The sequence below is a fragment of the Larkinella humicola genome, assembly GCF_008727875.1.
Lineage (GTDB): Bacteria > Bacteroidota > Bacteroidia > Cytophagales > Spirosomataceae > Larkinella > Larkinella humicola.
In genome coordinates this window covers 1-115,343 of record NZ_VTWS01000010.1, presented here as the reverse complement: position 1 = coordinate 115,343, position 115,343 = coordinate 1, and the positions used below count along the sequence as shown (strand labels likewise).

At 53.7% G+C, this 115,343-nt stretch carries 77 protein-coding genes (1 of these 77 running past the window's edge); 41 read left to right on the top strand and 36 right to left on the bottom strand.

The window, feature by feature from the left end:
- From F0P93_RS28155 to F0P93_RS28110, 10 genes are all read right to left on the bottom strand, one after another.
- Window positions 1-2,469, bottom strand: partial view of a SusC/RagA family TonB-linked outer membrane protein gene (locus F0P93_RS28155; RefSeq protein ID WP_225309682.1) — the 5' portion only. 975 nt of this gene lie to the left of the window's left edge; the window shows 2,469 of its 3,444 coding nt (coding positions 1-2,469); it begins with the start codon at window positions 2,467-2,469; its stop codon lies off the left edge, out of view.
- A gap of 24 nt (window positions 2,470-2,493) precedes the next feature.
- Window positions 2,494-3,513 carry a FecR family protein gene (locus F0P93_RS28150; RefSeq protein WP_150881143.1) on the bottom strand — a complete coding sequence of 340 codons (1,020 nt, stop codon included), beginning with the start codon at window positions 3,511-3,513 and terminating at the stop codon, window positions 2,494-2,496.
- 87 nt (window positions 3,514-3,600) lie between these two features.
- On the bottom strand, window positions 3,601-4,230 hold the full coding sequence (locus F0P93_RS28145) for an RNA polymerase sigma-70 factor (protein ID WP_150881142.1): 630 nt from the start codon (window positions 4,228-4,230) through the stop codon (window positions 3,601-3,603).
- Window positions 4,231-4,518: 288 nt separating this feature from the next.
- Complete coding sequence (locus F0P93_RS28140; RefSeq protein WP_150881141.1) at window positions 4,519-5,922, bottom strand: sialate O-acetylesterase; 1,404 nt, start codon at window positions 5,920-5,922, stop codon at window positions 4,519-4,521.
- On the bottom strand, window positions 5,922-7,388 hold the full coding sequence (locus F0P93_RS28135) for an FAD-dependent oxidoreductase (RefSeq protein WP_150881140.1): 1,467 nt from the start codon (window positions 7,386-7,388) through the stop codon (window positions 5,922-5,924). Before F0P93_RS28135 ends, F0P93_RS28140 begins: the two co-directional genes overlap by 1 nt.
- A 28-nt stretch (window positions 7,389-7,416) precedes the next feature.
- A complete protein-coding gene (locus F0P93_RS28130) occupies window positions 7,417-8,835 on the bottom strand; it encodes a RagB/SusD family nutrient uptake outer membrane protein (protein WP_225309681.1) in 1,419 nt (472 codons plus the stop codon).
- Window positions 8,836-9,024: 189 nt separating this feature from the next.
- Window positions 9,025-12,360, bottom strand: a complete 3,336-nt coding sequence (locus tag F0P93_RS28125; protein WP_225309680.1) for a TonB-dependent receptor — start codon at window positions 12,358-12,360, stop codon at window positions 9,025-9,027.
- A 130-nt stretch (window positions 12,361-12,490) separates the two neighbouring features.
- The gene (locus tag F0P93_RS28120) at window positions 12,491-13,609 is read right to left on the bottom strand and encodes a FecR family protein (protein WP_150881138.1); all 1,119 of its coding nucleotides are present in this window, start codon (window positions 13,607-13,609) and stop codon (window positions 12,491-12,493) included.
- A gap of 69 nt (window positions 13,610-13,678) precedes the next feature.
- On the bottom strand, window positions 13,679-14,314 hold the full coding sequence (locus F0P93_RS28115; protein WP_150881137.1) for an RNA polymerase sigma factor: 636 nt from the start codon (window positions 14,312-14,314) through the stop codon (window positions 13,679-13,681).
- A gap of 293 nt (window positions 14,315-14,607) precedes the next feature.
- Window positions 14,608-16,257, bottom strand: coding sequence for a sulfatase family protein (locus F0P93_RS28110; protein WP_150881136.1), 1,650 nt, complete (start codon window positions 16,255-16,257; stop codon window positions 14,608-14,610).
- Between the two features lie 225 nt (window positions 16,258-16,482).
- Here F0P93_RS28110 and F0P93_RS28105 point away from each other — a divergent pair, with 225 nt between their 5' ends.
- From F0P93_RS28105 to F0P93_RS28095, 3 genes are all read left to right on the top strand, one after another.
- Window positions 16,483-17,250, top strand: coding sequence for an SDR family oxidoreductase (locus F0P93_RS28105; protein WP_150881135.1), 768 nt, complete (start codon window positions 16,483-16,485; stop codon window positions 17,248-17,250).
- Window positions 17,251-17,313: 63 nt separating this feature from the next.
- Window positions 17,314-17,904: a TetR/AcrR family transcriptional regulator gene (locus F0P93_RS28100; RefSeq protein ID WP_150881134.1), complete on the top strand. Its 591-nt coding sequence runs from the start codon at window positions 17,314-17,316 to the stop codon at window positions 17,902-17,904.
- A 97-nt stretch (window positions 17,905-18,001) separates the two neighbouring features.
- The gene (locus tag F0P93_RS28095; RefSeq protein WP_150881133.1) at window positions 18,002-19,003 is read left to right on the top strand and encodes an NADP-dependent oxidoreductase; all 1,002 of its coding nucleotides are present in this window, start codon (window positions 18,002-18,004) and stop codon (window positions 19,001-19,003) included.
- 49 nt (window positions 19,004-19,052) lie between these two features.
- Here the strand turns inward: F0P93_RS28095 and F0P93_RS28090 are convergent, their stop codons facing one another.
- The 3 genes from F0P93_RS28090 to F0P93_RS28080 form a co-directional block, all read right to left on the bottom strand.
- The gene (locus F0P93_RS28090; RefSeq protein ID WP_150881132.1) at window positions 19,053-20,048 is read right to left on the bottom strand and encodes a Hint domain-containing protein; all 996 of its coding nucleotides are present in this window, start codon (window positions 20,046-20,048) and stop codon (window positions 19,053-19,055) included.
- A 164-nt stretch (window positions 20,049-20,212) separates the two neighbouring features.
- Window positions 20,213-21,775 carry a flavin monoamine oxidase family protein gene (locus F0P93_RS28085; RefSeq protein WP_150881131.1) on the bottom strand — a complete coding sequence of 521 codons (1,563 nt, stop codon included), beginning with the start codon at window positions 21,773-21,775 and terminating at the stop codon, window positions 20,213-20,215.
- An 87-nt stretch (window positions 21,776-21,862) separates the two neighbouring features.
- Window positions 21,863-23,050, bottom strand: coding sequence for a pyridoxal phosphate-dependent aminotransferase (locus tag F0P93_RS28080; RefSeq protein ID WP_150881130.1), 1,188 nt, complete (start codon window positions 23,048-23,050; stop codon window positions 21,863-21,865).
- A 404-nt stretch (window positions 23,051-23,454) separates the two neighbouring features.
- Here F0P93_RS28080 and F0P93_RS28075 point away from each other — a divergent pair, with 404 nt between their 5' ends.
- The 7 genes from F0P93_RS28075 to F0P93_RS28040 all read left to right on the top strand — a co-directional run bounded on the left by F0P93_RS28075 (window position 23,455) and on the right by F0P93_RS28040 (window position 37,586).
- Window positions 23,455-24,357 (top strand): ABC transporter ATP-binding protein, encoded by a 903-nt coding sequence (locus F0P93_RS28075; protein ID WP_150881129.1) that lies wholly within the window; start codon window positions 23,455-23,457, stop codon window positions 24,355-24,357.
- A gap of 104 nt (window positions 24,358-24,461) precedes the next feature.
- On the top strand, window positions 24,462-28,091 hold the full coding sequence (locus tag F0P93_RS28070; RefSeq protein WP_150881128.1) for an ABC transporter permease/M1 family aminopeptidase: 3,630 nt from the start codon (window positions 24,462-24,464) through the stop codon (window positions 28,089-28,091).
- Window positions 28,092-28,368: 277 nt separating this feature from the next.
- Window positions 28,369-31,962: a glycoside hydrolase family 9 protein gene (locus F0P93_RS28065; protein WP_150881127.1), complete on the top strand. Its 3,594-nt coding sequence runs from the start codon at window positions 28,369-28,371 to the stop codon at window positions 31,960-31,962.
- A 291-nt stretch (window positions 31,963-32,253) separates the two neighbouring features.
- Entirely contained in the window at window positions 32,254-32,715 is a 462-nt protein-coding gene (locus tag F0P93_RS28060) for a MarR family winged helix-turn-helix transcriptional regulator (RefSeq protein ID WP_150881126.1), read from the top strand.
- A gap of 2 nt (window positions 32,716-32,717) precedes the next feature.
- On the top strand, window positions 32,718-36,017 hold the full coding sequence (locus F0P93_RS31785; RefSeq protein WP_225309679.1) for a PEP/pyruvate-binding domain-containing protein: 3,300 nt from the start codon (window positions 32,718-32,720) through the stop codon (window positions 36,015-36,017).
- Window positions 36,018-36,056: 39 nt separating this feature from the next.
- Window positions 36,057-37,211 carry a DmpA family aminopeptidase gene (locus F0P93_RS28045; RefSeq protein WP_150881125.1) on the top strand — a complete coding sequence of 385 codons (1,155 nt, stop codon included), beginning with the start codon at window positions 36,057-36,059 and terminating at the stop codon, window positions 37,209-37,211.
- Window positions 37,212-37,277: 66 nt separating this feature from the next.
- Window positions 37,278-37,586: a hypothetical protein gene (locus F0P93_RS28040; RefSeq protein WP_150881124.1), complete on the top strand. Its 309-nt coding sequence runs from the start codon at window positions 37,278-37,280 to the stop codon at window positions 37,584-37,586.
- A gap of 10 nt (window positions 37,587-37,596) precedes the next feature.
- Here the strand turns inward: F0P93_RS28040 and F0P93_RS28035 are convergent, their stop codons facing one another.
- Entirely contained in the window at window positions 37,597-38,334 is a 738-nt protein-coding gene (locus F0P93_RS28035) for a DUF5958 family protein (protein ID WP_150881123.1), read from the bottom strand.
- Between the two features lie 102 nt (window positions 38,335-38,436).
- Here F0P93_RS28035 and denD point away from each other — a divergent pair, with 102 nt between their 5' ends.
- Window positions 38,437-39,378 carry a D-erythronate dehydrogenase gene (denD, locus tag F0P93_RS28030; RefSeq protein ID WP_150881122.1) on the top strand — a complete coding sequence of 314 codons (942 nt, stop codon included), beginning with the start codon at window positions 38,437-38,439 and terminating at the stop codon, window positions 39,376-39,378.
- A gap of 16 nt (window positions 39,379-39,394) precedes the next feature.
- On the opposite strand, the gene F0P93_RS28025 is transcribed toward denD, so the two are convergent.
- Window positions 39,395-40,633, bottom strand: a complete 1,239-nt coding sequence (locus F0P93_RS28025; RefSeq protein ID WP_150881121.1) for a DEAD/DEAH box helicase — start codon at window positions 40,631-40,633, stop codon at window positions 39,395-39,397.
- 133 nt (window positions 40,634-40,766) lie between these two features.
- Here F0P93_RS28025 and F0P93_RS28020 point away from each other — a divergent pair, with 133 nt between their 5' ends.
- The gene (locus F0P93_RS28020) at window positions 40,767-41,927 is read left to right on the top strand and encodes a hypothetical protein (RefSeq protein ID WP_150881120.1); all 1,161 of its coding nucleotides are present in this window, start codon (window positions 40,767-40,769) and stop codon (window positions 41,925-41,927) included.
- A 57-nt stretch (window positions 41,928-41,984) separates the two neighbouring features.
- On the opposite strand, the gene F0P93_RS28015 is transcribed toward F0P93_RS28020, so the two are convergent.
- The gene (locus F0P93_RS28015; protein ID WP_150881119.1) at window positions 41,985-42,371 is read right to left on the bottom strand and encodes a DUF3244 domain-containing protein; all 387 of its coding nucleotides are present in this window, start codon (window positions 42,369-42,371) and stop codon (window positions 41,985-41,987) included.
- Between the two features lie 253 nt (window positions 42,372-42,624).
- Between F0P93_RS28015 and F0P93_RS28010 the strand changes: the two genes are divergently transcribed.
- The 3 genes from F0P93_RS28010 (at window position 42,625) to F0P93_RS28000 (ending at window position 46,727) form a co-directional block, all read left to right on the top strand.
- The gene (locus F0P93_RS28010; RefSeq protein WP_150881118.1) at window positions 42,625-44,745 is read left to right on the top strand and encodes a M3 family metallopeptidase; all 2,121 of its coding nucleotides are present in this window, start codon (window positions 42,625-42,627) and stop codon (window positions 44,743-44,745) included.
- 129 nt (window positions 44,746-44,874) lie between these two features.
- Complete coding sequence (locus F0P93_RS28005) at window positions 44,875-45,708, top strand: alpha/beta fold hydrolase (protein ID WP_150881117.1); 834 nt, start codon at window positions 44,875-44,877, stop codon at window positions 45,706-45,708.
- A gap of 56 nt (window positions 45,709-45,764) precedes the next feature.
- A complete protein-coding gene (locus tag F0P93_RS28000) occupies window positions 45,765-46,727 on the top strand; it encodes a hypothetical protein (protein WP_150881116.1) in 963 nt (320 codons plus the stop codon).
- 62 nt (window positions 46,728-46,789) lie between these two features.
- On the opposite strand, the gene F0P93_RS27995 is transcribed toward F0P93_RS28000, so the two are convergent.
- The 3 genes from F0P93_RS27995 to F0P93_RS27985 all read right to left on the bottom strand — a co-directional run bounded on the left by F0P93_RS27995 (window position 46,790) and on the right by F0P93_RS27985 (window position 50,014).
- Window positions 46,790-47,260 carry a hypothetical protein gene (locus F0P93_RS27995; protein WP_150881115.1) on the bottom strand — a complete coding sequence of 157 codons (471 nt, stop codon included), beginning with the start codon at window positions 47,258-47,260 and terminating at the stop codon, window positions 46,790-46,792.
- Window positions 47,261-47,377: 117 nt separating this feature from the next.
- Window positions 47,378-48,208, bottom strand: coding sequence for a CvfB family protein (locus tag F0P93_RS27990; protein ID WP_150881114.1), 831 nt, complete (start codon window positions 48,206-48,208; stop codon window positions 47,378-47,380).
- 24 nt (window positions 48,209-48,232) lie between these two features.
- Complete coding sequence (locus tag F0P93_RS27985) at window positions 48,233-50,014, bottom strand: DUF885 domain-containing protein (protein ID WP_150881113.1); 1,782 nt, start codon at window positions 50,012-50,014, stop codon at window positions 48,233-48,235.
- A 221-nt stretch (window positions 50,015-50,235) separates the two neighbouring features.
- On the opposite strand from F0P93_RS27985, the gene F0P93_RS27980 reads away from it, so the two are divergent.
- The 7 genes from F0P93_RS27980 (at window position 50,236) to F0P93_RS27950 (ending at window position 65,389) form a co-directional block, all read left to right on the top strand.
- Window positions 50,236-54,261, top strand: a complete 4,026-nt coding sequence (locus tag F0P93_RS27980) for a hybrid sensor histidine kinase/response regulator transcription factor (RefSeq protein ID WP_191908944.1) — start codon at window positions 50,236-50,238, stop codon at window positions 54,259-54,261.
- Window positions 54,262-54,550: 289 nt separating this feature from the next.
- A complete protein-coding gene (locus F0P93_RS27975; RefSeq protein ID WP_150881111.1) occupies window positions 54,551-57,358 on the top strand; it encodes a putative Ig domain-containing protein in 2,808 nt (935 codons plus the stop codon).
- A gap of 268 nt (window positions 57,359-57,626) precedes the next feature.
- A complete protein-coding gene (locus F0P93_RS27970) occupies window positions 57,627-60,938 on the top strand; it encodes a putative Ig domain-containing protein (protein ID WP_150881110.1) in 3,312 nt (1,103 codons plus the stop codon).
- A gap of 136 nt (window positions 60,939-61,074) precedes the next feature.
- Window positions 61,075-62,271, top strand: a complete 1,197-nt coding sequence (locus tag F0P93_RS27965) for a hypothetical protein (RefSeq protein WP_150881109.1) — start codon at window positions 61,075-61,077, stop codon at window positions 62,269-62,271.
- 61 nt (window positions 62,272-62,332) lie between these two features.
- Window positions 62,333-64,012, top strand: coding sequence for a DUF8832 domain-containing protein (locus F0P93_RS27960; protein WP_191908943.1), 1,680 nt, complete (start codon window positions 62,333-62,335; stop codon window positions 64,010-64,012).
- A 33-nt stretch (window positions 64,013-64,045) separates the two neighbouring features.
- Complete coding sequence (locus F0P93_RS27955; protein WP_150881107.1) at window positions 64,046-64,447, top strand: c-type cytochrome; 402 nt, start codon at window positions 64,046-64,048, stop codon at window positions 64,445-64,447.
- 105 nt (window positions 64,448-64,552) lie between these two features.
- Window positions 64,553-65,389, top strand: coding sequence for a sugar phosphate isomerase/epimerase family protein (locus tag F0P93_RS27950; RefSeq protein WP_150881106.1), 837 nt, complete (start codon window positions 64,553-64,555; stop codon window positions 65,387-65,389).
- A gap of 211 nt (window positions 65,390-65,600) precedes the next feature.
- Here the strand turns inward: F0P93_RS27950 and F0P93_RS27945 are convergent, their stop codons facing one another.
- The 11 genes from F0P93_RS27945 to F0P93_RS31620 all read right to left on the bottom strand — a co-directional run bounded on the left by F0P93_RS27945 (window position 65,601) and on the right by F0P93_RS31620 (window position 76,209).
- A complete protein-coding gene (locus F0P93_RS27945) occupies window positions 65,601-66,008 on the bottom strand; it encodes a DUF983 domain-containing protein (protein WP_150881105.1) in 408 nt (135 codons plus the stop codon).
- Window positions 66,009-66,128: 120 nt separating this feature from the next.
- The gene (locus tag F0P93_RS27940) at window positions 66,129-66,992 is read right to left on the bottom strand and encodes a helix-turn-helix domain-containing protein (protein WP_150881104.1); all 864 of its coding nucleotides are present in this window, start codon (window positions 66,990-66,992) and stop codon (window positions 66,129-66,131) included.
- A gap of 110 nt (window positions 66,993-67,102) precedes the next feature.
- Window positions 67,103-68,218 (bottom strand): C40 family peptidase, encoded by a 1,116-nt coding sequence (locus tag F0P93_RS27935; RefSeq protein WP_150881103.1) that lies wholly within the window; start codon window positions 68,216-68,218, stop codon window positions 67,103-67,105.
- A gap of 255 nt (window positions 68,219-68,473) precedes the next feature.
- Window positions 68,474-68,938, bottom strand: coding sequence for a hypothetical protein (locus F0P93_RS27930; protein WP_150881102.1), 465 nt, complete (start codon window positions 68,936-68,938; stop codon window positions 68,474-68,476).
- 129 nt (window positions 68,939-69,067) lie between these two features.
- Window positions 69,068-70,366 (bottom strand): serine hydrolase, encoded by a 1,299-nt coding sequence (locus tag F0P93_RS27925; RefSeq protein WP_225309678.1) that lies wholly within the window; start codon window positions 70,364-70,366, stop codon window positions 69,068-69,070.
- Window positions 70,367-70,466: 100 nt separating this feature from the next.
- Window positions 70,467-71,531: an aminotransferase class I/II-fold pyridoxal phosphate-dependent enzyme gene (locus tag F0P93_RS27920; RefSeq protein ID WP_150881100.1), complete on the bottom strand. Its 1,065-nt coding sequence runs from the start codon at window positions 71,529-71,531 to the stop codon at window positions 70,467-70,469.
- Window positions 71,528-72,547, bottom strand: coding sequence for a dipeptide epimerase (locus F0P93_RS27915; protein WP_150881212.1), 1,020 nt, complete (start codon window positions 72,545-72,547; stop codon window positions 71,528-71,530). Before F0P93_RS27915 ends, F0P93_RS27920 begins: the two co-directional genes overlap by 4 nt.
- A gap of 124 nt (window positions 72,548-72,671) precedes the next feature.
- Window positions 72,672-73,775 carry a DUF922 domain-containing protein gene (locus tag F0P93_RS27910; RefSeq protein WP_150881099.1) on the bottom strand — a complete coding sequence of 368 codons (1,104 nt, stop codon included), beginning with the start codon at window positions 73,773-73,775 and terminating at the stop codon, window positions 72,672-72,674.
- 14 nt (window positions 73,776-73,789) lie between these two features.
- Window positions 73,790-74,986, bottom strand: a complete 1,197-nt coding sequence (locus F0P93_RS27905) for a molybdopterin molybdotransferase MoeA (protein ID WP_150881098.1) — start codon at window positions 74,984-74,986, stop codon at window positions 73,790-73,792.
- Between the two features lie 114 nt (window positions 74,987-75,100).
- Window positions 75,101-75,955, bottom strand: a complete 855-nt coding sequence (locus F0P93_RS27900; RefSeq protein WP_150881097.1) for a pirin family protein — start codon at window positions 75,953-75,955, stop codon at window positions 75,101-75,103.
- Window positions 75,956-76,050: 95 nt separating this feature from the next.
- The gene (locus F0P93_RS31620) at window positions 76,051-76,209 is read right to left on the bottom strand and encodes a hypothetical protein (protein ID WP_191908942.1); all 159 of its coding nucleotides are present in this window, start codon (window positions 76,207-76,209) and stop codon (window positions 76,051-76,053) included.
- 304 nt (window positions 76,210-76,513) lie between these two features.
- Between F0P93_RS31620 and F0P93_RS27895 the strand changes: the two genes are divergently transcribed.
- From F0P93_RS27895 to F0P93_RS27880, 4 genes are all read left to right on the top strand, one after another.
- A complete protein-coding gene (locus tag F0P93_RS27895; RefSeq protein WP_150881096.1) occupies window positions 76,514-78,073 on the top strand; it encodes an alpha-amylase family glycosyl hydrolase in 1,560 nt (519 codons plus the stop codon).
- Window positions 78,074-78,316: 243 nt separating this feature from the next.
- The gene (locus F0P93_RS27890; protein WP_150881095.1) at window positions 78,317-81,820 is read left to right on the top strand and encodes a PVC-type heme-binding CxxCH protein; all 3,504 of its coding nucleotides are present in this window, start codon (window positions 78,317-78,319) and stop codon (window positions 81,818-81,820) included.
- A gap of 15 nt (window positions 81,821-81,835) precedes the next feature.
- A complete protein-coding gene (locus F0P93_RS27885; RefSeq protein ID WP_225309677.1) occupies window positions 81,836-82,999 on the top strand; it encodes an FG-GAP repeat domain-containing protein in 1,164 nt (387 codons plus the stop codon).
- 72 nt (window positions 83,000-83,071) lie between these two features.
- A complete protein-coding gene (locus F0P93_RS27880; protein WP_150881094.1) occupies window positions 83,072-84,379 on the top strand; it encodes an aminotransferase class V-fold PLP-dependent enzyme in 1,308 nt (435 codons plus the stop codon).
- Between the two features lie 173 nt (window positions 84,380-84,552).
- Here the strand turns inward: F0P93_RS27880 and F0P93_RS27875 are convergent, their stop codons facing one another.
- Together F0P93_RS27875 and F0P93_RS27870 are read right to left on the bottom strand one after the other, a co-directional pair.
- Window positions 84,553-86,082: a putative Ig domain-containing protein gene (locus tag F0P93_RS27875; RefSeq protein ID WP_150881093.1), complete on the bottom strand. Its 1,530-nt coding sequence runs from the start codon at window positions 86,080-86,082 to the stop codon at window positions 84,553-84,555.
- Complete coding sequence (locus tag F0P93_RS27870; protein ID WP_191908941.1) at window positions 86,079-87,413, bottom strand: hypothetical protein; 1,335 nt, start codon at window positions 87,411-87,413, stop codon at window positions 86,079-86,081. Before F0P93_RS27870 ends, F0P93_RS27875 begins: the two co-directional genes overlap by 4 nt.
- A gap of 176 nt (window positions 87,414-87,589) precedes the next feature.
- On the opposite strand from F0P93_RS27870, the gene F0P93_RS27865 reads away from it, so the two are divergent.
- The gene (locus F0P93_RS27865; protein ID WP_150881091.1) at window positions 87,590-90,724 is read left to right on the top strand and encodes a hybrid sensor histidine kinase/response regulator transcription factor; all 3,135 of its coding nucleotides are present in this window, start codon (window positions 87,590-87,592) and stop codon (window positions 90,722-90,724) included.
- Window positions 90,725-90,775: 51 nt separating this feature from the next.
- Here the strand turns inward: F0P93_RS27865 and F0P93_RS27860 are convergent, their stop codons facing one another.
- Together F0P93_RS27860 and F0P93_RS27855 are read right to left on the bottom strand one after the other, a co-directional pair.
- Window positions 90,776-91,732, bottom strand: a complete 957-nt coding sequence (locus F0P93_RS27860) for a hypothetical protein (protein WP_150881090.1) — start codon at window positions 91,730-91,732, stop codon at window positions 90,776-90,778.
- 55 nt (window positions 91,733-91,787) lie between these two features.
- Entirely contained in the window at window positions 91,788-92,336 is a 549-nt protein-coding gene (locus F0P93_RS27855) for a hypothetical protein (RefSeq protein WP_150881089.1), read from the bottom strand.
- A gap of 152 nt (window positions 92,337-92,488) precedes the next feature.
- Here F0P93_RS27855 and F0P93_RS27850 point away from each other — a divergent pair, with 152 nt between their 5' ends.
- On the top strand, window positions 92,489-93,409 hold the full coding sequence (locus F0P93_RS27850) for an aspartate carbamoyltransferase catalytic subunit (RefSeq protein WP_114405778.1): 921 nt from the start codon (window positions 92,489-92,491) through the stop codon (window positions 93,407-93,409).
- A gap of 39 nt (window positions 93,410-93,448) precedes the next feature.
- Window positions 93,449-94,723, top strand: coding sequence for a serine hydrolase domain-containing protein (locus F0P93_RS27845; protein WP_150881088.1), 1,275 nt, complete (start codon window positions 93,449-93,451; stop codon window positions 94,721-94,723).
- Window positions 94,724-94,852: 129 nt separating this feature from the next.
- On the opposite strand, the gene F0P93_RS27840 is transcribed toward F0P93_RS27845, so the two are convergent.
- Window positions 94,853-96,055, bottom strand: a complete 1,203-nt coding sequence (locus F0P93_RS27840; protein ID WP_150881087.1) for an FAD-dependent oxidoreductase — start codon at window positions 96,053-96,055, stop codon at window positions 94,853-94,855.
- Between the two features lie 181 nt (window positions 96,056-96,236).
- On the opposite strand from F0P93_RS27840, the gene F0P93_RS27835 reads away from it, so the two are divergent.
- The 12 genes from F0P93_RS27835 (at window position 96,237) to F0P93_RS27780 (ending at window position 113,694) form a co-directional block, all read left to right on the top strand.
- Entirely contained in the window at window positions 96,237-96,878 is a 642-nt protein-coding gene (locus tag F0P93_RS27835) for a cysteine hydrolase family protein (RefSeq protein WP_114405714.1), read from the top strand.
- A 274-nt stretch (window positions 96,879-97,152) separates the two neighbouring features.
- The gene (locus F0P93_RS27830) at window positions 97,153-99,159 is read left to right on the top strand and encodes a S9 family peptidase (RefSeq protein ID WP_150881086.1); all 2,007 of its coding nucleotides are present in this window, start codon (window positions 97,153-97,155) and stop codon (window positions 99,157-99,159) included.
- A gap of 246 nt (window positions 99,160-99,405) precedes the next feature.
- Window positions 99,406-100,665 (top strand): efflux RND transporter periplasmic adaptor subunit, encoded by a 1,260-nt coding sequence (locus tag F0P93_RS27825; RefSeq protein WP_150881085.1) that lies wholly within the window; start codon window positions 99,406-99,408, stop codon window positions 100,663-100,665.
- A complete protein-coding gene (locus F0P93_RS27820; protein ID WP_150881084.1) occupies window positions 100,655-102,157 on the top strand; it encodes a TolC family protein in 1,503 nt (500 codons plus the stop codon). The genes F0P93_RS27825 and F0P93_RS27820 overlap by 11 nt, the downstream gene beginning before the upstream one ends.
- Window position 102,158: 1 nt before the next feature.
- Entirely contained in the window at window positions 102,159-102,821 is a 663-nt protein-coding gene (locus tag F0P93_RS27815) for an ABC transporter ATP-binding protein (protein ID WP_150881083.1), read from the top strand.
- A gap of 110 nt (window positions 102,822-102,931) precedes the next feature.
- Window positions 102,932-104,176, top strand: a complete 1,245-nt coding sequence (locus F0P93_RS27810; protein ID WP_150881082.1) for an ABC transporter permease — start codon at window positions 102,932-102,934, stop codon at window positions 104,174-104,176.
- Window positions 104,177-104,281: 105 nt separating this feature from the next.
- The gene (locus tag F0P93_RS27805; protein ID WP_150881081.1) at window positions 104,282-105,436 is read left to right on the top strand and encodes an ABC transporter permease; all 1,155 of its coding nucleotides are present in this window, start codon (window positions 104,282-104,284) and stop codon (window positions 105,434-105,436) included.
- Between the two features lie 120 nt (window positions 105,437-105,556).
- A complete protein-coding gene (locus tag F0P93_RS27800) occupies window positions 105,557-106,939 on the top strand; it encodes a sigma-54-dependent transcriptional regulator (RefSeq protein WP_150881080.1) in 1,383 nt (460 codons plus the stop codon).
- A gap of 110 nt (window positions 106,940-107,049) precedes the next feature.
- Window positions 107,050-108,345: a sensor histidine kinase gene (locus F0P93_RS27795; RefSeq protein WP_150881079.1), complete on the top strand. Its 1,296-nt coding sequence runs from the start codon at window positions 107,050-107,052 to the stop codon at window positions 108,343-108,345.
- Between the two features lie 87 nt (window positions 108,346-108,432).
- Complete coding sequence (locus F0P93_RS27790) at window positions 108,433-109,641, top strand: hypothetical protein (protein ID WP_150881078.1); 1,209 nt, start codon at window positions 108,433-108,435, stop codon at window positions 109,639-109,641.
- Window positions 109,642-109,916: 275 nt separating this feature from the next.
- Complete coding sequence (locus tag F0P93_RS27785; RefSeq protein ID WP_150881077.1) at window positions 109,917-112,190, top strand: TonB-dependent receptor; 2,274 nt, start codon at window positions 109,917-109,919, stop codon at window positions 112,188-112,190.
- Window positions 112,191-112,299: 109 nt separating this feature from the next.
- Complete coding sequence (locus F0P93_RS27780; RefSeq protein ID WP_150881076.1) at window positions 112,300-113,694, top strand: HmuY family protein; 1,395 nt, start codon at window positions 112,300-112,302, stop codon at window positions 113,692-113,694.
- 99 nt (window positions 113,695-113,793) lie between these two features.
- On the opposite strand, the gene F0P93_RS27775 is transcribed toward F0P93_RS27780, so the two are convergent.
- Window positions 113,794-114,948, bottom strand: a complete 1,155-nt coding sequence (locus F0P93_RS27775; protein WP_150881075.1) for a hypothetical protein — start codon at window positions 114,946-114,948, stop codon at window positions 113,794-113,796.
- Window positions 114,949-115,343: the final 395 nt, after the last annotated feature.

Below are 115,343 nucleotides of genomic sequence, written 5' to 3'. Positions count from 1 at the left end.
CAAATCCGGGTTCGCAATCCCGCTCGGGTTGATACCGGTTTGGGTTATGTTGTTGAAATTGTAGTTGTAACCCTGCCCGCTCACCGTCGCCAGCGACTGGTACGGCCCGATGGCACCCGCATTTCCGGTCACGCCGTAGCTCGCCCGGAGTTTGAGGTCGCTGACGAATTTGACGGGCTTCATAAATTCTTCCTCGATGATCCGCCAGGCCGCCGACACCGCCGGGAAAAAACCGTATTTGTTGTTCGCGCCAAACTTGCTGGAGCCATCCACCCGACCCGTCAGATCCAGAAAATACCGGTCTTTAAAACCGTATCCCACCCGCCCCAGCCACGAGCTCAGGCTACTTTTATTCCGGAAGCTCGACAGCGCATACACCGTGGCATTCGCGGTGGACCAGTTTTCGGTGAAGTCGTTACCAAAACCGGAAGCCGTCTGGTTATTGGTCTGCAAAATATCCGACTGCGTCGCGTACACCACGGTCGCATTGAGCGTATGGTATTGACCAAACTGGGTTTTGTAGGTCAGGATGCTTTCGTGCAGCAAGGTTCGGGCGTAGCTGCTGTTGTTACTGGCCGATCCGTTCACGGCGTTGGGATTGTTCAGCGAAATTGAGTCTACAATGGAGCGGGGTGAATACTGTTCCTGCAAACTATTGGATAGATCGGCGTTGAGGCTGGCGCGGTACGTTAGCCCTTTGAGGAACGTCACTTCAAGGTACAAATTCCCCAGAAACCGGTTCCCGCTGGTGTAATTTTTCTTCGCCAGTTCGCCCATTGGATTGACGGTTTCCCGGTAGCGTCCATTGAACTGATCGGCAAAGGAATACACGCTGCCGTCCGATCGGAAAGGGCGCAAGGTGGGCGGAGCCGCCACGGCCCGGCCCAGAATCCCTTCGCGGGCGCTCGTGACGTTCACACCCGTCCCGCCCGCATTCACCCGGTTTTCGCCCGTTGCGGTGTAATACAGACTGGTTCCTACCTTCACCCGCTCACTGATCCGGTGGTCGATGTTGGCCCGGAGCGCATACCGCTCGTAATCTGTCTTTTTGATGATCCCTTCCTGACTAAAATAATTTGCGCCGAGCGCAATCTGGGTTTTGTTCGTGCCGGTGTTCACCGAAAGCTGGTGGTTCTGAATCATCGCCTGGCGAAAAATCAAATCCAGGTAATTGGTTCCTGCCCCCACCGCATCCGGATTGGGATAGACAACGGTGGGGCTGTAGGTGGCATTTTCCAACTGGGCGAACTGCGTCGCATTCAGAGTACCCAGCTTCCGGGTGGTTTCCTGCTGACCGATGTAGCCGTCGTACGAAACGTTCGTCACGCCGTCTTTGCCGCGTTTGGTCGTGATCAACACCACGCCGTTGGCCGCTCTGGCCCCGTAAATCGCCGTGGCTGCTGCATCTTTCAACACCTCCACCGACTCGATGTCCGACGGATTGATCTGGGAAAGCGGATTGGCCGCATTGACGCCCGACGACGCCGAAATCTGAATCCCGTCGATCACATACAGCGGTTCCGACGTGCCGTTGATGGAGTTCGTCCCCCGGATGCGCACGCTGATGTTGCCGCCGGGCGTTCCCGAGTTTTGCCGCATGTCCAGCCCACTCACGCGCCCCTGAAGCCCCTGCGCCAGATTGGCCACCGGCGTCGCTTTCAACTCCTCGGCTTTGACGGAGGCAATGGCCCCGGTCAGCGAGCTTTTGGTTCGGGTGCCGTAGCCGACAACGACCACTTCGCCCAACGCTTTGGTATCGGGAGCGAGTTGAACGTCAAAAACCGTCCGGTTCCCGACCGCAACTTCCTGATTCAGATACCCGACGAATGAAAAAATCAAAATCACATCGCCGGTTGGAATGCTGAGTTTAAATTTTCCGTCGGCATCGGTGGTGGTTCCCCGCGTGGTATTTTTGATGACGATGCTGACTCCCGGTAGCCCTTCGCCGGTTTCGCTGGTGACGGTTCCGCCAATCGTCAGATCACTGGCATTTTTCATCTGGCTGGATGCCACCAACTCCTGAACCGGAGGAATCGTAGCCGTCAAAGGTGCGGAAAAACCGGGTGCGGTTTCATTCACACGGTGCAACACTTCCGGCGTGTCGGCATTCCGGCGATCCTGTTTTTTGTCGAGAATCAGGTAAGCGCCGTTCTGCGCTTTTTTGTAATACAAACCGGTCGCATTCAACAGTTTGTCCAGATTAAACTCCAGTTTCCGGTTGTAATTCAGCCGCCCCGCCGGAACGGTAACGCCTTCCAGCAAACCGCCTTCGAACAGAATATCCACGCCGTAGTGGTTTTTCAAATCCTTCAGCACATCCCGCAGTTTGCGGACTTCCGGGGTATTTTCCTGCCGGGCGGTGGGTTGCTGGGCGCGGGCCAACGTCTGGGCCCGGTTTGGGAAGCTCATCAGGGAAAGCAAGGCAAATAGACAGCCGCCCCAGAGCGTTTTTCGTAAGGGTCTTTTCATGGCAACAAAAGGGTTTAGGAATGGTTAGTGGTCTTCGACAAACCGGACGGTGTCGCCGTGCCGGACAACCCGGATGCCAAAGACTTCGGAAACGGTATTGAGCAAATCGTCTACATTGTCGGCGCGGAACGATCCTACCAGCGTGCGCCGGGCAAGCTGGTCGCTGCTGATTTCGACCTGCAAGCCGTAATTCTCCGTGAGCATATCGCCAAACTCACGCAGGGACATGTCTTCAAAAACGAAGCGTTTTTCCGTAAAAGCCGTATATTTTTCGGGCTCCACCTGACTCCGCAGTTGCAGTTGGTTCTGTCGGCTAAATGTCGCCAGATCACCCGGTTTCAGCATCACTTGCCGACGCTGGCGGTTTTCGGTGTAGCTCAGTTCCACTTTTCCCCGGCGAAGCATCACCTTTCCACCCCGCGTCCGGGAATAAACGGTGAACTCGGTTCCAAGAACGGTTACGTTGAAATCGCCCTGGGTTTTCACCAGAAACTTCTGATGTCCAGCCTGGTGCGTAACCGAAAAGAAGGCTTCCCCGAACAGCACAACCTCGCGGGTTTCGGCTCCGAACCCAAACCGGGGCACCTGCAATTCGGAATTGGCATTCAGCGTCACCTTGCTGCCATCCGACAAAGTCAGCGAGCGGGTTTGCCCAAAATCTGTCCGGTAAGTCTGGTAATACATTCGGTTTCGGCCCAGCCAGCCCGCAAAAACCAGCCCGATCAACACCGCTGCGGCAGCCAGCCAGCGGATCGGAAACCGGAAGCTTCGACCGGTTTCCCGCAACGTTTCCACACTGCTGACGGTTGCCACCGACGGATGAGTCTGCATGTGTTGCACATACCGCTCCAGAGCCTGGTCCAGTTCCGGCGCATACGGAGGTGCCTGGCGTTCCCAGTCCACCAGCCACCGGTAGAACGATTCCTGGTTGGTTTCGTCGTGCAGCCACTGTTCGATCTGCCGCTTCTGCAAGGGGGTGGTCTTCCCGGCAAAATGCGCGAACACCAGTTCTTTCGTAATCATCGGATTCATGGTTTGGCTCATCGGAAGCGGTTGTTGTTGTGACGCCGTTTCTAGCTAGACAAAAAGGACGGGATCTACACGTAGTCGAAGGGTCGAAAAAGAGGAATTTCAGGCTGGCCAGTCGGTCATGCCGGCCAGCAAAACCATCCACATCCAACTGTCTTTCAGGCCGCTGCGCAAAGTCGCCAGGGCTTTTCCAATGTGCGTTTCCACGGTGCGGATCGACAGGTGGAGTTCATCGGCGATTTCCCGGTTTTTCTTTCCCTCAAACCGGTTCATGATGAACACTTTCTGGCATTGCGGGGGCAAGGTCCCCACCAGTTCGTCCACTTTCCGGTACAATTCTTCGAATTGCATCATGCGCTCGGGCGCATCGGAGGACGCCGATTCCTGTTGCAGGGCCGACTCCAGCGGATCGCTCTTTTTCAGCTCGTTCATCAGGTAATTGTAGGCGCGATTGCGAACCGAACGGAACAGATAAGCCCGGTACGAATGCTGTACCTGACTGAATGCCTGCGTGTTCCAGAAGTTGTAGAAAATGTCGGCCACCAGATCTTCCGCAATTTCGCGGGAATACACAAACCGGGTGGCGTGCGTACACATCGGTTTGTAATACAGCCGAAAAAGCAATTCGCAGCCTTTTTTCGGATCGGTTCCGAACGTCCGGCGAATGAACAATTCGGAATCCAGCGTGGTGACCGGTTCGGCCCCATCCGATTCGCCGGGCAGGTTTGCCATCGATTCCCTGCCGTCTTTCCGACCGGTGTTTTCCGAAGATTCTTGCGTAAAAGCAGCCCGCATACACGACGATTTAAACTTCTATTTTCCGGTTTTTTAGTCCCTTTGGAATAAAGACAAATTCAAAGCCGAATATACGTAGTGGATGTTGGGATTTTTTTAGAAAAAGTTTAGCAAAAAAAGGAAGAAAAGAAAAGGGAATGAAAAATGTAAAATGATAAACGCCAAATGTAAAAGTGCAAGTGCAAGCTGGGGACACTTTTACATTTGGCGTTCATCATTTATAATTCACCATTCCTTTTTAACCAGCCCCAAATCCCAATCATCCGTCCGAAACGGAATAACCGGCAAGCCTTCTGCGCTGAATAACGTGGGTTCGGGCGCATCCCGAAACGCAAACCGGACGGCGACGGGATTCTCGACGCTATCGGCCCAAACTTCAACGGTGTTGTGTTTAATCCGGGCCCGTGCTTTCCTGAAAACTTGATCGGCTCCGGCGATTTCAAATTCCGTCAGCACCCCGGTTCTGGCAATCAGGCCGTTGGGCGCATGGTCGAAAGTCAGCCAAATATGGTTTCCGTCGATGCGCAGGGAACGGTATTGTGGACTTTTGTACGAATCAATTTTCTGATGATAGGTGTCAGCCAACGCCCAATTAGCCAGCCGATTCCCGACTTTTTTTTTATACGCCGGATGAATGTCATCCAAATTGTCGACAAGATCGGTCGTAACCACCATGCCGGTTTTGGGAATAGCCATCGCCCTCGTCTGATTTTCCCGAATCAACGCGGTTTCAAACGTTCCGCCGTAGCGATACGGAGCCAGTTGGACAAAATAAAACGGAAAATCGGCCTGCCAGAGTCCGCGCCAGCTCTCCACGAGCAAACGCGTCAACTGGCAATACGCCGGCGCATAATGACGGTTCGACTCGCCCTGGTACCAGATCACCCCGGCAATGGCGAACGGCGTAATGGGCGCGACCATGCCGTTGAACAAAACGCCCGGAACGTTCGGTGCCCAGGGCGTTTTGACCATCGTCCGGCCCGAATGGCGGGTTTCGGGATACAGATTGACGATTGCTTCAGGAACCCACGTATCCATCTTGGAGCCGCCCCACGACATATCAATCAGGCCAATCGGAACGCCAAGTTCGGCATGCAGTTTCTTCCCGAAAAAGTATCCGACGGCACTAAACCGCTTCAAACTGACCGAATCACAAATCGACCAGTTTCCGCCCACGTCGTTCTGGGGCGAAGCGGCCGCCCGACGGTTCATCTTAAAAAACCGCATGTTGGGGTTGTGGGCATTCGGCAATTCAGCCCGGGCATCCTTCACCCCTCCGCCCGCAGTCAGCGCCATATTCGACTGCCCCGAACACAGCCAGACTTCGCCGATCAGAAGATTGGTCAGCAAAACCGTATTGTTTCCCTTGATCGTGATCGAATACGGCCCACCGCTTTTCGGCGTTCGCAGGCGAATTTTCCAGGTCGCATCGGCCGCACCGGTGACGCTCACCAGTCGGTTATCCCAACTGGCCGTAACGGTTATTTTTTCGGTCGGATTCGCCCAGCCCCAGATTGTTACGTCGGTTTCCTGTTGCAACACCATGTCCGACGCCAGAATCGAAGGCAAAACCACCTCGGCCTGCGCACGGGCAAGGAGCAACAGCCACAGCAGCAGGGCGGTTTTCATCAGCCGCGCATCCCGAGTTTGGTCAAAACCGCCACGGCTTCACTCCATTGCACCTCGTGGGGTAATCGTTTGCTTTTGGCGGCCAGGGCAGCCACCACCCCGGCGGCCTCGCCCATTGCCACGGCATTGCCGGTGACGCGGTAGCTGGCGTGGGCCGTAAAATCACCACTGATGCAGCGACCGGCCATCATCAACCCGTCGACATCCTTGGCAATCAACGCCCGCAACGGAATATCATACGGAATCATTTTAATACCGCCCCGCGAAATGGTTTCCTTTTCGTTGGTTTTGCGGTCGGAAGCGTGAATATCAACGCCGAACGTGGGCCGAACGACGGCATCTTGGTGCCGGGCACCCATCGCCAGATCCTCTTTGGTAACCGTATACCGACCGTGAATCCGGCGACCATCCCGAATCCCGATCTGCTCGGGGGTTGCCACAATCTGAATCCCTTCCCACGGCCCGCCGAGTTTGTTCAGACCGCGGACAATGCTGTACACCTCCGCCCGCGCCCGCACGGTGGCTTCGGTAATTTCATCGGCATCGAAGGCCTTGATGTTGTATTCGTGATTAACCATCACCATTACCAGATTATCGCGAATCAGGAACAGCGTAGGCATCCCGTAGGAAGGCGTAATACCGGCGCGGTTGATCTCTTTCATAAATTCCTTCGTCGCTTTCACGTGCCAGTCCATGTTGGCTTTGCCGTTGTCGTCCTGGTAAAACGAAATGTACGGTTTCAGCGCAGCGGCATCTTTCACAACCGCCAATGTATTGAGGGTCAATGGTTGACACGGACAGGTATCCCCCCCTCGCCCGATTTCCCAGCTATTGCCGGCCTGAGCGCCCAGATCACCGTCGCCGGTGGCATCGATAAACACTTTCGCCTTCCAGGCCTGCCGCCCCGATTTCGATTCGGTGATAACGGTCGTCACCTGGTTTTTGTCTTTGTAAGCGGCCGCCACGCGGGTGTGCAACAGGAATTTTACGCCCGCTTCGGCGCACATTTCTTCGAGCAGCACCTTCATATCATCCGGCGCATAGACAAACTGATCCGGAACCTTGTTGCGCCGGGCGTCGCGTTCGTCGAGTTTTTGGATGATCTCTTTCGTCAGACCCGGTTTGTTGAAATCAAAAATGTACGTCAGTAAACCCGCCGTCCAGACGCCCCCCAGACAGCCGTGGATTTCGAGCAACTGCGTTCGGGCACCGGCGCGGGCGGCAGCGATGGCGGCAGCAATTCCGGCGGGACCACCTCCGCAAACGATCACATCGACGTCCCCTTTGATGGGCAGATCGCGGGAAGGTTCCGAAAATTTGGTCGCGTCTTTTGCTTCAGCAGCTTCCCCATTTGTTAAGCCAAGACCAGAAAGGGCGGTGGTGCCTAAAGCCGCAGAACGCAGGAATTTCCGGCGGTTCAGGTTAAATAGAGAGGAGAGTTCGGGTTTATTATCGTTGGACTCCATGATGCTTTTTCTGTTAAGTCGTTAAAAATCAATACCCCGGATTCTGGTCTTTCACCGGATCGACTGCCTTGTTGTAGTTCAGTTCAGAAACCGGGATGGGCCACAGGAAATGCTTCTCCGCAATGGTTTTCCCTTTGGCAGCCAGAATAATTTCCTGCGCTTTTCCGGTCCGTTTCAGCTCCAGCCACCGTTTGCCTTCGTACTGAAATTCGTAGCCGCGCTCTTTGACGACCAGATTCAGGAAAGCCGCCGTCGTGGGATATTCTTCCAGCTTGAAATCGACGGTGGACACCGCAGTTGGGGTTTTGCCATAGGCCCGGCGGTGAACCTGATTGAGGGCTTCCATGGCGGTCGCCGTTGGCGCACTACCCGCCCGGCCCGCAGCTTCGGCATAAATCATCAGCAAATCAGCGTAGCGATACCAGGGCACATCATTCCCGGCACCGGCAAATTCGAGCGAATTGGGGTCGATGAATTTCTTGCTCAACAACGAAGTGGCACCAATGCCGATGTTCCAGGAATACCAGATTCCCTTGCGCAGATCCGCGTTGTCCCAGGCTTTGTACACCGGATTGGTGTTGTCGCCATGCAGGCCAAAAACGCCCCCGCCCCCGCCCAGAAATTTGGTTCCGGGGTGATTGGTCAGGGTTGGAAAGAGGTTGCCCTGCGCGGGCTGGCGGGAGAATTTCAGGTAGAAAATCTCTTCGGGCGTGGAAATTAGATCCGGGCCAAATACCTTCTGAAAGTCGTCGGACGTGGTCACCGGGATCAGCGAAAACTTCCCCGACTTGATCACCTCATCGGCCTTGTCACGGGCTTCGGCAAATCTTGCCAACTGCAAATAGACATCCGCCAGCATGGTTTTCGCGGCCCACCGGGTCGGTCGGCCCGGTTGCGTCACCTGATCCGGCAGGTTGGTTTCGGCTTCTTTCAGATCGGCCAGAATCAGGGCGTAGACCTCATCGACGGTATTGCGTTTGGCATCGATTTCGGTCATATTGGCTTCCGTCCGGATCGGAACCCCGGCCCAGTTCCGCACCAGGTGAAAGTAGCTGAAAGCGCGCAGAAATTTTGCTTCGGCCACATAACTGGTGACATCGGCTTTATTGATCGACTTTCCGTTGGGTGCATTTTTGATGACCAGATTGGCATTCCGGATGCTCAGATAATAGGCTTCCCAGGCCCCGGAAACCCGGCTGATGTTGACGTTATCCAGTCCCTGGAAATTATTCAGAACGGCGTAACTGCCCCGGCCATACGCGTAGTCAATATGCGCTTCGAGAACTGCCATATAAACGCCCATTCCGTTCGTCGAGCTGCTGCGCAATGGTGTATAAATCGCGTTAACCGCCGACTCAACTTCGGAATTCGTATTGTAATACGTTTCAACCGCTAAGGTTTTCGGCTCCTCCTTTAAAACATCCTCGCAGGACATCAGGAAGAGCATGGGGAGAAGGAATCGTATTGCTTTCATCTTTCTAATGAGTGACCGGGTCGCCGGTGCGATGAGTGAATGAGCGATTGAGTGCAGGGACATGAAGCAATTGAATGAGTTTATACATCTCGGTAATCGTGAAAAAAATCACTCAATCGCCCACCGCATGGGCGGCCCCGCCACTCAATCACTCAATAATTTTTAAAATCCCGCCCGCAGGCCCACGGTGATCGATTTGGCGGTTGGGTAACTGTACTGGTCAAAACCCTGGGCGGTGGAGTTGGCGCCCCCGTTGGAGTTCACTTCCGGGTCCCACCAGGAATAGTTGGTGAACGTCAGCAGATTCTGGCCACTGGCGTAAAACTGCGCCGAGCGAATCCAGTTGACACCCCATTTCTGAACCGGCAGGTTATAGGCCAGCACAATGTTTTTCAGCCGCAGGTAGGAACCGTCTTCCACAAACCGGTCGGACACGTTGGTGCGGGTGGTACTGCTGATGACCGGGTATTTCGCATTCAGGTTCGTCGGGGTCCAATGATCGAGCAGGACCTCGCGGGGCATGTTTAACCCGTAGCCGTAATCGACGGTATTGTTAATAGAACTGGTGTTAAAAACATCGTTGCCCTGCGTTCCCTGTATGAAGATGGTTAAATCGAAATTCCGGTACGACATGCTGGAATTAAATCCATAAATAAAATTCGGATTCGGGTCACCGATAAACGTTTTATCCCGAACCGTAATGGCTTTGTCACCGTCCAGATCCTTGTATTTTATCTTTCCTTTTTCGTCATAACCATCTTCCACGTATCCCCAGAAACGACCCATCGGCTGGCCTTCCCGCAGAATATTCCGCGTATCGGTAATGGCAGAGATGTCGACAAAACCGCCCAGAATATCCTGCCCGCCATAGAGCTTGATTACCTTGTTTCGGTTAAAGGCCATGTTGGCGTTGATATCCCATTTAAAAGCGCCCGAAAACAGGTTGGCATTCAGCCCCAGTTCAACGCCTTTATTCTGAACTTCGCCCACATTTTTCAGCGTGGTTATGAACCCCAGCGACGACGGCAATTGCACGGTATTGAGCAGATCGCGCGTATTTTTAAGGTAATAGTCCGCCGTAAGGACAATCCGGTTGCCCAAAATCCCGAAGTCCACACCGATGTCTTTCTGCTCGGTGGTCTCCCATTTCAGATTCCCGGGCAGGTTTGTGCCGGGGGCATAGGCCGTATACAGCGCGTCGCCGAAGATGGTTTTAGCCGACACCAACTGGTTGAGGGTTGCATAGGCTCCAATGGCCTGGCTGCCGGTCAGCCCCCAACTGGCCCGAAGTTTCAGATCGGTAATGAACGCGTTGTTTTTCAGAAAATCTTCGTTCGAAACCCGCCAGGCCACGGCCGCCGACGGAAAATGGCCCCATTTATTGCCCGCGCTGTATTTGGAAGAACCGTCCATCCGATAGCTGACCGTTGCCAGATATTTGCTGTCGAAGGCGTAATTAACGCGCCCCAGAAAAGACGCAAGCGTCGATTTCGAATAGCCGGACGTGGGGATTCCCGGCGTTCCGGCAGCCGCCAGATCGTAGGTCTGGCTGGCATTGCTGATAAAACCTAACCCACTGCCGTACAGCGAGGTACTGACAAAATCCTGGTAAGTAAAACCGGCGACCGCCGAAAGGCTGTGCTTTTGCCGGATGGTTTTGTTGTAACTGATGGTATTCTCGTTCAGCAGGCTGGTAAACTGGCTGGTGCTGACGCCCGCGCTCCCCTGCGATCCGACGTAATTGTTGGTCGTGTACGAATCGGTGCGGTCGTCGGCGTTTTCAATACCGCCCGAAATTTTGAGGGTAAGTTCCGGAATCGGATTGTAAACAAAGGCAGCATTGGTCAACACCCGGTTTCCTTTGGTCAAATTGGTTTGCTCGTTGAGCGAGTTGATCGGATTGACCAGGGCCGCATTGATGAACGCGAAGGTTGTGCCAAAAACCCGGTACGTGCCGTCGTCGTTGTAAGGGTTTAAAACCGGTGGGGCCGAAATCGCGCCCGCGATCAGCGACGCCCCCCGGTTGCCGCCCTGGCTGTTGCGGGCGTTGGTCGTAATTTTGGTTAAGGTCGAAGACAGGTTGAAGGTGAGCTTGGGACTAATCGCGTGACTAAGGTTGGTGCGGAGTGAATACCGGTTATAGTCGCTGCCGCGAATGATGCCGTCCTGACCGAACAGGCTGCCGGAGATGGAAAATTGTGTTTTGTCATTTCCTCCGCTAATGGTGAGGGCGGACGTTTTCATCGGTGCGCGCTGAAACACGAAATCCTGCCAGTCGAACCCCTGCCCAAAACCGTCGATCTGGGCCTGCGTGAAATACGGCTTCAGGTTGTCGTTGGCGGCCTGTTCGTTGTAAAAGGTCGCAAACTCCTTCGCATTCATCAAATCCAGTTTCTTCCGCAGCGTCTGCGTACTATAACTGGTTTCAAAGTCCACGGTGGTTTTGCCGGATTTTCCGCGTTTGGTTGTAATCAACACCACACCGTTCGCACCGCGAGATCCGTAAATCGCGGTGGCCGACGCATCTTTCAAAATCTCGATGTTCTCGATATCGGCATTGTTCAACACCGTCGGATTGCTGCCGGACAACGGAAAACCGTCGACGACATACAACGGCTCGTTGCCGCCCTGAATGGAATTGGTCCCCCGAATTCGGACGCTGACGCTGGCACCGGGGGCACCGGTATTTTGCAGCACCTGCACCCCAGCCGCCCGGCCCGACAAGGCCTGCAACACGTTGGTCGCCGGGTATGAATTGATGTCTTTGGATTTGACCTGCGACAGTGAGCCCGTTAAATCGCTCTTTTTGACGGTTCCATACCCCACCACCACCACCTCGTCCAGTGCCTTCTGATCGGGCGCAAGCCGGATGTCGAAAACCGTCCGGCTCCCAACACTAACTTCCTGATTGACATAGCCCACAAAGGAAAAAATCAGTACGGCGGTTTCGTCGGGAACACTCAGCCGAAACGCGCCGTTGCCGTCGGTGGTGGTGCCGCGGGTCGTATTCTTTACGACGACACTCACGCCCGGCAACCCCTCTCCTTTTTCGTCGGTCACTTTTCCGCTTACTGACCGGTCGGCGGTTTGGGCTGTTTCCTCGAATTTGGGTGTGGGCTGAACACTTCCCATGCCGTCGGGAATCGGGGAACGAATGAGCGCAATCTGGCTTCCGGTGACGACATAGCTTAATTGCAAGGGTTTCAGCAATCGGTCGAGGACATCCACCAGCCGTTCGTCGGTAGCAGCCAGCGACACTTTCCGGTCGATCTGAACTACCTGACGGCTGTAGACGAACTTGACGTGCGCCGTTTTTTCCAGCGTCAGCAAGGCCTGCCTGACGGTGTAATTGTCCAGCCGAACGCTCACCCGCTGGTCGAGTAATTCCTGCGCCCGGGCGGCCAGCGCGCCGTTGATCAGCAACGCCGTCAGTACTACCTGGAGGAACGAAAGTCGCATAAGCATCCGAATCGTTTCGTGGTTTGTAAACTTGTACATAAATTGGAGGTGGTTTAGTTATTCCGGGCAAAGGAGTAGCTACACCGGTCCGCGGTGGCCCGAAAGTGCCGCCGGATCGGTCAATTCCACCCGCTATGTTCGCACCATAGCGGGCTTTTTTTTGGAAGATTTACGGACAGCCCCGGCTGGAAACAATGATCCGGGCATCGACCACCTCGTAGGAGGCACCGATGGAAGCACACAGCAACCGGAGTTGATCGTGGAGCGGTACGCCCGCCATCGACGCCGTCAAGGTGCAGTTCCGAAGAATCGTGGGATCATAGATGATTTCGACACCGTAGGCTTTTTTCAGTCGTTCAAACACGTCGGAAGCGGGGGTATCCTCAAAACCGAAGCTTTCCCGGTTTTCCGCAGGCGCTATCAAGGCAGGTTGTGGAACGAGTTCTTTCTGGTAATGATTCTGGCTGGCATCGTACGTAACCTGCTGATTGGCCGTCAATACAACGCCCGGCACTTCGCGTTTATCCGGTCGCCGGGACGCCATCCAGTCGCGCCGGTCCATCACCGACACCTTGCCCGACAACACCGACACTTTCATTTGCTTGTCGCCTGTTCGAGCCTGTACCCGAAACCGGGTTCCGAGCACGCGGGTTACCAGCGGGCCACTGTAGACCAGAAACGGCCGCGTTCCTTCGTGAACGACGGCAAACGTGGCCTCGCCTTTCAGTTGGATTTCGCGCTGACCGGCGTCGAACACGCGGGGATACCGCGCTTCGCTGTTGGGCATCAGCGTCATTTTACTACCGTCGGGCAGCGTCAGTCGGACGGGTTGTGACGTGCCATTGACCTGATTGATCCACGGCGCATCCGACGGTTTTTCCGAATCCGTAAAGGCTGCGGTTTCTGACTCAGGCGATCTTTTATCCTGCCACTGCAACACGCCGCAACCTATCCCCACCAGCAGGACGACCGCTGCCGCTGTCTGCCAAAACCGGTTGCTGAACGACTGTTGAACCAGTTGCCAGCGGGACGGCTCCGGGGAATAGCGGGCCAGCTTGACGATGCGCTCCACCTCCAGCTGTTCCTGCTCGAGAGCCAGGCTATGCGGGCGGTTTTTCAGGGCTTCAGCCATGTCTTTCGCCAGCAGCAGCGTCGCGCGCTGGTGCGGATTGTCCCGTTGCCACTGTTCCCAGAACTGCCGAGCTTCGGGCTGGCCGTGTTTGACCCAGGCCCGAAACCGGGCATCCAGCAGGAAATCTTCGACGGTATAGTGTTGATACGCTTTCATCGTTGTGTTGTGGAAGGGCTTCGGTCGTTAATAGGAAGGCTTTGGCGCGTCATACTCAGGGCGTCCGGTTTATTTATGTCCAGACTCCAGCAACCAATATCCGATCAACGACAGCAGCGAGGGCCAGCTTTCCCGCAGTCGGCGCAAACCCCGGTGAAGCAGGTTCGCAACCGACTGCTTGTTGACGGCCAGAATGTCGGCAATCTCCTCGTTCGATAGCTCGCCGTAAAATTTCAGGTGAATCGCTTCCCGCTGGCGATCCGAAAGTTGTTCCAGCAAGGCGTTCAGCCGGGCCGTCTGGTAGTCCGACAATTCCGTCCGGATCAAAGCCTGTTCCGCCGTAATTTCTTCCGAACTGAGGTCGTCGAACACAAAACCGTCATCGCCGGTGACCGACGCATGGCGCATCATTTCCCGGTGGATTTTACGCCTGAGCGATTTGTAGAGGTACGGCCGGATGTACTGCGTCTGCACGATTTTGGCCCGGTACGTCCACAAATCCAGAAACAGATCCTGCATACAATCTTTTAGCAGGTCGGAGTCGCGGGTAAACCGGCCGCCGTAAAAGTGGAGTTCCCGGTAAAAATGCTGCACCAACGCCTGAAAAGCCTCCTGCGGCCCTTCCCGGAATTGCTGCCACAGCAGCGTTTCGTCGGTTTTCTCCCAGGCATTTTGACGTTTGTCATGGATATCGGGTTTCAGCATGGTCCTTACGATTTACCGGATTCAGAATAGGCAGTCAGAGCACGTATGCGGTCGAAGGATACGACTGGTGGTTAATAGGGGATAAAATTCAACTAATACTCAGGATTGTGCAAAATATATTTTCAAATCGTTTTGCCCCGGTTTCAGCGATGGCCCACGGGAAAAATCCAATCGGGTTTTCATCAATGAACCGCGCTGTTGGGCCCCTGACGGGGCATAAAAAAAACCGGTCACTTCATGAAAATCGCAACACTCGATCCGTGATTAAAATCACGTCGGAATAGACCGCCCGTTTATAATTTCACTTCCCGGCTCGGCAAATAGCCAATCCGGTGGGCCACCACCCGCAGCGAGTCGCCCGGTTGAACAGGGATCGGTTTTCCGGCATAAACCTGCCAGACGTTGGGCTGGTCAGCACCCCGTTTCAGCACATACCCGATTGAAGCCCCCGGCGTGGCGCAGTGAAAGGCGACGGTATTTCCCGACTTCACCAGCTCAGGATCAGCGGTTTTGGGCGGTTCAGAATTTCCGTTCCACATTTGTTTCAGCATTTCCGCTTCAGACATGGCCCCTTTGTCGCCCACCTTTTTCTGCCAGGCATCCATCTGTGCACGCAACTCCCGCAGTTTGGCCTGGTGGGCGGGCTGGGCGGCCAGATTGGTAAACTCGTTCGGATCGGTCCGGGTGTCGCACAATTCTTCCACCGGTTTCGTTTTCCGAAACCACAGTTGTTGCGTCGCATTCAGTTTTCCTTCCTCCTGCAACTGCAGCAATTCCTTCATCATCGGAATGCCCAGCCGGTAGTTGATGTTCTGGTAATACGGTTTTTCGGGCATGAAGTTGCGGTAGTACTTGTACCGGCCATCGCCCACGGCCCGCACCCGGTCGAGTTCGGTATCCATGCGATCGCGACCCGCAAAAATGTATTTCCGGGGTGTTGCGGCTTTTTTCGGCCCTAAAAACGCCTGTCCCTGCAAATAATCCGGCAGGGAACTATTCGCCAGGGAAAGAACCGTTGGTGCCAGATCGACAAAGCTAATGAGCTGGTCATCGGTGCTTCCGGCCGGTTTGGAACCCTTTACGCGAAATTTTTCCGGAATCCGGACAATCATCGGAACGCGCAGTCCCCGGTCATACACCTCCCGTTTCACGAAAGGCAGACCGTCGCCGTGGTCGGAATAAAAGAAGATGATGGTGTTGTCGTAGAGTCCGTCCTCCTTGAGCTGCTGCAGGATCGTTCCCACAATGGAATCCATGCGCATGACGTTGGACAAATGCCGGGCGATGTCGTGCCGAACGGTTTTGGTATCGGGATAATAGACCGGTACGGTTACGTCTTCCGGTCGAACCAGCAGCGTTTCCTTGTCCCGCGCCCAGATCTGCGACTCGTGCGTAATCACCAGATTAAAAATTGAAAAGAAGGGTTTATCGACCGGGCGGTTTCGCCAGTGGGCTTTCCGGCTGCTCTCATCCCAAACCGTCACGGGCGGCACAAACTGGTAATCCTGCTTTTCATTGTTTGTGGTATAATACCCCGCTTTCCGCAAATATTCGGGGAAGCAACGCACCTCCTCGGGCAGCACGGCGGAATACGATTTGACCGGCGATGATTTGTGCGGAAATGGATCGGCCTGAAGCGTTCGCATGTGCTGCGTTCCGATCGAGGTCTGGTACATGCCCGTGATGAGAGCCGACCGGCTGGGCGCACACACCCCGGCGGTGGAATAGACCCGCGAATACCGGACTCCTTCGGCCGCCAACCGATCGAGATTGGGCGTTTTCACCACTCGATCGCCGAACGCACCGAGGTGGGGCGACATATCTTCGCAGGTGATCCAGAGTATACTGGGCGATTCGGGCGTCTGATGGGCCGGGCGCAACACCAGGCCCAAACCGAAAACGCTGACGAGAACAAACAGAGCAAGGGTCGGGTAGGTTTTCATGGAAGGAAATCAATCATCAATGCAACAAAATGATAAACGCTCAGTGCAAATGTATTCCGCAATCAGTCACTTTTACATGTAGCGTTTATCATATTGCATTGATGATTCTCAATCCATTCCAATAAACCCTGGAAAAGAAATCTTCCCATCTCTGGAAAACCGGCAAAGGTTCCTTTTCTTGCAAACGGAGAGGGACGACTACCAACCTGTAATCAAATACGCAATATGAATTCTTTCTGGAAACTTACCGGCTCCCGCGCCCTGGTGACGGGCGGAACCAAAGGCATTGGCGAAGCCATTGTGAACCAACTGCTGGAACTGGGCGCAGAGGTGTTTATCGTGGCCCGTGACAATGATGTATTGCAGCAAAAACTGGCTGAATACCGGCAAAGCGGTTTTTCGGTGGATGGTCTGGCCACTGACATCAGCCAGCCGGGGACGGTGCAGCACGTGGCCGAAACCGTCCAAAACCGCTGGGGAAGCCTGGATATTCTGATCAACAATGCCGGTACGAACATCCGAAAACCCACCATCGACTACTCAACGGACGAATTCGATCTTCTTCTGAACACCAACCTGCGGGCCGGCTACGAACTCTGTAAGGCAGTTTATCCGCTGTTGAAGTCGTCGGGAAAAGGCAGTATCGTGTTTGTTTCGTCGGTGTCGGGGCTGACGCACACCAGCAGTGGTTCTATTTACGGCATGACCAAAGCAGCACTGCACCAACTGGCGAAAAATCTGGCCGTGGAGTGGGCCACGGACGGCATTCGAACCAACGTGGTCGCGCCCTGGTACATCTACACTCCCCTGGCGGCACCGGTGCTGGATAATCCCGAAAAACTGGCAGGCATTCTGAAACGGACGCCGATGGGGCGCGTCGGAAAAGTAGAAGAAGTAGCCGCCACCGTCGCCTTTCTGTGCCTGCCCGCAGCGGGTTACATCATCGGCCAGACGATTGCCGTGGATGGCGGAATGACGGTTTGGGGGATGTAGTGATGGTAAATAAATCAATACCAGCATGATGCAAAAATAGACTAAAAAGTCTATTTTTGCATCATGCTTACGAAAGCTGAACGAACCAAGCAATTTATTCTGGAAACCGCAGCGCCACTGTTCAATGAACGAGGGGTCGCCGGTGTTCACATTGACGACGTGCTTGCTGCCACCAAAGTAGCCAAAGGGTGTTTGTATGGCCATTTTGAGAACAAGGAAGACCTTTCAGTTCAGGTCATTGACCTGCTGCTCTCAAAAATGACGGAAAAAATTTTGGCTACGATTGGGCAGGCTGATACCGCCAAGGCCAAAATCTTCGCTTTTCTTGACTTGTACAGCGATCCCCTCAATACGTACATCCGTGGGGGTTGCCCCATTTTCAACATGGCCGTAGAATCGGACGATACGCACCCGATTATTAAAAAAAAGGTGGCGGCTGTCTTCGGCAGGGGGCAGGAGTTGGCGGTTGCTATCCTGAGACAAGGCATTGAGAATGGGGAATTTTCGACTAAACTTGATCCGGTTGGTTATGCTTTCCATATGGTTGCCGCTGTCGAAGGCGGGGTTGTCATGTGCAGGGCAATGAATACCGCTCAGCCGATGATCGGTCTTATCAAAAGGTTGAAAGCAGAACTGGAGCGGTATGCTTCCTAAAAAAATTTGCCACGAAATAGACCAAAAAGTCTAAAACGAATCAGAACTAATTGTAAACCAGAAACCGTCTCATTTCAAAACTAACACCTACTACAGCATGAAAGCCTTCTTCATTGATCGATATAACAAAAAAGAGCCCATGCGCTTCGGGGAGATGCCGGAGCCGAAACTGCGGGAAAATGACGTACTGGTTAAAATCCATGCCGCCGGCGTCAATTTGCTGGATTCCAAAATCAAAGCGGGTGAGTTCAAAGCCATGCTCCCCTACAAATTACCACTCATCATGGGCCATGACGTGGCAGGTGTGGTTGTCGAAGTGGGTGTGAAGGTGAAAAAAATCAAGGTTGGTGACAAAATCTACGCCCGCCCCGCCGATTACCGCATTGGTACGTTTGCCGAATTCATCGCCATTGATGAAGCCGACGTCGCCATCATGCCCGCGTCGCTGTCGATGGAAGAGGCTGCGTCGATTCCGCTGGTGGGCTTGACGGCCTGGCAGGCCCTGGTTGAAAAAGGCAACCTCAAAAAAGGTCAAAAGGTGTTCATTCAGGCCGGTTCGGGCGGAGTGGGCACCTTTGCGATCCAACTGGCCAAACACCTGGGCGCAACCGTAGCCACCACCACCAGCGCAGCCAACCTTGAACTCGTGAAGAGCCTGGGGGCCGATGTGATAATCGACTACAAAACCCAGGATTTCGAAAGCATCCTCAGCCAGTATGATTTGGTGCTCAACAGCCAGGATGCCGCCACACTGGAGAAATCACTGCGGGTGCTGCGGCCCGGCGGCAAACTCATTTCCATCGCCGGCCCGCCCGATCCTGAATTTGCCAGAGAAATCGGCCTGAACTGGCTACTGAACATGGTGATGTTCTTTCTGAGTTACACCACCAAACGCAAAGCAAAAGCCCTTGGCGTGACCTATTCATTCCTGTTTATGCGAGCCGATGGAAACCAGCTTGCCAAAATCACCAGGCTGATCGATGATCAGATCATACGCCCGGTGATGGACAAGGTATTTCCGTTTAATGAGGCCAATGAAGCCCTGGCTTACGTGGAAAGCGGACGGGCCAAGGGCAAGGTTGTCATCAACGTAACGTAGTCAGATGGCTTATCAGATTCCGCGCTTTTCGGCCAAACTACCCTAAACTTTATTTATCCAGAACAACGACGTCGTTGATGAGGTAGCTCCCTTTGTCCGTCGTCAGGTTGTAGACTTTGTCAACCGTGCGAACCGTATGCTGAACGGCGGCCACTTTCCAGGCCGACACGGTTTGGGTAGCACCATCGAAGCGGTACAGCACATCGCCGTTGCGCAGGTCACCCAGTTTTTTCGTACCGGTTGCAGTTTGAACGGGGTGGTTGGCAGTGGCTTCCAGCAAAACCGGCTTGGTCAATGCAGCCGTGTTGCTGGCCGAAAGATCCTGAACCGGCGTCATCCAAACCCCGGCGATGGCCAGATTGGGTTTTGCGTGGATGGTCACTTCCTGCACCCGTGCCGGAACCAGCAGGCGGGTTTTGGCGTCGTAAGCCAGCACTTCATCACCGGCTTTGACATCCTGAATAGCTTTCGTCTGACGGTCGGCCAGGGTCACCACGGCGTCGGCCGGGAAGCAGAAATTGTATTCTTCCTTCTTCTTGTCACCGCCTTCTTCCTTCGCACCGCCACCGCCCATCAGCAGGGCCATTTCGCGGGAAAGCACAAAACCGAGTGCCGACATCAGTCCGGCTTCTTTTTCGCCCACATACTTCAGATCGTCAATGTAGGCATCCCAGGCCTTGCGGTCGGCGCTGGCACCGGGAATCACGAACGGCTTGGTTTCTTTGGTTTTTCCATTTTCATAGATCGCCAGCAAACCCAGTTCCTTGGTATCCGCAGCCGTGAAAACTTTGTACAGATAGATTTTCCGGGGAATCCCGTCGCTGTAATTGAAGACATAGGCCGGGCGTTCTTCGTAGCGATCCAGAATGAAATCGCCGGATTTGAAATAGGTATCTTTTTCCAGATTACCAATTTTAATGGCTTTGACGGCTTTCAGTTGATCCAGCGACATGGAAGCAGTTTGCGCCCAAACGTGAGAAGAAACCAGTTGCGCGATAATCACACAACAGACAAGCAGACCTGTACGGAGTAGGTTAGTTTTCATGGTAGATCGTTATTCAATAGTCGAGATTTAATATTCGATATTTCTTATTTTCTCAGATAACCTGGTCTTACATCCATGCCCCTAAATTCCCTGAAGGAGACTTGGACGCGGAATTCTTCGGATGCAGCGGCCGACCGTCCTTCAGGGGATTTAGGGGCATCAAATTATTTCTTCGTGTACTCGCCAACGCGGGCGTGCAGCGAATCGACCACGCGTCGGGCGGAGGTGAACGCTCCCGCCATCCAGGCCGTCAGATACGTGGTGTGTTCTCCGGCAAAGTAGATGTTTCCATCCGGTTCGAGCAGCGACGGATAGTATTTTTTTCGGACAGCATCGTCATACAACGCCCAGCCACCTTCGTTGTACGGGATTTTCTGCCACGCCAGGGAAAACGAGTTTTCAAACTCCTGCGGGTATTGCGGATGAAGTTTATAACCCTGCTCCAGCGCCATTTTTTCGCGGGCGGCCAGCGGCATATCCCCCACGGCACCCGCCCGGGTATAGAAATTATAATACCCGATCAAGACGCCTTTCTTGCCCATCAGACCGAACGATGGATACCAGATCTGGTTGATATCCATGTTGGTACGGGAAATTCCGCCGTAGATCGCATCGTCTTCCTCCCAAAACCGCCGTTTGAATTGCAGGCCGATTTTGCCGGTTTTCATGTAGGGAATAAAATCCGCCGACCGTTTGACCATCGGTGACAGATCGGACTCAATCTTTTTCAGAATGGGCAGCGGCAACGTACAGACGCAGAATTCCGCCGTTAGCTCGGTGGGTTTGCCATCTTTTTGATAAACTACCCGAACGCCGTTCTCCGTTTTTCGCAGTTCTTTTACCGGCGCATTAAACTGGATTTTTCCGGCCAGCCTTTTCTCCAGCGCCTTCGGAATGGCATCCATTCCGCCAACGGGTTGCAACAGCGTCGAATGCTGCTCGAACGTGTAATCGCCGTTGTTGTAAAAAACCGGTTGCATGTAGCCCGAACGCAGGTATTCCGTCAGGCCGTACGGGTCTTCGAGATCACCGGGCATCGAACCCGCACCGGGCATCGTTTTGTAGCCCCGGCGGTTGGTGCCTTTGTAGAGCTTGCCGGTATTCAAATCCCCTTCATTTTTCAGAAAGTCGATCAGCTTTTCAACGTCTTCTTTCGTCAACTGCTGGTCGAGCGACGATTGATCCAGGGCTTTCGCCAGCAACTCGCTCGTGTAACCGCGCAGGTCACTGTGGTATTCCCGGATGCGCATCCGTTTGTTGGCCAGCGCGCCCGTACCGCCCTCGTTGTAGAGCCAGGCCGACTCGTTGGAGCCATTGAAAATCTCAAGCGGCACACCCAGTTCACGGCAATACTGCAACGTCAGTTGGTGGTTGTGGGGAATCCGGGCGGCTCCGCCGTTAAAGTATTGACCGTCAACGAACTTGCAAACCTGTTCAGCTCCGCCAATTTCCGTTTCCTTCGTTCCTCCGCGCACCGTCCAGACCCGGCCGCCGGAACGGCTGCGGGCTTCGAGCACCGTGCAGTCGTAGCCCAGTTTGCCGAGTTCGTAGGCTGCGGTCATACCGGCCAAACCCGCCCCCAGAATCACCACTTTGCGGGCTTTTCCGTCTTTCAGGCCATTGGCCGGTAAATCAAACGCTTCGGCGGGGGCCGGTTTCAGCAGTCCCCAGGCCAGCAAGGTGGCATACGTAGCTCCGGTTGATTCAATAAAATTACGTCGGGTCATAGTTGATGAATGATGAAGGATGAACGATGGATGATGAATGTTTGACATTATTCAATTCATCGTTCATCGTTCATCATCCATAATTAACTAAGCAATTTTCTTAAAGACATCCATAAACATCCCCATTTCGTCGACCGTGCCGATGCTGACGCGGCAGTAGGGCTGGGCGTTGTGTTCGCGGGTTGAGGTCAGAATACCGTTGCCAAACATCTCCTTTTCGAAGGTTTTGGTTTTCATCCGAATCGGGAACAACACGAAGTTGGCGTACGAGGGAACGTATTCGTAACCCTTCTCTTTCAGGCCTTTATAGAGCAATTCGCGGGCTTTGTCATTTTCAGTGCGGCAGAAATTCTGCCATTCCAGGTCCTGGTAGCTGGCAATGCCGGCTTTCAGGGTAGTAACGCTCGGGTTCCATTCGCCCCGGGAATAGTTCTGAAGTTCGGTCAGGAATTTTTCGGGACCGATGGCGTAGCCCAACCGCAAACCGGCAAAACCGTGGATTTTGGAGAACGTCCGGGTCAGGAATACGTTGTGCCCCTCGGCTACGAGCTTCGGCAGGGCCGGGCGGTCTTCGGGTTTCAGAAAGTCGATGTAGGCTTCGTCGATGAAGACCGGAAGTTTCGGCGAAACCTCCTTGCAGAAAGCCACCAGTTCGGCCGCCGGAACCACCGTGCCGGTCGGATTGTTGGGATTGCAAATGTAGACCAGCTTCGTATCCGGCGTGATTTTAGCCTTCATAGTCGCCAGGTCGTAACGGTATTCTTTTGTCAGCGGAACAGCTTCGATTTTGGCACCGAACTTCTTGGAGCATCCCAGAAAATCGTCATAGGTAAACTGGCTGGTCAGGATGGTTCCGCCCGCGCCTTTGGCCGCGCTGCCGGTAAAATAAACCGCCATTGCCGTCAACAATTCCGACGACCCGGCCGAGAGCATGATGTTTTCGGGTTTAACCCCTTCGCGTGCGGCAATCAGTTGTTTCAATTCCTGACCTTCGAACATGGCATACCGGTTGCTGGTTTCGACGGCTTTCAGGATGGCGTCTTTGGCTTTTTGGGAAATCCCGTGCGGGTTTTCATTAAACGCAATGCGGGCCTTCAGTTTCGGCATTTCCCGGCCCAGTTGAGCAAACTCGTCGATGAGGGTTTGTTCATGCAGGGCATTGGCGGCAACCGGGTTCCATACCTCCCGACCCAAGGCGGCCCGGCTCAGGGATAATCCGGCGGTGAACAACGCACCGGTGCGTAACAGATTCCTGCGGGTGATGGGGTGATTCATGATTTCGTAGAGTTGGTAAGTTTTTGTACTAAACTACGATAAGATTTTATTATTACCGAATAAAGCCAAATCCAATTTCGTCATTTCAAAAATAGTCAAAATTTCCAAAATGCTTTCTGAATGAAAGTAGATTTATATTCTTTTTATAATAATTCCTACTTTACACTTAAAAAACAAACTGATTTTATCATAATAATTATAAAATCATCATAAATGAGTTCATTTTTAAACTTCTACTGAATCGGTTATTTGGGCCTTGAAATGCGTAGTTTCCCCAAAAAAGTGCGTAGAAAGATTTAGTACCTCAGGCAGAATAATGCCGAATATTTGATATACTTACCGTCTACTCGAAAAGCCTATCCACCGACCCGGTTTTCAACGACATAACCTAAAATTTTTCCGGAATGAAACTTACGATTCAGGATTTGAATAAGACCTATTCAAATGGGGTCAAAGCCCTGCACGACGTCACCCTGACCATCCCGCAGGGCATGTTTGGGCTGTTGGGTCCGAATGGCGCGGGCAAGTCTTCGCTGATGCGCACCATCGCCACTTTGCAGGAAGCCGACAGCGGCCAGATTCTGCTTGAAGACACCCCCCTGGGTACCATCGATGTGATTCGCCAAAAAGACAGCATCCGGCGGGTGCTGGGGTATCTGCCGCAGGAATTTGGCGTGTATCCGAAAGTGTCGGCCGAAACCATGCTCGACCACATTGCCAGCCTGAAGGGCATCAGCAACAGCCGGGAACGCAAACTGATCGTCGATGCGCTGCTCGAAAAAGTGAATCTGGCGCACGTCAAAAAGAAAAATTTAGGCACGTTTTCGGGCGGGATGAAACAGCGGTTTGGCATTGCCCAGGCCCTGATTGGCAATCCCAGCCTGATTATTGTCGATGAACCCACCGCCGGTCTGGACCCCGCCGAGCGCAACCGTTTCCACAACCTGCTGTCGGAAATCGGTGAAAATACCGTCGTCATTCTCTCCACCCACATCGTGGAAGACGTCACCAACCTCTGCTCCGACATGGCCATCATCAGCCTCGGCAACGTCATCGCCCAGGGGCACCCCGCCGACCTCGTGGCCGCCATTCAGGGGAAAATCTGGCGCAAAATCATCGAAAAACCCGAACTGGACAATTACAAGGCCAACCACCAGGTCATTTCGACGCAACTCAAGGGCGGAAGAACCCAGATTCACATTTACAGCGACAGTCCGCAACTCGGTTTTGAACCCGTCGAAGCCGATCTGGAAGACGTCTACTTCTCCAAAATCACCAGCCACCAGGAGTTGGGAGTGATGAGTTAAGAGTGAAGAGTTAAAAATTAAAAATACAACGCGTTAGCCAACGCAAAAGCAGCCCCGTCTTAACTCATAACTCTTCACTCTTAACTCTTAATTCCTAACTCTTTATGTTTTGGAACATCTTTACCTTTGAATTGACCTATCGCCTGAAGCGTCCGGCCACCTATTTATACGGCCTGCTCCTGTTTTTATATGCTTTTCTCATCCTGATTTACGGCAACGGCCCGGCTTCCGAAAAAGCGAACGTCAACTCGCCTTACGCCATTTCGTACCTGCTGATTCTCATGAGTGTTTTCGCCACCATGATGAGTTCGGCGGTGATGGGCGTGCCGGTTTACCGCGACATCGAACACAACACCCGCTCCTACTTCTTCTCCTACCCCATCAGCGAACGCGGCTACCTGCTGGGGCGGTATCTGGGTTCGTTTCTCATCCTGATTGCCATCATGAGCTGCGCCTGCGTCGGTATTGTGCTGGGGTCGCTGCTGGGTCCGGTCCTGAACCTGGCCGACAACGTGGAACGCTACGGCCCGATCCGGCTGTGGGATTATGTGCAGCCGATGCTGGTTTTTGTGATTCCGACGGTCTTTTTCACGGGAAGTCTGTTTTTTAGTCTGGTCGCGCTGACCCGCAACGTATTTGTGACCTATGCCGGGAGTCTGCTGCTGTTCATCGGGTATTTGCTGGGCATTACGCTGGCGTCGGATCTGGAAAACAAGGACATCGTCGATCTGCTCGATCCATTTGCGCTCAACACATTCACGAACGCAACCAAATACTGGACACCCGCCGAACAGAACGAACTCCACGCCGGGCTGGAAGGCAACGTGCTGCTGAACCGGTTGTTGTGGGGCGGAATTGGGCTGGTGACGCTGCTGTATACGGTTTTTCGGTTCGATTTTCAGCGGTTTCTGGCCATCAAACTGGGTAAGAAATCGAAAACCGACGGGGTTACGGAAAAAGCAAAACCGCTCGCTACGCTGCCCGTGGCCGAGAAAATCTATTCCACCAAGGCCTATCTCACCCACCTGTTCCGGTTGACGAAACTGGAATTCGGCAACATCATCAAAGACGTTTATTTTCTGGTCATTCTGATGGGGGGCGTGTTGTTTCTGTTTCTGGATGGCTGGTTTGCCGACCAAATTATGGGAACGCGCTCGCTGCCAACGACCTATTACATGATTGAGGTAAAGGACTTCGATTACATTCTGTTCGTCTTTATTCTCATTATTTTCTACACCGGCGAGAGCGTCCACCGCGACAAAGCCGTTCGGTTTGATAACATTGCCGACGCGCTGCCCGTCCCGAACTGGGTGACCTACGGATCGAAGTTTCTGGCCCTGGCCGGCATCTGTTTTCTGCTGGTCAATCTGGTGATTGTCAGTGGTGTATTGAACCAAACCGTCAAAGGGTATTTCCAGTATGACTTCAACCAGTACTTTACCGATCTCTACCTGATCGAGTTTCCCGAATACCTGCAACTGCTGATGCTGGCTTTTTTCGTCCATATTATGGTCAACAGCAAGTTTACGGGCCACATCATCACGATCGGAATCTGGGTGGTGCTGATCGCGCTGCGGAATTTTGCGGAACTGGACTATAACCTGTTTTTTTACAGTTACACGCCCGGCTACCGGATTTCGGACATGAACGGTTTCGGGCATTTTCTGAAACCGCTGCTCTGGTTCAACCTCTATTGGCTGGCGTTTGGTTTTGCGCTGTTGATCATCGGCAATCTGTTCTGGAACCGGGGTTCGGAAGGCGACCTGAAAACCCGCTGGCGATTGGCCAAATTGCGGTTCACCCGCTTGCCGCTGATGGCCCTGGTCGTTTGTCTGCTCATCTTTGTGGGTTCCGGCATCTGGATTTACTACAACGTGAGCGTGCTGAACAAGTACCAGACCGCCGACGAAACCCGGGAATTGCAGGCCGAGTACGAGAAAAAATACAGCCGCTACGAACGCGTCGCGCACCCGAAAATCACGGATTTAAAAGTAAAAATCGACCTCGTGCCGGAAGAACGACGCGTGACGGCCAACGGTATTTTCACGATCGTCAACAATACCGCCCGCCCGCTCGATTCGTTGCACCTGCTGTTCAGTTCGCCGGAATACAATCATCCCAAAACCAAAACGCTGCTGATTGACGGCAAAGACCCAAAAATCCTGCTGAAAGACACGGTTTTCCGGTATTACATCTACCAACTGCCCCGAACGCTCCAGCCCGGCGATACAGCCCGCATGGAAATCACGATTACGGCCCAACCCAAAGGATTCACCAACAGCGGTTTAAACCGGGAACTGGTCTACAACGGCACGTTTTTCGATACGGGCATTTTTCCAACTTTTGGCTATACCCCCAACGGAGAGCTGACCAGCGACAAATACCGCAAAAAATTCGGTTTGCCCATCAAGCAATACCAGCAGCCGCCCTACACCGACGCCTGGGGCCGCAGCAATTTTCTGTTTACGCAGGACGGCGACTGGATTACGTTTGAAGGCACCGTTAGCACCGCGCCCGACCAGATTGCGATCATGCCGGGGTATCTGCAAAAAGAATGGTCGGCCAACGGACGCAAGTATTACCAGTACAAAATGGATGCGCCCATGGCCTATTTCATGAACGTCAGTTCGGCCCGTTACGCCGTCAAACGCGATGTCTGGAAAGGCCCGGATGGAAAAACCGTCAACATCGAAGTGTATCACCACCCGGCGCATGGCCGCAACATCGACCGGTATGTGAATTCGGTGAAGGCATCGATGGATTATTACAACCAGTATTTCAGCCCGTATCAGTTCCGGCAAATGCGGATTATGGAGTTCCCGCGCTACGCCAGTTTTGCGCAGTCGTTTCCGAACACCGTACCCTATGCCGAGAGTTTCGGCTGGGTGGGCGACTTCCGCGATCCCGACAAAACCGACTATGCCTATTACGTGACCGCGCACGAAGTGGCGCACCAGTGGTGGGGCCATCAGGTGATGCCGAGCAACACGCGGGGCGCCAACCAGATTTCGGAGTCGATGGCGGAATATGCCTCGCTGATGGTGCTGAAAAAAACCTACGGCGACAACATCATGCAATCACGTCTGAAATACAGCCTCGACCGGTATTTGCGCGGGCGGTCGTCGGAAGACAAGTTTGAGGAAACGCTGCTCGACAACGATACGCGGGCTTACGTCTGGTACGACAAAGGTTCGGTGGTGTTGTTTGCCTTGCAGGATTACATCGGTGAAGAACGGCTCAACCGGGCTTTCCGGGACTATGTGGAGAAAGATGCCTTCCAGCAAAAAGCGCCTTTCACCACCAGCCGCGACTGGTATAGCTACATCAAAGCCGCCACGCCCGACTCCCTGCACTACTTCCTGACCGACAATTTCGAAAAAATCTCTCTTTACGAAAACCGCATCACGGAAGCCAAAGCCGAGCCGCTGAAAAACGATCAGTACAAAGTGACGATGACCGTGCAGACCAAAAAGCTGTACTACGACAAGGCGGGAAAGGAAACCGGGGTAGGCAAGGCCAAAGACCTGATCGAGATCGGAATTTTTGCGGCTGATGCGAAAAACAAGAAGGGCATGACGGAAAAAGTGCCGCTCTATCTGAAAAAGCAGTGGTTAGCGCCGGGGGTTCATAAACTGGAATTCGTGGTGAAAGGCAAACCCGCCAAAGCCGGTATCGATCCGTACAACAAGCTGATCGACCGGGTGTCGGACGACAATGTGAAGCCGGTGGATTAAGAGAAATTCTATCGCAGAGTTGAGCGGAGTTCAGCAGAGTTTTTCAGAGAAAAAAAACTCTGCTGAACTCTGATTTACTCCGCTCAACTTTGCGATAGAACTCTCTTCAACACACTATTCCTGTCCGGCAATCAGAAAATCACGCCCGTGATCTGAGCCGGTAAAATAGACAATTGAATGCCTGAATTGTGCACTTCAGCGTGCTTCCTCTAGAGTGCTGGTTGTTTTGGAATCTACTTTACAGATTCAATCTTTTTATTCACCAAACAACAAAAGCATGAGGAAACTAAATCAGCGTTTTCGAACCGGATTCCTGTATTCACTGCATTGGTTTTTTGCCGGATGGCTGGTCATTTCGGTGGCCGGAGCCCAGTCCATCAGCAAACAGATCATCGTCGACCAGTTCGGCTGGCGACCGTCGGCGAAGAAAATCGTCGTGTTTGCCAACCCGGTCAATGGCCAGAACAACGGCTCGCCCTACACACCGGGCAGTCAGTTCCAGATTCGTCGCTCGTCTGACAATTCGACGGTATTGACAGCAAACGTAACCATCTGGAACAACGGGAATCTCCACACCGACTCGGGCGACAAAGCGTGGCACGGCGATTTTTCGAGCCTGACCACGCCCGGTCGGTATTACGTCTACGACCCGGCGAACAACCTGCGTTCGTACGAATTTGAGGTGCGCGATGACATCTACGCGGCCGCTCTGAAGGCATCGACCCGGACGTTTTACTACCAGCGATCCGGCACGGCCATCCCGGCACAGCACGGCGGCAACTGGACCCACGGCCCGGCCCACACGCAGGATGCCAACGCCCTCTTGTACACCACCTCAGCCCAGGCCGGAACGCAGCGGAACGTGACCGGTGGCTGGTATGATGCCGGTGACTACAACAAGTACATCCCGTTTCTGAGCAGCACGATGTGGAACCTCATGGTTGGTTATGAACTCCGGCCCACAGCTTTTCCCGACAACACCAACATTCCGGAGTCGGGCAACGGCGTTCCGGACCTGCTGGACGAGCTGAAGTGGGAGCTGGACTGGATGCTGCGGATGCAGGCCGACAACGGCGGGGTTCACAGCCGGGTGACGGTGACAAGCTACGACAACGGTTCCGACGATCCGGCAACGGACGTTCAGCCCCGGTATTATACGGTGATAACCACCTGGTCGACAGCCACGTTTGCCGCCATCACCGCCCATGCGGCCCGGCTGTACGGGAATTACGGCGGTCAGTATCCGGGCTATGTCAACACCCTGCGCGCGGCTTCGGAAAAAGCCTGGACCTACCTGGAAGCCAACCCGACGATGCTGCCCGCTTCGGGAACCGACGACGCTTCAACGGCGGCTGCCGATGCGGGTTCCAACGCCAACGACGACAAACGCCGGCGGGTTGCGGCAGCGGCCGAGTTGTTTGCCACCACCGGAACGGCCAAATACAAATCGTATTTCGATGCCCATTACAACGACGTAAACGGCACAAGTGAAAACGGTTTTCATCCGTTCTCAAACGGTAATCTGGATGCGTCGCTGTGCTGGGAACTCAACCGGGCCTACTACGTCTACGCCAAGGCTTCCGGCGCGACGCCCGCCGTTGTGACGGCGATCAGGGACAAGTTCAAAAGTACGATGGACTGGCCCCTTGAATCGTACCACACGCAGAAAAGCGACCCCTACCTGGGTTTCATGTGGACCGGCCACTATTCCTGGGGCTCCAATTTGCAAAAGGCGCTGTGGGCGATTCTTCCCCTACTGGCGGTCGATCTGAACGTCAATCCAGCCAAAAATGCGCTCTACCAGGAAATTGCGGAAGAGTATCTGCATTATTTCCACGGACGCAACCCGCTCTCCTGGACCTACCTCAGCAACATGGGCAGCCGGGGGGCGAATGCCGGAGCCGAAAACAGCGTCGATGAGTTTTACCACAGTTGGTTCCGCGATGGTTCGGCGCGCTACGACGGGGCGTCGTCGCAGTTCGGTCCGCCCCCCGGTTTTCTGGTGGGTGGCCCCAACGTGTACTATGGCGGTTCGTCGGCTCCTCCGAAAAACCAACCGGCCATGAAGGCATACCGCAACTGGAACACCAGCTACCCGGAACCCTCGTGGGAAATCACGGAACCGGCCATCTACAACCAGGCGGGGTACACATTTCTGGTGGCGTATTTCACCAGTCCGGGCGGAACAACGCCCCCACCGGTGATTTCAGCGTCGAGCAATAGCCCGGTTTGCAGCGGACAAACCCTCAGTCTGGTCGTGGCCAACGCCCCGGCGGGAGCCACTTTCCTCTGGAACGGCCCGAACGGTTTTACCGCAACGGTGGCTAATCCAACCCTTCCCAATGCCGGTACAGCCGCTTCCGGGACGTACTCGCTGACGGTGACGCCTTCCGGTGGAACGGCGCAAACGGTGACAACCACCGTCACAATCAACGCCCTCCCCCCGGCGACGGCTTCGAGCAACACCCCCCTTGCGGCTGGTCAAACACTGAATCTGACAGCCGCCGGGGCTGGCACCGGAGCAAGTTATAGCTGGAAAGGGCCGAATGCCTTTGTCAGCACCCTTCAAAACCCGTCCATTGCAAACGTCACGACCACAGCCGCCGGAACGTATACACTGACCGTTGGAATCAATGGCTGCCAGGCAACGACGACGACCGTGGTGTCTGTAACGGGAACCAATCCGGGTCCGGAACCGGCTTCGCTCCTCATTTATGACGATGCGCTCAAAACCGGCTGGGTCGACTGGTCGTGGAGCATGACCCGGAATTACAGCGCGACCTCACCGGTTTACAGCGGAACCAAGTCGCTTTCGCTCCAGAACACGGCGGGCTGGGGAGCCTTGTATCTCCATGCCGAAACGGCGGTTCCGCTGAGTACGTACCCGAGTCTGAAGTTTTGGGTACACGGTGGCCCCAATGCCGGGCAGCGGATGCAGGTGGTGATCAACAGCAGCGGATCGTATGAATTTACGCCCAAAGCAAACCAGTGGACCCTGGTCACGGTGCCTTTCTCCGCCTTCGGAAACCCGGCGACTTTGCGGGATATTTTCATTCAGGACGTCACGAATACCTCACAGGCTGCAGTTTATATCGATCAGTTGCACTTGGTTTCGTCCGGCAACACCACGCCCCCACCGCCGGACCCCGCACCGGGTGGTTTGCTGATTTATGACGACGCCCTGAAAACCGGCTGGCTCGACTGGTCGTGGAGCATTTCGCGGAATTACGCCAACGGCACCCCGGTAAAAGCTGGCAGCAAATCGCTGGCGTTGCAGTATACGGGGGGCTGGGGCGGTTTATACCTCCACCCCGAATCCGCCGTTCCGCTGGCTTCGTATGCCCAGCTCCAGTTCTGGGTACACGGCGGCCCCACGGGCGGGCAGCAATTTAACGTAACGCTCAATAGCAGCTCGCAGGGGTACACGGTTCGGCCAACGGCCAACGCCTGGACGCTGGTGACCATTCCCCTCACGAACCTGGGCAGTCCGGCCACCCTGAAAGACCTCTATTTTCAGGACACGGGCGGAGCGACCAACTCGGTTTTCTACGTGGACAATCTTCAGCTTTCAGCGGCTTCGTCGGCCCGGCTGGCCACGGCGGAACCCGATGGCAAACCGGTGGTGCGGGTGTATCCAAACCCGGTCGACCGGCAACAAACTACCGTTATGGTGTCGTTGAGCGGTTTTCGAACGAATGAGACTATTGAGCTGAAACTAACCGATTTGCAGGGACGCGTCCTTCGGCAACGACCGGTAACGGTTTCAACGACGGCGTATGCGTTTCCGGTGGGTCAATTGGCGCCGGGCAACTACCTGATTTCGGTGCAGGGCGAAACGACGCTGATCACCAAAAAGGTTGTGGTCGAGTAAAAAGACGGCCTACTCCATACTGAACGGGAGCAAGCGACGGTTTGCTCCCGTTAAATTTATACGACTATGGCTCGTTGAAGAAAACCTTGTAAAGCATTAAAAATCAAAAGTTTATCAAAATAAAATTTTTAGTGGATTGTGCCTCTCCGTCCACTCCGTTGTCATCATTCCACATTGCTTTTTGAAAGCCAGGGACTAGCACTACGTCCTCAAAGCCCGCCCAAAAATACTTGGTAATCGTGCCAATTTGCTATTATCTTTGCAACTAAGATATTTACTTGAAAAGATACTATGAAAGAAGACGTAACCCGACCCGTACGAAAGTTGAGCCAATTGTATGCTTACACCGCCATTCAGATGCACGAAGCCGTTGCCCGCAAGGCTGGGCTTTCAGGAACTGACCACAAGTACCTGGGATTTTTGATCGAAAAGGGGCAAATGACCGCCGGGGAGCTTTCGAATTTAACCGGTCTAACGACCGGTGCCGTTACCGGTTTAATAGACCGGTTTGAAAAGAAAAAACTGGTAAAACGGAAATTTGCTCCGGACGACCGACGGAAGGTCATTATTGAGCCCGACACCGCAGCCATCATGGCACTTTTGGTACCGCTTTATCAGGAATTCAGAAGCGAGTCAGAAAAACTGATGGCTTCGTTTTCAACCACTGAACTCAAAACCATTGAAACCTACTTTTCAAAAGCTATCAACCTAATGAATGAAACAACCCGTCAACTCAACAACAAAGACTTGTAAAAATGGAAAACACGCCTACTTATCTACTTGATTTTCAGGAAATCGATCAAACAAAAACCGAGATGGTCGGCGGCAAAGGCGCAAACCTGGGGGAACTATCCAGGATCGAGGGTGTACGGGTGCCCGGGGGGGTTTGCGTAACGACGGCAGCATATCAAGAAATGATCGGGACCAGCGAATCATTTAAATCCCTGCTGGATCAGTTGGTTCTTCTACAAGCCGATAACAGGAACGGCATTAGCGAAACCAGTGCAAAAATCCGAAAGACGATCGAAGAAACAGCGATTCCGGAAAGCATCGAAAAAGAGATTACCCGACATCTTGAACAACTTGGTGAAACACAGGCATATGCCGTGCGGTCCAGTGCCACGGCGGAAGACTTGCCGACGGCTTCCTTTGCCGGCCAGCACGACAGCTACCTGAACATCATCGGCAAAAATTCGATTTTGAGAGCCATCAGCAGGTGCTGGGCATCGCTATTTACCGAGCGGGCCGTCCTGTACCGCCTTCAACACGGTTTCGACCACCGTATCGTGTCCCTGGCGGTGGTGATTCAGAAGATGGTGTTTCCGCAGGCGGCAGGCGTTTTGTTCACGGCCGATCCCGTCACGTCCAACCGGAAGGTAGTATCCATCGATGCCAGTTTCGGACTCGGTGAAGCCCTGGTGGCCGGCCTGGTGAATCCGGATCTCTATAAAGTGTGTAACGGCACGGTTATCGACAAGAAGATCGCCACCAAAAAACGGGCTGTTTATGCGGTGAAAGAAGGCGGTACGAACGAACAGGCGATGGAGCCAGCGTGGCAGACCAGGCAAGTGCTGACGGATGAGCAGATTGTACGGCTTGAGCGCCTGGGCCGAACCATCGAAGACCATTTTGGCCACCCTCAGGACATCGAATGGTGTTTGGAGGACGACACGTTTTACTGTGTCCAGAGTCGGCCCATCACGACCTTGTATCCTATTCCGGAAGCGAATGAGGCCGAAAATGCCGGGCACGGGCCGCGCTTTTATGTATCGGTCGGGCATAACCAGATGATGACCGATGTTTTGAAACCATTGGGACTGTCTTTTTTCCAGTTAACGACCCCCGCCCCCATGCGTATAGCGGGCGGGAGGCTGTTTGTTGATGTCACCCACCACCTCGCTTCGCCCGACAGCAGAAAGAAATTAATTGAAGCCTTTGGACAATCCGATCCACTCATCCAAGCCGCTCTGGTGACCATCGTGGAGCGCGGGGATTTGATACAATCGGTGCTGGATGAAATCCAACAGCCGGATTCTGATAAAAGCCAGAAAGGCAGTGTGATCCATGAACCTGAAAAACCGGAGTTCTGGGAATCCAGCTTCATCGAAAAGCAAGAAATGTGGGGCTTCGAACCATCCAGGTCGGCGGTGTTGACAAAGGATTTTTTTATTGAAAAATCAGTGAAAAACATTTTGATCCCCGGGTTCGGTTACGGAAGGAATGCGCAGATTTTCAGAGACAACGGAATAGCGGTAACAGGGATTGAACTGTCCAAAACCGCTATTGAAATGGCGCGGAAACACTACGGAACCGATCTGACGATTTACCATGGTTCCGTAACGGATATGCCATTTGATAACCGCCGGTATGATGGCCTATTTTGCTATGCCCTGATTCATTTATTGGACCGAAATGAACGGATTAAACTCATCCGTGACTGTTATAATCAACTGACGGATAAGGGCTACATGGTTTTTGCCGTGATTTCGAAAGCAGCAGCGACCTATGGCAAAGGCAGATTGATTAGCAAGGATCGGTACGAAATAATCGACGGGGTTCAACTGTTTTTTTATGACCGGGAATCAATCCAAACCGAATTTGGCAACGCCGGCTTGTTTGAAATTACCGAAGTGAATGAAAACTTTCCTTTTTATCTACTTAAATGCCAAAAAAGTAGTCAAATTATACTGGATTTTCAGGCCAAAACAGAAAACGATCCCGCTATCGTTCCTGAATTGATTCAGCGTAGTCAAGCATCGCTAGCCGCGTTAAAACAAGCTATCCAAACGAAATCAGGAGTCGGTTTACTGGATTTTATTCTGGAAGATCTTCAGGTATTAAAGAAGAGTTTATTTGACCCGGAAAGTTTGAACGTGATCCGAACGGCCATGGATGCGTCATCCTGGATCAATCAAAACATGAACGCATGGCTGGGTGAAAAAAATGCAGCCGATGCGCTTACGCAATCCGTACCCAACAACATTACGTCGGAGATGGGTCTGGCGCTATTGGATGTTGCCGATGTGATTCGGCCTTACCCCGAACTTATTGCGCATTTACAACGGGCCGGCCTTCCGGAGCTAAAGGAGGCTACCTTTTGGGATGAACTGGTAACGTTTGAAGGTGGGCCGGAAACCCGGGACGCGATCACTGGTTTTCTTAGCCACTACGGAATGCGATGTGCCGGGGAAATTGATCTAACGAAAACCCGCTGGAGCGAAAAACCAGCCATCCTTCTTCCTACCCTGCTCAATCATATCAAAAACTTCGAGCCTGGCGCCGGCAAGCGGAAATTTGAGCAGGGGCAACAGGACGCGTTGCAAAAAGAACGGGAGTTACTGGATCGATTGAAGCAACTGCCGGAGGGTGCCCAGAAAGCCGAAGAGACCAAACGCAGGATCAGCCTGCTCCGGAATTTCATGGGTTATCGTGAATATCCCAAATACGGCATGGTGAATCGCTATTTCGTTTATAAGCAGGCCCTTCTTCAGGAAGCCGAAAAACTCGTACAAGCGAACGTCATGGATGAAAAAGAAGCTATCTACTATCTTACTTTTGAAGAACTTCGCGAAGTCGTACGCACCCACACACTAGATTACCAGATCATCCGAAAACGAAAAGACGCGTATAAACGCTATGAAAAATTAACGCCCCCCCGGGTGATCACCTCCGATGGGGAAATCATTGCCGGGGCGTATAAGCGGGAAAATCTCCCCGATGGCGTGTCGCCCGAAGCACTGCTGGGGCTGGCGGTTTCGTCCGGGGTGGTAGAGGGACGGGCGCGGGTTATTTTAAACCTGGAAGATGCGGATCTGGAAGAGGGCGATCTCCTGGTCACCACCTTTACCGACCCGAGCTGGACCCCTTTGTTTGTCTCCATAAAAGGTCTGGTCACCGAAGTGGGTGGACTGATGACGCATGGAGCCGTTATTGCCCGGGAATATGGCTTACCGGCCGTTGTGGGGGTGGAGAATGCGACCAGGCTGATCAAGGATGGGCAACGAATCCGCGTGCATGGCACAGCAGGGTATGTAGAAATCCTGACGCCAGACTAAATTTGTTCATTGCTACACGAATCTTACTTTTTTGGTCTTATGAAATCCTGGTGCGCGCTCTTTTTGCTGTTGTCTACTGCGGTTCATGCACAACCAGCCTCCAAACCACGCGCCCGCGACCTCGGCATTCCGCTAAACGGAAAACCGGGTCCATTCAATGCGATCACCGATGTTCCCGGTGTGCTGGTGGGCTACAAAACCCGGATTGAGGGCCGCGGAAAATGGGTGTTGGGGAAAGGGCCGATCCGAACGGGCGTCACGGTGGTGCTGCCCACGGGGAAAACCGACCGGACTTACCCGGCGGGTTACTTCATTTTCAACGGCGACGGCGAAATGACCGGAATTCCCTACCTCCACGACTACGGCACCGGTTTTGGTCCGGTCGGCATCACCAACACCAACAGTGTCGGGGTGGTTCGCGATGCCATCGGCGCGTGGTGTCACCAGCGGTTTTCGACCAAAACGGCGCTCGATTTTTCATTCGGTTTGCCCCTGGTCGGCGAAACCTGGGACGGGTTGCTAAACGACATCAACGGCTTGCACATCCAAAAAGAACACGTCTTCCAGGCGCTGGAAAGTGCGGCTTCGGGGACGGTTTTGGAAGGAAACGTCGGCGGAGGAACGGGCATGGTTTGCTACGGTTTCAAGGGAGGAACCGGCACGGCTTCGCGACAGATTCGAATTGGTAATCAGGACTATACGGTGGGAGTGCTGGTGCAGGCCAACTTTGGCCGGCGCGACGATCTGATGATGGCAGGGGTTCCGGTCGGGAAAGAAGTGACGGATTTGATGCCGGTAATCAATGAAAAAGACGGCTCGATCATCGCCATCGTTGGAACCGATGCGCCACTCGTTTCTTCCCAACTGAATCTGGTGGCCAAGCGGGTGACGATGGGCCTGGCCCGCACCGGGACCTACGGCACCAACAGTTCGGGTGATATTTTCATGGCCTTCTCCACGCAGAAAGCCGCGTTTGACGCCGACACCAAAACGACCACGTACCGATCCGTGGATAAATCCAGTCTGGATGCGGTTTTTAAAGCCACCGTTGAAGCCACGGAAGAAGCCATTCTGAATGCCCTGGTGGCGGCCGAAACGATGGAAGGCATTGATCACCACAAAGTATACGGCCTGCCCCACGACCGGCTGAAAGCGGTTTTGAAAAAGTATAACCGGCTGAATGAAGGGAAATAATGACTTTGAAAATAGTAAATACGAATCGGACTTTCACTATCTTGAGTTTAAATTCTCCATCCAACCATGACACTTGACGAATTTCGGGCGCTTCATCTGGATTCCTCCAGCCATTACGTTGCCATTCAGCTTAAAGGCGATCAGCCACCCGTTAAGCCCGCCAAACTGTATGATCCGCTGCCTACGGAGGCCTGCCCGATCCTTTTTTACAGCTATTTAGAAGGCAAACGACGCTTTTTCTCGATTATCCCGTATGATTTCACGGGAGCGGTCACGCATTACAGCCGCCACATTCCGCTTGAAGAGATCGAATCCATTACCGAACTACCGCTGATTGTCCGCAACAAACTACACAGCAACGGAAAACGGTTTTGAAAAGGCGGTTTTACGAATGCCGCTTCATGACGTCTTTGATTAACCGCCACGCCTGAGCGGGATTTAATCCATATTTGGCAGAAAGGGCCCGATCCAGGGAGTTGCGAAGAGCCGCGATTCCATGTGAAAATTTTCCCACTTCCTGATTTTGCTTCGCCCACTCGGATATGATCGCATCATAACTGAGAAAATGGGAGGGGCTTACATTCACAAGAACAGGTTCCTGAAATTGGGCCTGCATCATCGCATCGTGGTCCTTCCACAGTTTGGCCAGGCACATAAATTCGCCCCGAAAACCCGGGTCATCATAGACCTCATCCACTACCTTCTGATGGGCGGTCTGGATGGTCGATCCGATCTCACTGGCCGACAAATCCCAATACCACCACTGAGTGGGGCTGCCTTTTTTGGCCTCGTAACTCCGTTGAAAGGCGGTTTTAAACAAATAAGCCTGTAAAGTGTAGGCTCTGTCGAGATCCTCTTCTTTCAGCATGCCGATCCGATTGACCCTGAACCGGTCTATAATTAGGGCGACGCACAGCGGATCGGTAGCTTTCAGAGGGCAATCCGCAATGGCCTGTTCAATATCGGAATCAACCGGATCGGCAAAATCGACCAGTGACGACAACTTGAACAACAGCTTCTTTTTTTTAGGCTCCTCCAGTTGACTGAAATGCGCCAGCAGTTCGTCATGCGAAAGAACTCCCTGCCCGAACCGGACAATCGCTATCTCCTCTTCCAATGTCATGGCGACGAATCTTTATACTCTTTTATGTTTTCTTCAAGGATAAATATAGTTTTTTTATGCGAACTTGTTTGCTTATTTACGCCTGTCCAATTTTTTCAACCCATGCAAATCATCATTACCGGCGGTGCCGGTTTTCTGGGTCAGCGGCTGGCCAAAGCACTCCTGAACAGTTCGCTGGCTTTTGAGGAATTGCTTCTGGTCGATCTGATTTTACCAACGAATCCGGGAAACGACGATCGGGTGCGTTGCCAGCAGATCGATCTGTCGGCAGAAGGCGCGGCCAAAAGCATCGTGTCGTCCAGAACCGGGCTTCTGTTTCACCTCGCAGCGGTGGTGAGCAGTCAGGCCGAAAAGGAGTTCGATCTGGGCTTGAGCGTGAATCTCGACAGTTCCCGGCACCTGCTGGAAGCTTGCCGTCACCAGCAGCCGGGCATCCGGTTTGTGTTTGCCAGCGGTTTTGCCGTCTACGGCGGGGAACTCCCGGCGGTGGTCGATGAACGGACCGTCATTACACCCCGTTCCTCGTACGGCATTCAGAAGGCCATCGTGGAGTTGCTGGTCAATGACTACAGCCGGAAAAATTTTGTCGATGGAAGGGTGCTGCGGTTGCCCACCATTTGTGTCCGGCCCGGCCGACCCAATCAGGCGGCCTCTTCGTTTGTCAGCAGCATCATTCGGGAACCCATTCACGGCGAAACCGCCATTTGCCCCGTTTCGCCGGATCTGACCGTGTTGGTGTCCAGCCCGGACACAATCATTCGCAACCTCCTGCATGGGGCCACGCTGGAAAGCACCGCCTTCGGCGACTGGCGGACGGTCAACCTGCCCGGCATTTCGGTTCCCATCCGGGACATGCTCGAAACCCTGGAGCGGCACACGAACCGGGAAACCGTAAACCGGGTCGAGTTCCGGCCCGATTCCGCCATTCACGCCATTGTCAGCAGTTGGCCCACCGCCGTCGACAACCGCCGGGCGCTTCAGCTTGGCTTTTCCGTAGATCAGGATTTTGACGGGTTTATCCGGCAGTTTCTGGCGGAGAAATAGAGACTTGGAAAAGTCTTTACTTCTTCTTTTTCCGCTTCTTCCGCCCCAACTGCAGTTCCTCCGCTTCCTTCATCAAGGCTTTCAGGTCAAACTGCGCGCCTTTGCTGGCATCGACGGTTTCCTGGTAGTCGATCTGGTCGATCTGGGCGACGCGGATGGGTTTGTCCAGAAACGTTTCAATTTCGTCGAGGATCGGTTTTTCTTCGGGGCTGCAAAACGAGAACGCCTGACCTTTCTGGGTTCCCCGACCCGTCCGGCCCACGCGGTGAACGTAGTTCTCGGGTTGCTCGGGCAGGTCATAATTGACGACGTAATCCACGTTGGCGATGTCGATGCCTCGTGCACTGATGTCGGTGGCAATCAGCACCTTAACCTCCCCGCTTCGGAACTGATTCATCACCTGCAAGCGGTCTTTCTGTTCCTTGTCACCGTGAATGGTTTCGCTCTTGATCCCAACGCGTTCCAGGGCCTTTAACACCCGTTCTGCCCGGACTTTCGTCCGGACAAATACCAGAATTTTGCTGTCGGGATGTTCCTGAATCAGCCGTTCCAGAAAAAACCGCTTGTCGTCCATCCCGACAAAAGCCACGGAATGGTCGATGTTTTTGGCCACCGGATCTTTGGGCGAAATCTGAATCCGGATGGCATTGTGCACCAGCGAATAGGCTAACTTCTTGATTTTCTCGTTGATCGTGGCCGAAAAAAACAGCGTTTGCCGCTTGCGGGGCAGGAATTTCATCAAATCCTGGATGTCTTTGATAAAGCCCAGATCAAGCATGTGATCGGCTTCGTCCAGAATCAGGATTTCGACCCGCTGCAAGCGGATGTAGCCCTGGCTCACCAGATCGAACATCCGGCCCGGCGTCGCAATCAGAATGTCGATGCCCGCTTCCAGTTGCGCAATCTGCGGGCCCTGCTCCACCCCACCAAAAACACAAAACACTTTCAGGTTCATGTGCCGGGAAATCTGCTCGAACACCCCGGCGATTTGCAACGCCAGCTCGCGGGTCGGCACCATTACCAGACACTTGATGCCCTCCGCCCGCTTCTGCTTTTTCCGTTCATGCAGCATACTGACGACCGGAATGGCAAAAGCCGCCGTTTTTCCGGTGCCGGTTTGGGCAATCGCCAGCACGTCTTCGCCCTTCAGAATCGGCGGTATCGATTTAAACTGAATGTCGGTCGGTTTTTTGAAGCCTAACCCTTCCAGATTCCGCTTAATATCGGGGGCAATATAATAATCGTCGAATTTCATGGTGGTGTACGCTGGACTCCGGTGGTGGTTGGTCATGTCCAATGCAAGTGCGAAGTAAAGGGAATATTCCTGAAAAACCGTTCCAACCCTTTTGACTTCCCCTGAGTCATCTTCCAAAAACAACAGATACTGGATGAATACGTTTCCTCACTACGGAATCCTGGTCGGAACGGTGGTCTGGCTGGCGGGCCTGTTGATGGCCGGTTGCCAGACCACCGACCGCGTCACGCCCCTTGCCGAAAAAGATTCAGTCGTTCTTTATACCACCGGCCAACTGCTCGACCTGCAGGCCCGTCGCTACGTAGCAGTTTACTGGGAACAGGACAACATGCACCGCCTGGAACTGGGATTGGCGCAGGAAACCGGCTGCTACGGCCTGCAAAAGCAGGGCAACGACCTGTACATTGCCGGGTATTACGTCGATCCGGCGGACGAGCGGATGAAACCGTGCTACTGGAAGAACGGCCGCAAAATCGACCTACCTCTCCCCAACCATCTGGTCTTTGACAAAGCCGGATTGCGCGACCTCCAGTTTTTTCAGGGCGCACTGTATTTGCTGGGAAGCATTGATTTACAGCCGGTTCTCTGGAAAATAAAAGGCAATTCGACACCTGAGATGATCGTTCTCAAAGGATTTCCTACGGCTGTTGAAGGCGGAGAACTTGGCACTGGAAACCTCGCTCTGCACAACGACCAGCTCTTTGTGGGCGGGGTTCAGGTGCTGGAACAGAATGGCGCGTTTGTCGTTCATCCGGGCCACTGGACGGTCGATCGGCGTGATTCGGTCCGGTTTCAGGAAATTGACAACCGACCGGTCAAATCACTCTCATTTTACATTCTGCCGTCGGATCAGGGTGTTTTTATAGCTGGTGAACGGAACGACGTCCGGGATCGCTCGGCGCCCACCCCGACCATCTGGAAAAACGGCACCCGGTTTCAACTAAGCCAGCCCGTCGACCCGGCATCGCAGCGGCTGCACGAAATGCAAACCGACCGCCAGGGCCACCTCCACCTCAATATTCTCGATTACCGCCGGTTTTTGCCCGTCGTCTGGCGGGTGAGTCCAACCGGCGACGTGACCGAAACCCTGCTGCCCGTTCCCAACGGAGCGACGCGGGCTTTTTGTCAAAACCTGGCTTTAAGCAAGGATACGCCCTATTACAGCGGGACGTATGAACTGGGCGGAAAATACCACGCCTGTTTCTGGATCGGCAACCAGCGCACCGAAATGGAAACCGCTGATGGCAGCTTTCTGACACTCAACCGGATGATTGCCGTTTCGGCAAAACAATAACAAAAAACCACCTCTGCCGTGCGGAGGTGGTTTTCCAGTTTGTCTAATTCTACGGTATTACTCGGCGGGGGTGTTCAAAACCACCGACCGGGCGGGTGTGGAAACCGGCGGAGTGGCCACGTTCACTTGCTTGCGAATGGCGCCCTGAGCCGACTTGAATTCCAGCTCGTAGGCACCATCAGCCAGATTTTTCATGTCCAGTTTGGCCGCGTATTTCAATTCTTTCTTCGAAATCGTTTCCTGAAAAATGATTTCTTTTTTGTCGTTGCGCAGCAGAACCGTCACCGGCTCCGCGGCCGATTTTACGACGGATACCCGAATCTTGTTTTCGGAAGTCACATAGGCGCTGGCACCAAAGGGCAGTGCGCTGGGCGTAGCGGGTTCACTCAAAACCGGGGCGCTCAATAGCGCGGTACAGATCAGATTACTCAGGAGATTGAACATGGTGTTGTTTACGTTTATGTATTTGTTGTTGTTGGGTATGATTCAAAAGGTGTTGCTTACGTGTTCGGTTACTTGTATTCCAAACGCCGTGCCAATATCTTAATATGTTGATAATCAATGAATTAAAATCATTCTCCAGAAATCAAACTGTACGAAGCCGGACAGGTGCTGTTCGCTGCCGGACAAAGATGTCCGTTTGGCTTTCGCACGGCGATTCTGTAGTTTTGAGTGACCCCAACCAATGCGTTCTTCGATGAAATCAACGCTTACACTTCTGATAACGACCATGCTTTTGACGGATCTCGCGCCAGTGAACGGCCAATCCATTGCGGAAAATCCTTTTTTCACCGCCTATACCACACCTTTTGGCGTACCGGCCTTCGACAAAATCAAGCCGGAACACTACGAACCGGCTTTTGAGGAAGGCATCAAACAGCAGGCGGCTGACATTGCGAAAATCACCAGCCAGACCCAGGCACCCACTTTTGCCAACACCATCGAAGCCCTGGAAGCGGGCGGTGATCTGCTCAGTCGGGTGAGCACGGTATTTTTCAACCTCAACAACGCCAACACCAGCGAGGCTCTTCAGAAAATTGCCCAGACCATCGCGCCCAAACTGGCGAAAAACGGCGACGATATTGCGCTGAATCCGGCCCTGTTCAAGCGCGTAAAAACCGTTTACGACCAGCGAAACCAGCTTAAACTCACCGGCGAACAGCAGCGGTTGCTCGAAAAAACGTACAAGAATTTCGTGCGGGGCGGAGCCGCTTTGACCGCCGACAAACAGGAACGGCTGCGGAAAATCAATGAAGAGCTTTCGGTCCTGACCCTGAAATTTGGGCAGAACCTGCTGGCCGAAAACAACGCCTACACGCTGGTAATCGACAAAAAGGAAGACCTCAGCGGTTTGCCCGCTTCGCTCGTTGAAGCGGCTGCCAACGAAGCCAAAAAGCGGAACACCCAGGGCAAGTGGATTTTCACCCTGCAAAACCCGAGCATCATGCCGTTTTTGCAATATGCCGACAACCGGGCGCTCCGCGAGCAGATTTTTCGGGCGTATCTCGAACGCGGCAATCACAACGACGAGCGCGACAACAAAGCCCTGATGGCTAAAATGGTGGACCTCCGGGCCGAAAAAGCGCAGTTGCTGGGCTACGAAAACCACGCGGCTTTTGTGCTGGAAGAAAGCATGGCTTCAACGCCAGCCAAGGTGAGCGAACTGCTCAATCAACTCTGGGCTGCAACCGTTCCCGTTACGAAACAGGAGGCAGCCGAATTGCAGGCGCTGATGGACAAAGAGGGCAAAAATGAAAAGCTGGCGAGTTGGGACTGGCGGTATTATGCCGAAAAACTCCGCAAACAAAAATACGCGCTCGATGGTGAACAGCTCAAACCGTATTTCTCGCTCGAAAACGTCCGCGAAGGCATTTTCATGCTCACCGGGCGGCTCTATGGCTTGCGTTTCGAACGGCGGACGGATTTACCAATCTATCAGGAGGAAGTTCAGAGCTACGAAGTGAAAGAAGCCGACGGACGGCACATCGGGATTCTGTATATGGATTTTCACCCGCGCGCCAGCAAACGCGGAGGGGCGTGGATGACCAGTTTTCGGCGGCAGGAAGTTGAAAAAGGCCAGAAAATCACGCCGGTGATTTCCATCGTCTGCAACTTCTCGCGCCCGTCGGGCGACGCCCCGGCCTTGCTCAGTCTGGAGGAAACCCGGACGTTTTTCCACGAATTCGGCCACGCCCTGCACGGTTTGCTTTCCAACGTCACCTACGCCAGTCTGTCGGGAACGTCGGTGCCACGCGACTTCGTGGAACTGCCGTCGCAAATCATGGAAAACTGGTCGGAGGAATCGCAAATGCTGAAACTCTACGCCAAACATTACAAAACCGGCGCGGTGATTCCGGATGCGCTAATCGAGAAAATCAACAAAAGCAGTCTGTTCAACCAGGGTTTTGAAACGACTGAATACCTGGCCGCGTCGCTGCTCGACATGGATTACCATACGCTGAAACCCGGCGAGGTGCCGACGGATGTGCTGGCTTTCGAAAAGCAGTCGATGGATAAAATCGGTTTAATCGACCAGATTCCTCCGCGCTACCGGAGCACGTATTTTCAACACATTTTTGCGGGCGGTTATTCGGCGGGTTATTACAGCTACATCTGGTCGGCGGTTTTGGATGCCGATGCCTTCGAAGTATTCAAACAAAAAGGATTATTCGATCAGAAATCCGCCCAGTCGTTCCGCAAAAACGTCCTCGAAAAGGGCGGTACCGACGAACCGATGACGCTCTATAAAAATTTCCGGGGTTCCGAACCCGACATCAAACCGCTGCTCCGACGCCGGGGCCTGCTGAAGGTTTTATAAAGTTGGTTTACGGTTTTCAGTTTACGATTTACGGTTGGCTGGCGCATTTGGGAAAACGAGCCAGCCAACCGTAAACTGAAAACCGTACACTTTAAATTGAGTGGATCAGGATTTGCAAGTAAATAGTGAATGAAAATCGCTGAAATGAAAATCATAGTAATGGCCTTGGCCACCCTTTTATTAATTGCTTCCTGTAAAAAAACGAACGACACAACACCCGCTTTTACGGAAACAAAAATCAATTTTACCACCCACAAACTGACCTCGTTCTCCGCCCTAAAAAACTCAAGGTATTTGGTTGTTTTTGAATCTGGATTAGGCGATGACCATACGGTGTGGAACAACAAAGCCATTGCTTCACAAATAAACAGCAAACTCGATGTGCTCCTGTATGATCGGGCAGGTTATGGGCAATCAGAAAATGGCCCGGACCCACGAAATATCGACCGGTTACGCAGCGAATTGGAGCACGTAATCGACACATTTTCAAACGGGCGAAAAGTCATATTGATCGGGCACTCCCTGGGCGGCTTGATTATTCGAGATTATGCGGTGAAAAATCCCCTCAAAACGGCCGCCCTGTTATTTGTTGATCCTTCACACGAGTTTTATAATCATCCCTCACAGGCAGAAGAGGACAGGCTCTACGACGCTTCCAAAAACGCCAATGGGGCCAATTTCGGAGGAACGCAGGAAGCCAGGGAATTTATAGAAGACCTGCAGTATGTCAGCACATTACCCTCTTTACCAAACGTCCCCGTACTCGTGCTCACTCACATGCAGGTGGATGCCACCCATTCAGCATCAGCCCTGCAAACCTTGTACAATGCCCACGAATTATTAAAAAATGGGGTAACCGATTTTACCCATATTGCCGCTCCCCTTTCGGGGCACTACATTATGATTGACGAACCGAATTTGGTACTTGATAATTTCAATGTATTGCTTTCAAAATTGCCCTAAATTTACGTTCCTGCTTCCGTCTTGAGCTGATCAAGATTGGTCATCCAAACCCCATCATGAAAAAACACCTACCCGCCCTCCTGCTGGCGTTCTCCCTGATTTCCTGGATCATCGACGAAGTTCCCCAAGCGGTGATTACCAACGACTCCATCAAGGCAACGCTGTATTTGCCAGACACCGCCACCGGGTATTACCGGGGCACGCGCTTCGACTGGTCGGGCGTAATTGCCAATCTGGAATACAAAGGCCACAGCTATTTCGGGAAGTGGTTTGACAAATACGATCCATATCTGCACGACGCCATCAGCGGCCCGGTCGAAGCGTTTGACCCGATTGGGTACGATCAGGCCAAAACCGGCGACCTGTTTGTGAAGATTGGGGTCGGAAGCCTGCGGAAAATCGACAATGATCCCTACAAATTTGTCGCACCCTACCAACACGTGGACAAGGGGCAGTGGTCGGTTCAGAAAAAAGCTGATCTGGTGCGGTTTACCCATGTGTTGAAGGATGCGGCCGGGTACTCCTACGAATACGAAAAAACCGTGAAGCTCACTAAAGGCAAGCCCGAACTGGTGCTGGAACACCGGCTGAAAAATACCGGCAAACAGCGCATCGAAACCGCCGTTTACAACCACAATTTTCTGGTGATCGACCAGCAGCCGTCGGGCCCGGATTTTCGGGTTCAGTTTGGGTTTCCGGCCAAACCGACCGGTGATTTAAAAGACATTCTGGCCAGTAAAAATCAGGAGCTTACCTTTTTGAGACCGCTCCAGAACCGCGAAAGTATTTACACACTCGTGGAAGGCTACGGAGCCAGCGCCAGCGATTACGACATCCGGGTCGAAAACACCAAAACCGGCGCGGGTGTCCGGATTCGGAGCGACCGGCCCCTATCGAAGCTGGCGTTCTGGTCGAACCCGAAAAACCTCTCGCCCGAACCCTTCATTGCGATCAATGTGGCACCGGGACAGGCGTTTACGTGGAAGATTTCGTACGAATTTTATACAACAGGGCAGTAAGGAACGGTCGATTCCGCCACGATTCTTCAAAAAGGCATCAGGAAATCCTGATGCCTTTTTGATTAGCGAACGGGCTGCCATGCCACGTCGTCAAACTTCGGCAGCTCAATGTTGGCCAGCAGTTCGTCTTCCAGCAAAGCCGCCCATTCGGTCAGATAAGCCACAACGTCGTCGCGGTGGTTATGGCGGAGGTAACGCTTTTCGATGGGGAAACGGGCCAGCACCCGCCGGTCGGTCAGTTTTTCGAGGTTCTTCAGGTCTTCAATCGCCAGACCGGCCTGCAACATTTCACTAATTACCAGATCGATCGGCATGTAGCTCGTGGGGCAATAGTCGGCCACCTGCTCATTCCAGTCGCCGTAGCGCTGCATGGCGTAGGCGTGAATCTGGGCTTTGGTCAGTTTGGTCAGTTCCTGAGCGAGGTTGCCGCAGTTGCAGCCGCCCATGTGCCCCCATTCATACGGAGCGCCTTCCTGTAGTTTCCGGGCGGTCCGGCGCAACGCAGCGATCAGTTCGGGATTTGGTCGTGCCATGGTAGTACAAAGTTTACGATTTTACCAACCCAACAGATTGTGATTTATTTTTGTTTCCGGCGAAAACGTCTCTTTTAGCAGAAAAAAAGGTAGCTATTTTTCTCTAAAAACGCTTACTCAAACCAGGTAAATCCCGTCTTCCTTAATGGCAATCTTCCGTTCCCGGAACAACGTGCCGATGGCTTTCTTGAAGGTCTTCTTGCTCATCTCCAGCGTCTGGTAAATGGCATCCGGTTCACTGTAATCGTTGAGGGGAAGAAAACCGTTCTGCTCTTTCAGCGTGGCCAGAATCCGCTGCGCATTCGGTTCCACGTTTTCGTATCCCGGTTTTTGCAGGCTCACATCGATCCGGTTGTCGTCGCGAATGGTCTTGATGTAGCCCGTCAGCCGGTCGCCGGGATACACCTGGCGGAACACCTCGTTTGCGTAGACAAGGCCCCGGTAGCGGTTGTTGATGATGACGTTGATTCCCAGATCGGTCGGTTCCCAGGCCAGCAGCGACACCTCCTGCCCTTCCGTCAGGTTGGGCACTTCCGAGTCCAGAAACCGGTTGAGCCGGCTCGACGCCACCAGCCGGTCGGTTTCGTGATCGAGGTACAGATACACGACGTACCAGCGGCCCACTTCCATCGGGCGGCTTTGCTCTCGGTAGGGCACCAGCAGGTCTTTTTCCAGCCCCCAGTCCAGAAACGCGCCCACGCTCGTGACCGAAACGACCTGCAAACGCGCAAACTGGTTGCGCTGAATTTTAGGTGTCAGCGTGGTGGCAATAATCCGGTCTTCCGAGTCGGTGTACACAAAGACATCGATCGGATCATCGACCCGCAGTGATTCCGGCACGTATTTGTTGGGAAGCAGGATGTCATTGTCCTCATCGTCGCCCAGAAAAACCCCGACGCTGGTTTCGCGGAGGGCAATCAGGGTATTTATTTTTCCAATTTGTATCATTCGAAACGGTTTTTCAAGCCCTTCTTATTTCTTCTGCCGGTCAGCCCAGGCATCCATCTTGTGTTCCAGCACATCCAGCGGCATACACCCGTCTTTCAGGAATTCGTCGTGGAAAGCCGCCAGATTGAACTGGTCGCCCAGTTGTTTTTCATATTTGGCCCGCAATTCCCGGATTTTCAACGCCCCGATCTTGTACGACAATGCCTGCGCCGGAATCGCCATATACCGCTCAATTTCGGCCACCGCGCCCTGTTCTGCAATCGGTTCGTTGTCCATCATGTACTTGATGGCTTCTTCGCGGGTCATCTGTTTGGTATGAATCGCCACATCGACCACCAGCCGGATCGCCCGGTGAATTTCGTCGCTCAGCGCGCCCATGTACTGGTACGGATCGGTGTAAATACCCAGTTCCTTGCCCAGCGACTCGCAGTACAACGCCCAGCCTTCGCCGTAGGCACCATACCACGCAAACCGCCGGAATTTCGGCAAATCCGTGTTTTCCTGCTGCAGCGAAACCTGGTAGTGGTGACCCGGAATGGCTTCGTGCAGAAACAATGACTCCATACCGGACGTAACGTTGAATTTAGCCGCATCCGGAATCGGAACGTAAAAAATACCGGGGCGACTGCCATCCGCCGACGCCGGGTTATACTCCGCACTCGCCGAGGCTTCGCGGAACTTCTCCGTTTGCCGGATTTCAAATTTCGACTTCGGCGTTTGGGTGAACATCTTCGCCAGATTCGGCTCGATTCGCGCCAGAATCGTGTTGAAAGCCGCCAGCACGTCTTTTGGCTGTTTGTAGGGATAAAATTTCGGGTCGGTTTTGAGGTGGGTGAAGAAATCATTCAGCGAACCGGGAAAACCCACCTGCGTTTTCACCTTTTCCATTTCACCCCGAATCCGGGCCACTTCTTTCAAGCCGGTCTGGTAGATTTCCTCCGGCATTTTGTCGGTGGTCGTCCAGGTTTTGACCAGTTCTTTATACAATTCCGGCCCTTGCGGAACAACATCGATGCCCGAGGTCGTGCGCGCTTTGGGCAGGTATTCCTGCTGTAGAAAATCGCCCAGTTTTTTGTACGTCGGCACGATCTGTTCCAGAATCGCCTTTTTATACGCGGCTGTCAGGCGGTTTTTATCCGCTTCGCTAAAGTCTTTCGGCAGGTTCTGGATCGGGCCGTAAAACAGGCTTTTGGTGGGGTCGGTCACCACCAGATCGGTCATCTGCGGAATCATCTTCACCACCAGGCTTTTCGGCCAGATCAGGCCGGTCGCCATGCCTTTCCGGAAATTAGCCACGGCGGTATCGCCCCAGACCTGAAAGGCCGAAACCCGCTTCAGCCAGTCGTCGTAATCCTTGACAGTTTTGAACGGCTGCGCCCCCGCTCCGCTGCCCAATTGGCCAAACGACAGCGTCAGTCCTTCGAACTGCGAAAATGGCACGTATTCGAGGTGAAACTTAAATTGATCCAACTGCAGTTCCAGCTCGCGTTTCAGAATATCGTACGAAATTTTGTCCTGATCCGACAGTTTTTCGCGATCAAAGGCTTTTATCTTTTCGAGATAATCGGTGTAAAATGCCTTCGTCTGGCCAAGAAATGCCTGCGAAATACTGTTGGGCAGCAAATCGTTGTAGCGGTTGTCGCCCTGATAGGTTGCTTCAATCGGGAACAGCTTCAGGCGTTCTTCGTAGTACGTATCGACGGTTTGGGCGAAATCGGCATTGGCAGCCGTGTTTTCCTGTCCGGTTTTGGAGTTACAGGCCATCATCGAAGCCATAAGCAGAGCGGATACAAGGAGTAGTTTCATGATCGAATCGCATTCGGCAAAAGTTCAGTGCGGAAAGGTAGCCATAAACCGCCGAAAACCCTGACAGCGATGGGCCGCCCGGTGATTGAAGACTACTTTCCTTTCAGTAAAAATTGCCCGCACAAATGGTAACATGAACAAAGTCTTGTTAATTTGGGGCTTTCTCATCACCCCTAAACGACCGTTGAATGCGGAGGCTCTTGCCCAACAGGAAAAGTGTTTTGCGAACAGGATGTTGGACACTGGCAATTGGTCTCTATTTTTTCACCGCAGCCACGGCCCAGCCGATTGAATTTCCGCAACCCGAGGTCATTTCGGATCGCCAGGGCTTACCGCAGGCCTTTGTTTCGGCCATTGTTCAGGACCGCCAGGGCTTTATCTGGATGGCCACCCGCGACGGTGTCTGCCGCTACGATGGCAATCGGTTCAAAATCTTCCAGCACGAAACCGGCGGTCGTCCCTCCCTGTCCTTCAACGGTGTGGCGGCCCTTACCATTGACCACCAGAACCGCATCTGGATCGGCACCATTCGCGGTGGAATTGATGTCTTCGACCCACTCAAAGAAGCGTTCACCAGTTTTACGAACCAGCCCGCGTTTCAAAAAGTGCTGGACAGCTCGGATTTTCCCGATAACACCTTCCATCGGCTGGAGTATCTAAAGTTTTTTCGGGACCGGCAGGATAACTTCTGGCTCTGGTACGAAAACTCCGGGTTGGTCCGGGTTTCCCTCAAAAAAAAGCAAATCACCCGCTATAAACACAATCCGGCCGATTCAGCCTCTCTGCTTAGCAACGGGGTCAATGCCGTAACGGAGGATCGACACGGGATGATCTGGATTGCCACGGCCAGCGGACTCAGCAGGCTTGACCTGAAAACCAATCAGTTTCGACACTATCGACCCCATGCGGGACAACCCGGCCCCAACGCAAAGTCGATTCCCGAACCGTATATTGCCAATGTGGTTGCTCTACCCAACGGCGATCTGCTGCTGGCTTCGCTCTGGCATATGACGGTTTTTTCACCGGCGACGGGTCAATTCCGTTCGTATCGGCTCCCCGAACAGGGGCAATCGCCCAACAGTAACAAATGGCGAAAAATGCAGATTGTCACCGACAGTTGGGGCAATCAGTATTTCGATCAGTTCAGTGTGCTGTTCCGGTTTAACGAACAGGAAGGCCCCCGGGCAGTCGCTCATCTACCACACAACCAGGAATGCATCAGCCTGTTCATGGATCGTTCCGATGTGTTGTGGATGGGTACCAACGGGTCGAGTGTCCACAAGTATGACCTCCGGGCCTTGCCGTTCCGGGCGCAGCCCTACCGGGCAAACTTCGTTCAGGATTTAGTTACTGAAGGCTTAAAGCTGCCGGTGGCGCAGGTACCCGCTCCGCTCGCCAAACCCGATCCGTATAAATTTCGATCTACATACGACGGCCAGGGTGACCTCTGGATAAATGCCGGGAGCTGGCCGTTCTATCGGCTCGAGCGCCAAAACCAGACGCTGACGGCGATTTCAAAACCGCATCCGGATGACAAGGACGAGGCCGTTGCCATTCCGCTGGCCAGCGATCCGGATGGAAACGTCTGGTTTATACAGGACTCGCTCGCGGGCTGGTACAACAAAACCCGCAAACAGTGGCAACGTTTCCCCTGGCAAATTCCATCTTCCGTATCGGGTCAGGTATTGCAGGCGGTTGTTGATCGAAAAGCACTGTGGCTGGCTACCGAATTACGGGGATTGGTTCGGCTCGACCGGAAAACGGGGCGCAGTACGCACTACCGGCATCAGCCCAACGACTCGACCTCGCTGAGCAGCAATTCGTTATTCTGTCTTTTTCAGGACCCCGACGATCCCGACCGCCTGTGGGTCGGCACCTTCGGCAGCGGTTTGTGTGTATTCGATAAACGAACCGGGCGGAGTCGCCGATTGACGGTGGCCGACGGTTTACCCAACAACACCATTTATTCGGCCATGCCGGACCGGCACGGTTATCTGTGGATCGGAACGAACAAAGGCTTGTGCCGCCTGAACCGCCGAACGTTCCAAACGTATACCTTTACCCGTGACGACGGTTTATTGTCCAATGAATTCAACCGTTTTCACTTCCTGCAAGGAGCCGACGGGCGGATTCTGATGGGCGGTCTGGAAGGAATGACGAGCTTTTATCCGGACCAACTCAGCCTGGATGTGTTCAAACCTAAAGTTGAGATTACGGGTTTGCAAATCAACAACCGCCCCATTAAACCGGGTCCTGGCTCGCCCGGCGGCTGGTCACCGGCGCAAGCCATCACGGAACTGATGCTGCCACATGACCAGAATTTTCTGACCATCGAATTTGCCGCTCTGCAATTCAACCGGCTGGGTAAAAACCGCTTTCGCTACCGGCTCGTGGGTATCGACCCCGACTGGGTGGAAACCACTCGTCCTGAAGCCATTTACACCGACCTGCAACCGGGTCGGTATACCCTGGAACTCAACGCAGCCAACACCTCCGGGGTCTGGAGTCCGCACATCCGCTCGCTGGGCCTAACGATCCGTCCGCCGGTTTGGGCCACCTGGTGGGCCTACGGACTGTATGCCCTGGCGGTTTTTGGGATAGCCTTCGCCCTGATTCAGGTTTATGTGAACCGGCTCCGGCTGCGGCAGTCGATCCTGCTGCAACAAAAGGAAGCCGAACAGCTTCGGGCGGTCGACGAAATGAAGTCCCGGTTTGTGACCAACATTACCCACGAATTCCGCACCCCGCTGACCCTGATTCTGTCGCCCACCGAACAGATGAAACAGGAATTACCGGACCCGAAAAACCAGCACCGGTTATCGACCATTGAGAAAAATGCCAACCAGTTACTCCGCTTGATCAATCAGCTTATGGATCTGTCGAAACTGGAAGCCAACGCGATGGCGGTACATGAATCCCGGGGTGATCTCACTGCATTTGTCAAAGAATGCCTGCAACCGTTTGAAATTCAGGCCAAAGCCAAGGGAATTCAATTAATTTTCACCAGCCAGGCTGACCACGACTACTGGTTCGATGCCGACAAACTGGAGCGGGTAGTCAATAACCTGGTGGCCAATGCGACGAAGTTCACACCGGTTGGCGGAACCCTAACCGTCGACCTTCAACCCGATGGGTCCGCTGAAAAACCGGGGGTGACCCTGACGGTTTCCGATACCGGCCCTGGCATTCCCGCCGATCATCTGCCCCGCATTTTCGACCGGTTTTACCAGATTGAAACCAAATCAAAAACGCGTTTTCCGGCCCATTCCCAACAGGACGGAACCGGAATCGGCCTGTCGCTGGTGAAAGAGCTGGTGGAACGGCAAAGCGGACAGATTCGCGTGGCCAGCTCGGAAGGCCAGGAAACCACCTTTACGGTTTGGCTGCCGTACCGGAAAATACCGGCGAACGATCCCGTGCCGGCGTTGCGGGAAACGGAGTTGCCGGTCGTCGATCCGATACCCACCCCGGACGAATCACCCCGGATTCTGCTGGTGGAAGACAATGACGATCTGGCCGGTTTTATCGCCGAAAGTTTACCCGCTCACTATCAGGTATTCCGAACGTCGAACGGGGTTGAAGGATTTGAAAAAGCCGTTGAGCTGATTCCGGATCTGATCATCAGCGATGTCCTGATGCCCGTCCAGGCCGGGCCCGAAATGGACGGCTACACCCTGTGCGAAAAACTCAAAGGAAACCGCCACACCAGCCACATTCCGGTGGTGCTGCTGACGGCGAAAGCCTCGGTCGACAGCCGGTTGGCGGGCCTGTCACGGGGTGCCGACGATTACATCACCAAGCCTTTTCACGTCCAGGAATTGCAACTGCGGATCGGGAATCTGCTGGAACGCCAACGCCGGTTGCGCGACCGAATCCGGCTCGACCTGTCCCGGCCCGGCCCACCCGGAACCACTGAAAAACCGGCTGAAACCGATCCTTTCCTGCAACAGGTGATGGCGCTGGCGGAAGCCAACCTGGACAATTCGGCGTTTGGGGTCGACGAGCTCAGCCAGTTAACCCAGATGAGCCGGATGAGTTTGTACCGAAAACTAAAGACGCTGACCGGTCTGTCGACCGGTGATTTCATCCGGTTGTACCGGCTGAAACGCTCGACCCAGTTTCTGACCGAAGGCCACTCAGTGTCGGAAACCGCTTATTTAGTCGGGTTCGAAACACTGGCCCATTTCTCCAAAACGTTTCGGGATTACTACCAGGTCAGCCCCAGCCAGTTCACCAATCAAACCTGATCAGCCTCCCTCTTTTGATATTTCAGCAATACCCCGACTGCTTCTGTGGCCGGGGTGTTTTTTTGGGCAGCAACCACTTCATCCGGCGGTTTTATGACAAAAAAGCGATGTTTTTTTCCGTTTGGGACAATTACGAAAACCGTTGGGACAATTACGACAATGACTCACTTTCCGGTTCGATAGGTTTGTGCGTAGGAAAACGCTGGCTTTTGGCTACTCAAGCCGGATCGACGCGCTTCCCATTTTTCTGTCTGTTATACCGATTAAACCCTTTTTCCAAAACATCCGTATGAACCCATTCTATTTACGAATTGACACGACTATTTTTCGGGCCCGGTTTTACGTGGCCCTGCTACTGGGTCTTCTGCCATTAACCATGCGGGCCCAGGCTCCCGGCAAACTCTGGGACAAATCCATCGGGGGAGAAAGTACTGACATCTTCACTAATCTAATAACCTTACCGGATGGTGGCTACGTGTTAGGGGGAAATTTGGGCAGTAATTTCTGGGTAATCCGCTACGATGCCAACCACACGAAACAGTGGGAAAAAACTTTTGGAGCGAACGCTGAAAGTTTGAATGCCATCATCGCCACGGCGGATGGCGGTTTTTTACTGGGAGGCATGTCGTACTCCGACCCGGCAGATGGTATCAAAGCCGCTAAACATTATGGATCACAAGACTATTGGGTCGTTAAGATCAACGCCACCGGCGACTACCAATGGGATCAATCCTACGGAGGGACGTCGTCCGACGAGCTCCAATCCATTTGCTCGCTTTCCGATGGCAGCGGCTATTTGCTGGGGGGAAAATCGTATTCGGAAGCCGCCACCTCGGAAGAGGAAGGCAACAAGGAGGCTGAGTACCTGGGCATGGAAGATTACTGGGTGGTCAAAATCGACCTTACCGGGAACCGGGTGTGGGACAAAACCTATGGGGGCAGTAATCATGACATTTTGTACGCGATAGCGCCCACCACCGATGGAAAGTACCTGCTGGGGGGAGGGTCCAACTCGACGGTAGGAACCGGGAAACAGGCAGTGAACATTGGAGGTTCCGATTTCTGGCTGGTTAAAATTGACCCATCGGGTGCCGTCGTCTGGGATAAAACGCTGGGGGGAGCGAGTGAGGATGGACTGAGGTCCATTCTGCCGACGGCGGATGGGGGGTTTGTATTAAGTGGCCATTCAGATTCGGGAACCAGCGGCACAAAAACCGAAGGCAGTCAGGGTGCTTCTGATTATTGGGTGGTTCGGGTCGATTCGGAATGCGTGCCAATCTGGGATAAAACCCTTGGAGGAAGCAGTGGTGATAACCCCCCATCGGCGGTGCTCACCGCCGATGGGGGCGTTCTGGTGGGGGGGTATTCTACTTCACCTAAAAGTGGGAACAAATCCGAGGAGGGTTATGGTAGTGCTCCCGATTACTGGGCAGTAAAGCTGGCCAGCGATGGGACATTCCAATGGGACAAAACCCTGGGCACCACCGGGGAAGACGAGTTGAACGCCGTCGCCCAGTTACCGAATGGAAATTATCTGTTAGCGGGCTTCTCTTATGCCATAAAAAATGGGGACAAAACGAGTGAGCCCATTGGAAGTTACGATGGCTGGCTGGTGTTGCTGGGAGACTGCTTACCCCCGGTGCTCACCATCAGCAGCAATGCAACCACCTCACCCATTCTGCAAAATACGCCTGGTATGGCTCTGTCGGTGACCGGATGTTCGAGCGGCACGCTCACCTGGTCGGGGCCCGGTGGCAGCACCGGCACCTCGGCCAGCATTTCGGTGCCCACCTCCGCCACCGGCACATTCGTGTACTCGGCCACCTGCACCCAGGGCAGTTGTTCGGCCACGGCTTCCCACACCGTCACGGTGAGCCCGCCCCTGGTCACCGGCAGCTTCGACGGTTTTGTTTACGGAGCCGATTGCAGCACCTTCCGCGGCTGGGCCTGGGATCGCAACAAACCCAATACGGTGCAGAGTGTCGATATTCTTGATGGGCCTAATTTCGTCACCACCGTAGCCGCCAGTGAGTTCCGGCAGGATCTGAAAGACGCCGGGAAAGGAAACGGCATTCACGCTTTCCGCTGGAGCATTCCCGAATCATTGAAGGACGGACAGGTTCATTACCTTTCCGCCCGCGTGTCCGGAAGCAGTTTCATTCTGAAAGACTCACCCAAAGCGCTGATCTGTCAGGGTGGAAGCACTCCTCCACCGACCAATAAACAACCGGTAGCACCAACGGTTACGCCTTTAGTGGCTCAGCAGGGCGTGGCCTTCACCACCACCCTACCCGTTTTCACCGATCCCGAAGGCAGTACCCTCAGCTACGGGCTCGTGAGCCTGCCGACCGGTTTAACCTTCACCAGTTCCACCCGAGTGATTAGTGGGACTGCGCTCCAAAGTGGGCAATTTACGCTGGCTTATTCAGCCACCGACGACAAAGGAGCCACTAACTCGGTGAGTCTCCCGCTAACGGTCAATCCAGCCGCTACCACACCCGTGACCGGCAGTTTTGAAGGCTATCTGGACAAAGTCGAATGCGGCACGATTCGGGGCTGGGTCTGGGATCGCAACAAACCCAATACGCCGGTGACGGTCGAATTTTATACCGGCGGTGACGTTTGGGGTAGTGTGGTAGCCAACATTTACCGGGTTGATTTGAAGAACGCGGGCAAAGGCAACGGTGTCCATGCCTACAGTTTCGAAGTGCCGACGATTTTGAAAGACGGCAACACGCGTCTGATTCGGGCCAGAGTATCCGGTTCGACCTATGACTTGAAGGATTCGGGCAAACCGCTCACCTGTCTGTCGCCGGTTCGGCTGTCGGCCGAAAGCAGCGAAGGGTTACACGTAACGGTGTTGGGCAATCCGGTTCCGGGGAATTTCATTGAGGTCGAAATACAGGGGGCGGCAGGCCAGACAGTCCGGTTAGATCTCCGCGATATGGGAGGACGACCTTTGCGTGAACACGTCATTGAAAACGCAAAAACCGTCGAACGTTTATCAATCCCCGTTCACCAGCGGGCGGCCGGACTGTACTGGCTGCAGGTTGCGAGCGGCTCCGGCCGGGCGGTTTTGAAAGTGTTGAAACCCTAATTGCCAAGTTGTTCACGTTAAGCCGTTTGACCCCTGTTTTGAACCGGAGTCAAACGGTTTTTTCCTGCTTACTATTTTGTTAGAATTGTGCTTTTCATTGGCAATAGTTTGCTATTTTCGCAGTGGAAACAGGAACGTATACACTTTGCGTTGGTCTTGTTCAAAACCGAACACCTGCCCGTTAACGCTCCATTCCTGAAACGGCTCAACGTCTTCCGCCGGTTCTGACCCGGCCACGCAATTTCTGTCTACTAAACCATTTTATCCCATGAAACCTCTTGTACGATTACCCTTCCAACGGATGGGCAGATGGGCACACCTTCGCCTTTTCTTGTTTGCTCACGTTTTGATCCTGGCCAGTCTGACGAGCCTCCAGGCGCAAACGATTCGTTACGTGAAAGAAGGAGGTACCGGTGAAGGTTTGACCTGGGATGATGCTTCGGGGGATTTAATGGCCATGATCAATGCTTCCCAGTTCGGCTCCGGCGATCAGGTCTGGGTAGCGAGAGGAATCTATAAACCGGGTCCTGAACCGTGGCATCGGTTTGAATTAACCGATGGGATATCGGTTTATGGCGGATTTGAGGGTGGCGAAACTTCCCTTGAAGAGCGGGTATTGACTTCCCCCTCCTCCACCACACTGAGCGGGGAAATCGGCGATCCGGGCACTACATCGGACAATAGTTACCACGTTGTGGCTTGTGTGCGGGGCAGTCGGTCAACGATTCTGGACGGTTTTGTGATAACCGGGGGGAATGCCCACGGGGAATATAACGATGCTCACGGAGGAGGAGTATTCAATGAAAGTGGCTGTGGGTATGGTGATCCGATCATTCGGAATTGTTACTTCACCAATAACCAGGCCAGCAGTGGGGGTGGTTTTTATTCTGAGGGATCGGACAGTCATCCCCTGCTGATCAACTGCGTATTCTTCAAAAATACAGCCGACGGGGATGTAGGGGGCGGAGCCCTGACGATTTCAGGCTCCGTAGCGACCGTGATCAACTGTACCTTTGTCGGAAACCGGTCCACTACCGGAAATGCCATCCAGAACAAAGGTACACTCGCCCTGACCAATAGCATCCTGTGGAATAACCTGCCTGATTATGATACTGCCATTCAGGGGGATGATGGGCTTGATCTGGTTGGTGACGGAACGCTCACCGTCACACACACCATTAACCAGGACGATCTTCCCGGTCTGGGCAATCAAGTTTCCAACCCGGCTTTTGCGAACGAAGCAACCGGCGACCTGAGCTTGACGGCCTGTTCATTTGCCATCAATTCGGGTGACCTCAACTCCTACACGGCGGTGAGTGGTCCGGGTAATGATATGGCCGGGCAAAACCGTGTGTATGGTGATTACATTGACCGGGGAGCGTTTGAGTTTCAGGGCGAAACGGATGCGCTTTTTTTCATCAATCCGGCTCCAATGAGTTTAACGATCTGTGCGACTCCAACCGGTTATCTGTATACAGCCGCACAGGTAGCATTGGATCTAGGCGGGAAGGGGCCCGTTACCTATGAATATTATAAGGATGGGGTCAAATATGATGAGTATGAAGCTGGGGTCGATGACTTTGCCTTTTGGTATACGTCGGATATGTCTTCCGGATCGTATCGCGTGGTGGTTTCCAATGCGTGCGGTTCCATCACGTCTGAGCCCTTCAACCTGACCATAATACCCCATCCCACGGTCACGATTGAGGCATCGGCTACGGCAATTTGTGCCGGAGAGTCGGCCACCCTGACCGCGTCGGGCGGAGGTACCTATTTTTGGAATACGGGAGCAACCACATCTGCCATCAGCGTGACAGCGACCGGGAAATACTCCGTAACGGTAACCAACCCGAATGGCTGTTTCGAATACCAGGAGATTAACATCGTAGTCAACAACCGGCCCTCCGCGAGTATAACCCCTTCTTCTCCCACGGTCTGCGCCGGTCAGTCGGTCACCCTGACCGCATCGGGCGGCAATATGTATCTGTGGAATACGGGAGCCACAACGTCCACTCTCATTGCCACTGCAACCGGAACCTATTCCGTCACCGTTACCAATGCCAGCCAGTGTTCGAGCACCGCTTCGACCGGCGTGACGGTCGGAGAGTCGATTCTACCACCGACGATCACCAGCAGTCCGACGGCCACTGGTCCGGGTACGGTGACCGTGCTCCAGAATACCAGTCCGGTTTCTCTCACCGCCAGCGGGTGTGCGGGAACACTGGTCTGGACCGGACCCGGATCGCCCAGCGGTTCGCCGATTTCGATCCCTACGTCAACCACCGGCATATTCGCGTATTCCGTCTATTGCCAGCAGGGCAGTTGTACCAGCCCAGCGGCCTCCTTTACCGTCGTTGTCAACCCCGCCCCGACGTTAACCGGCAGTTTCGACGGCTTTCTGTACGGCGCCGATTGCAGCAGCTTCCGGGGATGGGCCTGGGATCGCAACAAACCCAATACGGTTTTCTCCGTCGATATTTACGACGGGGCAACCTTCAAAGGTTCCATAGCGGCCAATGAGTTCCGCCAGGATCTGAAAGACGCGGGCAAGGGCAACGGCGTCCACGCCTTTCGCTGGAGTATTCCCGAAGAGTTGAAAGACGGGCAGGTGCATACGCTCTCAGCCAAAGTATCCGGCAGCAGTTTTACCCTGAAAGATGGCCCCAAAACCGTCCTGTGCCAAACCGGTACGGTTCCGCCACCGCCCAATAAGCAGCCCGTTGCTCCCGTTGTCCCAGCGTTGACGGCCCAGCAGGGTGTGGATTTCACAACCACCTTACCGGTTTTCACCGATCCCGAAGGCGGAACGCTCAGTTATGGCCTGGCAGGCCTGCCCACTGGTCTGACATTCACCAGCGGCACGCGCCAGATTACCGGAAAACCCGGGGTTGAAGGCGGTTTTGTGCTGACGTATTCAGCCACCGATCCGCAGGGCGCTACCAACAGCGTGAGTTTTAACCTGACCGTAGCGGGAGCAACACCCATCATCACGGGTAGTTTTGAGGGTTATCTCGACAAGGTCGAATGCGGAACGATTCGCGGCTGGGTCTGGGATCGCAACAAACCCAATACCCCGCTGACAGTGGAATTTTATACGGACGGTACGGTTTGGGGCAGTGTGGTGGCCAACATCTACCGGGTGGATTTGCTCAATGCGGGCAAGGGCAACGGTGTCCATGCCTACAGTTTTGAGGTACCAGCGGGATTGAAAGACGGCAACACGCGCTTGATTCGGGCCCGGGTGTCGGGTTCAACGTACGATCTGAAAGATTCGGGCAAACCGCTCACCTGTCCCTCGCCGGTTCGGCTTTCAGCCGAAAGCAGCGAAGGGTTACAAGTGACGGTTTTGGGCAATCCGGTTAGCGATCAGGTAGTGGTTGAAATCCGCGGAGCTGAGGGCGAGCCCCTTCGATTGCAACTGACTGACGCCAGTGGGCGGTTATTCCATGAACACCAGATTGAAACGGCCAAACCGGTGGAACGTCAGACGCTATCGGTGGGTCAGCGACCGGCGGGTCTACTCCTGCTGCGCGTCCATACCAACGCGCAAAGTCACACGTTAAAAATTTTGAAACACTAATCATTCATGCCCCCAAAAGACTCGAAGGAGTCTTTTGGGGGCCATCGAAAGTCAGTGGCAACGGCTGGGGATTGATGCAGTTTATAGGGTCTTTTTCCTATATTTACCCACGATTCCTTTAACCGACAACGCATTCATGCAAGCCACCCTTTCACCTCCGGTTTTACGGACTAAAATCCCCACGTACATCTACGCCGTGGTGTTTTCCTCGCTCTGCATCGTGTGGGGCCTGCTCTGGGACATCATGTGGCACATGAGCATTGGCCGTGATGGCCTGTTTGCGCCCCCACATCTGCTCATGTACGTCGGAGCCGTCGTGGCAGGTGCTTTTTCCGGGTTTAAGATTCTGCAGTTGACCTTTGCCAAAAGAAACCCCGAGCGAACCAGCTCCGTCCGGTTCTGGGGCATTTTCTACGGTTCGCTGGGGGCCATGTACTGCGTCTGGGGTGCCCTGACCATGCTGACCTCCGCGCCCTTCGACGACTGGTGGCACAACACCTACGGCCTTGACGTCCAGATCCTGACTCCTCCGCATACGGTTTTGCTGATTGGCATGATGACGGTACAATTCGGGGCCATGATCGGTGTGCTGGCGTTGCAAAACCGGGTAACCAGCGATCTTTCGGCAGACAGTGCATGGGCTAAGAAACAGGCGCAGCGGCTGAAGATTATGTTTACCATTGCCGCCGGTCTGCTGTTGAGCATCCTGTATACGATGCTCGCCGAAAAACTGGGGCAGTGGGCTTCCCACCATTCCTCCTCCTACATCACCATCGGCATTGCGTTTCCGTTTTACCTGCTGGCGGTGGGCCGCGCGTCGTCACTTCGCTATCCGATCACCCTCACGGCGGCTGCCTACATGCTGACGATGCTGATTCCGAGCTGGATTCTGCCTTTCTTCCCGGCCACACCCCGGCTTGGCCCGGTTCTGAACCCCATCACCCATTACCAGGCCTTCATGTTCCCGCTTTTGCTGGTCATTCCCGGTTTTGTGCTCGACAAACTGCTCCACCGCTTCGATGGCGGCAAGCTCAACGACTGGCTTCTGGCCGCACTCACCGGTACGGTTTTTATGCTGGTGATCACGGGGGTTCAGTGGTATTTCGGCGAATTTCTCCATACGTCTCCCTACGCCCAGAACGGTTTTTTCTTTTCCGATTCCATGTCATACGGCGAAGATCCAACCTGGCCGTATCATCACCAATTCCATCCCCACTGGCTGCAGTCGACCCCGGACTTTTTGAAAGGCATCGGGATTGCCATTCTGTGCGCCATCGTGTCGGCCCGAATTGGGCTGCTGTGGGGCAACTGGATGAAACGCGTGCAACGCTAAGGATTAAGAGTTAAGAATTATGAGTTAAGAGCTAATAGGTAAGATGGTGCGTCCTTTCAAAATGAAGAATTTCCTGGTGCGGGTCCTGTTGTATTCACTCATTCTCTCATTCACACCTTCGCTCTTTGCTTTCGCCCACATCGGTAGTCCGGGGGTGCTGGTGCAGAAGCAGGCCGGAAAATACCAGGTGCTGGTGAATGTTATTCCGCCGGATGTGGTGCCCGGAACGGCCAAAGTGACGGTTTATGTGGAAAGCGGCCGGGCGTCGTCCATACTGGCGCGGCCAATCTATTTTTCGTCCGGCGACGAGGGCGCACCGGTTCACGACGAGCTTCAGGCGGTGGCAGAAAACCGCTACGAGGGCGTTGTCTGGATGATGGATTCCGGCTCATCCAGCATTGAACTGAACATCGACGGCCCCGACGGAAAAGCCTCCCTGGTGGCCCCGGTTCTTTCGGTTCCGACCAGAATGGAGCCCATGCCCACCGGAACCGGCGTTGGTTTGGCGGCTCTCGGCATTTTACTGATCGTCCTTTTCATCACCACCGTGGGTGCCAGCCTGGCCGACGGAACGCTGAAACCGGGTCAGTCCATACCGAAGTCCTATGGCCGGAAACGGCTGGTCGGCATGGGCATTGCCGCTATTCTGCTGGGCGTTGGCCTCACCGGCTGGCGAACGTGGTGGACAAGTTGGGCGGACGGCTACCGCAACCACGAATTGTATGCGCCGACGCCGATTCAGACCACTGTGAAAGCAAAAGCCGACGGACCGTCGGTGCTGGCGATCCGGATCGACACCTCGCATTTTGCCGAAGGTGGTATCAAACGCCGTCGCCTGGGTTTCATCGTACCGGACCACGGCAAGCTAATGCACGTTTTTCTGGCCCGAACGCCCGGACTCGATGCTTTTGCCCACCTCCACCCCGACCGGAAAGAACTCGACCAGTTTGAGTCGAATTTGCCCGACTTGCCCGCGGGCCAGTATCTGCTGTATGCCGATGTGGTGTTCCGCAGCGGTTTTGCCGAAACGCTGACCGACACCATCACGATTCCCGATCGTTCCTCAAAAACCGTTGCGGGTGGTAAAAACCGGCCGCAAACGGATCCGGACGATAGCTGGCTGGTGACGGAAGCCATGGGCGTCAAACCCACGGCCGTAGGCTTGCCACACCTCGACGACGACATGGTGCTGTGCGGCATTCCGGGGGCCAGTTCCAAACTGAGCGACGGTTCGACCCTGCTCTGGACCGACAAACCGGCTGCTGTATTAGAAACCGGAACCCCTTATGTCCTTAAGTTTGCTCTTGCCGACGCCCAGGGCAAACCCGCACCCCTGGAACCATATCTGGGGATGAGTGGCCACGCGGCCATTGTCCGTTCCGACGGCACGGTGTACATCCACCTGCATCCGGTGGGGACGTATTCGATGGCGGCCGAAACCTTCCTGGTCGACCGCATTGCCGACACCACACGCCGGTTTCAGTATCCCGATGCCACCCAATTCCGCGACAGCATCGACCGCTATGTGGCCCGGCTGAAACAGTTGCCTGAAGCGGAAAAAAATGCGTTGTTGCTGGCGGGGATGCCCGCGATGTCGCACCCGATGAAGGTCAAGAACATGGTCGAATTTCCGTATGCCTTTCCCCGATCCGGCCATTATCGCATCTGGGTGCAGGTCAAACGCAATGGACAGGTGCTGACGGGCGTTTTTGATACGCAGGTGAAGGACGGTTTGCTCTAATCGTCTATCTTTACGAAAAGCCAACTTTGCGTTATGAGAATTGTGTGTATAGGGAGTCTTTTTTTTCTGACGACAACTGTTTTTGCTCAAACTAAAAAACCAGCGATAAAATCCGGGCCGGGCCAGCAGGTCTACGAACAATACTGCCTCACCTGCCACCAGGCCGACGGCGGGGGCGTTCCGAACCTGAACCCGCCCCTGAAGCAAACCGATTGGGTGCAGGGCGACAAAACCCGGCTGATCAACGTCATTCTGAAAGGACTCCAGGAACCGATCGAAATCAACGGGGAAACGTTTGACAACGTAATGCCCGCCCATGATTTTTTGTCCGACAAAGAAATAGCGGATGTACTCACCTTCATTCGGAGTAGTTTTGGGAACAAAGCCGATGCCATTTCGGCGGATGATGTGAAGAAAGTACGAAGTGCAAAATAAAACGGATGAACCGATTGCCCGGCCCCGTTGGATTACACCAATTAAAAGGTTAACTAGGATGGTCGATTGAAAGCTGCATTACCCGTTCCGTGATTCCTAAAACCCATGAAAACGTTTCTACTCTCTCTTCTGTTCGTTGCCGGTTTGACCGCTTCGGCCTTTGCCCAACCCAAGTCGCCGGTGGGCCTGCAATTGTATAGTTTCCGGGAACAATTCCCGAAAGATGTTCCGGGAATGCTGGCAAAAGTCCGTCAGATGGGTTTCCGGGAAGTCGAACTGGCCGGCACATACGGAATGGCACCGGCCGATTTTCGGAAACTGGTTGAAAAAAACGGGTTGAAACCGATCAGCACCGGCGCTTCTTATGAGGATCTGTCCAACAACGTTCCGAAGGTCATTGAAGAAGCGAAGGCGTTGGGGGTCAAATACGTCATGTGTGCCTGGATTCCGCATAAAGGCGACGTATTTACACTGGAAGACGCCAAACAGGCCGCCGATGTCCTGAATACCGCCGGAAAGCTGCTGAAAGACCACGGGATCCTGTTCTGTTACCACATCCACGGCTACGAGTTTCAACCGTACAAGGACGGCACGTTTTTCGATTATTTAGCCGAAAATCTGGAGCCTCGCTATTGTAACTTCGAAATGGATGTATTCTGGGTGAAGCACCCCGGCCAGGACCCCGTTGCACTCCTGAAAAAATACCCGAACCGCTTCCCGCTCATGCACCTGAAAGATCGCAAACCCGGCACGCCCGGCAACAACACCGGCCACGTCGACGTGGAATCGAACGTTGCCATTGGCAAAGGCGATCTGGGCATTGCCGAGATTATGAAGCAGGCCAAAAAATCGGGCGTCAAACACTATTTTATCGAAGACGAATCTTCCCGCTCGATGGAGCAAATGCCGGAAAGCGTAGCGTATTTACAGGGGCTGAAGTAAGCCCCGGAATCAGGCCGAAACGTTCAGAAGTTGCTTGAATTAAGGCCGGAGGCCTGTACTGTCAATAGGCAATAGCAGACAACAGTAGTGGTAGCTCCGGAGGAGCGGCCTGAAGATGTTTTTAGGCCGCTCCTCCGGAGCTACCACTACTGTTGTCTGCTATTGCTGAAATAAGCCCTGACAGCGGTCGAAGACCCTGTCAAGGCTTATTTCAGGCCGAAACGTTCAGGTGTTTGCCACTAGCTTCCCGGTTTTTCTGCGGGTCGTAGGCGATGAAGAACGTCAGCCACGACCGGCGCGCCAGCCGGAAAAAATAGGGCGTCAGGATCACCAGCGTCGGCACCAGCCCCATCAGGTAGTAGTCCAGATCGACCTTCAGCCAGCTCACGAACACGAAGAAGGTGAGAAGGGTGTAGATCGTGTAAAATGCGTAACTCACAAACATCGATCCCCAGTAGAATCCCGGTTCCGGAATGAGTGCTTCCCCACAATGCGAACAAGTTTCGTGCATCTCGTCAAACCGGCGGCTGTAGGCACTGCTGGTGATGAAAAAGTCGCCCTGATGACAACGGGGACATTTGTTGAACACGACGCTATACAATCGATTATCTTTTAACATGGCTTTCGGAGTTTAACGTACCCAGAAGCCGCCGGGCGGCCATCAGGTACGCAACAAAGGTACGTCATGGATCCCCCTTTCGGAAAGACAGAACCGGACCGGTATGGTACAAATCAACGATCAGGCCCCCACTGACTGGCGAAACTCCGCGGGCGTTTGCCGGGTGTGTTTTTTGAAAAACCGGACAAAATAAGACGAATCGTCGAAGCCCAGCAAAAAACCGATTTCTTTCACCGACCGGGCGGTATGCGTCAACAGCCGTTGCGCTTCGATGATCAGCCGTTCATGCAGCAACTGGCTGGCGGTTTTTCCCAGCACTTTTTTGCAAATGTGATTGAGGTAGTTGGGCGTCAGATGCATCTGATCGGCATAGGCCGCCACTTCCCGAACCGTTAAAAACTGCTGTTCCAGCAATTCTTCATACTGCCGGATTTTGTCGAAAAGATGCGTATCGGTATCGGCCTGTTTTTCGGTATAGAGCCGGTTGGCGGTTTCGAGCAGCAGGTGGACAAAGGAAAGAAAAACTTCCGGCCGGTTTGGCAGCCGGGCATCGTATTCCTGCCAGGCATAGTGAAACAAATCCCGGAACAGAGCCGGTTTTTCGGCGACTTCCAGCAAGGGCTGGTGCTGGTGGGAGTGAAAAAAGGGATACTGGAACAAGCGGTTTCCGAACCGGCTGCGGAAAAAATTGGCTTCAAAAAACAGATTGAACCCTTCCACATCGTCAGACAACTGCCAACTGTGCACTTGCCCCGGCGTCAGAAAATAAAGCTGGCAGGGCGCAATCGCGTACGTTTTGAAGTCGATGGTGTGCGTGCCGCTGCCTTTGATGATCCACATCACAAGGTAAAACGTGTGCGAATGCGGTTTGTCGATGCCCTTGAATTCCTGCACCAGTTTTTCCAGCCGCGTCATGTAAAAGAGCGCGTTGGGCTCGTGCCGGAGAAAAGCCTGAAGGGGGTAAACCGGAACGGGTGTGGACATGGGGTTTAAAATTTAAATCATAAATGTAAAATGATGAACGCTAAATGTAAAAGGATTCTGGAAGCATTCACTTTTACATTTAGCGTTCATCATTTTACATTTATCATTAATTATTTCAAAACCCGCTTTGCCCGCAGAAACCGGTTTAGTTCATAGGCATCGAAATTCGGAGCAGTGGGATCGACGCTGGTGACCCGGATGTGGCCCGATGCGTGGATAAACTCGTTGTTGCCAATCCACATGGCGACGTGAACCACGCGCTCGGGTTTGTCGGCCGTAGCGGGTTCGCCGAAGAACAGCAGGTCGCCGGGTTTGAGCTGGGCAAAGGTTTTGTTGGGTGTGTCGATCAGTTCGCCCTCGTTCACCTGCTGCGACGCATCGCGCGACAATTGTTGCCCGTTGAGCAGGTAAACGGTTTTGGTAAAACCGCTGCAATCCATGCCCTTCACCGACGTGCCACCCCACAAATATGGAATACCCATCAGACTTTTCGCCGTGCTGACCAAAGCGTCTTCGGTAGGTCTGGCCGTTTCTTTCCAGCGATCAAACCGCTGGGCCTCCCGTTTGGGAACGTAGCCCATCCGGCCGTCGGGATACCGGACCTGAAAATACTGCCGCTGTTCGCTGACCAGCACCAGTGTATTCCCGGCCACAATGTCGGATACGGTTTGAGAACGCTTGTCGGGATTGCTGTAGACAAACCCAAAAGGCCGCGTGTAGATGATTTTTTCGGCCGACTGCCACTGTTCAAAATCGGCTTTCGTCATCAGTTGGATGGCCCCCGCATCCGTCCAGGCGATGTATTGATCGGGGGTTTGCACCTGGTACCAGCCCCGGTCTTTATCCCATACTTTCAGTGGCATGCCCAGCAGGGCCTGTGTGGCCAGTTCGGCGGCATTGCGGGCGTTGGAGCGCAAATTAGCAACGGACACGTTGGCAACGGCGTAGATCGTTTCGCCCAAAACCGGCGCGGGCAGCAACTGAATCTGATCGACAACCGCCACATCCGCTGCTTTTAGCCGGGCGAGCAGGGCCTGTTTGGCTTCGGGCAGGTTGGTAAAACCGGTCAGCTGGCCCGACGAATCCGCTTCCACATTGAAAATCGCCACCCGTTTATCCGGTGCATACTGCTTCCGAACGGAATCAACCGCCTGACTGATGGATTGCGTAAAACCGTCGGCAGAAAGCATACAAAGCAGGAAAATCGCGGTAAAAATTTGTTTCATGGTACCCAGAAAAGAAGAAAGATAAGCGACGAAAGCGAAAAGACCGATACCGAATGATTCAAATTTCTAATTTTCATTGCGCTGAACCTAGTTGAATCAGGCATCGGCCGCCAGAACGCACAAAAATACAAAAGCCGGAAGCAAATGCGTTTCCGGCTTTTTATAGTTTACGGTTTTTAGTTTACGGTTGGCTGACGCATGCAACTACAAATGCGTCAGCCAACCGTAAACTAAAAACCGTATACCGTATACTTTTTATTTCTTCGCATTGAAAGCCAGCAGCAGTTCGTCGCCGGTGTCGGAGGTTCCGGAAACATTAAAGATGATGAAACCGCCGTCGGCATCGCCAATCCGTTCGCCATCGGCAAACAGTCCGAAAACTTTCCCGGATTCCCGAACATCGACCTCCAGGTCTTCTACTACGGGAATGGTTCCTTCGCCTTCAATCACGAGGGTTACATTCATCAGCACTTTCCCGTCCGATTTTTTGGTCAGTTTCACCGTCCCGGAAGCAACGGTTTTGCCACTTTCCACCACGGGTAATTTTTCCAGTTCGACTTCGTTGGCGCCGTTGATGAAGTGGAAAGAGCTTAGTTTGTACGTCCCTGCCACTTTGGCCGCCGGTTCAGCAGGCTGATCCGGTTTGGGATCGTTGTTGTTGTCCTTCTTACAAGCGGCCAATGTGCCGAGTACAAACAGGAAAACGAGTACTTTTTTCATCAGTAGAGTTGTTTTGTTCGCTGCAAACGTAGCGTTGAACGCACCAAATCTCAATCGATGGTTACATGAATCGTCATTTTAGGCACTTGAACCGTTATCAAAAGTCACTGAATTTTTAGTTCCCGTTTTCTATTGATCATAATTCACCCGAAACCGGCTCAGATCCGGCGGGTTGAGTCGTTTCCGCTCGACTTCGTAATCGAACAAAATCCGCCCCAGATTCGCCATAAACGGGTAGCCAACGGTTTGATAATCGTAGGCATCGTCGTTGAATATACCGTCTTCGTTGCAGTAAATCACCGCCGACAACAGAAACTCCACGCCCTTGTCGAAGTCCACGATGTAGGCGTTGTCGATCAGGTATCCGTAAGCATCTCCTACTTTATTGAAAATCCGGACCGACGGCGGGATCTGGCTTTTGGCATCGCCAAACACCAGAAATTTGCAAAAACTGTCGTAATAGGTCGAATCGTATTTCGGAAACTTCGATTCACGCGGCAATTGGGATAGGTAACGGTATAAAAACCGGTAATCGTCGGAGGTCAGGTCGAACCGTTTCCGCACCGGCACGTCATCGGGGAACAAAACCGCCTTCAGCATTTCCTGCTGGTCTTCGAGCGAGAAGTAGTTTTTTTCGGTAAAATCGAACGGTTCCTTCACCAGCGTTCCACCTTTCAGGTAGCCGACGCCCCGGCGAATGGGTTTCTCAGGCCGGAAGATTTTGTCACAAACCTGCACGGGCTGCTGGTACAAAACCGCATCGGAGTTGACCAATCGGATGGCATTGGTTTGGCGGTTTTGCTCGGGGGTCAGCGGGATGGAAAGTCGGTGGACGATGCGCAAATCCCGGTAGCCCTTGTCGCGCAGCCGTTCGTTCATTTCGCAGGGTCCGACAAATTCATACAGCCGGTTAAACGCATCGTTGTCGCTGACCATCAGGATTTTTCGGGCGTAGTGCGCCACCGATGGCAACCCGTTTTCCGCCGTCGGATCAGCGCTGACGGCGGATTGTATACCGGCCAGCGAGTCGGTCAGCAGGGGGGTGTAAATCGATAAGCCCGGCTGTTTTTTGCTGAGCTGATTGATTTTCTCCAGTGCGAGCAAAACCGCCGGCAGTTTGACGGTGCTGGCCGGATAAAAATACCGGTCTTTGTCGAGCCGGTAGCGGTAACTTTTGAAAAGCGGGCGGTTTTTCTCGTCGCGGTTGATTTGCGTATAAATAATCTGGACGTCGTATTTGGCCGGATTGGCCAGAACCCGGCCGAACAATTCCGGGCTTTTTTTCAGGAGGCCGTCCAGAAATTTATCCGTTTGTTGGGCCGTGGTTTGATAGCCGGTAAGAGAAAGCAGGATGGGAAGAACGCTAACATACCACCTTTGCCGACTTGCCCCTAAATCCCCTAAAGGGGACTTGGACGTAGAATACACCGGATGTCCAAAGTACCCTTTAGGGGATTTAGGGGCAATCAGCCGAAAATCGGATAGTAACCTTTTGATTTTCTGAGCAACGCACGGGGTATCATTACACTCACTTCGTTTTTCCATACAGAATGTCGCCTAGTTGTTCGATATCCTCCGGTTGGTGCATCGCGTTGATGACGATGCGGGTGTTGGGCTTGTCGGTGGGCGACGGATAGGCAAATGAATAGACAAAAATCCGGTTCGCCAACAGGGACGAATATAACTGATCCTGAGCAGTATAAAAGACCGGATAAGCGGGAATGTGCTGAAATAAATCGGAATCACCGACCCGGTTTTCAAACTGCCGGATGTTTTCGAGCAATCGGTCAAAAGCCGCGTGGTAGAGCCCCTGTGCCTGACCGAAGGCGTAGAGATAAGCCGGTGGCGTAGGCGAACAGGCTCCGAAAAAAGCCGTCCGGCGAATGGACTCCAGCGTTTGGGAATCGGAGAAAATCACCCCGCCCGGCAGGCCCATCGCCTTCGCCAGCGACGCCGTGACAATCAGCCGAACATTGTCCCGCCGGGGTATTTGCGACCCGATGCCGCTGCCCTCCGGCCCGATCACGCCCAGACCGTGCGAGTCATCCACCAGCAACGTAATTTCCTGATCAGCGGGCAATTGATTGACCCACTCGAACGAGTAGCCAACCGAAAACAAGGCATCTAGTGAATTGAGCGCAATGACGATGTGCCGCATGGGGGCCGTTGCCACCAGTTCGGGCACTTGCTTCGTCCAGTCGTCGAACGAAAGCGTGGGCAAACGGGTGTTCGGCTCCTGCCAGATGGCGGGGTGAGCGTTCGGGCCGTACAGGAAACCAAACCCCTGCCCTTTCAGCCAGTTGACGACGGCCTGCCCCGCCAACATGCCCGACGACAGGGTCAAAGCCGCTTCGGCGCGGGCAAACGCGGCCAGTTTGACCTCCGCTTCTTCGTAAATCCGGAGTTGCAGATTGCCGTTGCGCGACGAACCGAAAACCGTGCCATACTGCGCCATGCCTTCGGTCAGCAAGGCCCGAAACGCCGGGTTTTGCGCCAGGCCGAGGTACGACGTTCCACTGAAAAACAAATATGCCTGTCCGTCGAGGTCGATGGTTCGGCCGGGCAAATGGTCAATTGAATAAGGGTCGGTCATGAGTTGCGGGTAAGATTCGCCCCCGTTCCGTTTTCGTCGGCGTAAATCACCCGGCCAAAATCGAAGGTGACGCCCGTTGCGGGATCATTGGTGATGAGCAGCGTGCCGTCCATGTCGACGTAATCGAGCAGGGGCAGCAACTGCGCAATGGCCGAAATGCCGACGCTGGTTTCGTTCATACAACCCACCATCACCTTCAGGCCTAGTTGCCGCGCTTTTTCAATCATGCGCCGGGCGGGCGTCAACCCACCACATTTGGTCAGTTTGATGTTGATGCCGTGAAAATACCCCGCACACCGTTCGACATCACTTTCGACAATGCAACTTTCGTCGGCAACAACGGGCAAAACACTTTCCCGAACCACCCGTTTCATGCCCTCCCAGTCGTCGGCTTTGAGCGGCTGTTCGATAAATTCGACGCCCAATGCTTTAAAATCCAGCGCATTCTGAATGGCCGTATCCGCTGTCCAGGCGCAGTTGGCATCCACGCGAAAAACCGCATCGGTGTGTTGGCGAAGTGCCTGGACAATGGCCAGATCGTCGGGCGTTCCGAGCTTGATTTTGTAGAGCGGCCAGGGCAATTCCTGCATTTTCAGCACCATGTTGTCCACCGAATCGATCCCGATGGTGTAATCGGTGATCGGGTTTTGGCTGGCATCCAGGTTCCAGTGCCGATAGAGCGGTTTCCCGGCGCGCTTGGCCACCAGATCATGCGCAGCTTCGTCTAATGCACACTGGGCGAACGGGTTATCTTTCAACGACGCATGCGCCAGTTGCCACAGGTCTTCAGCCGTCGTCCATTCGTTCGATTCAATCAGTCCGCGAATGCCTTCGAGGTCGTCGATCATGCGGTCGAGCGTGATGCCGTAGTATTTGTTGGAAGTGGCTTCGCCAAAACCGCTCAGTGGGCCGTCGCAGAGTTCAACGATGAGCGATGGCTGGACGTCGCGGGAGTCGTGGGCAATGGTAAAGGTGTGTTTCAGTCGAAGGTCGAAACGGTGGAAACGAAGGGAAATGGGCATAGTTGATGTTAATAAAGAGTTTGTTTTGGTATACGGTTTTCGGTATACGGTGGCTGGCGCATGCATTCAAGAACGCATCAGCCAACCGAAAACGGTAAACCGAAAACCGAACACACATTTATTGTCGGTTTGACAGCATAATGGCCGTCAAATCTTCGGCATTTTTCAGGTCCTGGGTAATTTTGCGGTTCCAGCGTTCCTGCTCGGCGCGGTTGATGCCGTGCTGGGTTTCTCCGTCGTACTGCTCCTGCCAGCGGTTCATGTCGCGGTAGGCTTCCAGGTACAGAAACTGCACGCGGCTGTTGTACTCCTCGAAATCCATATCCGGGTCGGCAATGATGCGCTGTTTAAACCGTTCGACAATCAGTTTGACAATATCGAAATGTTTCTGTTCATGCAGCAATCCGTAGTCGTCTTTATGCCCCGGACGAACCCACGACATGCTTTTTACCATGAACGTTTTGAATGTGAGTTGCACCTCAATAAAGCCATTGACCCAACGGCTGTGGCCTTCGTACGAGAACGTAGGAAAAATCGAAGCCGCATTGCGACTGCCGATGCGCGGAGCCGCCTGAAAATCGTCCCACGAGAGCGGCCGAAGCGGGTGGTAAAAAACCGTATCGCCCGACGCCTGCTGAATGCTGTGGTCGATATACACAAATTTAAGGCCTTTCACCAGCGCCGGGCTTTTGTCGCGGTTGATTTTGATCCAGTTGGAAAGATACTGCGCGGCACTTTCGAGGGCTTTGCGAGCCACCAGTTCCAGCCGGTCGGTTTGCCCGAACGAACGCGTATAAATAGTCCGAGCGGTATAGGTGGTCAATTGGACGGGCTTGCCGTCACGCATCACATCAAAGGCCAGTTCCAGTCGGCAGGTGCCGTCGGCCTGGAGAGCCTTCTTTTCTTTTTCGAAAAAAATGAGTTCCTGAATGCGGATGATAATGGGTACGCGCGTTGAATCGGGACTGAAACCGGGACTTAGCAAATCATCGAAGGTCGAAGCGATTTCGTCGTTGCTGCGAACGGCGATACTGCTTTTCGGACCCGATATGATGGTGCCAAGCTGCGCCTTAAATGACCGCTCATCCCGAATCTTCAACAGCGAAAAGGTCGGATTGCGGACAAAAACGGGTTCTTTTTTGAACGAAATCCATACCGGTTCCTGCCGCGCCATCAGAAAATGCGGAAGCAAAAGGAGCAGAATGGACAGAACCCGTTTCACGATAGCTGAGGATGTTAGCGGAACGTATAAACCGGAAAGGCTTCGCCTTCGCTGAACTCCGCCCGTTCCGGCGGCAATTCCATAAAACCGTCGCATTGCAGCAAATTGGCATAATCGGCTGACCCACTGCCGGGTAAGGGTGCGGCCAACCCGATTCCGTCCGGACTGACTGACAAACGAACGGGCAAAAAATACGTTAATTGGGGCGGAAAGGAAACCGACCGGGCCAGGCGGGCGACGGAAGGCGGCAAAACCGGCAAACCCAGCGACGCCTTCAGCCACGGTAGTAAGTACCGATACGCACACAGGAACGTTGAAACCGGATTTCCGGGCAGGCCAAAAACGACCTTCCCTTCGTCGGAGGCCCCAAACCACAGCGGTTTTCCGGGGCGTTGCGCCACCTGATGAAACCGTTGCCGGACACCCAGCCGTTCCATGACGTTCGGGACAAAGTCGGCTTTCCCGGCTGAAACACCCCCGCTCAACACCAGCGCATCGTACTCCTGGAGGACGGTTTTCAAAGCGGTTTCCATGGTATCGGCGTCATCGGGCAAATGCAGCAGGGTGGTTTCGGCTCCGGCTGCCTGCAAAACCGTTTGCAGCAGATAGGTATTCGACCGGCGAATCTGGTAGGGTTCGGGCGTTTCCGAAACATCGACCAGTTCGTCGCCCGTCGAAATCAGGGCAATTTTGGGGCGTTTGCTGACCAGAATTGTCGCTTTGCCAACCGATGCGGCCACGGCCATTTCCGGTGGTCCCAGTCGTGTTCCAATCGGAACCAGTTCTTCGTTCTGCTTCCGATCCGTCGCCCGGTGGTGCACATTTTGCCCGGCCTGAACGGCATCGATCCGGATTTCAGCCAGACCGTCGGTGATTTGAAGGTCTTCGTAGCGGATAACCGTATCGGTTCCCGTCGGCAACATGGCTCCCGTCATCACTTCGAGACAAGCGGTTTCATTGGTCAGGGTTTGCGCCGGTTGTCCGGCAAATTGCGTTCCGGCGACCCGAAACTGCCGCTGTCCGGTCTCGAAAGCCGCATACTGAATGGCGATTCCATCCATCGACACACGGTTGAAAGGCGGCAGATCGCGGTCAGCGGTCAGCGGTTCGCGCAACACCCGCCCAGCCGCCTGGGGTAACGGGATGGGTTCTGCTGGTGTTACCAGCAGGTGATTCAGGACAACGGAATGGGCTTCGGCGACGGAGAGCATAGGCAAGTTTTTTACAAAAAAACAAAAGAACACCACGCAAAAATGCGGAGGGCGGAGAATTTACCAGAATCTTAGTAAATACCCCGCCCTCCGCGTTTTTTAGCAACGTCTTTTTTAGTCTTCGATCAAAATCCCCATTTTCCCCATCCGGTAATCACGGTAGGCTTCCATTATTTCCACTTCGTTATTGAGCACAAACGGACCCTGCGCCAGGATTTTTTCGCCAATCGGTTCGCCCGACATCAGCAAAAGCCGGGTGTCTTCGAGGGCTTCGAGGGTGATGCCTTCGCCGTCGTTTTCCGGAACCACCATATACCGGGCGTTCACCTCCGTTTGGTCGCCAACACGCAGTTTTCCGTCCAGCAAATACAGAAACGCGTTGTGACTGGCGGGCAGCGGCAGATACATTTTGCCCCCGGTTTTCAGGAACAAGGTCGCGGAATTGATGGGCGAGAACGTCGGGATGGGGCCTTTCAGACCCAACAGTTCACCGGATATCACGTTGACCGTCACCTTCCCATCGTCGCTGACGAATGAAGGCGTTTCTTCTTTCAACAGCGGGTAGTAGCTCGGCTGATCTTTTTTGTGCGCAGACGGCGTATTGACCCACATCTGAATGATTTCCAGTTCGTCGGACAGCGGCCGTTCGCTGTGCATGATGCCCAAACCGGCGTTCATCCATTGCGTGCCGCCTTCAAAAACGCTCCGGTCGTTGCCCCGACTGTCGCGGTGCCGCACCCCGCCTTTGAAGACAAACGTGACCGGCGAAAACCCCCGGTGCGGGTGTGGTCCTACGCCAGCGTGGTTAGGGTTTTCATTTTCTTTCAGGAAACTATGACCGTGGTGTAACAGGACAAACGGGTCCAGGTAACTCAGTCGGCCCGAGGGCAGCGGCTGGCGAACCCGGAGTTCGCCCATGCTCATCAATGGGGCCGGTATCAATTGTTGTACGGTGCGTTCAGTTTTCATCGTCGTAAGGATTTACAAGTAATTACATTTAATGTATATACATTTATACTGTACCAAAAGTTCATGATTATCACATATACACTAAATGCCCGTATCTACGAACCCTGAAAGGGTTCCATCACTAGCCCCAGATAAAATCCGGGGTTGACCGTGGCAATCCGGATGATCATGCCCATAATTGCAATCCCCGGATTGTCGTGATTAACCGGATTGTCACGATCGACCGGATTGCCATGATCGACACCGATTGCCATGATCGACCCAGATTGCCACGATCAAACCCAAATTGCCATGATCGACCGGATTGCCATGATCAACACCGGATTACCATGATCCAAACCCGAATTACCACGATCAACCCCGAATGGCCGTTACCGACCCCGGATTACCACGGTCAACCCCGGATTTTATCCGGGGCTAGTGATGAGACCCTTTCAGGGTCATTGCCGTGGTGTTCTAGTTTATTTGGAGATTTTGTTGTCGAATTTGAGGAAAAAACCGTCTTTACAAACTCCCGGCTGCTTCGGCGGGTTTACCTTTTGAATCCTTTTTTGCCATATGATTGCTAATGCATCTGCCCAACTAACTTCACAAGCTTTGCCACCATTGAATTCTGATAAACCCGTAACCGGCCAAACCGGGGTCCATTATGAGATTTTTGTCCGCGCGTTCTGCGACTCCAACGGCGACGGGATCGGCGACCTCAACGGCGTTACTTCCAAACTGGATTATCTGAAAGACCTGGGCGTGTCGGCCATCTGGCTCATGCCTGTCAATCCGTCGCCGAGCTACCACATGTACGACGTGACGGATTACTACGGCATTGCACCCGAATACGGCACAATGGACGACTTTCGGCGGCTCGTTTCGGAAGCCCACCGGCGCGGGATCAAGGTCATTCTGGATTTTGTGATCAACCACACCAGCCGCCAGCATCCGTGGTTTGTGGAAGCCTGCAAAAGCAAGGACAATCCGTATCACGACTGGTACGTCTGGATGAGCCAGCAGGAAATCGACGCGCTCAACATTGCGACCCGCGAAATTACCGCCGATTCGCAGGAGAAAAACCCCTGGCACCGCGTGCCGGGCGCGCCGTTTTCGGAGAAATATTATGCCCTGTTCTGGAGCGGGATGCCGGATCTGAACTACGACAATCCGAAGGTGCGGGAAGAAATTTACAAAGCCGGAAAATTCTGGCTGACCGACGTCGGCGTCGACGGTTTTCGGCTTGACGCAGCCCGGCACATTTACCCGGAGTGGGAAGAGCCGAAAAATCACCAGTTCTGGGAAGAATTTGGGCAAGTCATGGAAGCGGCCAAACCGGGCGTTTACACCGTCGGCGAGGTCTGGACGCGGGCCGAACGCATTGCGCCCTACTTCCGGGGACTGAAAGCCAACTTCAATTTCGACCTCAGCCTGGCCTTGCAGGAAATTCCGTTCAAGGAGCGGGACACGGCGGAAATTGTGCAGATGCTGGTGCGAAATCACTCGATTTTTGCCGAAGTAAACCCGAATTTCATCGACGCCATCATGCTTTCCAACCACGACCAGACCCGGATCGGCAGTTTTCTGAACGGCAATCTGAACCACCTGAAAGTGGCCGCCAATCTGCTGCTGACGCTGCCCGGCAATCCCTACCTTTACTATGGGGAGGAAATCGGAATGCTGGGTGCCAAACCCGATGAAAACATCCGCGAACCGTTTCTCTGGGACATCGACAAAAATGACCCGGAACGCGCCCGCTGGCGCAAGGCCCGGTATTCGACCAGCCGAACCGTGACGCCCCTGGCGCAGCAGCAAACCGACCCGAATTCGCTTTACAACCACTACAAAAAACTCATTCACTTCCGCAACAGCCACCCGGTTTTGAACGACAACCTGAGCAAACTGGAAGTGACGGGCATTCAGCACAAAAACGTGATTGCATTGGTCCGAAAATCCGGAAACCGGTCGGTGGTGGTCATCCACAACCTGACCAAACGGGGGCTGGATGCGGTTCTGTATCCCACCGAACTGGCTGACGGGAAGCAAGTTGTGCTGGATACGGCGGGGGGAGCCAAGCTGTTCAAAAATGGAAAAGTACGGGTTCCGGCATATGGCTGCGTGGTGCTGGAATAATCCGCTTCGAAACGAGTCCATATCCCCGGGTAGCGTGAAACCGGAAGTTGAAAAATAGTACCATAAATTGGAAAGAAAATAAAAGAAAGCCGCCTGAGCAGCCCGTATATTTGCTACACACCTTTTGAGTCGACGGTATCTTTCAGGAGCGCCCTTTCGTTCATCCTGCACCCTGGGGTTGGCTGGAAACTACCGCCGATTCAAGAGCATTCCTAACCCTTTTTACCGTAGCAGGCCAGGCCAATGCGAGCCCCTATTTACCAATTTTCACTACTGAGCTTTCTGCTGGTAGCAGGCTGCACGACGTACTGGCAGCAAAAGAAAGCCACCCCTGCGCAGACGCAGCAGCAACCTCAACCCTATAGCGGCAACGCATTTGACGAACACATCCGCTCAACGGAGGCCCGCTCACCGGCAGACGAACAGGCCGGTTTTACGCTACCGCCCGGTTTTGAGATCGAACTGTTTGCTTCCGAGCCGCAAATTGGCAAACCCATCAACCTGGCCTTCGATGCCAAAGGACGCCTGTGGGTGACGCAATCGGTGGAATATCCGTTTCCGGCGCGGCCCGGCAACGGCCATGACCGGCTCACGATTCTGGAAGACCGGGACCACGACGGCAAAGCCGACACCTTTACCCCCTTCAGCGATACGCTCAACATTCCCATCGGTATTATGCCGGTTCAGGACGGAGCCGTCGCGTTCAGCATTCCGAACGTATATCAACTGACCGATGCCAACGGGGACGATCAAATCGAAACCAGCCGTCGGCTGCTTGGGCCGTTTGGCTTCAAAGACACCCACGGCATGGTTAATCACTTCCGGCGCGGTTTCGACGGCTGGATTCATGCCTGCCACGGCTTTACGAACCTGTCGAAAATTGCCGGAACCGACGGCGACTCCCTGACGCTCGGCTCCGGCAACACCTTCCGGTTTCGGCAGGACGGCAGCCGGGTGGAACAAACGACCTTTGGCCGCGTCAATCCGTTTGGCCTGACGTTCGACGACTGGGGCTACCTCTATTCTTCGGACTGCCACTCCTCTCCCCTTTATCAACTGATCCGGGGAGCCGAATACCCGTATTTTGGCCGCTTGCCGGAAGGAATCGGTTTCGCGCCCATCATGAAACCGCACGAACGGGAAGCCACCGCCCTGTCGGGTCTGGCCCTCAGCAGCGGCACCACCTTTCCCGAACCGTATCGTAACAGCCTGTTCATGGGCGATGTCGTAAAATGCCGCATCTACCGCAGTTCGTATGCCTTCAAAGGCTCCTCTCCGGTGGGAAAAATGGAGGAGGATTTTCTACGAAGCACCGACCCCTGGTTTCGGCCCGCCGACATTGTTCAGGGGCCGGATGGCGCGTTGTACGTGGCGGATTTCTACAACCGCATCATTGGTCACTATGAGGTGCCGCTCGACAACCCCGGCCGCGATCACGTCCTGGGCCGCATCTGGCGCATTACCTACAAAGGGCAGCTCGACAAAAACGGTCTGAAAGACTGGACAAAAGCCGGTCTCAACGACCTGCTGGACGGGTTATCGGCCGACAATCTTTCCATCCGCATGACCGTGGCCGATCAACTCATTCACCGCATCGGCAAAGCCGCCGTCAAACCGGTCGAAGACCTGCTGAGCCGACGCAAAACGCCTGAAACCGGTCACGCACAGGGCTTGTGGGTCCTGTACCAGCTGGGAGCCTTACGGGATGAAACCCTGCTCAAGGCCCTGCAAAACCCGCAAGCGCTGATTCGCACGCACGCGCTGCGCATCGTCCGGGAAATGAAAACACTTGGAACGGTCTTTCAAGCCCCGGTGAAAGCAGCCCTGAGCGACGCGAATCCCCACGTGCAGCGGGCTGCGGTGGAAGCCCTGACTATGTATCCGACGCTGGAAACCGTCAAAACGCTGGTGGCTTTTCAGCAAACCATACCGGCATTCGATACGCACCTGGCCTACACCACCCGGCTCTGCCTCCGCGATTTATTGCGGCAAAAACCGGTGGGAACGCAGGCTGCGTTGAATGGCTGGAGTCAGACGGATCAAATTGCCCTGACCGAATCCCTGATCGGGGTCAACACGGTGTATGCCAGTGAGTTTCTCCTGAAAACACTGAAAGCCTTTTCCCTTCCGAAAGAAACGGAATTGAAGATGCTCCGCCAGACAGCACTCTATCTGCCTGTTGCCCAACGCGATGATCTGGTGCGGTTTATCATCCGGAAATACCAGGGCGATCCGGGCAGCCAATACAAGCTGTTTACGGTGATTCAGCAAAGCATCAAACAGCAGGGCGGTATCGTGGACGAATCCGTCCGGAAATGGGGCATCGCACTGGCACAGAGCCTGATCGTGCCCCCGGCACCGGACTGGACGTACGCGCTGGAGGGGAATTTATACCTGAAAGACCTGCCGGTGGCGATTCGGATTCCGCCCGTCACCACGCTTTTGTCGCCCGACATTCGGATGTTTGGTTTTGATCTGGGTGGGCTCAAAGGCATTGTCCGGTCGCCGGTTTTTACGGCTCCTGCATCGCTGGAATTTTCTACGGTGAACTACAACCTTAAAACCAACACCGATCCCGAAAACCGGGTGCAGTTGCGACTGGCCGACGACACAACCCAGATCATTGCCCGAAAGTCCTTTCTGAAAGCGAATGATTATCAGGCCGAAACCGTCACCTGGGATTTGCAGGCCTATCAGGGCAAACGCGTGTATCTGGAAGTGATCGACCAGGCGTCCGGGCTGATCTGGGTGGGCAACTTCAAAACGAACGCCATTCAGGTTCCGGCCATCAATCCGAAGGAGCAGGGGGAACAGCAACGGTTTGCGATCGAAACCGCCGGCGAATCGGGCATTACGTCCCTGGAACCCACCATTCAAAAGTTGCTGGCGAGTCCGTCGACGGCCTATTTTATCAAAGTGGCCAGCCTACGGGCGCTGCTCCGGCTGGCTCCCGAGCGGTATGTAGCCCAGGCGGTTTCCCTGCTCTCCGATGACTCATCGCCCCAGCCGTATCGCAAAGAGATCGCCGGGATGCTGGGTGAGTTTCCGCTGTCGCAAACGGGCAAGGTGCTAGCCGACGGACTGAAAAAAACGTCGGGTGATGTGCAGCTCGAACTGCTGAAGGCACTGGCGACCAATTCGGACGGCAAAGACCTCATTTTGAAACAAGTCCGGAATGGCATTCTGTACACCCGGATTCTGCGGCAACCGGGTCTGGAAGACCGGCTACTGCTGAACGCCAGCCCTCAGCAACTAGCCGAATTCACCCAGTTGACCGCCAATCTGAGTCCGATCGATGAAACCCGGGAAGCACTCATCAAAGACCGGCTGGCGCACCTGGACGCTTCGGCCACCGGCGGGCGGCAAATCTTTGTCCAAAACTGCTCGCCCTGCCACCAGATCAACAAGGAGGGCGGCATGATTGGCCCGCAGTTGGACGGCATCGGCAGTTGGGGCAGTCAGTCGCTGGCCACCAAAATTCTGGACCCGAACCGGAACATCTCGGAAGCGTTCCGAACGTATACGATCAAGCTGAAAAACGGCAGCGTTAAAACCGGGTTGTTCCGCCGGGAAGAGGCCGCGTCCGTGGTCTACGCCAATGCCGCCGGTGAAGAGTTTTTTGTTCCGAAAAAAGACATTGCCGAAAGTCAGGCGTCCCGGTACACACTGATGCCCGACCATTTCGGCCAGACCATTCCGCAGGCTCAGTTCAATCAGTTGCTGGGGTATTTGCTGAGTGTCAAGTAAAACCGGTTTTTTGCCATGCTTATTCGAACGTGTATGCCGCTTGCCAAAGTCCTGTATTTGCTTGTTTTAACCAGTCTGCTGTCAACCGGCTGGATCAGCGACCGTCCTGCCAAACAAAAACTACCCCGGTTTTCCCGGTATTATGTGGCCTCCGAAAGCTACGAGTCGGTGGGTATTATCGACGTCAACAAAGACGGTCGGCCCGATTTGGTTTCGGGTGATTTCTGGTATGAGAACTCGGCCGATCCCAAAGCCCTCTTTCGCAAGCGGTATCTGATCGGGAATCAGAAACGGTACAATCAGTATTACGATGATTTTTCGACCATCCCGCTGGATGTCAACCGCGACGGCAACCTGGATGTGGTGACGGGTGGCTACTGGGGTGGCTCGCTCCGGTGGCTCGAAAATCCGGGCAAAACCGGGCTTTGGCCCATTCACACCATTGCTGGTGTTGGCGCGGTGGAATGCACCCGGGCCTGGGATGTGGACGGCGACGGCGTGATCGAAATCGTTCCGAACAATCCGGGAAAACCGCTGAAGTACTTCAAGCTCGAAAAAGACAGCACCTTCCGGCTGGTGAACGTAGGATCGCTGCAAGACCACGGTTTGGGCTTTGGTGACCTCAACGGCGATGGAAAAGGCGATTTTATTGTCAGCAAGGGCTGGCTCGAAAACAAGGGCAACGAGACCTGGGCGATGCGGGCCGAATTTGACCTGGGCACCACCAGCGTCCCGATTCTGGTGGTCGATCTGACCGGCGACGGGCGGAATGATCTGATCGTTGGCCAGGGGCACAGCTACGGTTTACACTGGTACGAACAGGTGATGACAGAAGGCCAGCGCACCTGGAAAAAGCACAGCATCGACGAAAGCGCATCCCAGTACCACACGATGGAATGGGCCGATATTACGGGCGACGGCAACCCGGAACTCATCACCGGCAAGCGGTTTCGGGCGCACAACGACACCGATCCCGGCTGTTATGATGACGTCGGTTTGTACTATTTTACGTGGGATGGGAAGACTTTTACCAAACACACCATCGCATACGGTCCGGCGGGTGTGGGCAAGGGAACCGGAATTACATTTGCCCTCGGCGATCTTCGCGGCACCGGGCGTCAGGATATTGTCGTGGCCGGAAAAGATGGTCTGACGGTTTTTTTCAACGAGAAAAACTAATTTTAAGGCTGGAAAGCGATTTACCCGTAAATTGAAGCCATAAATCCGATCAACTCCCTTACCTGGATCCTCATGTCAGAAAACCGCCGAAACTTCGTCAAAAAGCTGGCTGCCGCCGGCAGTGCATTCTCGCTCAACAGCCTGTTCAACACCGTCCACGCTGCGGATTGGGCCGTTGCCAACGAGCGGGTGCAGCACCTCAGCCCCTTGCAGGTGGCGGCCGACGAAGACTACTGGGCGACCATTCAGCAGGGCTACACCGCTTCGTCGTCGAGCACCATCATTCTGAACAACGGGGGCGTTTCGCCGTCTCCGCTCGTGGTACAACAGGCCGTCGAACGCTACAACCAGATGGTGAATCAGGGGCCGTCGTATTACATGTGGCGGATTCTGGATCAGGGCCGCGAGCCGGTGCGCGAAAAACTGGCGTTGCTGGCGGGTACGTCACCGGACGAAATTGCCATCAACCGCAATGCCACCGAAGCGCTCAATACGGTTATTTACGGACTCGATCTGGCAAAGGGCGACGAGGTAATCGGTACGTTACAGGATTATCCGAACATCATTCAGGCCTGGCGGCAACGGGCGCAACGGGAAGGCATTGTCTACAAACAGCTCAGTTTCAATTTCCCGATTGAAGACGACGAGCAGATTGTCCGCGAATACGAAAAAGCCATTACGCCCAAAACCAAAATCATCCACGTCACGCACGTCATCAACTGGGTGGGACAAATCATGCCGGTTCAGAAAATCTGCCGAATGGCGCACAAACACGGGATTGAGGTAGTCGTTGACGGTGCACACTCCTTTGGTTTGCTGGATTTCAAGGTGTCGGAACTGGGTTGTGATTACTTCGGAACGAGCCTTCACAAGTTTTTGTCGGCCCCCGTCGGCACCGGCATGTTGTGGATCAAGAAAGAAAAAATATCCAAAATCTGGCCGTTGCTGTGCAATAGCCAGCCAAAGAGCGACGACATCCGCAAATTCGAGACGCTTGGTACGCGGAGTTTTCCGATCGAACAGGGCATTGGGGAAGCCATCAATTTTCACAATGGCATTGGCAACAAACGCAAGGAAGAACGGGTGCGGTATCTGAAAAACTACTGGGCCGAAAAAGCCCTGAAAATCCCCGGTGTCCGGCTGTCGACTTCGCTCAAGTCGCAATTTTCCTGCGGCATTTGCGGGGTGAGCATCGACGGCATGACGCCCGGCGAAGTGGAAGGCAAGCTCATGTCGAAATACAAAATCAACACCTCGCCCACGGTTTGGGAAAACATCAGTTGCGTCCGGGTAACCCCCCACGTCTACACGACGCTCACCGACCTGGACAAACTGGTGCGCGCGATTGGGGAAATTGCAGCGGAGAAAAAGAAGGCCTAATTCGTTACTGGTCGCCAACCGAAAAGCAATATCCGGTTTTTAGCAGGCAGAGGTACGTATCAGGACAATCAATCCATTGACCTGATACGTACCATTCGGCTGTTGAACAACGCACTGATTCAGGGTATCAACTTCAGAAGCTGGTTCTGATTGTTGAAGTAGCCCCGGTCCATTTACGGTTTCAAGACTTTTAGCGTTACGCGCTGCGCTCCACTGCTGACCCGCAGGAGCAACAGCCCCGCCGGGTGTTGGCCAATCAATAGACTCTGCTGCTCAATGGCTTTAGCGGTTTCAATCTGGCGTTCCGTCACCAGCCGACCATTCAGATCCGTTAGCTGCAATCGCAACGGCTGACCTTCTGCTCCCCGAACTTCTACCTGAAGTTGATCCGAAACCGGATTGCCCAAAACCGTCACCCGAAGCTCCGAACCGGTTTCGGCCGATAAGCGGGCCGGGGCACATTGGTAGGCTTTGGCTCCGCCTTTCAGTTCATACGTGCTGCCCAACACCCGCGCCTTGATTAACGTACTACTGGTCACACTGCCCGGCGGGGTGAAGTTGTACGCATGCGCTCCATTGCCCTTCCCGGCATCTTTCAGGTCCTGCCGAAAGATATTGGCCACCGCACTGCCCAACACCTCTCCCGTGCCATCCCGGTAGAACTCCACCGTCAGCGGGGTGTTGGGTTTGTTGCGATCCCACACCCAGCCCCGAATACCACCACAATCCAGTTTGTCCAGATAGCCTTCAAAGCTGCCCGTTACCGTCGTCGTTGAAGACGGGTTGACCGTCAGGGGAAAACTGACCGAGTTTGTCAGTACCCCGTCACTGGCCGAATACGCCAGCACGAACGTGCCTGATTCAGTGGGCGTACCAGAAATCACCCGGCTGTTGGCATTGATCGATAACCCGGCCGGTAAACCGCTTAATCCGTACGTCAGCGGCTGATTTTCCGGATCGGTGAATGCGACCAGCGTACCGGAGAACGGCACACCCACCTGAGCGGCCAGTGGCGTCACCAGAATCGTGGGCGAGGGAGGCACGGGCGCTTTGTTGGCAGGCGTACTACTGCCCTGACAGATTAAGGCTTTGGGCGAATCTTTCAGAATAAAACTACTGCCCGAAACGCGGGCGGTGAGGTTGTGCGCCAACCCATCTTTCAGTTCCGTGGGAATGCTCCAGCTAAAGGCGTGTTTGCCGTTGCCTTTGCCGGCGGTTTGCAGATCCTGCCGGAACACATCCGCCAGCAGCGTGTGAATGACTTGGGGACCGTCGAGAATATCGACCGAAATGGCGGTGTTGCCCTTGTTACGGTCCCAGGCCCAGCCCCGGAATGTGCTGCAATCGGCGCCATTGACAAACCCGTCGAAACTGCCACTGACCAGCGGGGGACTGATGGTGACCGTCAGGGTGCCGGGCGAACTGACGCAGCTGCCGACCTGACAGGTGGCCGAATAGGCCAGATTGCCGGTGGTCGAAGTAGGAACCGAAATGGTAGTGCCGCTGCCGCTGGCTCCGCCGGGTCCCTGCCAGCTCATCGTTCCGCCTTCGCAGCCGGTCACGGTCAGGGTGACGTAGGGCGTGTTTTGCAGAATGGGCTGGGTCACCCTGGGCGACACGCTGAGCAGTGGTGTGGGTGGTGCGTCGTAAATGGTCACACTGGCGGTAGCGGTACCCGAACAGGCGTTGGTCGTGCCGGTCACGGAGTAGGTTCCCGACGTGCTGGCAGGGACCCGGCGGAGCCAGCGGTGGTAGAGGGACTGATGCTAACCGTGAGTGCTTCATTCACCGTTAGGGCAAAGGCTGTCGAGGTCAGGCTGCTACATCCGGTGACCACTACGTAGTAACTGCCCGCATCGTCGGTATCAACCCCGGTCAGGCTCAGGGTGGCCTGTTGCTGGCTGGTGCCCAGCGAGACGTTATCCTTGTACCACTGATACCCGCTGACGGTCCCGCTGACACTGACGGTGGCCGTGACAGTGGCCCCGGTGCAGACGGTCTGGCTGGTGGGTGGCTGGCCGGTAAAACGGAAGGGTGAAAAGCGCAGGACCCGATTGTTCACACCATCAACCACAAAGAGGTCCCCATTTCCATTCAAGAACAATCCTTTGGAGCTAGCTAGCTGATTATTTCCCACAAGGGTGGTGCCTGCAGTTAATGAGGTGGACCCTAGGGGGAAAACCTGTACCCGACTGTTACCTTGATCAGCCACATAGAGATTGCCCGACCCATCGACGACAATATCGTATGGAATAAATAATTGATCGGACCCACTTCCCCGTCCGTTTCCCCCGGCGACAATGGTGCCGGACGTCAGCGAGGTGGAGTTGGGAGGGAACTTGAGAACCCTATAGTTGAACATATCAGATACATAGAGGTTTCCGTCCTGATCCACCGCGATGCCATCGCAACCATCGATCTGATTCAGATTGGGGCCAGAGTTATTCCCCCCAGCAACAGTGGTGCCCGAGGTAGCGGACGTGGAATTGGGCGGAAACTTGACCACCCGGTTGATTCCAGAGCTGTATACATACAAATAGCCCTGCTGATCCAGCGTCAGGTCCGTTGGATTGTAAAGCTGGGTGGAACCATTCCCCTCTTCGTTTCCGCCCGCAACCACGGTGCCCAGCGTTAGCGAAGTGGAGTTGGGGGGAAATAACAGGACCCGGTCGTTTTCCCTATCAGCGACTAGTAAATTCCCCTGCTGGTCCAGCGCCAGACCACGGGGCTGGTTCAGTTGATTGAGCCCGGCACCCTCCCCATTCCCTCCGGCAAAGACCTCTCCCTGGGTACTGTTGGGCGGAAACTTCATAATCCGGTCGAGATTCCGGTCACTGACGTAAACATTACCAGCCGCATCGACCACAACGAATTCAGGATTTGGGAGCTGGCCGTTGCCTCCAGCCACGGTGACGCCGTTGGGACAAAACTGGGCCAGTAGCTTCAGGGGCAATAACCCCAGCAGCAGAGCCAGACGAAACAGCGGCCGCGTCCTCGTCCGGAGGGTGGGCCTGTAGGGTAGAACAGTTTTCATAAACCGCATTGAGCTATTGGGTTGTGAATGAATTTGAAAAGGGGTGCAATCCCCGTGTAAAAATCGTCTTCGGGCCCTATTCAAGTCTACCATATATGTTCCATTTTTAGCACATATGTTCCATTTGGTATCTAATCGGCGGTTTTGTACCTTCGGCAAGGCAATGTGCGCGTTCGATGTGGTCCAGAATCCGGGTTAGAGTATACGGTTTGTTTTTGGGTAGTCTGGTGAGTTTATCCCTGCGGGCGCAGCAGCGTATGCCTGCCCGGATTGCCCAGTATCTCCCGCCGGCGACGATCAATTTCAATACCACCGGGGCTACCCAGGACCAACGGGGACATCTGTGGTTTTCCACCAACGACGGCATCGTGCGCTTTGATGGGCGGCAGTTCCGGGCCTATCACGATCCAGTTTTGAGGCAGGGCGATGATTATTTTCACGTCGTTCCGTCCCCCGACGGCCGCATCTGGTGCAAACTCGGTCGGGGCGAGGTGCTGTCCTACATCGACCCGGATCAGGACAAAATCATCCGGATTCCCGACTCCTCCCGTGTGATTCGGGAGTTTCTGTCCATCCGAAAAAGTCACTACCTGTTTGCAGCCGCCGACTCAACCCTTTGGATCGGTCAGCGGGGGCGCGGACTGCTGCACTTCAACCCCCGCACCTACGCGGTCGATGAAGTATTCAGTAATGTAGACGAGGGGGTTCGCTGGATCACCGAAGACCGCCGGGGGACGATCTGGTTCACCACCAGCAAGGCGGTTTATGCCTACCACCCCCTTACCCGGCACCTGAAGCGGTACCAGCAGGGGCTGGGTTCCCCCGTTCCGTCCCCCGACGGTCTGCTGCCCATTGGCATCCATGCCCGTCGCGACGGTAAAATCCTGGTGGGCCTGCCCAGCGAAATCGACGTGATCGACCCGGCAACCAACCAGATCGAGCGGCTTCCGTTGACGCCTTCCCGGTTTCATCCCGACCAGACGGTTCGTGATTTCTTCGACGACGCGGCCGGGAATACGTATTTCCGGAACCATACTGCCAGCTTTCGGTACACGAAACAAGGTGAGTTGCAGCAACTCGAATTCAGTGGCATCACCCACCGGGTTTTCTTCGTGTATCCCGGACAGCACAACCGGCTTTGGGTGACGGCCGGGCAAACGCTGCTGGCGTATGATCTAAACCGGATTCGTCCAATCCCTGCGTTGAATCTGATCGACATCGTCATCAACCAGAACCGCCTGGAAGAACCCGGTTCCGGTTATCATGTCGTTCGGGACTCGCTGGGGCATCCCACGCTGACGGTGCAGGAGGGTGATTTGATTACCCTGCGGGTGTCGCCCCAGGTGCGATACATGGCCCGGGCGTTCCGGCTGCGGCTGGACGGATACGATCAAAACTGGAACGTGGTCGAAGACTTCGTCAGCCAGGTTGCCTATCAACTGGCAGCCGGGACGTATACACTGACACTCAATCAATACAACCGGTCATTGGGTTGGGAAAAACCGGTATCTACGATGACTCTAATCGTACAGCCGGTGTTCTGGAAAACCGCCTGGTTCTGGCTGATGGTGCTGGCGGTGACGGGCTCGGTGGGCGGAAAGCTCCTGCACAGCGGCCACCAACGGCGAAAACTTCGGCGGGAACTGACCCGCCGGGAATTTGAAGCCGCAACGATTCGGGAGCTGGATGAGTTAAAAAGCCGGTTTTTTACCAACATTACCCACGAATTGCGCACTCCCCTGACCATTATCCTCAACGGTACCGAGCAATTGGAACAGGCTCCGCTGGCGGAACCGCACCGGCAGCAATTACACGCCATTCAGCGCAATACGCAGCACCTGATGCGACTCATCAACGAAACACTCGACATGGCCAAACTCGATGCCGGACGGCTCGAAAAACGGGAGCGGGTGGGCGATCCGCTGGCCTTCGTCGCGCAGGTCGTGGCGCAGTTTACGGACCTGGCCCGTCAGCGGCTGATTACCCTCGAGTGGATCGACCGGGAATCCGGGGCCCTTTCACCGACGGACGAAACCGGCTCTGAACTTTATTACTTCGATGACGACAAACTGGAAAAAATCGTCTACAACCTGCTTTCCAATGCTCTCAAATTCACCCCGGCAAACGGACAGGTGCGCGTGAATGCCCGGATCAAAACCGGTCATCGCCTGGTGCTGGTTGTGGCGGATACGGGTATCGGAATTGCCGACCATCAACTAACCCGCATTTTCGAACGGTTCCACCAGATTGACAGTTCATCGACCCGGGCCTATTCCGGCACAGGCATTGGGCTGGCACTGGTGAAAGAACTGGTTGACTGGCTGAACGGGACGGTTTCGGTCGAGAGCACGTTGGGCAGTGGCAGTGTTTTTACGGTCGAATTCCCCCTCACCCCTTCCTCAACTGTCGATCCGGAATTAGGTGTCAACCCGCCGGATGCCGTCCATCGCCTTGACGAAAACCGGTCGGCGCCGGTTTCCAACGTCGTGGTTTCTGCGGGCAACGGGGCTGACAGGAACGTGCCGGAGCAGGCTTCTCTGCCTTTGCTGCTGGTAATCGAAGACAACGAAGATCTGCGGACGTACCTGAGCAAAAACCTGGCCCGGTCCTACCGCGTTGCCACGGCTGAAAACGGTCGACTGGGGCTGGCGATGGCGCTGGCTGAAATCCCGGACTTGATTATCAGTGATGTGATGATGCCCGAACTGGACGGGTACCAACTGATGGAGCGTCTGAAATCGGACGAGCGAACCAGCCATATTCCCATTGTGCTTCTGACGGCCAAGTCATCGTTCGACAGTCGCCTGAAAGGATTGAGATTCGGTGCCGACGACTACCTGGGAAAACCGTTTAGTCTGGCTGAATTAAGCCTGCGGATTTCGAACTGCTTCCGCACCCGCCAGAACTGGCAACGGCGGCTTTCCACCCGCCACCCGCAGAAAGCATTGACGCCTGCTTCCGATCCTCAACTAACCCGGGAAGAACAGTTTCTGGCCCGCTTGAAAATGCTCATTCTGGATCACCTGACCGACGAAGCACTTGATGTCGATTGGCTGACGCTGAAAATGGGCATGAGTCGCACCCAGCTCCACCGAAAACTGGTCGCCCTGACCAATCGGAGTACCACTCGCTTCATTCACAGTGTGCGGTTGGAAAAAGCCGTCGAATTGCTGCAAACCGGAGAATTAAATGTGGCGCAGGTCGCGCAGGCGGTGGGGTACAGCTCCCAGTCGTATTTTACGAAAGTGTTTCAGGAAGAGCTTGGGTACGTACCGGCCAGACTCAAAGGGAATGGATCGGTTGCTCCTTAGCTCCAGGGATGCATCGGGTCGATGGCAAGCATCGGGTTGAGTTTCCCGACCTCACCCGGGTTGCTGTTTCCTGGATGACTTGAATACCGTATTCCACCCCACTACCAGAAACAAAACCCAGCAGAAAGCCGGCACAATGGCCTGCGCATAATTTCCCGAATAGGTGGCCGACATGAAATCCGGCAACGATGAATCGTATAACACCCGGAGTTTGTCGTTGGGTTTCAGCGTTTCAAATTCGGCTTCCGTGATTGGAATGATCCATTTTTCGGCCTTGTAGTTGAACTCCGCATCGTAATCATACATCGCGAAGCTGGAGCGTTGGGTGCTTCGGCCTACGCGATGCCGGTCGGTATCGAGTACCGTCACGTCCATCGGCTTCCCGTTCGTTTTTACATGCTGATAATACTGGACGTATTCCCAGGTATCGTACGTAAAAAATACAGCCGCTATTCCCAGAACCGCCATCAGAACCAGCCGGGCGATGGTTTGCAGAAAGGTCCAGCCCGTAAGGGAAACCAGTACCCCCCCGGCGAAAAAGAACAGCGACGTAACCACCACCAAAAAACCGAGCAGGAGTTTGTTCTCTTTGCTGAATCCGCGAACCGAACTCCAGTTCACCAGCCGGGATTCTACCCGACCCGGTTTTCGGTCGACCTGTTGCTGGCGAAATTCGTCCCGCTGCGGGTGATACAACAGCCGAATGTGATCGCCCGAACTTACCCAGGCCGTGTCGAACACCACACGGATGGTGTAGCTTTTCTGGCGATACGGAAACGTAATGTACCGGCTGTTGCCCAGCATATCCCGGTACGACCGCTGTGTTGCATCAACCCCTGCGACCTGCACTTCAACCACGTTTCCTTCCTTTAAAAACTGATTTTGAAGTCGTTCGTCCTCATACAAATGCCAGAACCACCAGGCCACAGCGGCCAGGAGTGCCACCACCATCAGCGACACCACGAGCCGGTATAGCTTTCCCAGAAAAACGACGAGTTCGCGGAGCATGCGCAACGGGTTAAAACAAGGATGCCCCTAAAAATAAACAACTTATCAGGATAATTCAGGTCGTTCCGGCAAAGTACCCGGCAGTTCTGTGTAAACGGTCGCCCGGTTGTTTTCCGGTAAGCCGGTTGCGACCCAATCGCCACGTTTTCCCGACAGACCCGGCAAAAACCGCCCAAAAAAGAAGAGGTGTAATCAGTTGGCGGTGATCGGCCGGATCGTTTTCCGATATAAAACCGTCCTGTTTTGCGCCGTACAGCACCAGAACCGGATCACCCGGTTTCAGGTGTTCATACTGCTTCTTCGAAACCGGCACCGTCCGCTCCTGATTCCGAAATTGAAAAACCGCCTGATAGCGATACGTTTTCGCCCGGCTTTTTTGCGTGCCTTTCCCCACCACGGTTCGCTCCGTTCGCTGAACGATCATGGCCATCGATTGCCCGTTTTCCCGGATTTGGTAGAAATTTCGATAATACACCACGGTCATGTTCGTAAAAAACAAAGTCGTGAAACCCAGCACAAGGCTCAGTGTAAACCGGAGGAGTTGTTGCCGGATCGCAACGCTCTTCCGTGGAAAGTCGGGATGATAAGTCAGTTGCCGGATCATGGTTCCGAAGACGATGAGAAGGTGATGATGCGTTTGTCACTTGCTTATCCCGGAAAAGCGAAAAGGTTATCAGACCGATTAAGTCGGCATTGGATTTGAAAACCGGCGTTGCAAAAGCTATCTTTGCCAAACTTTTCCTCCTCATTCGCGCCATGCAACAACTCAGCGTCCGACACCTGCTGGGCATTAAGAACCTGACCGAGAACGACATTCAGCTCATTTTAGGAACGGCTCGCGAGTTCAAAGACGTCATTAACCGACCCATCAAAAAAGTGCCGTCGCTGCGCGATATCACGATTGCCAACGTTTTTTTCGAAAATTCGACCCGCACCCGGCTGTCGTTCGAGCTGGCCGAAAAGCGGTTATCGGCCGATGTCGTCAACTTTTCGGCCTCGGGCAGTTCGGTTAAGAAGGGCGAGACGTTGCTGGATACCGTCAACAACATTCTGGCCATGAAGGTCGACATGATCGTCATGCGCCACAGCAGCCCCGGCGCCCCGCACTACCTGTCGGACCGCATCAAAGCCAATGTCGTCAACGCGGGCGACGGCACCCATGAGCACCCGACGCAAGCCCTGCTCGACTCGTTTTCCATTCAGGACAAGCTGGGCGATGTGGCAGGCAAACGCGTCGCCATCATCGGTGATATTCTACACTCCCGCGTGGCTTTATCCAATATTTTCTGTCTGCAAAAACAAGGCGCGGAGGTGATGGTTTGCGGCCCTACGACGCTGATTCCCAAGCACATCAACGAACTGGGGGTGAAGGTGAGCCACGACGTTCGGGAAGCGCTCAACTGGTGTGACGTCGCCAACGTGCTGCGGATTCAACTGGAACGGCAGCAGATCAAGTATTTTCCGTCGCTGCGGGAATATTCGCTCTATTACGGGATTTCCAAAAAGATGCTGGACGAACTCGACCGCCCGATTGTGCTGATGCACCCCGGCCCCATCAACCGGGGCGTCGAACTGACCTCCGACGCGGCTGATTCACACCATTCGATTATTCTGGATCAGGTGGAAAATGGCGTGGCGGTTCGGATGGCGGTGTTGTATCTGCTAGCGCAGATGTAGACACTATTCACGGACTTTCCATAAACCCTCAGTACTTTCATGAAAACCATTTTACGCTTTGTTTGCGGACTATTTTTTTACGTCTTCAGTAATTCGCTCGTTGCCCAACCCACCCAAACCTTCACCACCGCCAAATCCCCCGCCGATGCCGGGTTCTCCGCCGACCGGCTCAAACGCCTGGATGATTACCTGCAAAGTTTCATCGATAAAGGAATCGCCCCCAATGCCGTCACGTTCGTCGCCCGGAATGGCAAGATTGTTCATTACAAAGCGTTCGGTTACAGCAATCTGGAGAAGAAAACCCCGCTCAAACGCGACGATCTGTACCGCATTGCGTCCCAGTCGAAAGCTGTGGTGACGGTTGCGCTGATGACGTTGTTTGAAGAAGAGAAATTCCTGCTCGACGACCCCATTTCCAACTACATTCCGGCCTTCAAAAATCCGCGGGTGCTGGTGAGCGTTGATAAAGAGAAAGGCACCTACGAAACCCGCCCGGCGAAAAGCGAAGTGACCATCCGGCAGTTGCTGAGTCACAACGCCGGGATTCCTTATGAACACCCGCTCGACCAGCGCCCGGAATTCAAAGTACCGTTTTTCAATTCGATCCAGGCCGATAAACTCGAAGACGTCGTCAACCGGATTGCCGCCCGCCCGCTCACCAAAGACCCCGGCGAAGCCTTCGTATACGGGTTGAACACCGACATCATTGGCCGGCTGATCGAAATTCTGGCCGGAAAACCGCTGGACGTTGCCCTGCGCGAACGGGTGCTGGAACCGGTTGGCATGAACGACACCTATTTTTATCTCCCGGCCAACAAAGCCAGTCGGCTGGTGGAACTCTATTCCAAAAGCAGCTCCGAAAAACCGCTGACCCTGCACGAAAACAATGCCTACCGCTCGTTTGCCGTAGAAGGGGCCAAAACGTATTTTTCGGGCGGAGCCGGGCTGGTCAGCACCGTGGAAGATTATGCCAAATTCTGCCAGATGATGCTCAACGGCGGCAGTTTCAACAACAAACGGATTCTGGGCCGAAAAACCGTTGAGATGATGCTGCGCAACCAGATTGGCGATGCCAGAACCAGCAATTACAACGACAAATTCGGCCTTGGTTTTCAATTGGTTACACCAGAAAGCAGCTATGGCAACGAAACCAGTCCGGGTACGTTTGGCTGGGGCGGTATGTATTGCTCTGAATACACCATCGATCCGAAAGAAAACCTGATCCTGCTGGTTTTCACCAATGTGCAGCCCTACGTCCACTCCACCGAATTCCGACGGAAATTTAAAATTGCAGTGTATCAGGCGCTGGAGTGACTCGTTCAGGAATAATAAATGTAAAATTTTGAATATCAAATGTAAAATTAATCGGTACAATGCTCTTTACTTTTACATTCGATATTTATCATTTTACATTTATCATTTTACATTTATCATTCAAAATCCTCAAACTACTTCCTTCTCCCACTCAACCTTATACGACAGCACGGCTTCCGAGGCTTTGGCTCCTTGTTTGATGAAAAATGGAAGCACCAGATCACGGAACCAGACGGCAACGGGATGGGTCGCCACTTTCCCGTTGCCCGTCCGCCGGGCTTGGCGGACAATCTTCTCGACCCGCTCCCGGCGCAGGCTCTCGAACTTCGAAAAAGCGTGTTCCACCTTCAGCGAATCGCGCAGACACTGGGCCAGCACGGCGGCATCTTCCAGGGCCAGCGATGCGCCCTGTCCCGAATGGGGTGAGGTTGCATGGGCGGCATCTCCCACCAGACAAACCGGTCCCTTGTGCCAGGCTGGCAGCGACGGCAGATCGTAGACCGGCCATTTGCCGATGTCGCCGGGGGTCGACTGAATAATCTCCGGAACCGGGGCCGGATCGTTGCCGTGGTTGCGGAGCAATTGCTGCCGCCAGGCTTCGCTGGAAATAGCATTCAGTTCGTTCCGCTTCGGTTCGCTGGGCCAGGCCACGTTGCTGAACCAGTAGACCTCGCCGTCCGGTTTGGCGATGTACCCGAAAAAGGCCTTTTTCCCGAAGATCATCTGCATGGCCCCGGAGGTCGACAAACCGGGCGGGCATTGGGCAAAACCGCCACAATCGACAACCCCGGTGTAAGCTGGTTTGGGGGCATTCGGAAAAACCAGTTGGCGGGTTTGGGAGTGAATTCCGTCACACCCGATCAGAAAATTCCCCCCGGCTTGCGAGCCGTCTTCAAACCGGGCCGTTACGCCCTGAAAACCGTTGAGTTGAATCCCGTTAAGCTTCTTGCCAAACCGGACCGGAATGTTCCGCCGAAGGGCTTCGTCGCGCAGGATCTGGTGCAACTGCCCCCGTTTGATCATGACATTGTGGCTTCCAAACCGCTCTTCTTCGTCGCAGCTTTCCAGTTGCGCCAACTGCTTGCCGTCGCTGTTGAAGAAATCCATTCCCACCGAATGAAAACCGTCCTTTTCCAGCAGGTGATCAATGTCCAGCGCTTTCAACACGTTGACGCCGTTGGGAGCCAGGTTCAGAAACGCACCTGCTTCGTCCAGACCGGCGGGTTGTGATTCGTAGATTTCGGCGTCAATGCCTGCCTGCTGTAAAAAAAGGGCTACCACCGGGCCGGCAATGCCGCAACCGATGATGAGGGCTTTCTGGGGAGTCGTCATGGTCGTTCTGCTGATTGAATAGCCAAAAGTAGGACGGCCCGCCCATCCATGCCCGGCGATTTTCGTGAACCGCCATTTTTGGCCGACGAGCGAACAATTCCAACCGACCGGGCGCATTGCTTTCCTATTCCACCTGAATTGTCTAGCTTTAACGTTCACCATTTAACACAACCCCCAAGCCATGAATGCATCCAAAACCGCCCTGGTTCTGATCGAGTATCAAAACGATTTTACCTCGCCGGGAGGCAGCCTGCACGACGCCGTCAAAGGCGTGATGGACTCCACCAACATGCTGGAGAACACGAAAGACGTTCTGACAAAAGCCCGGGAAGCCGGGGTCACGATCATCCATTCACCAATCAGTTTTCACGAAGGCTACTACGAAATTACGGCCCATCCCTACGGCATTTTGAAAGGCGTGGTCGATAGCCAGTCGTTTCGGAAAGGCAGTTGGGGCGTCGAGATTGTCGATGATGTGAAGCCGGAGTCGGGCGAGATCGTGCTGGAAGGCAAACGTGGCCTCGATGCATTCGCCAGCACCAACCTGGATTTCATCCTCCGCAGCAAAGGCATTGAAACCATTGCGCTGGGCGGTTTTCTGACGAACTGCTGCGTGGAATCGACCATGCGCTCCGGTTATGAAAAAGGCTTTGAAGTGATTACCTTAACCGACTGCACGGCCACCCTGAGTGAAGAGGAGCAGAAATTTGCCTGCGCCAAAAACTTCCCCATGTTCTCCAAACCGATGACCCACGACCAGTTTGTGGAAGAACTGTCAGGCGAGAAGGTGACGGAAATTGAAGGACGCGGATACTCGGCGTAAAGAAGAAAAGAATCTCAAATGGTAAATGATGAACGCTACATGTAAAAGTGAACGGCACCTGGATACTTTTACATGTAGCGTTCATCATTTACCATTTGAGATTTTCTTTTCAACTTTATACTTTCGCATTTGCCCCTAAATCCCCTTTTGGGGCAAATGCGAAAGTATAAAGAATTATCAGATACAAGTCCTATACTACCCCTCCATGGCACTCCCCTCGATTTCAACTTCTTTTTTCATTAACTTACCCGCCCATCCTTGACCAACCCTTTCTATGAAGAAGGTATCCCTGCTGTTTTTTACGTTTTGGCTGGCTACGGCGGCAATGGCCCAGGTTCCGGCCCTTATCGACCGGCAGCTGATTTTTGGCGATCCCGAAATTATCGGTGCGCAGCTCTCGCCCGATGGGGCCTATATGTCGTTCATCAAACCGTATAAAGGAACCCGCAACATCTGGGTTAAAAAACGCGACGATCCGTTCACAGCGGCCAAACCGGTAACGGCCGACACCACCCGGCCCATCGCCAATTATTTCTGGTCGCGGGATGGCAAATATGTACTTTACGTGCAGGACAAGGGCGGAAATGAGAATTTCAATATCTACGCAGTCAGCCCTTCCGAGGGTCTGAAGGCCAGCACCGTACCAGCGGCCCGGAACCTGACCGATGTCAACGGGGTGCGGGCGGCTATTTATCGGGTTCCCAAAACCGATCCCAATACACTGTACATTGGCCTGAACGACCGCGATAAAGCCTGGCACGACCTCTACAAACTGAACCTGACCACCGGCGAAAAAACGCTCGTTCGCAAAAATACCGACCGGGTCACCGGCTGGATTTTTGACTGGGACGACAAACTGCGGCTGGCCACCAGCACCGCAGCCGATGGCAGTTCCGACATCCTGCGGGTCGATGAGGCCGGCATGACCAAAATCTATTCCACGACGATTTATGAAACCAGCTATCCCATCGGTTTTCACAAGGATAACCAGCGGTTTTATCTGGTCACCAACAAAGACAAGTCGGATCTTCAGAAACTGATTCTGCTCAACCCGGTTTCGCTGAAAGAGCAGTCGGTCGAATCCGATCCGATGAAAAAGGTGGATTTCGGAAGCATTCTTATTTCGGAGGTAACCCGGGAACCCATTTTTACGACCTACACCGACGACCGGCTGCGCCGGTACTGGAAAGACAAACTGTTTGAAAAAGACTTTCAGTTCATTCTGCGGGAGCTTCCGGGCGTCGATATTCTGTTCGGTTCATCCACCGACGATGAGCAATACTGGCTGCTGTCGGCTACGAGCGACACCGACCCTGGGGCCACGTTTCTGTTCGACCGCAAAACCAAAGAGTTGACGTTTCAATACCGTCCGCGCCCCAAACTGCCGATCAACGACCTGGCGCGCATGGAAGCCATCCGGTATAAATCGTCTGACGGCATGGAAATTCCGGCTTTTCTGACCTTGCCCAAGGGCCTCGACCACAAGAATTTGCCGGTGGTGATTGTTCCCCACGGCGGACCGTGGGCGCGTGACGCCTGGGGGTATAACTCGTATCACCAGTTTCTGGCGAATCGGGGGTATGCGGTTTTGTCGATGAATTTCCGGTCTTCGACCGGCTACGGCAAGCAGTTTCTGAACGCGGGCAACAAACAGTGGGGCGAAAAAATGCAGGACGACATCACCTGGGGCGTCAAATACCTGATCGATCAGGGCATTGCCGATCCGAAGCGCGTCGGTATTATGGGCGGTTCCTACGGCGGTTATGCCACGCTGGCGGGCCTGGCCTTCACGCCCGACGTCTACGCGGCTGGTGTTGCCATTGTTGCGCCGTCCAACATCATCACGCTGCTGAACTCGATTCCGCCCTACTGGGAGTCGGTTCGGAAAACGTTCTACGAGCGCATGGGCGACCCCAACACGCCCGAAGGCAAAGCGCAGTTGATGAAACAGTCGCCCCTGTTTTCGGCCGACAAGATCAAATCGCCCCTGCTGGTGGTACAGGGTGCCAACGACCCGCGCGTCAACAAAGCGGAGTCCGATCAGATTGTGGTGGCCCTCCGCGACCGTGGTTTTCCGGTCGAATACCTCTGTGCGCCCGATGAAGGCCACGGTTTTGCGCGGCCCGTCAACAACATGGCGATGCTGGCCCTGGCAGAGAAGTTTCTGGCCAAACACCTGGGCGGCCGGTTTCAGGAATCCATGCCGGAGAACGTGGCCAACCGGTTGAAGGAGATCACGGTAGATGTGAAAACCGTGCAGTTGGCGGATAAGAAACCCTGACAGCGCCGGGCCGTCGCTACGGCCAGAAACCCTGACAGCGGCCAGAGGCCCTGTCAGCGGTTGCCGGTTTGTACTAAATTAAAATTTATGCCCCGTATCAATGGGGCATTTTTTATGGTGCAAACCCGCACAACCCGTGCGAAACCGCACACTTTTAGAAAACCAAAAACACTACAAACCTTTAATTATCAACGAATTAATAACTGGCACATCGTTTGGATAGTCTCTGTCAAGGTATAACAACAAATGGACAGAGAATTAGCCCCCGAAATCGTCAGGCAAAGCCGGACCAAAAATTATATCATTGTCTTTGTCGTGCTGGTCGTTGCCGGAATCGCGATTTACTTCTTCCGGCGTGTTTTAAAAACATCCGTCGAAGCCTCGCGCATCCGGACAGCGACGGCGGAGATTGGCCCGGTCGAGAATTCGCTGAGCGCCACGGGTGAGGTGATTCCGGCCTACGAACAAATCATCACCAGCCCCATCCGCGCCAGCATCCGGCGCGTCCTGCTGACCCCCGGCACGCAGATCAAACCGGGTCAGGCCATTCTGGATCTGGACAAGTCGCTAACCCTCATCGAATTCGAAAAAATGAAGGATCAGTTGGCGCTCAAACGCAACAGCATCGAACAATTGCGGATGAAGCTTAACAAAAACCTCTTCGATGCCGAAGCCGACGACCAGATCAAATCCCTCAACATCAACCGGCTAAAAGCCGAACTGGAAGATGCCCGACGCCTGCTGAAAGTCGGGGGACAAACCCAGGAAGACGTCACCCGCGCCGAAAACAGCCTTCGCATTGCCGAACTGGAAAAGAAAAAACTGGAAAACGACCTTTCCTACAACCGCCAGTCGATGGGCGCCAGCCTGAAAGAAACCACCTTGCAGGCTCAGATCGAGGAAAAAAACCTGAGCGAACTGGATCGGAAACTGAATCAGGCCAACATCATCGCCGACCGCCCCGGCGTGCTGACCTGGGTGAACGAGAACATCGGTTCGGCAGTCAACGAAGGCGAAATTCTGGCGAAACTGGCCGATCTGGGCAGTTTTCGGATTGAAGGCTCCTGCTCCGATGTCTACGCCGATCAGGTGAAAGCCGGTTTGCCGGTCATCGTCAAGGTCAACGAAACCAATTTGCGCGGCCTCATTACGCAGGTAAAACCGTCGGTGAAAAACGGCGTCATCCAGTTTGTGGTGCAACTGAACGACAACCACCACGCGTCGCTCCGGCCCAACATGAAAGTGGAAGTCTTCGTGGTAACCAGCCAGACCGCCAAAGCCGTTCGGGTGGCCAACGGACCAGCGTTCAAAGGCAAGAAAAATCAGTTTGTTTACATCCTGAATAACCAGGGAATCGCTCAACGCCGGGAGGTGCAGGTTGGTTTGTCCAACTTCGATTACGTGGAGATCAAAAGCGGGATTCAGCCGGGCGAGCGCGTCATCATCACCGATTTGAGCGAGTTCGAGCATTTGCAGGAAATCACGATCGACAACCATGCAAACTGAACACGCTACCCCGCACAAGCCGCTGATTACTGAAAAAAAGACGGCTCTTCTGATTAGTCTTGGTCTTCTTGTGCTGCTTTTGCTGGGACATACCCTTCAAGCCCAGCCACAGTTGCTGACGCTGGACGATGTGGTGCAGATGGCGAAGTCGCAGTCGATTTCGGCGAAACAGGCGGCCACGCAGAAGCAAACCAGCTACTGGCAATACCGGACGTTTCAGGCGGGTTTCAAACCGCAACTGAGCCTCGACGGTTCGCTGCCCAATTTCGAACGGTCCTTTATCCAGGTGACGCAGCCCGACGGAACGATTAGCTTCCAGCCGATTTCCAACAACAATTCGGTTTTGAATCTCTCGCTGAGCCAGAACATTGCGCCAACCGGCGGGTCGGTTTTCGTGCAGAAACAGATTCAGCGGTTTGACGATTTCGAGCGAAATAACCGGCTGTACAACGGCATTCCGTTTGCGGTTGGACTCCGGCAGCCGCTGTTTCAATTCAACCAAATGAAGTGGGATCGCAAAATTGAGCCGTTGAAATTTGAAGAAAGCAACCAGTTTTTCATCGAGTCGATGGAGAAAGTGACGGTTTCAGCCACAGGTTATTACTTCGATCTATTGGTGGCGCAGGTCAATTTGCAGATTGCCGAAAAAAACCTGAGCAACAACGACACGCTGTATAAAATTGCCCAACACAAGCTGGAACTGGGCAAGATTTCGCAGAATGACATCCTGCAATTGCAAATGGGCGTTTTGACGGCCAAAAAAGAGTTCGCATCGGCCCGCCAGAATGCCGAAATTGCCTCGCTGAGCCTGCGTTCGTACATGGGCTACCGCGACGACCGGAAACTGGAGTTGGTGGTGCCGACCCACATTAGCGAACTTACCATTGACGTCCAAAAAGCCCTGAATGAAGCCTTCAACAACCGCTCCGACGCCATTGCCTTCCGGCGAAAAGCCCTGGAAGCCCAGCGCGATGTGGACAAAGCCCGCAAAGACAACGGCCTGAATGCCACACTGAATGCGGCTTTTGGTCTCTCAAACCGGGGCGCTAATCTGGGCGATATTTACATCCGTCCGCAGGATCGGGAATACCTCGAAGTGCAGTTTGTGCTGCCCATCATGACCTGGGGACGTGCCCAGGCCCGAACCGAAACCGCCAAAGCCACGCAGCAGTTGGTGACGCAAACCGTGGAGCAGGACAAGCTGACGTTCGAGCAGGCCATTTATACGCAGGTGACGCTGCTGCAGATGCTCCAGCAGCAGGTTAAACTAACCACCGAAGCCGACGGCATTGGCCAGCAACGCTACCAGATTGCCCAGAACCGCTTTATACTGAGTGATTTGAGCGTCACGGATTTAGGCATTGCCATGCAGGAAAAAGACCGCGCCCGGCGCGATGCCATTCTGGCCCTGCGGGATTACTGGACGGCTTTTTACACCATCCGCCTGCTGACGCTGTACGATTTTGAACGCAATGAAAAAATCAAATACTAACATGATCAACCTTACGAACATCGAAAAAGTGTACCGCACCAGCAGCATCGAGACGCTGGCGCTCAACAACATCAACCTCAACATCCGCAAGGGTGAATTTGTCTCCATCATGGGACCGTCGGGTTGCGGCAAATCGACGCTGCTCAACATCATGGGGCTGCTGGACGAACCCTCGAAAGGAACCGTCGAACTGGACGGCCAGCGGGTGTCGACCTACCACGACAAGGAACTGGCCCGGTTGCGCAACGAGAAGATCGGTTTTATCTTCCAGAGCTTCCACCTGATCAACGACTTATCGGTGGTCGATAACGTCGAAATCCCGCTGTTGTATCGCTCTACGAACGGAAAACCGCGCCAGACCTACGCCAAAGAAGCGCTGGAAAAAGTGGGCCTGAGCAACCGCATCAAACACTTTCCGAAGCAGTTGTCGGGCGGACAGAAACAGCGGGTCGCCATCGCCCGCGCCATTGTTGGCAAACCGGAAATCATCCTGGCCGATGAACCCACCGGAAACCTCGACAGCGCGATGGGCAACGAGATCATGAACATTCTCCAGGGATTGAACGACGAAGGCGCCACGATCATCATGGTGACCCACGACGAAACCATGGCCAAACGCACGCATCGATTGATCCGGCTTTTCGACGGAACGCAGGTGCAATAAAATTGTGATTGAGCGAATGAGTGATTGAGTGAATAGATCAAAGATCATACGTTTCTATTTCCTTAGTCACCCGTCCACTCAATCGCTAAATCACTCAATCACTCAATGAAATGCTAACGAACTATATCAAAATCGCCTGGAAGGTGCTCTTGCGGCATCCGTTTTACACCTTCATCACGCTCTTCGGCATTAGTCTGACCCTGACAGTGCTGATGGTGCTGACCTCATTTCTCGACCATTTGTTCGGGAGCCATTACCCGGAAACCAAACGCGACCGGTCGCTCTACGTCATGCAGATGAGAACCCAGGATTCGACCAGAACCGGCAGCAGTTCGGGGCCGATGAGCTTCAAGTTTTTGACGGAATACGCCAAATCGCTGAAAACCGCCGAGCGGGTCACGATCTGTACCTTTGTCAATAGCTCCAACGCCTACGTGGGTTCGCAGAAAATCAAGCTTAACACCAAGTATACCGACGCGGATTTCTGGGAAGTGACCGAGTTTGACTTTCTTGAAGGCAAGCCCTACAACGAGCAAAATATTGCCAACAGCGATCTGGTTGTTGTGATTACAGATGACTTCAAAAAGCAGTATTTTGGGAATGTGGCGGAATCGGTAATTGGCAAAGACGTCGAAATAGAAAGCATTCATTACCGCGTTATTGGGGTGGTGAGAGGCAGCCCGGTGACCCGGCCGTTTACCTACGCCGACGTGTATTATCCGTACACCACGCCTAAAAGTAATTACCAGCGAACCGGCATGCGGGGCGGTTACGTGGCGATTCTGCTGGCGAAAAAGACGTCCGATCTCAAAACCGTTCGGGATGAATTTCAGAGCCACATCGCCCGAATTCCGTTGCCGGGCGTTGAGGATGGGTATAAATATGCGTATGTGGAAGTGAAAAGCGAGCCGTATGTGGAAAATTTCGTCGGCACCCTCAACGGCAACAAAGGACTGAAAACCGTCTTTTTCGGTATCATTGCCTTTATTATGCTCATGTTGATTGGACTTCCGGCCATCAACCTGGTGAATGTGAACGTCAGCCGGATCATGGAACGGGCCTCGGAAATCGGCATCCGGAAAGCCTTCGGCGCACCCGTCCGAACCCTCATGTGGCAGTTTATCATCGAAAACATTTTCATCACGCTGATCGGTGGCGGCATCGCTCTCGTTCTAACCCTGATTGTCATACAACTCATCAACAGCAGCGGCATCATTGCCTACGCCGACCTGACCATCAATCTGAACGTATTCCTGGTCAGCCTGTTGGTCTGCCTCGTCTTCGGGCTCCTGTCCGGCGTCCTGCCCGCCCTGCGCATGTCAAAACTCAAAATCGCGGAAGCACTGAAATCTTAATGAGTGATTGAGTGATTTAGCTATTGAGTGATGCACTACCACAGAGTTAGTCACTCAATCACTAATTCGCTCAATCACACAATCACTCATTCACTCAATAATCTTATGATCCGACATCTTTTTAAATTAATCTGGAACAAGAAGAAAGCTCACTCGCTGCTGCTGGTGGAGATTTGGGCTTCGTTTCTGGTCCTCTTCGGACTGACTTCGCTGATTGTGTACAACGTCCGGAATTACCGCGAACCGCTGGGATTTGAATACCAGAATGCCTGGGCCATCAGCCTGAAAAGCAATGAAGATACCACCGAACTCGCCCAAAAAATCGAGATGATTTTGCAACGAGTCAAGGCGTACCCCGAAGTTGAATCAGCGTCCCGAATGAGCAACAATTTTCCGTTTTCACAGAGTTCGAGGAACAACGGCATCGATTATAATAAAAAGCATGTATTAGCAGATTTTTATGTAACCGATGAAAATTATGCCAAAACAATGGTAATTCCCGTTGTTGAAGGGCACTGGTACCGAAGTGCGGATAGTGTCGGCAAATACTCGCCGGTTGTTATCAATCGGAAATTGAAGGAGGAATTGTTCGGCGACGAAAAACCGGTGGGGAAAATCATTAGCGAACGATTCAAAGTAACCGGTGTTGTCAATACGTTTAAGTCGAAGGGCGAATTTATGGTGGACAAACCGGCGTTGTTTGAACTGGTGGATGCGAAATCACCCTGGGACGATTTGCTGATGATTCGGGTAAAACCGGGGACCGATGCGGTTTTTGAAGCTAAAATGGTGAAAGCGATTACGACGATGGTAGCTGGCTGGAGCGTCGAAGTCGACCACCTGACGGATTCGCGAAAAACCACGCATAACCTGACCCTCGTGCCGGTTATTATCTTCCTGATCGTGTCGGGTTTCCTGCTGATCAACGTCGCCCTCGGGTTGTTCGGCGTTCTGAATCTGAGCATTGCCAAACGCCGGGGCGAAATCGGTTTGCGCCGGGCGCTGGGGGCCACCGGAAACGGTATTTCGCAACAATTCATCAGCGAAATCCTGGTACTGGCGACGTTTGCGCTCTTGATTGGACTCTTGTTTGCGATGCAATTCCCATTGATGAACGTCTTCGATATTCAGGCCGGTATATACTTGACCGCCATTGCCATATCGGTCGTGGTCATTTACGGGATTGTTACACTCTGCGCCCTCTTCCCCAGTCGCCTGGCCGCACGGATTCAACCGGCGGTGGCGTTGCATGAGGAATAAGTATTTGTTTCGCAGAGTTAAGCGGAGAAAATCAGAGTTAAGCAGAGAAAAAAAGTTTTTCAATGCAAACTCTGCTAAACTCTGATTTTCTCTGCTTAACTCTGCGAAATAACTTTTAACATGCTCTTAATTATCGACGACGATATTGCGGTTCAGACCTCCCTTTCGCTCCTGCTTCGGAGGGATGGTTTCACCGTGAAAACCGCTGAGAATCCTGCGCAGGCCCTGGAAGCCCTCGACGCCGAGACGCCGGAACTGGTGTTGCTGGATATGAATTTTTCCATCGAAACCTCCGGTGAAGAAGGCCTGAAACTCCTGAACGTGATTCGGGCGGGCTATCCAACGGTTCCGGTGATTCTGATTACGGGCTGGGGAACCATCGATCTGGCCGTGCAGGGCATGAAAGCCGGGGCAAAAGACTTCATCACCAAACCGTGGCAAAATGACTATGTGCAGCAATCCATCCGCACGATTTTAAATCTGGCCCAGCCCAAACCGGCCCAGCCGCTGTCGCCAAGCCGTCAGAAACTCGACCAGCAGTACCAGTTTGAACACATCGTCGGCGAAGACGCCAAGCTGCTCGACATTCTGGAAACGATCGGCCGCGTGTCGCCCACCGACGCACCGGTTTTGATTACGGGCGAAAGCGGAACGGGCAAGGAACTGATTGCCGAAGCCATTCACCAGAACAGCCGACGCCGGAGCAAACCGTTCGTGAAAGTCAATCTGGGTGGTATTTCGTCGACCTTGTTTGAAAGTGAACTGTTTGGCCACTTGCGCGGGGCTTTCACCGACGCCAAATCCGACCGTGTCGGGCGGTTTGAACTAGCCAACAAAGGCAGCATCTTTCTGGACGAAATCGGCGACCTCGATCTGTCGAGCCAGGTCAAATTGCTGCGGGTTTTGCAGGACCGCACCTTCGAACCGCTGGGCAGCAGCCGGAGCAAGTCCGTCGATGTGCGCGTCATCTGCGCAACCAACCGCAACCTGGAAGAGATGGTCGCCAAAGGCACATTTCGCGAGGATCTGTTTTACCGCATCAACCTCATCACCGTCAAACTTCCGGCCCTGCGCGAACGACCCAATGACATTCCCCAGTTGGTCACCTACTTTGTCAACAACCTGAAAACCATCTACGAGCGGCCCAGGCTGACCATCAATCCGTCGGCGCTGAAATGGGCGCGAAACCTGGCGTTGCCGGGCAACATCCGCCAGTTGAAAAACATCGTGGAACGCACGGTTTTGTTATCCACCAAAGACGAACTGGAAATCAGCGACTTTCAGAAGCACGTTCCACTTTCGACCGTCCGGCAGGAATCGGTGCGGTTACCCGAAATCGGCACCATCACGCTGGACGAACTGGAATTCCAGATGATTCGCCGGGCGATGGATTTCTACAACAACCGGGTTTCCAAAGTGGCACGGGCGCTGGGCATCACACGGTTTGCTTTGTATCGACGGCTGGAAAAATACGGAATCCCGTTTGATGGGAACGCGGATTAGACGGATTGAACATATTTTCACGGATAAATAAATCTTTTTCAATCCGTGAAAATCCGTTTCAATCCGTTTCAATCCGTTCAATCCGCGTTCCTATCGTTTATCTTGGGTTCATGAAACTTTCCCTGCGGACAAAATACCTGTTCTACATCATCGCGATCCACGCGGCTCTGATTTTCCTCATTTTTAAATGGCTTCAGGAAAACAAGCTGCTGTTCATCGTTTCGGAGGTACTGGTGCTGGCTTCGGTGCTGGCAGCCATCCAGATCTACCGCGCTTTCGGGCAACCGTCGCAATTTATTTCAGCGGGTATTGAAGCGATTAAGGACAAGGATTTTACGATCAAGTTTGTGCCCACCGGCAACCGCGAAGTCGACGGGCTGATCGACGTCTACAACCTCATGATCGACCAGCTTCGTGAGGAACGCACCAAACAAATGGAACAGCAGTTTTTTCTGGAAAAGCTCATCGAAGCCTCCCCCATCGCCACGCTGATTTTCGATTTTGACCGGCGGATTTCGTCGGCCAACCCGAAAGCAACGGCCTTGCTCCAACGCCCTGCGAACCAATTGACCGGACGACATTTATCAGAAATCGACCACCCGCTGCTGAACCAATTGGCGCATTCGAACGACAGCGAAACCCGAACCCTGAAAGGAACGGGAATTGAAACCTACCGGATTCAGCGCTCCCACTTCATGGACCGGGGTTTCCGGCGAGATTTTATGCTGATCGAGGAATTAACGAGCGAGATTCTGGAGTCCGAGAAAAAAGCCTACAGCAAGGTGATTCGGATGATGGCCCACGAAGTAAACAACTCCATCGGTGCCATCAACTCCATTTTGAATGTCACCAAATCCTACATGGATGCGCCTGATCAGGAGGACGTTAGCCACGCGCTCCAAATCGCTATTGAACGCAACGACCGCCTGAATCTTTTCATGCGCCGGTTTGCCGATGTGGTCCGGCTCCCACCGCCCCATAAAAACCCCGTCGACCTGAACGAAATGGTGCGCAATGTGAGCCGATTGATGCACCCACAGGCGGCTGCGCGCGGGGTTGTGCTTCACCATGCGTTACCGCCCGATTCTGTCTGGGTTCCGGTGGATGTCGTACAACTGGAACAGGTATTGGTCAATGTGATCAAAAATGCCATTGAAGCCTGCATTGCCGGACAAACGGTCGACATACTGGTAGCCTCTGAACACCTGATGATCCGTGATAATGGCATCCCGATCAGCCCGGATCTGGAAACCAATCTGTTCAATCCTTTCTTTAGCACTAAACCCGACGGACAGGGCATCGGTCTCACCCTCACCCGCGACATTCTGCTCAATCACGGTTTTCCTTTTTCCCTCAAAACCAATCCGGACGGCTGGACGGAATTCACCATTTTATTCGGGAAGTAAGCGGTTTTTGTTTTTATTAATGCAACTATGTTGCATATCACCAAGTAGTTTCTATTTTTGCAACATGGTTGCATTAATAAAACTTCGATGAAAAAAATAACGCTACTTTCCCGGTTCTGGATGATGAGTTTACTCGCAGCCAGCCTATCGGCCTGTCACACCGACGATTCAAAAACCGTCCAACCCACCGACAACGAAGCGGCCTTTACGCGCCTGCTGGTCAGCGATGCCGAAACCGGTGATTTGACGCTGGTAAATCCTGCAAAGCAGACCACGGAGAAATTTTCGGCCCCGTTTGGCTCCAATGCCCTTTATCCAACCGCCAGCGGACGGTTTTCGGCGGTGGTCAATCGGGCCAACCACCACGTCCGGTTTTTCGACAGCGGTATTGTCGACCACGGTGACCATGCCGACGTGAAAGGAACACCCAAATGGGCGGCTCTGACGCTCGAAGCCAGTTTGCCCACGCACGTTTATGTCTGGGGAAACCGCATCGTCGTTTTCAATGACGGCGAAGGTTCCCTGTCGCTGACGACGGAGGACGAACTGCACACAGCGGGGGCCAAAGCCAACGTGATTAAAGTGGATGTGCCGCACCACGGCGCGGTGGTTCCGTTCAGCAATGGCACGTTTGCCGTGACCAAAAAGGACCATTCAGTTGCCGGGACGTTGCCTCAGGGCGTGAAAATCGTTGACGGAAATGGGGTTGTGGTAAAAGAGTCGACAATTGCCGTCACGAGCATTCACGGCGATGTGGGCAATGGCGAAGTGGCCCTTTTCGGTACCACCAGCGGGATTCTGTCTGTCCATAAAGACGGTAGTCAGCAATTGATCAGGTATCCGTCCGAGTTTGGAACCGGCTGGCTGGGCTCCATCGTTTATGACCAAAGCTCAAAGACTTTTTACGGTTTCGGAGCCGCTTTGGGCGTGTATCGAATCGACCTCATCACTAATACGCTGACACCGATCCTCAAAACCGATCAGCTTCACGCGTTCAAAGTTTCGAATGATGGGGATGTTTTTGCGATGCTGACCGACGGTATGCTGAAAGGTTTCAACGCTTCCGGTTCGGCGCTGCGCGATTTGAAAGTCGTAGACGCCATTGCGGCTGATGCCAAAGTGAAACCGGATTTCAGCATCACGAAGCGGTATGTATACGTAACCGACCCTATCAAAAATCAGATCATCCCGGTTTTGCGCAGTAGTTTTTCGGCCAAACCAGCGATTTCTGTTCCGGGTAAACCGTACCGGATTGTGGTGATTGGTGCTCAGCAGGATAGAAAAGGAGAAGACTAATCTATGGTGGATTCGAACCCACCGCTATACCAGGATTCTTCTCTACGAGATGACTAATAAAATGACAAGGAACGCTTACTTACTCCTTGAAAACCAATCGTGGGTGCATACAACCCGGCCCAAGGGCCGGGTTTCTTTTTGGTTCCAATCGCGGACTAAAGGATAGGCGCTTTAAAATTTTTTCAAAAAAAATCCCGAACCGTAGCATTGCTCAGTTGAAGTTGTACCTTTGCATTAATTTATAATAAGTCCAAATAAGAATAAGTAGTTTAACAATGCGAAACCTCTTCCTCTATCTGTGCTGTTTCCTACTGATCACTACGCTGGCCCAGGCACAGGATTTAACCGGAAAAATGAGCGGAAAGGTGGTTACTGCCGACGGAAAGCCAGCCATTTCGGCGACGGTTCTGCTGAAAACAACCCGGTATGGAACCACCACAGACGCGGAAGGACACTATTTTCTGGAAGCCCCGGAAGGTCGTTATAGTGTAGTGATTCAGTCGCTTGGCTTCGGAACCCAAACCATTCCGGTTCGGGTAAAAGCCGGAGAAGCCGTCACCATTCCGTCAACCATCCTCCGTGAAGTGGCCCACCAACTGGACGATGTGGTCGTCACCGGCCAGTACGAACCGCAATCCGTTCGCCAGTCGGTTTACCAGATTCGCACCATCGACCGCGAGCGGATTCAGCTGCGGGGTGCCACCAACCTCATCGGCGTGTTAAACAACGAACTGGGCATCCGGTTTTCCAACGATGCGACGCTGGGAACCTCTGATATTCAATTGATGGGCATGTCGGGCCGGAACGTCAAAATCCTGCTTGACGGCGTCCCGATGGTCGACCGGGGCGACACCCGCGAGAGCCTGAACCAGATCGATATCAACACCATCGACCGCGTCGAAATCGTGGAAGGCCCCATGTCGGTTTCCTACGGCACCGACGCGCTGGCTGGCATCATCAACATCATCACCAAAAAACCGGGCAGCGAACGAATCGCTCTGTCGGGGCGCGTTCAGGAAGAATCCGTCGGGAAAGAATACAAAGGATTTAGCGGAAAAGGCACTCACAATCAGAACCTGGGAGCGACCTGGCAAAAAAATGGCTGGCACGTAGGCGTGGGCGGAACACACAATGACTTCGGCGGCTGGCAGGGAACATCGTTGACCCGAACGAAAGACTGGCATGCCAAAGAGCAGTGGCTGGGTAACGTCAAATTCGGGTTACGAACTGAAAAATTCAGCGTCTGGTACCGGATGGATGCGGTCGACGAAACCATCAACGCGCTGGGTGCTGTTAACGTGAACACCAACCAGGCCCGGGACCAGAACTTCATCACCAGCCGGTTTACCCACCAGGCACAAGGCGACTGGCGGGCCAGTGAACGGCTGCAACTGAACGGTATTGTGTCGTACACCGACTACAGCCGTCGCACCCAGACTACCACCCTCGATTTGACGACCAGTCGACGAACGTTGTCACTCGGCCAGGGCGAGCAGGATGTTTCGGACTTTGTCAGCCAGGTGTTTCGGGTCACGGCCCAGTACAAAATATCGCCGGCGGTTTCGTTGCAACCCGGCATCGACATCAACACGGAGCGTGCCAGCGGTGCCCGAATCCTGGGTTCACCGTCGATCAACGACTACGCTTTTTTTGTTTCCTCAGAACTCAAACCGACCTCTGCCATCACCATCCGACCGGGTTTGCGGTTTGTAAAAAACTCGGTTTACGACGCGCCACCGGTTATTCCGTCTTTAAATACGAAAATCACCCTACACAAAAATACGGATCTGCGGCTGGCCTACGCCCGCGGTTTTCGCTCCCCGGCTTTGCGGGAGCTGTATTTTAACTTCTTCGATGCCAGTCATTCTATCACCGGCAATCCGGATCTGAAAGCCGAGTATTCCAATAGTTTTAACGGTTCCATTACCTGGCGGTCGGTGGCCACGGGCAGGCTCCGGATTACGTCCACCCTGACCGGTTTTTACAACGATTTCCATGATTTGATTGCGTATGGCAACGACCCTGCTAATCCGGGCGTGATGAAAACCATCAACATCGACCGGTTCAAAACCACCGGCGGCACGTTCAATAACACCCTGTCTAGCAAGAATCTCCAGTTAACCGTCGGTTTTTCCCACGTCGGTCGCTACAACAGCTTGACGCAGGATGACCCGGATTTGCCCGAGTTTGTCTGGTCGCCGGAGGTCAATGCCAACCTGACCTATCACCTGCAAAAGATCGACACCAAGGTCAGTCTCTTTTATAAATACACCGGCAAAAGGCCGACGTACGAAAGTCTGACCGACGCCGAAGGAAAACCAGTCACGCGTCTGGCCGAAACCGCCGATTACCACTGGGCCGACCTGACGATCAGCAAATCCATAACGAAATATGTCACGCTGAATGGTGGTGCCAAAAACCTGTTCAATGTCACGCGGCTCAACAATACGTCGGGCGACACCGGCGGTTCACACAGCACCGGTGGAGCCGTTCCGCTGAGTTATGGACGATCTTATTTTCTGGGGTTAAATTTTCAGTGGGCGAAATAAAGTGATGGATGGTTGACGATTGACAATAGACGATAGACAATGGTCGATCGTTATTAGCCAACCATCCATCACCTAAAAAACAATCAAAATCAAATAAATCAGTACATCCATGAACACCGTACGTTCCATTTTCGTATTTCTCGCATTTAGTGCCTGCATCAGCGCCTGCAAACAGGATGATCCCCCGCTACCCGATAACCTGGTTCAATTTGACGCCAGTGAGCAGGGATTTGAATCGGATAAAACCGAAACAGAAATCAAACTCACGTTGACGCGAAGTGCCGAAACCGCCACGGCCATCACCATCGATCTGGCACCAAGCGGTATTGCTTACGGCACCCAGTTTACGACCGATCCGGCGGCAACAAACAACAGCCTGACCGTTACCATTCCGGCGGGAAGCAGCACGGGTTCATTCAAAGTAATCAAAGCGGCCACTCTTTTTCTGAGTGGGAAAGAGTCCATTACTTTCACGATTAAATCAGCCGCCAGCCCGGTTTTAGTCGGCACAAAAACCACGGCAGCGCTGAAGTTTTCATCGATTGTATCGACCGGTTCGCAACTGAAATTAAACGGGGGCGAAGGCGGTTCCAGCGCGGTCAACTCGGTTTTTGTCGATTTCAGCAACAACGCCCAGACTTCGGCGGCCCGCAACAGCTGGGATCTCGGCTTCTACGGCGGTACGGACTTCCGCGTTGTTATCAACGGCACCACGGGTGCTTCGGCCAAGGAACTGACCAAAACCGACTTGAGTCAGGTCACAGCCGCGGACACGGTCGGTTTACGAAACATCCTGATTCTGAGCCAGGGAACGGGCAGTTTCGATAACGTGGATGATGTGGAAGGCGATGTAACCAAAACCGTCATCAAAACCATTTCCGCTACGGATGCCGATAATAAAGTATACATCATCAATCCGGGAACGTCAGGAACGGCGGCCAAAGCCTGGTATAAAGTGCGGGTGATTCGCAAAGGAACCGGTTATACACTGCAATACGCGCAGATTGCCGAAACGACGTTTAAGACCCTGGATGTTGCGAAAGACGCCAATTTAAATTTCAGTTATGTATCCTTCGAAAAAGGACTAACCGAAGTGGAACCGGCGAAAACCAATTGGGATATCGAATGGACATTAGCGACTTATAAAGCGGCTTTAAGTGCGACGGCATCTGTTCCATATACCTACGCAGATTTTGTTTTCATCAATCACCTGGGCGGTGTTGAAGCTGCAGAAGTTCTGACCAGCACCGTTACGTATGATGCCTATGCCGAAGCGAACATCACGACAACAACCTTCAAGAAAGAACGCAACGTAATCGGCAGCAACTGGCGTACCTCAGCGGGTCCGAATGGCGTCGCTGCGGGGGTTAAATCCGATCGGTTTTACGTCATCAAAGACGCCGTCGGAAACGTTTATAAATTAAAATTTCTGAATTATACTTCGTCCGATGGTGGCGTACGAGGCTACCCGACTATCGAATTCAAACTGGTGAAGAAAGTCTAACGGTTTTCGGTATTCGGTTTACAGTTTACGGTGGCTGACGCGCGCTTACAAAAGAATGCGTCAGCCACCGTAAACTGTAAACCGAATACCGAAAACTTATTATCTTGCCTGATCCGCTACATAATTCCGGCGGAAACTCTCAACTTCCTCGTTGGTAAATCCGTAAATACCCTGGATTCTTGCAACGGCCTGGCTCAATTTTGGCAATTCCTCGGCGGTATTGGTCACGAAGCGATAGACCGAAGCCGAACGGTCGTAAGGCGCATTTAATAACGCCAGAAGTTCGTCAATCTGGCTGTCCGTAATTTTCTTGTTGCCCGCATCAATCGTCCGCCAGCCGTGCAGGAAACCGGCGGCTTCGCTGATCAAATGCAACACATCCGCCCGCTGCTGTTCCGTCAGGCCGGTTGAATTCAAAATCGAAGTACTGGCGTGAATGGTATTGATGACCGTGGCCGCGTTGATTTTTTCCCAGTTCAGTTTGATGGCAGCCAGGGCTTCATCCCGGTAGGTATTGTAATCTTCACCTTCCTGCAAGGCTGCCTGCAACGTAATGAATGCCAGGCGGTTTTGACTGTATAAACCTTTTCCGGTCGCATCGTCCCGCCGGGCTGCAAAAGCCGCCATCAGCTGGTCGGGGTTCTGGTAAAACGTGCTGTTGTCGCTGTTGTAAAACATCGGACTGGCCCCGTATACATACAGAATCTGGTCGGCAGTCGCCGGGGTGAAAGTCCCCTTGGTCAGCGATAGGGCATAATTGTATAAAGCCGCACCATACATCCCTTTTTCAATCAGCTGCCCCATTTCCAGACCGTATTCATCAAACAGATACGAGCCATAAACGCCCCCTTCCCAACTCCGGTCAAACGGATAAAACGTTCCGCCACTGGCTTTTGATAGCTCAGCAAAAAAACCGTTGTTCTGGGCCTGAAGACGACTGGCGTAATACGGCGTTGTGACGGAAAGCAAACTGAAATTTCCCTGCGTAAAAGCCGCATTGAGCGATTCTTCCGAGACATATGTGCCCCGTTGCCCTCCTTTGCGGGCCTCCTCGACCAACCTCGCAAACTGCTGAATCAAAGGCTGTAACGGTTCTGAATTAAAACGATATCCAACGCTATCGTACACTTGTGGAATGTTCAGCGACGGCCGGGCAGCCGGGTCCCGATCTTCTTTGCAGGAAACCAGCCCAATCGTGAAGCTGGTTACCAGCAGAACGGCCCATCGCCGGATTTGATACGGTTTACTCATCATGTTTTTTTTGATTAAAGAAGATAGAGCAAAAAATAGAGACTTGGATCGCTATTTATCAGTACCAAACACCGTGATTCCAAGTCTCTGCTCTTTCCTCTCTTCTCTATCTTCTCTTTATTACTACGTGCAAAGGTCTGACGAATTGTTCTATTAAAAAAAAAGCAGCGTCAAAGACCCTGCTTTTTCTATCCTACTCACTATAGCTTTTACTGTATTGTCTTCGTTTTTTCCCCAGCGGTAACTTAATTTAACTTGAACTATGGGATTATTGACCCCGGAGGGGTCTGATGTTAATAGCAAATGCGTATTCTGAGCACTCCAGGCGTGCCGGAGGTACGCGATATAGGCTTAGTTGCGTACCTCCGGCACGCCGGGAGTAGTGAGAAAACGACTGT

What these genes read in the sequence shown, in the direction of transcription:
- F0P93_RS28150 (WP_150881143.1), bottom strand. Translation starts at nt 3,513, where the DNA reads ATGAGCCAAACCATGAATCCGATGATTACGAAAGAACTGGTGTTCGCG.
- F0P93_RS28145 (WP_150881142.1), bottom strand. Translation starts at nt 4,230, where the DNA reads ATGGCAAACCTGCCCGGCGAATCGGATGGGGCCGAACCGGTCACCACG.
- F0P93_RS28140 (WP_150881141.1), bottom strand. Translation starts at nt 5,922, where the DNA reads ATGAAAACCGCCCTGCTGCTGTGGCTGTTGCTCCTTGCCCGTGCGCAG.
- F0P93_RS28135 (WP_150881140.1), bottom strand. Translation starts at nt 7,388, where the DNA reads ATGGAGTCCAACGATAATAAACCCGAACTCTCCTCTCTATTTAACCTG.
- F0P93_RS28130 (WP_225309681.1), bottom strand. Translation starts at nt 8,835, where the DNA reads ATGCTCTTCCTGATGTCCTGCGAGGATGTTTTAAAGGAGGAGCCGAAA.
- F0P93_RS28125 (WP_225309680.1), bottom strand. Translation starts at nt 12,360, where the DNA reads ATGTACAAGTTTACAAACCACGAAACGATTCGGATGCTTATGCGACTT.
- F0P93_RS28120 (WP_150881138.1), bottom strand. Translation starts at nt 13,609, where the DNA reads ATGAAAGCGTATCAACACTATACCGTCGAAGATTTCCTGCTGGATGCC.
- F0P93_RS28115 (WP_150881137.1), bottom strand. Translation starts at nt 14,314, where the DNA reads ATGCTGAAACCCGATATCCATGACAAACGTCAAAATGCCTGGGAGAAA.
- F0P93_RS28110 (WP_150881136.1), bottom strand. Translation starts at nt 16,257, where the DNA reads ATGAAAACCTACCCGACCCTTGCTCTGTTTGTTCTCGTCAGCGTTTTC.
- F0P93_RS28105 (WP_150881135.1), top strand. Translation starts at nt 16,483, where the DNA reads ATGAATTCTTTCTGGAAACTTACCGGCTCCCGCGCCCTGGTGACGGGC.
- F0P93_RS28100 (WP_150881134.1), top strand. Translation starts at nt 17,314, where the DNA reads ATGCTTACGAAAGCTGAACGAACCAAGCAATTTATTCTGGAAACCGCA.
- F0P93_RS28095 (WP_150881133.1), top strand. Translation starts at nt 18,002, where the DNA reads ATGAAAGCCTTCTTCATTGATCGATATAACAAAAAAGAGCCCATGCGC.
- F0P93_RS28090 (WP_150881132.1), bottom strand. Translation starts at nt 20,048, where the DNA reads ATGAAAACTAACCTACTCCGTACAGGTCTGCTTGTCTGTTGTGTGATT.
- F0P93_RS28085 (WP_150881131.1), bottom strand. Translation starts at nt 21,775, where the DNA reads ATGACCCGACGTAATTTTATTGAATCAACCGGAGCTACGTATGCCACC.
- F0P93_RS28080 (WP_150881130.1), bottom strand. Translation starts at nt 23,050, where the DNA reads ATGAATCACCCCATCACCCGCAGGAATCTGTTACGCACCGGTGCGTTG.
- F0P93_RS28075 (WP_150881129.1), top strand. Translation starts at nt 23,455, where the DNA reads ATGAAACTTACGATTCAGGATTTGAATAAGACCTATTCAAATGGGGTC.
- F0P93_RS28070 (WP_150881128.1), top strand. Translation starts at nt 24,462, where the DNA reads ATGTTTTGGAACATCTTTACCTTTGAATTGACCTATCGCCTGAAGCGT.
- F0P93_RS28065 (WP_150881127.1), top strand. Translation starts at nt 28,369, where the DNA reads ATGAGGAAACTAAATCAGCGTTTTCGAACCGGATTCCTGTATTCACTG.
- F0P93_RS28060 (WP_150881126.1), top strand. Translation starts at nt 32,254, where the DNA reads ATGAAAGAAGACGTAACCCGACCCGTACGAAAGTTGAGCCAATTGTAT.
- F0P93_RS31785 (WP_225309679.1), top strand. Translation starts at nt 32,718, where the DNA reads ATGGAAAACACGCCTACTTATCTACTTGATTTTCAGGAAATCGATCAA.
- F0P93_RS28045 (WP_150881125.1), top strand. Translation starts at nt 36,057, where the DNA reads ATGAAATCCTGGTGCGCGCTCTTTTTGCTGTTGTCTACTGCGGTTCAT.
- F0P93_RS28040 (WP_150881124.1), top strand. Translation starts at nt 37,278, where the DNA reads ATGACACTTGACGAATTTCGGGCGCTTCATCTGGATTCCTCCAGCCAT.
- F0P93_RS28035 (WP_150881123.1), bottom strand. Translation starts at nt 38,334, where the DNA reads ATGACATTGGAAGAGGAGATAGCGATTGTCCGGTTCGGGCAGGGAGTT.
- denD (WP_150881122.1), top strand. Translation starts at nt 38,437, where the DNA reads ATGCAAATCATCATTACCGGCGGTGCCGGTTTTCTGGGTCAGCGGCTG.
- F0P93_RS28025 (WP_150881121.1), bottom strand. Translation starts at nt 40,633, where the DNA reads ATGAAATTCGACGATTATTATATTGCCCCCGATATTAAGCGGAATCTG.
- F0P93_RS28020 (WP_150881120.1), top strand. Translation starts at nt 40,767, where the DNA reads ATGAATACGTTTCCTCACTACGGAATCCTGGTCGGAACGGTGGTCTGG.
- F0P93_RS28015 (WP_150881119.1), bottom strand. Translation starts at nt 42,371, where the DNA reads ATGTTCAATCTCCTGAGTAATCTGATCTGTACCGCGCTATTGAGCGCC.
- F0P93_RS28010 (WP_150881118.1), top strand. Translation starts at nt 42,625, where the DNA reads ATGAAATCAACGCTTACACTTCTGATAACGACCATGCTTTTGACGGAT.
- F0P93_RS28005 (WP_150881117.1), top strand. Translation starts at nt 44,875, where the DNA reads ATGAAAATCGCTGAAATGAAAATCATAGTAATGGCCTTGGCCACCCTT.
- F0P93_RS28000 (WP_150881116.1), top strand. Translation starts at nt 45,765, where the DNA reads ATGAAAAAACACCTACCCGCCCTCCTGCTGGCGTTCTCCCTGATTTCC.
- F0P93_RS27995 (WP_150881115.1), bottom strand. Translation starts at nt 47,260, where the DNA reads ATGGCACGACCAAATCCCGAACTGATCGCTGCGTTGCGCCGGACCGCC.
- F0P93_RS27990 (WP_150881114.1), bottom strand. Translation starts at nt 48,208, where the DNA reads ATGATACAAATTGGAAAAATAAATACCCTGATTGCCCTCCGCGAAACC.
- F0P93_RS27985 (WP_150881113.1), bottom strand. Translation starts at nt 50,014, where the DNA reads ATGAAACTACTCCTTGTATCCGCTCTGCTTATGGCTTCGATGATGGCC.
- F0P93_RS27975 (WP_150881111.1), top strand. Translation starts at nt 54,551, where the DNA reads ATGAACCCATTCTATTTACGAATTGACACGACTATTTTTCGGGCCCGG.
- F0P93_RS27970 (WP_150881110.1), top strand. Translation starts at nt 57,627, where the DNA reads ATGAAACCTCTTGTACGATTACCCTTCCAACGGATGGGCAGATGGGCA.
- F0P93_RS27965 (WP_150881109.1), top strand. Translation starts at nt 61,075, where the DNA reads ATGCAAGCCACCCTTTCACCTCCGGTTTTACGGACTAAAATCCCCACG.
- F0P93_RS27960 (WP_191908943.1), top strand. Translation starts at nt 62,333, where the DNA reads ATGAAGAATTTCCTGGTGCGGGTCCTGTTGTATTCACTCATTCTCTCA.
- F0P93_RS27955 (WP_150881107.1), top strand. Translation starts at nt 64,046, where the DNA reads ATGAGAATTGTGTGTATAGGGAGTCTTTTTTTTCTGACGACAACTGTT.
- F0P93_RS27950 (WP_150881106.1), top strand. Translation starts at nt 64,553, where the DNA reads ATGAAAACGTTTCTACTCTCTCTTCTGTTCGTTGCCGGTTTGACCGCT.
- F0P93_RS27945 (WP_150881105.1), bottom strand. Translation starts at nt 66,008, where the DNA reads ATGTTAAAAGATAATCGATTGTATAGCGTCGTGTTCAACAAATGTCCC.
- F0P93_RS27940 (WP_150881104.1), bottom strand. Translation starts at nt 66,992, where the DNA reads ATGTCCACACCCGTTCCGGTTTACCCCCTTCAGGCTTTTCTCCGGCAC.
- F0P93_RS27935 (WP_150881103.1), bottom strand. Translation starts at nt 68,218, where the DNA reads ATGAAACAAATTTTTACCGCGATTTTCCTGCTTTGTATGCTTTCTGCC.
- F0P93_RS27930 (WP_150881102.1), bottom strand. Translation starts at nt 68,938, where the DNA reads ATGAAAAAAGTACTCGTTTTCCTGTTTGTACTCGGCACATTGGCCGCT.
- F0P93_RS27920 (WP_150881100.1), bottom strand. Translation starts at nt 71,531, where the DNA reads ATGACCGACCCTTATTCAATTGACCATTTGCCCGGCCGAACCATCGAC.
- F0P93_RS27905 (WP_150881098.1), bottom strand. Translation starts at nt 74,986, where the DNA reads ATGCTCTCCGTCGCCGAAGCCCATTCCGTTGTCCTGAATCACCTGCTG.
- F0P93_RS27900 (WP_150881097.1), bottom strand. Translation starts at nt 75,955, where the DNA reads ATGAAAACTGAACGCACCGTACAACAATTGATACCGGCCCCATTGATG.
- F0P93_RS31620 (WP_191908942.1), bottom strand. Translation starts at nt 76,209, where the DNA reads ATGGCAATCGGTGTCGATCATGGCAATCCGGTCGATCGTGACAATCCG.
- F0P93_RS27895 (WP_150881096.1), top strand. Translation starts at nt 76,514, where the DNA reads ATGATTGCTAATGCATCTGCCCAACTAACTTCACAAGCTTTGCCACCA.
- F0P93_RS27890 (WP_150881095.1), top strand. Translation starts at nt 78,317, where the DNA reads ATGCGAGCCCCTATTTACCAATTTTCACTACTGAGCTTTCTGCTGGTA.
- F0P93_RS27885 (WP_225309677.1), top strand. Translation starts at nt 81,836, where the DNA reads ATGCTTATTCGAACGTGTATGCCGCTTGCCAAAGTCCTGTATTTGCTT.
- F0P93_RS27880 (WP_150881094.1), top strand. Translation starts at nt 83,072, where the DNA reads ATGTCAGAAAACCGCCGAAACTTCGTCAAAAAGCTGGCTGCCGCCGGC.
- F0P93_RS27870 (WP_191908941.1), bottom strand. Translation starts at nt 87,413, where the DNA reads ATGAAAACTGTTCTACCCTACAGGCCCACCCTCCGGACGAGGACGCGG.
- F0P93_RS27865 (WP_150881091.1), top strand. Translation starts at nt 87,590, where the DNA reads ATGTGGTCCAGAATCCGGGTTAGAGTATACGGTTTGTTTTTGGGTAGT.
- F0P93_RS27860 (WP_150881090.1), bottom strand. Translation starts at nt 91,732, where the DNA reads ATGCTCCGCGAACTCGTCGTTTTTCTGGGAAAGCTATACCGGCTCGTG.
- F0P93_RS27855 (WP_150881089.1), bottom strand. Translation starts at nt 92,336, where the DNA reads ATGATCCGGCAACTGACTTATCATCCCGACTTTCCACGGAAGAGCGTT.
- F0P93_RS27850 (WP_114405778.1), top strand. Translation starts at nt 92,489, where the DNA reads ATGCAACAACTCAGCGTCCGACACCTGCTGGGCATTAAGAACCTGACC.
- F0P93_RS27845 (WP_150881088.1), top strand. Translation starts at nt 93,449, where the DNA reads ATGAAAACCATTTTACGCTTTGTTTGCGGACTATTTTTTTACGTCTTC.
- F0P93_RS27840 (WP_150881087.1), bottom strand. Translation starts at nt 96,055, where the DNA reads ATGACGACTCCCCAGAAAGCCCTCATCATCGGTTGCGGCATTGCCGGC.
- F0P93_RS27835 (WP_114405714.1), top strand. Translation starts at nt 96,237, where the DNA reads ATGAATGCATCCAAAACCGCCCTGGTTCTGATCGAGTATCAAAACGAT.
- F0P93_RS27830 (WP_150881086.1), top strand. Translation starts at nt 97,153, where the DNA reads ATGAAGAAGGTATCCCTGCTGTTTTTTACGTTTTGGCTGGCTACGGCG.
- F0P93_RS27825 (WP_150881085.1), top strand. Translation starts at nt 99,406, where the DNA reads ATGGACAGAGAATTAGCCCCCGAAATCGTCAGGCAAAGCCGGACCAAA.
- F0P93_RS27820 (WP_150881084.1), top strand. Translation starts at nt 100,655, where the DNA reads ATGCAAACTGAACACGCTACCCCGCACAAGCCGCTGATTACTGAAAAA.
- F0P93_RS27815 (WP_150881083.1), top strand. Translation starts at nt 102,159, where the DNA reads ATGATCAACCTTACGAACATCGAAAAAGTGTACCGCACCAGCAGCATC.
- F0P93_RS27810 (WP_150881082.1), top strand. Translation starts at nt 102,932, where the DNA reads ATGCTAACGAACTATATCAAAATCGCCTGGAAGGTGCTCTTGCGGCAT.
- F0P93_RS27805 (WP_150881081.1), top strand. Translation starts at nt 104,282, where the DNA reads ATGATCCGACATCTTTTTAAATTAATCTGGAACAAGAAGAAAGCTCAC.
- F0P93_RS27800 (WP_150881080.1), top strand. Translation starts at nt 105,557, where the DNA reads ATGCTCTTAATTATCGACGACGATATTGCGGTTCAGACCTCCCTTTCG.
- F0P93_RS27795 (WP_150881079.1), top strand. Translation starts at nt 107,050, where the DNA reads ATGAAACTTTCCCTGCGGACAAAATACCTGTTCTACATCATCGCGATC.
- F0P93_RS27790 (WP_150881078.1), top strand. Translation starts at nt 108,433, where the DNA reads ATGAAAAAAATAACGCTACTTTCCCGGTTCTGGATGATGAGTTTACTC.
- F0P93_RS27785 (WP_150881077.1), top strand. Translation starts at nt 109,917, where the DNA reads ATGCGAAACCTCTTCCTCTATCTGTGCTGTTTCCTACTGATCACTACG.
- F0P93_RS27780 (WP_150881076.1), top strand. Translation starts at nt 112,300, where the DNA reads ATGAACACCGTACGTTCCATTTTCGTATTTCTCGCATTTAGTGCCTGC.
- F0P93_RS27775 (WP_150881075.1), bottom strand. Translation starts at nt 114,948, where the DNA reads ATGATGAGTAAACCGTATCAAATCCGGCGATGGGCCGTTCTGCTGGTA.